This is a genomic window from Paenibacillus sp. FSL H3-0333, assembly GCF_038002805.1.
GTDB classification, from domain to species: Bacteria; Bacillota; Bacilli; order Paenibacillales; family Paenibacillaceae; genus Paenibacillus_AQ; species Paenibacillus_AQ silagei.
In genome coordinates, this window is sequence record NZ_JBBODG010000001.1 from 5,120,741 (window position 1) to 5,236,083 (window position 115,343).

General features: G+C 52.9%; 110 protein-coding genes (2 of these 110 running past the window's edge). 38 read left to right on the forward strand and 72 right to left on the reverse strand.

All coding sequences use genetic code 11. The features are described from left to right. Both MHH78_RS22995 and MHH78_RS23000 read right to left on the reverse strand, forming a co-directional pair. Positions 1-1,497, reverse strand: partial view of a X2-like carbohydrate binding domain-containing protein gene (locus MHH78_RS22995; RefSeq protein ID WP_341168907.1) — the 5' portion only. It extends 1,881 nt beyond the left edge of the window; 1,497 of the gene's 3,378 nt are visible here — the first part of the coding sequence; its start codon is at positions 1,495-1,497; its stop codon lies beyond the left edge, outside the window. Between the two features lie 196 nt (positions 1,498-1,693). Beyond that, positions 1,694-2,953, reverse strand: coding sequence for a purple acid phosphatase family protein (locus tag MHH78_RS23000; RefSeq protein WP_341168908.1), 1,260 nt, complete (start codon positions 2,951-2,953; stop codon positions 1,694-1,696). Between the two features lie 272 nt (positions 2,954-3,225). Here MHH78_RS23000 and MHH78_RS23005 point away from each other — a divergent pair, with 272 nt between their 5' ends. The 4 genes from MHH78_RS23005 to MHH78_RS23020 all read left to right on the forward strand — a co-directional run bounded on the left by MHH78_RS23005 (position 3,226) and on the right by MHH78_RS23020 (position 6,991). After that, the gene (locus MHH78_RS23005; RefSeq protein ID WP_076074167.1) at positions 3,226-3,939 is read left to right on the forward strand and encodes a polyphosphate polymerase domain-containing protein; all 714 of its coding nucleotides are present in this window, start codon (positions 3,226-3,228) and stop codon (positions 3,937-3,939) included. Between the two features lies 1 nt (position 3,940). Further along, a complete protein-coding gene (locus MHH78_RS23010; RefSeq protein WP_076074164.1) occupies positions 3,941-4,672 on the forward strand; it encodes a DUF4956 domain-containing protein in 732 nt (243 codons plus the stop codon). Positions 4,673-4,726: 54 nt separating this feature from the next. After that, positions 4,727-6,451: a CotH kinase family protein gene (locus MHH78_RS23015; RefSeq protein WP_341168909.1), complete on the forward strand. Its 1,725-nt coding sequence runs from the start codon at positions 4,727-4,729 to the stop codon at positions 6,449-6,451. A gap of 336 nt (positions 6,452-6,787) precedes the next feature. After that, positions 6,788-6,991: a hypothetical protein gene (locus MHH78_RS23020; protein ID WP_076074159.1), complete on the forward strand. Its 204-nt coding sequence runs from the start codon at positions 6,788-6,790 to the stop codon at positions 6,989-6,991. Positions 6,992-7,071: 80 nt separating this feature from the next. Here the strand turns inward: MHH78_RS23020 and MHH78_RS23025 are convergent, their stop codons facing one another. The 3 genes from MHH78_RS23025 to MHH78_RS23035 form a co-directional block, all read right to left on the reverse strand. Further along, positions 7,072-7,722 carry a DUF1775 domain-containing protein gene (locus MHH78_RS23025; protein ID WP_341170365.1) on the reverse strand — a complete coding sequence of 217 codons (651 nt, stop codon included), beginning with the start codon at positions 7,720-7,722 and terminating at the stop codon, positions 7,072-7,074. 67 nt (positions 7,723-7,789) lie between these two features. Continuing rightward, on the reverse strand, positions 7,790-8,455 hold the full coding sequence (locus tag MHH78_RS23030) for a response regulator transcription factor (RefSeq protein ID WP_341168910.1): 666 nt from the start codon (positions 8,453-8,455) through the stop codon (positions 7,790-7,792). Beyond that, on the reverse strand, positions 8,424-9,296 hold the full coding sequence (locus tag MHH78_RS23035; protein WP_341168911.1) for a sensor histidine kinase: 873 nt from the start codon (positions 9,294-9,296) through the stop codon (positions 8,424-8,426). Before MHH78_RS23035 ends, MHH78_RS23030 begins: the two co-directional genes overlap by 32 nt. Before the next feature lie 240 nt (positions 9,297-9,536). Here MHH78_RS23035 and MHH78_RS23040 point away from each other — a divergent pair, with 240 nt between their 5' ends. From MHH78_RS23040 to MHH78_RS23055, 4 genes are all read left to right on the forward strand, one after another. Then, on the forward strand, positions 9,537-10,232 hold the full coding sequence (locus MHH78_RS23040) for a response regulator transcription factor (protein WP_076074149.1): 696 nt from the start codon (positions 9,537-9,539) through the stop codon (positions 10,230-10,232). Beyond that, the gene (locus MHH78_RS23045) at positions 10,225-11,322 is read left to right on the forward strand and encodes a sensor histidine kinase (protein ID WP_341168912.1); all 1,098 of its coding nucleotides are present in this window, start codon (positions 10,225-10,227) and stop codon (positions 11,320-11,322) included. The genes MHH78_RS23040 and MHH78_RS23045 overlap by 8 nt, the downstream gene beginning before the upstream one ends. A 179-nt stretch (positions 11,323-11,501) precedes the next feature. Beyond that, positions 11,502-12,359 carry a M15 family metallopeptidase gene (locus MHH78_RS23050; protein WP_341168913.1) on the forward strand — a complete coding sequence of 286 codons (858 nt, stop codon included), beginning with the start codon at positions 11,502-11,504 and terminating at the stop codon, positions 12,357-12,359. Positions 12,360-12,406: 47 nt separating this feature from the next. Then, positions 12,407-12,922 (forward strand): VanZ family protein, encoded by a 516-nt coding sequence (locus MHH78_RS23055; protein ID WP_341168914.1) that lies wholly within the window; start codon positions 12,407-12,409, stop codon positions 12,920-12,922. 29 nt (positions 12,923-12,951) lie between these two features. Here the strand turns inward: MHH78_RS23055 and MHH78_RS23060 are convergent, their stop codons facing one another. The 3 genes from MHH78_RS23060 to MHH78_RS23070 all read right to left on the reverse strand — a co-directional run bounded on the left by MHH78_RS23060 (position 12,952) and on the right by MHH78_RS23070 (position 19,011). Next, complete coding sequence (locus MHH78_RS23060; RefSeq protein ID WP_341168915.1) at positions 12,952-13,968, reverse strand: hypothetical protein; 1,017 nt, start codon at positions 13,966-13,968, stop codon at positions 12,952-12,954. A 19-nt stretch (positions 13,969-13,987) separates the two neighbouring features. Further along, positions 13,988-14,911, reverse strand: a complete 924-nt coding sequence (gene cysK / locus MHH78_RS23065; protein WP_341168916.1) for a cysteine synthase A — start codon at positions 14,909-14,911, stop codon at positions 13,988-13,990. 197 nt (positions 14,912-15,108) lie between these two features. Then, positions 15,109-19,011 (reverse strand): galactose-binding domain-containing protein, encoded by a 3,903-nt coding sequence (locus MHH78_RS23070; RefSeq protein WP_341168917.1) that lies wholly within the window; start codon positions 19,009-19,011, stop codon positions 15,109-15,111. Positions 19,012-19,252: 241 nt separating this feature from the next. Here MHH78_RS23070 and MHH78_RS23075 point away from each other — a divergent pair, with 241 nt between their 5' ends. Next, positions 19,253-20,335 carry a nucleotidyltransferase domain-containing protein gene (locus MHH78_RS23075; RefSeq protein WP_341168918.1) on the forward strand — a complete coding sequence of 361 codons (1,083 nt, stop codon included), beginning with the start codon at positions 19,253-19,255 and terminating at the stop codon, positions 20,333-20,335. Positions 20,336-20,388: 53 nt separating this feature from the next. Here the strand turns inward: MHH78_RS23075 and MHH78_RS23080 are convergent, their stop codons facing one another. The 3 genes from MHH78_RS23080 to MHH78_RS23090 all read right to left on the reverse strand — a co-directional run bounded on the left by MHH78_RS23080 (position 20,389) and on the right by MHH78_RS23090 (position 24,559). Then, the gene (locus tag MHH78_RS23080) at positions 20,389-22,095 is read right to left on the reverse strand and encodes a methyl-accepting chemotaxis protein (protein ID WP_341168919.1); all 1,707 of its coding nucleotides are present in this window, start codon (positions 22,093-22,095) and stop codon (positions 20,389-20,391) included. A gap of 162 nt (positions 22,096-22,257) precedes the next feature. Beyond that, positions 22,258-22,956 carry a Crp/Fnr family transcriptional regulator gene (locus MHH78_RS23085; protein ID WP_209879837.1) on the reverse strand — a complete coding sequence of 233 codons (699 nt, stop codon included), beginning with the start codon at positions 22,954-22,956 and terminating at the stop codon, positions 22,258-22,260. A gap of 64 nt (positions 22,957-23,020) precedes the next feature. Continuing rightward, positions 23,021-24,559 (reverse strand): DUF4153 domain-containing protein, encoded by a 1,539-nt coding sequence (locus tag MHH78_RS23090; RefSeq protein WP_341168920.1) that lies wholly within the window; start codon positions 24,557-24,559, stop codon positions 23,021-23,023. Positions 24,560-24,682: 123 nt separating this feature from the next. Here MHH78_RS23090 and MHH78_RS23095 point away from each other — a divergent pair, with 123 nt between their 5' ends. Then, positions 24,683-26,359: an ABC transporter substrate-binding protein gene (locus MHH78_RS23095; RefSeq protein WP_341168921.1), complete on the forward strand. Its 1,677-nt coding sequence runs from the start codon at positions 24,683-24,685 to the stop codon at positions 26,357-26,359. Positions 26,360-26,419: 60 nt separating this feature from the next. On the opposite strand, the gene MHH78_RS23100 is transcribed toward MHH78_RS23095, so the two are convergent. The 3 genes from MHH78_RS23100 to MHH78_RS23110 all read right to left on the reverse strand — a co-directional run bounded on the left by MHH78_RS23100 (position 26,420) and on the right by MHH78_RS23110 (position 28,938). After that, complete coding sequence (locus tag MHH78_RS23100; protein ID WP_341168922.1) at positions 26,420-26,911, reverse strand: DinB family protein; 492 nt, start codon at positions 26,909-26,911, stop codon at positions 26,420-26,422. 315 nt (positions 26,912-27,226) lie between these two features. Further along, positions 27,227-28,072 (reverse strand): DUF1835 domain-containing protein, encoded by an 846-nt coding sequence (locus MHH78_RS23105; protein ID WP_341168923.1) that lies wholly within the window; start codon positions 28,070-28,072, stop codon positions 27,227-27,229. Between the two features lie 38 nt (positions 28,073-28,110). After that, positions 28,111-28,938: a copper amine oxidase N-terminal domain-containing protein gene (locus MHH78_RS23110; protein ID WP_341168924.1), complete on the reverse strand. Its 828-nt coding sequence runs from the start codon at positions 28,936-28,938 to the stop codon at positions 28,111-28,113. Positions 28,939-29,742: 804 nt separating this feature from the next. Between MHH78_RS23110 and MHH78_RS23115 the strand changes: the two genes are divergently transcribed. Further along, positions 29,743-30,648 carry an AraC family transcriptional regulator gene (locus MHH78_RS23115; RefSeq protein ID WP_341168925.1) on the forward strand — a complete coding sequence of 302 codons (906 nt, stop codon included), beginning with the start codon at positions 29,743-29,745 and terminating at the stop codon, positions 30,646-30,648. Between the two features lie 150 nt (positions 30,649-30,798). On the opposite strand, the gene MHH78_RS23120 is transcribed toward MHH78_RS23115, so the two are convergent. The 13 genes from MHH78_RS23120 to MHH78_RS23180 form a co-directional block, all read right to left on the reverse strand. Continuing rightward, positions 30,799-31,983, reverse strand: a complete 1,185-nt coding sequence (locus MHH78_RS23120) for an MFS transporter (RefSeq protein WP_341168926.1) — start codon at positions 31,981-31,983, stop codon at positions 30,799-30,801. A gap of 142 nt (positions 31,984-32,125) precedes the next feature. Next, complete coding sequence (locus MHH78_RS23125) at positions 32,126-32,428, reverse strand: ArsR/SmtB family transcription factor (protein ID WP_076074876.1); 303 nt, start codon at positions 32,426-32,428, stop codon at positions 32,126-32,128. 335 nt (positions 32,429-32,763) lie between these two features. Beyond that, positions 32,764-33,588, reverse strand: a complete 825-nt coding sequence (locus tag MHH78_RS23130) for a carbohydrate ABC transporter permease (protein ID WP_076074067.1) — start codon at positions 33,586-33,588, stop codon at positions 32,764-32,766. Then, positions 33,581-34,477: a carbohydrate ABC transporter permease gene (locus MHH78_RS23135; protein ID WP_076074064.1), complete on the reverse strand. Its 897-nt coding sequence runs from the start codon at positions 34,475-34,477 to the stop codon at positions 33,581-33,583. Before MHH78_RS23135 ends, MHH78_RS23130 begins: the two co-directional genes overlap by 8 nt. A 107-nt stretch (positions 34,478-34,584) precedes the next feature. After that, positions 34,585-35,913, reverse strand: coding sequence for an ABC transporter substrate-binding protein (locus MHH78_RS23140; RefSeq protein ID WP_341168927.1), 1,329 nt, complete (start codon positions 35,911-35,913; stop codon positions 34,585-34,587). A 194-nt stretch (positions 35,914-36,107) separates the two neighbouring features. Then, entirely contained in the window at positions 36,108-37,883 is a 1,776-nt protein-coding gene (locus MHH78_RS23145; RefSeq protein ID WP_341168928.1) for a sensor histidine kinase, read from the reverse strand. 5 nt (positions 37,884-37,888) lie between these two features. Next, entirely contained in the window at positions 37,889-39,592 is a 1,704-nt protein-coding gene (locus MHH78_RS23150; protein WP_341168929.1) for a response regulator transcription factor, read from the reverse strand. 407 nt (positions 39,593-39,999) lie between these two features. Then, positions 40,000-40,443: a GNAT family N-acetyltransferase gene (locus MHH78_RS23155; RefSeq protein WP_341168930.1), complete on the reverse strand. Its 444-nt coding sequence runs from the start codon at positions 40,441-40,443 to the stop codon at positions 40,000-40,002. 37 nt (positions 40,444-40,480) lie between these two features. Beyond that, positions 40,481-41,050 carry a histidine phosphatase family protein gene (locus tag MHH78_RS23160; protein ID WP_341168931.1) on the reverse strand — a complete coding sequence of 190 codons (570 nt, stop codon included), beginning with the start codon at positions 41,048-41,050 and terminating at the stop codon, positions 40,481-40,483. A gap of 12 nt (positions 41,051-41,062) precedes the next feature. Beyond that, positions 41,063-41,500, reverse strand: a complete 438-nt coding sequence (locus MHH78_RS23165; protein ID WP_341168932.1) for a hypothetical protein — start codon at positions 41,498-41,500, stop codon at positions 41,063-41,065. Positions 41,501-41,534: 34 nt separating this feature from the next. Continuing rightward, positions 41,535-42,074, reverse strand: a complete 540-nt coding sequence (locus MHH78_RS23170) for an AAA family ATPase (RefSeq protein WP_341168933.1) — start codon at positions 42,072-42,074, stop codon at positions 41,535-41,537. 491 nt (positions 42,075-42,565) lie between these two features. Continuing rightward, positions 42,566-43,972, reverse strand: a complete 1,407-nt coding sequence (locus tag MHH78_RS23175) for an NAD-dependent malic enzyme (RefSeq protein WP_341168934.1) — start codon at positions 43,970-43,972, stop codon at positions 42,566-42,568. An 81-nt stretch (positions 43,973-44,053) separates the two neighbouring features. Next, a complete protein-coding gene (locus tag MHH78_RS23180; protein WP_076074044.1) occupies positions 44,054-44,545 on the reverse strand; it encodes a hypothetical protein in 492 nt (163 codons plus the stop codon). 141 nt (positions 44,546-44,686) lie between these two features. Here MHH78_RS23180 and MHH78_RS23185 point away from each other — a divergent pair, with 141 nt between their 5' ends. The 3 genes from MHH78_RS23185 to MHH78_RS23195 all read left to right on the forward strand — a co-directional run bounded on the left by MHH78_RS23185 (position 44,687) and on the right by MHH78_RS23195 (position 47,743). Then, positions 44,687-45,679, forward strand: a complete 993-nt coding sequence (locus tag MHH78_RS23185) for an acrylyl-CoA reductase family protein (protein ID WP_341168935.1) — start codon at positions 44,687-44,689, stop codon at positions 45,677-45,679. A gap of 173 nt (positions 45,680-45,852) precedes the next feature. Next, positions 45,853-47,307 (forward strand): alpha/beta hydrolase family protein, encoded by a 1,455-nt coding sequence (locus MHH78_RS23190; protein ID WP_341168936.1) that lies wholly within the window; start codon positions 45,853-45,855, stop codon positions 47,305-47,307. A 37-nt stretch (positions 47,308-47,344) separates the two neighbouring features. After that, entirely contained in the window at positions 47,345-47,743 is a 399-nt protein-coding gene (locus MHH78_RS23195) for a MerR family transcriptional regulator (protein ID WP_036729690.1), read from the forward strand. 187 nt (positions 47,744-47,930) lie between these two features. Here MHH78_RS23195 and MHH78_RS23200 read toward each other — a convergent pair whose 3' ends face one another. The 6 genes from MHH78_RS23200 to MHH78_RS23225 form a co-directional block, all read right to left on the reverse strand. Beyond that, a complete protein-coding gene (locus MHH78_RS23200; protein ID WP_445668063.1) occupies positions 47,931-48,704 on the reverse strand; it encodes a cupin domain-containing protein in 774 nt (257 codons plus the stop codon). A 611-nt stretch (positions 48,705-49,315) separates the two neighbouring features. Next, on the reverse strand, positions 49,316-49,867 hold the full coding sequence (locus MHH78_RS23205) for a YfiT family bacillithiol transferase (protein ID WP_076074033.1): 552 nt from the start codon (positions 49,865-49,867) through the stop codon (positions 49,316-49,318). Between the two features lie 19 nt (positions 49,868-49,886). Next, positions 49,887-50,081: a hypothetical protein gene (locus MHH78_RS23210; RefSeq protein ID WP_076074030.1), complete on the reverse strand. Its 195-nt coding sequence runs from the start codon at positions 50,079-50,081 to the stop codon at positions 49,887-49,889. A gap of 63 nt (positions 50,082-50,144) precedes the next feature. Then, complete coding sequence (locus tag MHH78_RS23215) at positions 50,145-50,885, reverse strand: GTP pyrophosphokinase (protein WP_036729701.1); 741 nt, start codon at positions 50,883-50,885, stop codon at positions 50,145-50,147. Between the two features lie 239 nt (positions 50,886-51,124). Next, complete coding sequence (locus MHH78_RS23220) at positions 51,125-52,159, reverse strand: HD-GYP domain-containing protein (RefSeq protein ID WP_076074025.1); 1,035 nt, start codon at positions 52,157-52,159, stop codon at positions 51,125-51,127. A 251-nt stretch (positions 52,160-52,410) separates the two neighbouring features. Continuing rightward, a complete protein-coding gene (locus MHH78_RS23225) occupies positions 52,411-52,869 on the reverse strand; it encodes a hypothetical protein (RefSeq protein ID WP_341168937.1) in 459 nt (152 codons plus the stop codon). An 81-nt stretch (positions 52,870-52,950) separates the two neighbouring features. On the opposite strand from MHH78_RS23225, the gene MHH78_RS23230 reads away from it, so the two are divergent. Beyond that, a complete protein-coding gene (locus MHH78_RS23230) occupies positions 52,951-53,250 on the forward strand; it encodes a Dabb family protein (protein ID WP_341168938.1) in 300 nt (99 codons plus the stop codon). Here MHH78_RS23230 and lepB read toward each other — a convergent pair. Genes lepB through MHH78_RS23280 form a run of 10 tightly spaced genes read right to left on the reverse strand, consistent with a single transcriptional unit; the run spans position 53,247 to position 62,233 of the window. Further along, positions 53,247-53,744, reverse strand: coding sequence for a signal peptidase I (lepB, locus tag MHH78_RS23235; protein WP_341168939.1), 498 nt, complete (start codon positions 53,742-53,744; stop codon positions 53,247-53,249). The genes MHH78_RS23230 and lepB overlap by 4 nt on opposite strands. A gap of 25 nt (positions 53,745-53,769) precedes the next feature. Continuing rightward, on the reverse strand, positions 53,770-54,171 hold the full coding sequence (locus tag MHH78_RS23240; protein WP_076074015.1) for a DUF4265 domain-containing protein: 402 nt from the start codon (positions 54,169-54,171) through the stop codon (positions 53,770-53,772). Positions 54,172-54,204: 33 nt separating this feature from the next. Beyond that, positions 54,205-55,077 carry an SDR family oxidoreductase gene (locus tag MHH78_RS23245; protein ID WP_341168940.1) on the reverse strand — a complete coding sequence of 291 codons (873 nt, stop codon included), beginning with the start codon at positions 55,075-55,077 and terminating at the stop codon, positions 54,205-54,207. Between the two features lie 42 nt (positions 55,078-55,119). Then, positions 55,120-55,695 (reverse strand): CDP-diacylglycerol--glycerol-3-phosphate 3-phosphatidyltransferase, encoded by a 576-nt coding sequence (pgsA, locus tag MHH78_RS23250; protein ID WP_341168941.1) that lies wholly within the window; start codon positions 55,693-55,695, stop codon positions 55,120-55,122. Positions 55,696-55,729: 34 nt separating this feature from the next. Then, a complete protein-coding gene (locus MHH78_RS23255; protein ID WP_143803494.1) occupies positions 55,730-56,875 on the reverse strand; it encodes a GNAT family N-acetyltransferase in 1,146 nt (381 codons plus the stop codon). Next, positions 56,872-58,188: a F390 synthetase-related protein gene (locus MHH78_RS23260; protein WP_341168942.1), complete on the reverse strand. Its 1,317-nt coding sequence runs from the start codon at positions 58,186-58,188 to the stop codon at positions 56,872-56,874. Before MHH78_RS23260 ends, MHH78_RS23255 begins: the two co-directional genes overlap by 4 nt. Then, positions 58,185-59,039 carry an MBL fold metallo-hydrolase gene (locus tag MHH78_RS23265; RefSeq protein ID WP_341168943.1) on the reverse strand — a complete coding sequence of 285 codons (855 nt, stop codon included), beginning with the start codon at positions 59,037-59,039 and terminating at the stop codon, positions 58,185-58,187. Before MHH78_RS23265 ends, MHH78_RS23260 begins: the two co-directional genes overlap by 4 nt. Further along, positions 59,036-60,028, reverse strand: coding sequence for an NAD-dependent epimerase/dehydratase family protein (locus tag MHH78_RS23270; protein ID WP_341168944.1), 993 nt, complete (start codon positions 60,026-60,028; stop codon positions 59,036-59,038). The genes MHH78_RS23265 and MHH78_RS23270 overlap by 4 nt, the downstream gene beginning before the upstream one ends. Next, positions 60,025-61,242, reverse strand: coding sequence for an ATP-grasp domain-containing protein (locus MHH78_RS23275; protein WP_341168945.1), 1,218 nt, complete (start codon positions 61,240-61,242; stop codon positions 60,025-60,027). Before MHH78_RS23275 ends, MHH78_RS23270 begins: the two co-directional genes overlap by 4 nt. Further along, positions 61,232-62,233 (reverse strand): beta-ketoacyl-ACP synthase III, encoded by a 1,002-nt coding sequence (locus tag MHH78_RS23280; RefSeq protein ID WP_341168946.1) that lies wholly within the window; start codon positions 62,231-62,233, stop codon positions 61,232-61,234. The genes MHH78_RS23275 and MHH78_RS23280 overlap by 11 nt, the downstream gene beginning before the upstream one ends. A gap of 299 nt (positions 62,234-62,532) precedes the next feature. Between MHH78_RS23280 and MHH78_RS23285 the strand changes: the two genes are divergently transcribed. Next, positions 62,533-63,357, forward strand: a complete 825-nt coding sequence (locus MHH78_RS23285; protein WP_341168947.1) for a hypothetical protein — start codon at positions 62,533-62,535, stop codon at positions 63,355-63,357. Positions 63,358-63,380: 23 nt separating this feature from the next. On the opposite strand, the gene MHH78_RS23290 is transcribed toward MHH78_RS23285, so the two are convergent. The 7 genes from MHH78_RS23290 to MHH78_RS23320 form a co-directional block, all read right to left on the reverse strand. Then, entirely contained in the window at positions 63,381-64,172 is a 792-nt protein-coding gene (locus MHH78_RS23290) for a lipid II flippase Amj family protein (RefSeq protein ID WP_340754296.1), read from the reverse strand. 120 nt (positions 64,173-64,292) lie between these two features. Further along, on the reverse strand, positions 64,293-64,682 hold the full coding sequence (locus tag MHH78_RS23295; protein ID WP_076073994.1) for a ribosomal maturation YjgA family protein: 390 nt from the start codon (positions 64,680-64,682) through the stop codon (positions 64,293-64,295). A gap of 17 nt (positions 64,683-64,699) precedes the next feature. Beyond that, positions 64,700-65,176 carry an NUDIX domain-containing protein gene (locus MHH78_RS23300; protein ID WP_076073992.1) on the reverse strand — a complete coding sequence of 159 codons (477 nt, stop codon included), beginning with the start codon at positions 65,174-65,176 and terminating at the stop codon, positions 64,700-64,702. 54 nt (positions 65,177-65,230) lie between these two features. After that, positions 65,231-65,563: a hypothetical protein gene (locus MHH78_RS23305; protein WP_341168948.1), complete on the reverse strand. Its 333-nt coding sequence runs from the start codon at positions 65,561-65,563 to the stop codon at positions 65,231-65,233. 342 nt (positions 65,564-65,905) lie between these two features. Then, a complete protein-coding gene (locus MHH78_RS23310; RefSeq protein WP_341168949.1) occupies positions 65,906-66,493 on the reverse strand; it encodes a putative ABC transporter permease in 588 nt (195 codons plus the stop codon). A 260-nt stretch (positions 66,494-66,753) separates the two neighbouring features. After that, positions 66,754-66,927 carry a hypothetical protein gene (locus MHH78_RS23315; RefSeq protein ID WP_209992293.1) on the reverse strand — a complete coding sequence of 58 codons (174 nt, stop codon included), beginning with the start codon at positions 66,925-66,927 and terminating at the stop codon, positions 66,754-66,756. A 148-nt stretch (positions 66,928-67,075) separates the two neighbouring features. Beyond that, positions 67,076-67,978: an ArsR/SmtB family transcription factor gene (locus MHH78_RS23320; protein ID WP_076073984.1), complete on the reverse strand. Its 903-nt coding sequence runs from the start codon at positions 67,976-67,978 to the stop codon at positions 67,076-67,078. A gap of 149 nt (positions 67,979-68,127) precedes the next feature. Here MHH78_RS23320 and arfA point away from each other — a divergent pair, with 149 nt between their 5' ends. After that, the gene (gene arfA / locus MHH78_RS23325) at positions 68,128-69,636 is read left to right on the forward strand and encodes an arabinosylfuranosidase ArfA (RefSeq protein WP_341168950.1); all 1,509 of its coding nucleotides are present in this window, start codon (positions 68,128-68,130) and stop codon (positions 69,634-69,636) included. 18 nt (positions 69,637-69,654) lie between these two features. On the opposite strand, the gene MHH78_RS23330 is transcribed toward arfA, so the two are convergent. From MHH78_RS23330 to MHH78_RS23340, 3 genes are all read right to left on the reverse strand, one after another. Further along, positions 69,655-70,344 (reverse strand): LrgB family protein, encoded by a 690-nt coding sequence (locus MHH78_RS23330; protein ID WP_341168951.1) that lies wholly within the window; start codon positions 70,342-70,344, stop codon positions 69,655-69,657. Further along, positions 70,341-70,757 carry a CidA/LrgA family holin-like protein gene (locus MHH78_RS23335; RefSeq protein WP_341168952.1) on the reverse strand — a complete coding sequence of 139 codons (417 nt, stop codon included), beginning with the start codon at positions 70,755-70,757 and terminating at the stop codon, positions 70,341-70,343. Before MHH78_RS23335 ends, MHH78_RS23330 begins: the two co-directional genes overlap by 4 nt. 263 nt (positions 70,758-71,020) lie before the next feature. Further along, a complete protein-coding gene (locus MHH78_RS23340; protein WP_083684325.1) occupies positions 71,021-71,707 on the reverse strand; it encodes a nitroreductase family protein in 687 nt (228 codons plus the stop codon). 150 nt (positions 71,708-71,857) lie between these two features. Here MHH78_RS23340 and MHH78_RS23345 point away from each other — a divergent pair, with 150 nt between their 5' ends. Further along, on the forward strand, positions 71,858-72,244 hold the full coding sequence (locus tag MHH78_RS23345) for a winged helix-turn-helix transcriptional regulator (protein WP_076073976.1): 387 nt from the start codon (positions 71,858-71,860) through the stop codon (positions 72,242-72,244). 61 nt (positions 72,245-72,305) lie between these two features. On the opposite strand, the gene MHH78_RS23350 is transcribed toward MHH78_RS23345, so the two are convergent. Beyond that, complete coding sequence (locus tag MHH78_RS23350) at positions 72,306-72,680, reverse strand: YkvA family protein (protein ID WP_341168953.1); 375 nt, start codon at positions 72,678-72,680, stop codon at positions 72,306-72,308. A gap of 111 nt (positions 72,681-72,791) precedes the next feature. Beyond that, a complete protein-coding gene (locus MHH78_RS23355; protein ID WP_341168954.1) occupies positions 72,792-73,754 on the reverse strand; it encodes an acetylxylan esterase in 963 nt (320 codons plus the stop codon). A 96-nt stretch (positions 73,755-73,850) separates the two neighbouring features. Between MHH78_RS23355 and MHH78_RS23360 the strand changes: the two genes are divergently transcribed. The 3 genes from MHH78_RS23360 to MHH78_RS23370 all read left to right on the forward strand — a co-directional run bounded on the left by MHH78_RS23360 (position 73,851) and on the right by MHH78_RS23370 (position 76,849). Further along, positions 73,851-74,693 carry a sugar phosphate isomerase/epimerase family protein gene (locus MHH78_RS23360; RefSeq protein ID WP_341168955.1) on the forward strand — a complete coding sequence of 281 codons (843 nt, stop codon included), beginning with the start codon at positions 73,851-73,853 and terminating at the stop codon, positions 74,691-74,693. Between the two features lie 123 nt (positions 74,694-74,816). Beyond that, positions 74,817-75,899: a glycosyltransferase family 4 protein gene (locus MHH78_RS23365; protein ID WP_076073970.1), complete on the forward strand. Its 1,083-nt coding sequence runs from the start codon at positions 74,817-74,819 to the stop codon at positions 75,897-75,899. Positions 75,900-76,084: 185 nt separating this feature from the next. Beyond that, positions 76,085-76,849 (forward strand): SGNH/GDSL hydrolase family protein, encoded by a 765-nt coding sequence (locus MHH78_RS23370; protein WP_051478358.1) that lies wholly within the window; start codon positions 76,085-76,087, stop codon positions 76,847-76,849. 50 nt (positions 76,850-76,899) lie between these two features. Here MHH78_RS23370 and MHH78_RS23375 read toward each other — a convergent pair whose 3' ends face one another. Beyond that, positions 76,900-77,997, reverse strand: coding sequence for a glycosyltransferase family 2 protein (locus MHH78_RS23375; protein ID WP_341168956.1), 1,098 nt, complete (start codon positions 77,995-77,997; stop codon positions 76,900-76,902). 185 nt (positions 77,998-78,182) lie between these two features. Here MHH78_RS23375 and thiD point away from each other — a divergent pair, with 185 nt between their 5' ends. Then, the gene (gene thiD, locus MHH78_RS23380) at positions 78,183-78,995 is read left to right on the forward strand and encodes a bifunctional hydroxymethylpyrimidine kinase/phosphomethylpyrimidine kinase (RefSeq protein WP_036729773.1); all 813 of its coding nucleotides are present in this window, start codon (positions 78,183-78,185) and stop codon (positions 78,993-78,995) included. Positions 78,996-79,123: 128 nt separating this feature from the next. Here the strand turns inward: thiD and MHH78_RS23385 are convergent, their stop codons facing one another. The 3 genes from MHH78_RS23385 to MHH78_RS23395 form a co-directional block, all read right to left on the reverse strand. Beyond that, positions 79,124-80,029, reverse strand: coding sequence for a hypothetical protein (locus tag MHH78_RS23385; protein ID WP_341168957.1), 906 nt, complete (start codon positions 80,027-80,029; stop codon positions 79,124-79,126). A gap of 74 nt (positions 80,030-80,103) precedes the next feature. Then, entirely contained in the window at positions 80,104-80,634 is a 531-nt protein-coding gene (locus MHH78_RS23390; RefSeq protein WP_340826889.1) for a GNAT family N-acetyltransferase, read from the reverse strand. Next, positions 80,634-81,467: an AraC family transcriptional regulator gene (locus MHH78_RS23395; protein ID WP_076073962.1), complete on the reverse strand. Its 834-nt coding sequence runs from the start codon at positions 81,465-81,467 to the stop codon at positions 80,634-80,636. The genes MHH78_RS23390 and MHH78_RS23395 overlap by 1 nt, the downstream gene beginning before the upstream one ends. Positions 81,468-81,587: 120 nt before the next feature. On the opposite strand from MHH78_RS23395, the gene MHH78_RS23400 reads away from it, so the two are divergent. Beyond that, positions 81,588-83,048 (forward strand): alpha-L-fucosidase, encoded by a 1,461-nt coding sequence (locus MHH78_RS23400; RefSeq protein ID WP_341168958.1) that lies wholly within the window; start codon positions 81,588-81,590, stop codon positions 83,046-83,048. 21 nt (positions 83,049-83,069) lie between these two features. Here MHH78_RS23400 and MHH78_RS23405 read toward each other — a convergent pair whose 3' ends face one another. Further along, positions 83,070-83,891: an AraC family transcriptional regulator gene (locus MHH78_RS23405; RefSeq protein ID WP_341140764.1), complete on the reverse strand. Its 822-nt coding sequence runs from the start codon at positions 83,889-83,891 to the stop codon at positions 83,070-83,072. A gap of 132 nt (positions 83,892-84,023) precedes the next feature. On the opposite strand from MHH78_RS23405, the gene MHH78_RS23410 reads away from it, so the two are divergent. From MHH78_RS23410 to MHH78_RS23420, 3 genes are all read left to right on the forward strand, one after another. Beyond that, on the forward strand, positions 84,024-87,137 hold the full coding sequence (locus MHH78_RS23410; protein ID WP_341168959.1) for a glycoside hydrolase family 2 TIM barrel-domain containing protein: 3,114 nt from the start codon (positions 84,024-84,026) through the stop codon (positions 87,135-87,137). A gap of 293 nt (positions 87,138-87,430) precedes the next feature. Continuing rightward, positions 87,431-87,976 carry a MerR family transcriptional regulator gene (locus tag MHH78_RS23415; RefSeq protein WP_341168960.1) on the forward strand — a complete coding sequence of 182 codons (546 nt, stop codon included), beginning with the start codon at positions 87,431-87,433 and terminating at the stop codon, positions 87,974-87,976. 106 nt (positions 87,977-88,082) lie between these two features. Continuing rightward, positions 88,083-89,057: a phosphotransferase gene (locus tag MHH78_RS23420; protein ID WP_341168961.1), complete on the forward strand. Its 975-nt coding sequence runs from the start codon at positions 88,083-88,085 to the stop codon at positions 89,055-89,057. Positions 89,058-89,066: 9 nt separating this feature from the next. On the opposite strand, the gene MHH78_RS23425 is transcribed toward MHH78_RS23420, so the two are convergent. Beyond that, positions 89,067-89,810: a glycoside hydrolase family 16 protein gene (locus MHH78_RS23425; protein WP_341168962.1), complete on the reverse strand. Its 744-nt coding sequence runs from the start codon at positions 89,808-89,810 to the stop codon at positions 89,067-89,069. A gap of 149 nt (positions 89,811-89,959) precedes the next feature. On the opposite strand from MHH78_RS23425, the gene MHH78_RS23430 reads away from it, so the two are divergent. From MHH78_RS23430 to MHH78_RS23465, 8 genes are all read left to right on the forward strand, one after another. Then, complete coding sequence (locus MHH78_RS23430; protein WP_340992438.1) at positions 89,960-90,880, forward strand: ABC transporter permease; 921 nt, start codon at positions 89,960-89,962, stop codon at positions 90,878-90,880. A 35-nt stretch (positions 90,881-90,915) separates the two neighbouring features. Further along, entirely contained in the window at positions 90,916-91,800 is an 885-nt protein-coding gene (locus MHH78_RS23435) for a carbohydrate ABC transporter permease (RefSeq protein WP_340992437.1), read from the forward strand. Between the two features lie 45 nt (positions 91,801-91,845). Then, entirely contained in the window at positions 91,846-93,516 is a 1,671-nt protein-coding gene (locus MHH78_RS23440) for an extracellular solute-binding protein (RefSeq protein ID WP_341168963.1), read from the forward strand. 109 nt (positions 93,517-93,625) lie between these two features. Beyond that, positions 93,626-95,464 (forward strand): sensor histidine kinase, encoded by a 1,839-nt coding sequence (locus tag MHH78_RS23445; protein WP_341168964.1) that lies wholly within the window; start codon positions 93,626-93,628, stop codon positions 95,462-95,464. 2 nt (positions 95,465-95,466) lie between these two features. After that, the gene (locus tag MHH78_RS23450; protein WP_341168965.1) at positions 95,467-97,038 is read left to right on the forward strand and encodes a response regulator; all 1,572 of its coding nucleotides are present in this window, start codon (positions 95,467-95,469) and stop codon (positions 97,036-97,038) included. Positions 97,039-97,584: 546 nt separating this feature from the next. After that, the gene (locus MHH78_RS23455) at positions 97,585-100,242 is read left to right on the forward strand and encodes a family 16 glycosylhydrolase (RefSeq protein WP_341168966.1); all 2,658 of its coding nucleotides are present in this window, start codon (positions 97,585-97,587) and stop codon (positions 100,240-100,242) included. A gap of 211 nt (positions 100,243-100,453) precedes the next feature. Further along, positions 100,454-100,948 carry an RNA polymerase sigma factor gene (locus MHH78_RS23460; protein WP_341168967.1) on the forward strand — a complete coding sequence of 165 codons (495 nt, stop codon included), beginning with the start codon at positions 100,454-100,456 and terminating at the stop codon, positions 100,946-100,948. Then, a complete protein-coding gene (locus tag MHH78_RS23465) occupies positions 100,945-101,907 on the forward strand; it encodes a hypothetical protein (protein ID WP_341168968.1) in 963 nt (320 codons plus the stop codon). The genes MHH78_RS23460 and MHH78_RS23465 overlap by 4 nt, the downstream gene beginning before the upstream one ends. An 86-nt stretch (positions 101,908-101,993) precedes the next feature. Here the strand turns inward: MHH78_RS23465 and MHH78_RS23470 are convergent, their stop codons facing one another. From MHH78_RS23470 to MHH78_RS23480, 3 genes are read right to left on the reverse strand one after another with little or no spacing between them, the layout of a single operon-like run. Further along, the gene (locus MHH78_RS23470) at positions 101,994-102,536 is read right to left on the reverse strand and encodes an AAA family ATPase (protein ID WP_341168969.1); all 543 of its coding nucleotides are present in this window, start codon (positions 102,534-102,536) and stop codon (positions 101,994-101,996) included. Beyond that, a complete protein-coding gene (locus MHH78_RS23475; RefSeq protein WP_341168970.1) occupies positions 102,533-103,072 on the reverse strand; it encodes a hypothetical protein in 540 nt (179 codons plus the stop codon). Before MHH78_RS23475 ends, MHH78_RS23470 begins: the two co-directional genes overlap by 4 nt. Further along, positions 103,069-103,488 (reverse strand): MerR family transcriptional regulator, encoded by a 420-nt coding sequence (locus MHH78_RS23480; RefSeq protein WP_341168971.1) that lies wholly within the window; start codon positions 103,486-103,488, stop codon positions 103,069-103,071. The genes MHH78_RS23475 and MHH78_RS23480 overlap by 4 nt, the downstream gene beginning before the upstream one ends. Before the next feature lie 238 nt (positions 103,489-103,726). On the opposite strand from MHH78_RS23480, the gene MHH78_RS23485 reads away from it, so the two are divergent. Next, positions 103,727-104,068: a hypothetical protein gene (locus MHH78_RS23485; protein WP_155991631.1), complete on the forward strand. Its 342-nt coding sequence runs from the start codon at positions 103,727-103,729 to the stop codon at positions 104,066-104,068. A gap of 214 nt (positions 104,069-104,282) precedes the next feature. Then, positions 104,283-105,167 (forward strand): LysR substrate-binding domain-containing protein, encoded by an 885-nt coding sequence (locus tag MHH78_RS23490; protein WP_341168972.1) that lies wholly within the window; start codon positions 104,283-104,285, stop codon positions 105,165-105,167. A gap of 20 nt (positions 105,168-105,187) precedes the next feature. Here MHH78_RS23490 and MHH78_RS23495 read toward each other — a convergent pair whose 3' ends face one another. The 7 genes from MHH78_RS23495 to MHH78_RS23525 all read right to left on the reverse strand — a co-directional run bounded on the left by MHH78_RS23495 (position 105,188) and on the right by MHH78_RS23525 (position 113,096). Continuing rightward, on the reverse strand, positions 105,188-106,177 hold the full coding sequence (locus MHH78_RS23495; protein ID WP_341168973.1) for an aldo/keto reductase family protein: 990 nt from the start codon (positions 106,175-106,177) through the stop codon (positions 105,188-105,190). A gap of 180 nt (positions 106,178-106,357) precedes the next feature. After that, complete coding sequence (gene helD / locus MHH78_RS23500; RefSeq protein WP_341168974.1) at positions 106,358-108,787, reverse strand: RNA polymerase recycling motor HelD; 2,430 nt, start codon at positions 108,785-108,787, stop codon at positions 106,358-106,360. A gap of 235 nt (positions 108,788-109,022) precedes the next feature. Beyond that, entirely contained in the window at positions 109,023-109,616 is a 594-nt protein-coding gene (locus tag MHH78_RS23505) for a flavin reductase family protein (protein WP_341168975.1), read from the reverse strand. Positions 109,617-109,647: 31 nt separating this feature from the next. After that, positions 109,648-110,586: a ring-cleaving dioxygenase gene (locus tag MHH78_RS23510; protein WP_341168976.1), complete on the reverse strand. Its 939-nt coding sequence runs from the start codon at positions 110,584-110,586 to the stop codon at positions 109,648-109,650. A 410-nt stretch (positions 110,587-110,996) separates the two neighbouring features. Further along, positions 110,997-111,482, reverse strand: coding sequence for a GNAT family N-acetyltransferase (locus MHH78_RS23515; RefSeq protein WP_341168977.1), 486 nt, complete (start codon positions 111,480-111,482; stop codon positions 110,997-110,999). An 18-nt stretch (positions 111,483-111,500) separates the two neighbouring features. Next, on the reverse strand, positions 111,501-111,986 hold the full coding sequence (locus MHH78_RS23520; RefSeq protein WP_341168978.1) for a GNAT family N-acetyltransferase: 486 nt from the start codon (positions 111,984-111,986) through the stop codon (positions 111,501-111,503). 33 nt (positions 111,987-112,019) lie between these two features. Then, the gene (locus MHH78_RS23525; RefSeq protein ID WP_341168979.1) at positions 112,020-113,096 is read right to left on the reverse strand and encodes a serine hydrolase domain-containing protein; all 1,077 of its coding nucleotides are present in this window, start codon (positions 113,094-113,096) and stop codon (positions 112,020-112,022) included. A gap of 131 nt (positions 113,097-113,227) precedes the next feature. On the opposite strand from MHH78_RS23525, the gene MHH78_RS23530 reads away from it, so the two are divergent. Together MHH78_RS23530 and MHH78_RS23535 are read left to right on the forward strand one after the other, a co-directional pair. After that, positions 113,228-113,515 (forward strand): ArsR/SmtB family transcription factor, encoded by a 288-nt coding sequence (locus tag MHH78_RS23530; protein WP_036729848.1) that lies wholly within the window; start codon positions 113,228-113,230, stop codon positions 113,513-113,515. A 79-nt stretch (positions 113,516-113,594) separates the two neighbouring features. Continuing rightward, complete coding sequence (locus tag MHH78_RS23535) at positions 113,595-114,932, forward strand: MFS transporter (RefSeq protein WP_341168980.1); 1,338 nt, start codon at positions 113,595-113,597, stop codon at positions 114,930-114,932. Here MHH78_RS23535 and MHH78_RS23540 read toward each other — a convergent pair. Further along, positions 114,901-115,343 carry the 3' end of a hypothetical protein gene (locus MHH78_RS23540; protein WP_341168981.1) on the reverse strand. It continues 1,156 nt past the right edge of the window, so only the last 443 of its 1,599 coding nucleotides appear in the window; its start codon lies off the right edge, out of view — the gene reads right to left on this strand; its stop codon occupies positions 114,901-114,903. The two genes, MHH78_RS23535 and MHH78_RS23540, sit on opposite strands and share 32 nt — an antisense overlap.

Sequence of the window (115,343 nt, forward strand, 5' to 3'; positions counted from 1 at the left end):
GGCCCAGGAAGGGCTGGTCTGGAACTTGACGGGTGCCGCTGTTAGATCCTCATACCGGAAGCCGGACACATCACCAAGCGCGGTAATCAGGTGGGCACCCGCTGGCGGGCTGATCAGCCCGAGCACTGCGGTCTCTTCTACTCCTTTGGCCATCACGGATATGTTGACCTTACCGCCGGTGTCCCAGTCCCCGAGGTTATTCGTACCGTAGATCGTTGCGCCGGTGCCGTACATCATCCGGTCCGAGTTGAACGGGTCAATCTCCAGATCCCCCATCATCCAGCCCAGCTTCGGCGCGGGATCAAGCGAGGTTGAGGTCAACCCGAGATTCAACCACGGTGCCGCCGTGATATCCATCTCGAACTTGTAATTGCGCTCCGGATAGAAGCCCCAATCCCAGATCCGGCTCCAGGTTTCCCCGCCGTCCTTACTGCGGAAGATGACCCCGTCCGGCCACCAGGAATTTAAGCTGGTAACCATGACCGTATTCGGATGCTGGGCATCCAACGCAAGCCCCCCGAAGCCGTAGAAGTTATCGGCCCCTGTGGAAGGGCTGATATTTGTCCAGATGCCGCTGGTTGTATTCCATTTCCAGACCTCGCCCTTGCTTCCGTCGTATGGACCCACCCCGTCACTGTAAGTAATATACAGATCACCAGTTGCGGACAGTTCCCCATGATGCGGAAGAAGGCCTACCGGCTGTCCCGGCAGCGCTGACCAGGTTGCACCTCCATCTGTGCTGCGGAACACACTTTTGGCGGTATCTGCGACACCGACATAGATCGTCTGGGTAGCTTGTCCGGCAGAGCCGGTGCTTTTGTCAAAAGTAATCCAGGACAAGCCCACGATATCACTCTGATATTCATTCGCCGGATTCTGGACATACGTTCCTACGTTAGTGAATGAGTTAACCTTGGACCAGGTCACCCCGGAATCCACGCTCTTCCACAGACCGTTCCCGCTCCGCGCCCCGAAGAACAGGATGCTGTTCTTATTCGGGTCAATGACCAGCCGTTCCCCGGCTGAACGTCCAGGCATATTGCCTCCAACCTTGAACGGAAGCGGCGTAGACTGCCAGGTATCCCCACGGTCGCTGGAACGCATAATTTGGCCATTGCCATCCCAGGAATTCGTATACGTCCCGGTTGCCATATACACCTTGTCCGGATCAACCGGATCGGTAGCCAGCGCATCGACACCATTCTTGTTCCAATCCGCCCACCCAACGCTGTCCGTCAGCGGAATCCAGCTCCCGTCCGCCTCGTTCCAGCGGTAAGCCCCGCCAATATCCGTCCGCGCGTAGATCAGATTCGGTTCACTCTGGTTGAAAATAATCCCCGGCACAAAACCGCCGCCCGCACCGGTAACCACACTGTTCCAGCTGTAATCTTCACTGGCTGCGGCATGGGTTACAGCGGGAGCAACGTTAAACAAAGAGCCTGACATCGCTGCCAGCAGGACGAGTGTTCCTAGTCTTCGGATACGTTTTCGACTCATGATCCTTACCTCCCCAAGCATTCTTTGGTAACGCTTCCATTATAGAGCAGGCTTCGCCCGTTCCGTGAGAGAAAATGGTTGATTATGCGGGAATTTTGTCAGCAATTAGCGCACCATTTTCACAATTTTTATTATTATTTTAACAGTAAAAGGTTCTCACGGAATGACATCCATAAGAACCTCTATCCTCTGAATCCTAATGGGTAAGCACAAACTCATCCAGCTTTTTGCCATTGGTATCATATGCCTGGTACGTCAAGGTATCCCCGCTGACCATAATTCCGGCGAACATCGGCTGGTTATTCTGGAAATGAACCTTATGGTAGAACTGGTCTTCCTTCTTCTCGTTGAATTTGACCCCGGAGGCGTTGGTCACCACATAGACTGTCCCTCCTGTTGCACCGGTCTGACGCTCTCCTTCGGACACGATTTTGCCGGCGCGCAGCGGGTAGGAGCGGGAATATTCATGGTTATGTCCCTGCAGCACAAGATCCACGTTATATTTGTCAAAAATCTCCGTCCAGTCCCCCACCTTGCTGTACATGTTCCCGCCATAAGCCGGACGGTGCATCGCAATAATTGTCCATGGCTTATCCGTGCCTGCCAGATCCTGCTTCAGCCAGTCGGCCTGCTTCTTCAGATTGCTCTCTGTATTCAGCACCGTCACGTGAACCGGACCGTAATCAAATGAGTAGGAAGTGCCTTCAATAGAGCCCTTGGCCCCGTTATCCGGCAGATTGAAATGTGAGGTGAACAGCTCCGCATCTCCATTGATCTCTTCATGATTACCGGTCACCGGCATCAGCGGCACACTAGCCACCCGGTTCTGAACATAACCAAAAAAGCTGTTCCACGCCCCAGAATCCGTTGGCTCCTCCGTCAGATCCCCGTTATGCAGGGTGAATTTTGCTGCCGGAAAGGTCTTGAACGCCTGTTCCAGGGTGTTGCCCCAGATGGCAAAATCCCCGTCCACAATCCCTTGGGAATCTGTAACGTTAATAAAAGTCACCTGGCCGCTGTCCAGCTCCGCTGTATGGAATTCGTACGAAAGGCTCCACTCCCCTTCCTCTCCGCTGCCTACCCGGTAAGTGTAAAGGGTTCCCGGCTCAAGTCCGGTAATCTCGGCTTTGTGGACCCCTCTTGTACCCTGATCCGTCTTGATCGTGGTATGCGCTGCCTGAACCCTGATCACCCCGTCTCCGGTAAAATCAGCTGCCTCGCCCTTCTCGACCTCCAGCCATCCATCCGCTCCCTGGTCTCCTGTGTACCAGGTGAATGCGCGGCTGGTGGCCGCATCGCCTTTTATCGTGCTGACCAGATCATATACCGCAACTGAAAGTCTGCCAGTTTTGTCCTCTGCAGCCCGCTCCACCTGGAACCTTTCCAGACTAAGCGCCAGCACGATTAATACTGCGGCTATGATTCCGATGATGATGAATGTTCTCAAATCTTTCATATGCTCCCTCCACCCTGCTGCTACAATCCTCAATTCTCTGTAACACCAATTCGCTATTCCCTGTTCTATCCAAGGGTAGCCCCAGCGACAGCAGGAAGTCAAATCCCGGTCCGGCATAACCTGCCCTTTCGTGTGATTTGTAAACGCAGTGTAAAAACATTCAGCGGACGTTCAGTTTAATTTAAGAAAACCATAAGGTTTGTCCCATACACTCGGGTTACCGGCCAGATTATACAAATACAAAAAACTTAGAGAGAGAAATGAGGTGTGAGATGAGCAAGAAGCTGCAATTCCGGTCTGAGCTGAAATTTTTCATTAACCATCATCAATACCTTATCATCCGGCAGCGGCTCCAAAGCTTAATGGATGCCGACCGGAATGCCAATGAGGGCGGTGAATACCATATCCGCAGCCTGTATTTTGATGATATGAACAATACAGCGTTGGCCGATAAGCTCGGGGGCCTGCGGGAGCGGGCCAAATACCGTATTCGCATCTATAACATTCAGGACGATATCATTCATTTTGAGAAAAAAATCAAGATGGACGATTATATCGCCAAAATCAAAGAACCGCTGACACGTGAGATGTACGATGAGATTATGGCCGGCAACTATGAGGTGCTGAATGTGCCGGAGAGTCCGCTGTTTATGGAGCTGTATAACCAGATGCGCCATAACCTGCTACGCCCGAAGGTAATTGTCGATTACGTCCGCGAGCCTTATGTATGCCATAGCGGCAATGTGCGGATTACTTTTGACAAGGAGCTTCGTACAGGACTGCATGCTATGGATATATTCAGTAAAGATCTGCAGCCGGTCCAGGCGCTTGACGGGAACTTTATTATTTTCGAAGTCAAATTCGACGAATACCTGCCCGATTATATCAGGATTGCCCTCCAGCTCGAGGGGCTGCACCGGCAGTCCGCTTCAAAATACGTTATTTGCCGGAAATTTCTAAAAACCAACTCCTGGGAGGATTATTGAAATGAGCAATACAGCAACTATAGCTGCAGCCGCAACAAAAGAAGCGAACGATACCACAACCACTTTTTCCGATATGATTAAAAGCTCTGTGGTCGATAACTTCATCTCCGACATCAGCATCTCCAAAATACTAATCACGCTCAGCGTGGCTTTTCTGATCGGCTTCTTCATCTACATTCTGTACAAACGGGTCTTCAGCGGAGTCCTGTACTCCAAAAGCTTCAACGTCTCCCTGATGGGCATGACCATGATCACTGCAACCGTAATCATCGCGATTAACTCGAACCTCGTGCTGTCGCTTGGTATGGTCGGCGCACTGTCTATCGTCCGCTTCAGAACTCCTATTAAAGATCCAACCGACCTGATCTTCCTGTTCTGGGCAGCCGTTGCCGGAATCGTAACAGGCGCGGGCTTCTTCACACTGGCCATTATCGGCTCCATCATCATCGGCCTGATCCTGTTCCTGTTCATCAAACGTTCTGCGATTGAAACTCCGTATCTGCTGGTGATTAACTGCGACAGCGACGACAGCGAGCGCGAAATACACAGCCATCTGAACAAATCGGTGAAACGGTATAATATGAAGCAAAAAACGGTAACGGCCGGCAATATTGAGCTTACGCTTGAGCTGAGGCTGGATGATAAGGAAGGCGGATTCGTCAACTCCGTCTCTGCCCTTACCGGCGTCAAAAATGCCCTGCTGATCAGCTACAGCGGCGATTATGTATCATGACCCCAGGTCCGCTGAAGGCCGGTGGCCCCATATACATGAAAGGCGGTGCCCAAGATGAAAGCACGAGGTAAGCAGGTTCTGGTGATTGTTTGCTGCCTGCTGCTGGTTGCCGCTATTGCTGGTTGTCAGACAGCCACTCCGTCTGCGGTGAATAACACGGACCAGACAGATAAGCAGGACAAGGCGGTATCCAGCGAGGAACAGAGTCTCGATACAGAGGTTTTTCTGAAAGACAAGGTTATAGATGTCAAAATCACGCTGGACCCGGAAGATTACCAGGATATGATGGACAATGCCAGCGCCGAGGAATACAAGATGGCCTCCGTCGAATATAACGGCATTCAAATGGACAATGTCGGAGTGCGGACCAAAGGGAACTTAAGTCTGCGCAGTGTCGTTCAGATGAACGATTCGGACCGGTACAGCTTCAAGCTGTCTTTTGACGAGTATGTGAATCAGAGCCTGTTCGGGCTTACCAAAATCAATCTAAACAACAACTATTCCGATACCTCATACATGCGCGAATTCCTGACCTATGAGCTTGCGGAAAGCATGGGTCTGGCCACCCCAAAATACTCCTTCGTCAACATCTATGTCAACGGGGAGCTTAAAGGCTTCTACCTTGCGGTAGAGCAGATCGGCGATGCCTATCTGGAACGCCATTTCGGCAACTCTTACGGCGCACTCTATAAAGGCCAGATGACGGGTCAGGGCGGAGATCTGGTCTGGCTTGGGGACGATGCTTCACTCTATACCGGACTTGGGATGAAGTCGGAGAAATCAAACGATAACATTCTCATCGACATGCTGGATGAGTTAAACAACGGCACCGATTATGAAAAATACATTAACGTGGAGGATGCCCTCGGATATATTGCACTCAACGCAGTAACCGGCAATATGGACAGCTACCTCGGCAGCACCAAGCAGAATTATTACCTGTATGAAGACGAAGGCGTCTTCTCTATCCTGCCTTGGGATTACAATATGGCCTTCGGCGGCTTGGGCGGCTCGGATGTGCTGATAGACGAGCCTACCCAAGGTGCGCTTGCAGAGCGGCCGCTGGTAGCGAAGCTGCTGGCGAACGAGACCTATTTAACACAATATCATGAAATTGTCAGCAGCGCGCTGGATGGCTACCTGAAAGACGAGAACTTCCAGGCCCGGATCAAGCAGCTGAACGCCATGATCTCCAGCTATGTGAAGGCTGACCCTTCCGCCTTCTATACCTTCGAGCAGTATGAGAGCGGCATCGAAGCGGTGAAGACATTTATGTCCACCTTGGCAGACAACATCAAGCAGCAGCTTGACGGCACAATTCCATCTACCAATGACGGCAAAGGAAGCGGTGGCGGTTTTGGCGGCATGGGCGGCGAATTCGGCGCCGCGGCTGGTGGCGCGGCGCAGGGTCAGGCAGGCGCGGACGCGGCGATGCCAGGCGGTAACGTCGGGGCAGTGGAGGGCGGTGACGGTGCGGCCCAAGGCGGGATGCCGCAGGGTCAAGCGCAGGCCGGCCAAGGCGGCGTTCCCGGCGGTGCGGCCTTCCCTGAGGGCGGAATGCCCTTCCCTGAGGGCGGCAACGGACCGGGTGGCGGTATGGGCGACTTCCCCGGTGGCGGTTTCCCTGGTGGCGGTTTCCCTGGTGGCGACTTCGGCGGCCAAGGAACCAACGGGCAGCCGCAAGGCAGCACCAGCGAAGCTATTGCTACCGGTGTAGCCATTGTACTGCTTTTACTGGCAGCAGTATTTGTTACATTCTATAAGCGGAAGCGGCTGTAAAGTTCTATTTTTTATGCTTATGTAAGCAGGCCTGAACGATTTCGTCCGGGCCTGTTTTTGTTATGAAGCAAAGCACTCCCATATTCCAGCAAATAGTCTATTATAAGAATACAGTGATCACACACCCATGAATCCAACGATCCGGATTATATCACCGCGATTCTTGAGCTTACCTGCAATACAATAGTAGATAAACTTTAGACTCCACTGTTATACCGAAGTATACGGATTTACGACCAAATACAGCCGTCTTGGTTTACCGGAATTGAGAATGAAGAGCTGCTTGAGAAGCTGCGGGCGCTTTATGTATATTGGAATCTGAAAGGCGGAAGTTTATTGTGCGAGAAAGAACGGCAGGATTTCTGGCAGGAAATCGCCTATTCTTTCAATGAGCAGGACTTAACCGTTCAAGTGCCGGTTACTGATGATTTTTTCGTGTATGTCCACTGGGAAGGTATTGATATACATAACGGAGAGCTGCAGCGGGCTATTCCCGAAGCCAAACTTGCAGTGCTGCAAGCTAAAGGGCTGCTTCCTTAATAAAGATTGGCGGATTTAGAGTACAAAGAACCCTGCACCGGAAGGCTAACTGCACCTTCTGACACAGGGTTCTCTAAGCCCTACTCCTGCTTCCCCCGAAGCAAAGCAATCGCCGCCAGCAGGAAGGAGACCAGCGAGATGCCGAGGGTAATGTAAACCATCGGCGAGGTGCCGGTGCTGGTGCCTTCCTTCTCCACAATGGCCTGATGCTCGTCCATGGTCATCGTGCCGGAGCCGGACATGTCTGCGGCACCGTGGCCGTGGCCGCCATCGGCGCTGCCGGAGGCTTCAGCGATGGCGGTGATGGAATGCGGGGATTCCGAGCCGGGTTCGCCGGACCATTGCACGAGGCTGCCATCGGCATAGTGCTGATAGGCATCCCAGGCGATATCGCCTGCGGAGTCCGGGTTCTTGGCCGTGAAGTAGAAGCGCTGGAACTGTCCGGCCTGTATGCCGCCGTCCTTCGCAATCCAGCTCACTTTATTCCCCTCAACCGTTACCTCCCAGCCGGGAGTGGCTTCGTATTGCTTAAATTCCGCGCCTGCCGGAATCCGCAGATCCACCTGGACGGTGGCGCTTTCTTTTTCAGACGGTACTTTCAGGGTATACGTCTCCCAGGCCCCCGTGCTGGACTGGGCTGGGCTAACGGTTACGTGGGCACTCGCCACGGCTGCGAACAACAGTAGTGCGGCGGCTGCCGGTGCGGCCAGTGCTGCTATTTTGCGAAACATTCTATTCAATGAAATCTCTCCTATTCTCTAATAATGGATATTGGGCCTGTCCACGCTATCTTAAGCTCTATCTCTTCCCCGGAAAATCCCGCTCCCGCGAAGCCAGCCCCTGCTCCAAGGCGTACCTTGTGAGCTGCGTACGATTCTGAAGCTGAAGCTTCTGCAGAATGTTCTTCAGGTGATTCTTGACCGTATGCTCGGAGATCCCGAGGGTGACGGCAATCTCCTTATTGGTGGACCCGGAGGATACACAGCCCAGTATCTCCTTCTCCCGCGCGGTTAATGCCTCCCGCTCCTCCTTGACGGAGGTGACCGCGAACTCCTTCAGAATCTGGAATGCCAGCTCCCGGCTCAATGGCACCTCTTCGCTTACAATTGCCAGCAGATATTCGATCCAGGTGGACGGGGCCAGGTTCTTCAGGAGGTACCCCTGCGCGCCCTGCTTAAGTGCTTCGAACAGATAAGAGATCTCATCCGACACGGTGACAATGACAATCCGGACATACGGATATTCCAGCTTAATGCGCCGCGTGGTCTCCAGACCGTCCATTCCCGGCATTTCGATATCGATCAGAATGAGATCCGGCATCCATTGCCCGGTCCAGACGATCGCCTCAGCTCCGCTGGCCACCGCACCAATCACTTCAAACCGTTCATCCAGTCCCACAATCTCGATCATCGCTTCACGTGCATGCGCATGGTCATCGACGATCAGCACCCGGCAGCGTTCCATCTTGCACCTCCCCCTTCGTAATTTCTACAGTGGTTCCATCCGCTCCTGAGTGAAGTTGAAGCGTCCAGCCCATACTACGGGACCGTTCCCTCATAATCTGCAGGCCATAGCTGCCGTTCACCGCAAAAGGATCGTCATGCTCAATTCCAGCACCATCATCAGCAATGGTTACACGCCAGCCATGCTCATTCCCTTGGCCCCATACGGATACCTTGCCCGCACGTGTGTGCTTACGCACGTTGATAATCGCTTCACGAATAGAGGACAACAGCTCTGCCTGTTCCGCCGCCGTCAGCGCCTGCTCCTCCAGATGCCAGTCCAGCGACACCTCAATCATGACTTCTCCGGCAATTCCGGCCAGTTGCTCATGGATAGAACGCTCCAGCGAAAAGCTCTCCGCGCCGCTGACCGGCACCTTCAGATTGGCAATCGCCTGACGAACATAACGGTTGACCTCGTGAACGGTCTTCTTGATCTGATCCACACTGTCCGCGCTGACGCTGCCGTCCTTACGGCTCTGCTCCAGACGGTCAATCCTCACAGAGAGCAGGAACAGGGACTGGGCCATTCCGTCATGCAGCTCTTTTGCCAGCGCCTCCCGTGCTTCCATCGCTCCGGTTGCCGCCCGCTCCTGCTCCAGCTCCCGCTGATTGCGCTCCATGAGGCGAAAGAGCGGCAGCAGCAGAATAATACTGAACATAAAGACCAATACAGGTGTTAAGTAGTTTCCTGTATCCATGGAAATGTACTGCATCAGGAACTGATGTCTCACCCACTCCCAGATACCCACCATGACTGTTGGAATCAGCAGGATTAGCACTTTAATTCGGGTATACGTCACGGTTCCCTCCCTAATTTCTGTTCGTTATTTTACCATTTCCGGGTGACCGGCGGCATGACTCTTTAGGGCTATACCCGTCCGAATATGTTACAGAATTAAGTATTTAAAAGTTAAATCATTCCCTTCATAGCTCCCATCGTCCTATCATAACAGTTAGCGAAACCATATCCGATAGGGTACACTAGGAATAACATGCAATCAAGTATACATTCATGCTGACACTACAGGAGAGATAATCATATGAAACGGATTACGATTCTAATCGCCGACGATGATCCCGAGATTGCTGATCTGATCGGACTGCATTTGGAAAAAGAAGGATACCACCCTATAAAGGTTACGAGCGGCCCGGCGGCGGTGCAGGTCATCCAGTCCAGGCATATCGACCTGGCGATTCTGGATATTATGATGCCCGGGCTGGACGGGTATGAGGTGACCCGGCAGATCCGGGAGCAGCATGGGCTGCCGATTATTTTTGTAAGCGCGAAGACTTCGGATCTGGATAAAATCACCGGGCTTGTCATCGGCGCCGACGATTATATGACCAAGCCCTTCAATCCCATGGAGCTGGTCGCCAGAGTGAACGCGCAGCTAAGACGTTCCATGAAGCTGAACCAGCCGGTTGCCGAACAGAAGGCCGTAGTAGAAGCCGGGGGGCTAATCGTTGATCCGGACCGCCGTTCCGTGACCTTGTATGGAAATGCTGTGGAGCTGACGCCGAAGGAATTCGATATCCTGTATTTGCTCGCCAGCTACCCTAAGAAAGTATTCAGCGCCGAGCAGCTTTTTCAGCAAATCTGGGGTGAGGCTTATTATGAAGGCGGAAACACTGTGATGGTCCATATCCGCACCTTGCGCAAAAAGCTGGGCGATGACCAAAGTAAAAATACATGGATCAAAACGATCTGGGGGGTAGGGTACACGTTCAATGGCTAATCTTGTCCGCAGCTTCCGCTTCAAAATGATATCACTGCTGGTACTCAGCATGATTTGCTCCGGCGCTATTACCTTTGTACTCTACAAAAGCCTGCAAATGTATTATACCTCTCAGGTGAAGTATGAAGACAAGCTGACCCGCTTCCGTTATCTGATTGCCGATTTCGGCGACCTGAATTTCTTCCTGATCTTCTTCATCCCGCTGGCGCTGCTGTTCTTCTTCCTGTTCACCAAGCCGTATGCCCGCTATTTCAAAGAAATCTCGCACCATATCCGCCTGCTGGCTAACGGGGATTTCAAAAGCCGGATTCAAATCCATTCTAACGATGAATTCGAGGATATTGCCGCCGATCTTAACCAGGCCAAAGACAAACTCGAAGAAGCGGTGGAACGCGGGGACTTCGCGGAGAACAGCAAGGACAAGCTGGTGCTGAATCTGGCTCATGATCTGCGGACTCCGCTGACCTCTGTGCTCGGCTACCTGGATCTGGTGCTGAAGGACGGGGAGTTAACCGCTGAACAAGTGAAACATTACACCACGATTGCCTACACCAAATCACAGCGGTTGGAAAAGCTAATCGATGAGCTGTTCGAGATTACCCGGATGAATTACGGCATGCTTACCGTGGAGCAGCGCCCCCTGGATCTGAGCGAGCTGCTGGTCCAGCTAAACGAGGAATTGTATCCTCTGCTGGAGAACAACGGGCTGACGGCCCGCATTGAAGTCACTCCGCAGCTCAAAATTACCGGGGACGGGGAGCTGCTGGCCCGGGTGTTCGAGAACCTGCTGACCAATGCGGTGCGTTACGGCAAAGACGGCCGTTATGTCGATGTCCGCTGCTACCCGGAGGGTGAGACCATCGTTGTCCAGGTCATGAATTACGGAGATAGGATTCCGGCAGAGGACCTGCCTTTTCTGTTCGATATGTTCTATACAGGTGACCGGGCACGGACCCATCAGGAAGGCAGTACCGGGCTAGGATTGTTCATTGCCAAAAATATCGTCGAGCAGCATCAGGGGACGATCTCTGTACAGAGTGACACGATCCGCACGCTCTTCGAGGTCCGTCTGCCGGGTCTGAACCAATAGTCTGCTCCAGCTATATCCGCAATGTGGCCGTCCTTTTAGAAGGACGGTTTTTTTTGCATGTACATTTCAAGCTGGAACACTTTAAGCGGAGACGTTTTAAGAAAAACTTTATCTTTCCCCCACTTCTATTTAAACACGCTCCTCTATGCTTAAGTCATTGAAACAAGGAGGACGAGAATATGAAGAAATGGTTATTCGTAATTGTGATTGCTGTGCTGATCGGTTATGAGTGGATGTCCAAGGATCAAGAGGATGCCAAGGCAGACCTGAATATTAAGACGGTACAAGTCTCTACAGATAAAGGTTCGAAGAATCTGACAGTGATCCCGAAGGGCCAGATCTACCAAGGGAACCTGCTGCTGGTCAATAAGGATTACCCCGTTCACGATACAGGAGTCAGCCAGGACATAGTCCGTCTCATCGATCATGAAGATCTGACTTCCGGCTACGTGCTGCTGGATCACAAAACGCTACTCTCCAGGCAAGTGGCAGAGAAATTCACAAAGATGATACACGCTGCAGCGGGGGAGGACATCAACAGCTTCCTGATCAGCAGCGGATATAGGGACAATGACAAGCAGCAGCAGCTATACGATGAAAAAGGGGCCGATTACGCCCTGCCACCCGGCTACAGCGAGCATAATCTGGGCTTGTCGCTGGATATCGGCTCCTCGCAGATGTCCATGAGCCATGCCCCTGAAGGGCAATGGCTGCGGGAAAACGCATGGGACTACGGCTTCATTTTGCGCTATCCTGAGGATAAAACAGACATCACCGGCATCCGGTATGAGCCTTGGCATTTCCGGTATGTGGGGCTTCCGCACAGTGTGATTATGCGCGACAAGAACTTCACGCTGGAAGAATACCTTGAATTCCTTAAGGAGCAGAAGTCGGTCGCCACTACCGTTAACGGCGTCGAATATCAGATTTCCTATATCGAAGTTAACGGGAACACTCCAGTTCCCACTCCTGACGCCCAGCACATTGAGTTCTCTGGCGACAATATGAACGGTGTGATTATGACGGTATATCCTTAATGACTAAGCCATATAACATTACAATCTACAGAAAGCGGTGATCTGAAATGAATCAGGCACACAAGCGGACAAAATACGGTTTGCAGGTACTGTTTACCGTCTACGTATATATTCTGTTCAAAATTATTTTGTTCAAATTCGGTTCGATGGATCTCCCATTTCTATGGCAGCAGCTTCAACACAGCCCGGACCATGTTGCCGCCAGTCTGCAACGCGGAAATCTGATCCCGCTGGCCACCTTATCCAATACCTATCACCATCTCAGCACAAGTACTGTCGTTAATTTCCTGGGGAATATCGCCTTATTCATTCCTTATGGCATCTTCCTGGTGCTGTTATCTCCGAATGGAAAAGGCAGCGGCTCCTTCACCGGTGTACTGCTGTGGTCCTTCGCGTTAAGCGCGGTGCTGGAATGCTCACAAGCCGTCTTCTATATCGGTACCTTTGATGTGGATGATCTGCTGTTGAACACCTTCGGCGGGATACTGGGATACATGCTGATGAGGCCAATCATGATGATCTATATGACAGGCAGACAAGGCTCCTCCGTCACCCAGAAGTGACGGGGAGCCTTGCTGTCCGTTCGCCCTGCTCACAAGGGAGAGATATAGCGGCCATATTCGATTGCTAGCTCTGTGAAGCCATTGCCTTCCTGCTTCAGGAAAAAGCTGTTCACACCCTCCGCTCCCCACCAGTTCAGCCCAAGCAGTAGTCCCTCTGCCGAATGTGCCGCGAACAGCAGGGAGAACATCTGCGGGTTCACCTCACCGCCGTCATCGACACGCCAGACTGAATATTCATTATCCGTAATCTCCGCAGGATAGTCCTTGAAGCTTAGCTTCCCGGCTTCCTTCAGGACAAGGCTAAACAGCATATTCTTATCCTGTCTTACGAACTGGACCAGATAGAGCTGTCTGTCCGGGCCCAGCCCGGCCAGCTTCCAGGCTGCCTGGATCTTCCGCCCTTTGGCAGTTTCTACACTCTTACGAAGCGGATCACCAGCTGCAAGCTGCGGGCCTGCCGGGTCAGCGGGCTGAAGCTCCAGCAAGGCTGCCTGCGGAAACACCGCAGAATCAACCAGATAATAGGTCTCATCCCTCATTGCTGCGTCACCCTCTACCTTGAACAGATAACCGGACAGATTCGGAATATTATTCGCCAGCTCCCGTCCGTTGTTGTTATCGTTGCCCGGCTGCCACTTCTCCAGCTTCACAGCCAGCACCTGCCCCCCGTTCCCAATGGCAGTGTTCAGGGACTTCAACTGCTCCCCGCTCCCCTCCTCTTCCCTGGTGACCATAATATGACTCCCGGTCTCACTCGCGAATCCGAAGACCGGCTGCAGCTTGGAAGGGTCAAGTAAGGCAGCCGGGGCTGGAGAGGCCGTAGCTGACGCTGATGCAGTTGGGACCGCACTTGCCGGGCTATCCGTCTGCTGAGCGACTGGCGATGGACTGCCGGTAGACGGCCCGGCCGAAGCTGCTGCACTGCTGGCAGCGTCATTGCTATTCGTCCGGGCACACCCGGTCAGGCTAAAGACTATGGCTGCTGTAAGAATAAGACTTCCGGCCGCTCTTCCCCCGTGCCGGAAGCTTTGCTTCGCTTGATTCATAGCGGTCCTCCAATATGATTTAGTCGAAAATCCCCATGCTAAGGTAACGTTCCCCGGTATCCGGCGCGATACATAACACCCGCTTCCCCCGTCCCAGGCGACGCGCCTCCTGCAAGGCCGTCCAGACTGCGGCTCCGCCGGAAGGTCCGATCAGAATTCCCTCCGTACGGGCTAGTTCTCTTACCATCTCCAAGGCATCCTCATCGGATACCTGCACGATCTCATCATAAATGCCGGTATTCAGAATCGCCGGCACGAAGCCCGGGCTGGTCCCCACCAGCTTATGCGGCCCCGGCTGGCCGCCGGACAGCACCGGCGAACCCTGCGGCTCCACGACAACCACCCGCAGCTCCGGCAGTCGTGCGCGCAGAGCCTCGCCGGTTCCGGTGATGGTGCCGCCTGTCCCGGAAGTGGCAACGAAGACATCCAGCCGCCCTTCCATCTGCTCCAGAATTTCCGGCGCGGTGGTAGTGCGGTGAATATCCGGATTCGCCTGATTCTCGAACTGCTGCGGAATGAAGCTGCCGGGGATCTCCCGTCCCAGCTCCACCGCCTTGGCAATCGCACCAGGCATCCGCTCCGCCGCCGGAGTCAGCACCACTTCCGCCCCGTAGGCCTTCAGGATATTGATCCGTTCCTTCGTCATATTATCCGGCATAATCAGGATGGCCTTATACCCCTTCGCTGCCGCGTTCATCGCCAGTCCAATCCCGGTATTCCCGCTGGTCGGCTCAATGATCGTCCCGCCTGGCTGCAGCCGTCCGTCCAGCTCCGCCTGCCGGATCAGATTATAGGCCGCCCGGTCCTTGACGCTGCCGCTGGGATTGAACATCTCCAGCTTCACATACAGCTCCGCGTCCTCCGGTCCGGTTACCCGGTTCAAGCGCACAACCGGCGTGCCGCCAATCAGCTCCGTAATATTATTGACTACCCGATTCGTCATGGGTGTGCCTCCTTTGTTTCTGTCCTTATCTTATGCACGATATAACACCCATTGTATAGTTACGGGATAGCATTTGTCGATTTTCAGGTGCAGCAGCAAAAGCCGCCTCCCACAAAACGGGAGACGGCATTCTGCTGCTTCTGCTCAATGATACCTGCGGTAGCGGTGCAGGTTCAGTGAGATCTCTTCACGTTCCCCTACGGATTCACCGTTATCGTGAACGTGGAGGTTGTATTTTTGATCGGCGTTACCGTGTTCAGGATCTTCAGGTTGTTGAAGACTACGCTGCCCACTGCCGGCCCCTGGCCGGGCTCCGGCAATTCATTAGCCCAGATACCAACACCGGATTTGGCGTCGAAGGCGTCGCCGCTCTTGAGGGCACCGGAGATCGTAATGTTGGTAAAGATCGTGTCTGTGACAGGGAACTGCGGCGTAGAGCCGGAATAGTTCGTCTGGAACATGATTCCATGATAGGTCGGGTCGATGATGTCCACATCGCTGACCCGGATGCCCTGGAACACCTTGGAAGCGGAGAATACCCAGATGGCCGGGAAGGTCTGTGCGCCCCAGAAATGTCCGCCTGACCGGACGACGGAGATATTCTGGAAGTTCGTCGTCGGTGACGCCCCGAAGCCGTTCATCGGATAACCGAAGTCCAGCGAGCTGATCGTAATCCCGGAGTAGCAGAGAGTATCCGCAATATAGATGTTGCGGAAGGTATTCGCATACCCGCCGTAGACGGCAAGACCGGCTGCCCGCCAGGTCAGGATGGACGTCAGATTCTCATAGACATTGTCCTTCATGTCGGAGCCGCCGGAATCGATCGCCGAGAACAAGGCGAAGCTGTCATCTCCGGTTGCCCGCGCCTCGATGTTAGACACGAGATTGTTCGTGCTACCGTTGGTCATATTGATGCCGTCGGCAAAGGTATTGCGGATGCGCGAGTTTTTAATGACCATATAATCGGTATTCGCGCCCCAGTACATACATACCTGATGCTCCGTCCAGATATTATCAATTGTCATGTTGGCCACATTGGAGAAGTCGAACACCTTTCCGGGACCGTCAATCCGTGAAGTATAGTTGCCGAAGTAGGCAAACCCCGAGAAGGTCGAGCCATTCGCTGAATCGGCAGCCCGGAAGCCGATGTCTGTATTCGACTGGTTAACCGGTGCATAGAACCGGGTATACCAGGGGCCGGCTCCGACGATCTTCACCGCCTTGCCGTAGACCTGGAACTTGTTCGAGGTCTCATAGGTTCCGGCAGGAAGATAGACGCCAACCAGCTTACCCGTTGTATCCATACGGACCTTATCGAGCGCATTCTGCACATCCTGGTGCGTGAAGCCCAGAGGAACCGTGTACTTGGCCGGGTCCGGATTGGCTATCGGCGAGACCTGCTCCAGGCTGACGAAGTCAATGGCATATTGCGAAGTATTGGCTGCATCCTTCTGCAGCCGGATCGTGCTGCCTGCCGGAATCGTGCTGTCGAACATGATATTCGCTTCGTCATAGATGTGGCGCGGGGAGCCGGCACTCGGCGAATTGCCGGGGCTAGCCTCCGAGCCATACAGCCAGGCGTATTTGGAGGTCAAGGTAATGGCCTTGTTGAACACTCCATTGACGTAGATGTTGAGTGTAGCTGTGGTGCCGTCACCGCCCGGAGCATCGGGAATAGAGAACCGGGTGACCAGGGTATTCGTGTTGGCTTTGGTGGTGAATTCGACATAGCTGCCTGTTGTATTGAGGGTGACCGCTCTTCTGCCTGAAGCTTCACCAGCCAGATCGCCAATATTGCGGTTCGGTGTCAGCTTGACAGCTCCGCCGCCGATCACTCCATCTTCTGCCTCATACATGTCGTAAGGCATATTGGCCCCGCGTCCGATGTAGAGCGACTGGTTCTGGATGTTGTTGGCCCGCTTGACTGCCAGTTCGTTGCCATCCACGGCAATTTCTGTTTTGACATTATATTTTCCGTTCACAGCCGTCCAGGTCCCAAGAGCCACAGGAGCCGCAGTACCTCCGGCAGCAATGACACCGTTATAATATCCGGTCAACGTTCTGAGGACCGCCCCGGAGGTGGCATCCGTTAAGGTCAGCGTAATGTTGTGCGCACCACTGGCTGAGGCCGCCGTTCCCTGATTCTTAATGGCTACCGAGAAGCTGACCGTGTTGCCTGCTGCCGGGTTGCCGGGAGACCAGCTGACCGGAGAAGCAATCAGATCCGAGCTGGATACCGGATTCACAGTTAGGGCCGTAGGATGGGCATAGCTGTTATTGACTTCATTCAGCTCAATGACATTGTTGTTCTCATCTACCTTGGCGCTTACCGTATAGGTTCCGGCATCCTTGGCACCAAGGCTGAAGGAGACATTAGCCGAAGCCCCTGCAGCTAGGGCACCCACGGGGGCATTTCCGGCAAGAACGTTGCCGAGATAAAAGCTCACATTGGTAGCTGCGGATGAAGCAGAACCGCTATTTTTCACTGTAGCTTTCAGAGTGAGAGAATCGGTCTCCACCGGAGCCGACGGACTCCATGACATCCCGGTTACCGTCAGGTCAGGATTCGCCGCCGGTGTGCCAATAATCTGAAGCTCAGCTACCTGTCCGGCGCCTGAACCGGAATTCGCCGTAATTCTCAGCTGCAGCTCACTGACTGTAGCGGTCACCGGAATGGTCACTGAATTGCCGCTGGCCGGATTAAACGTATACTCCGCCGCAGGTACCAGACTGGTGAACGTCCCTGTGGACTGGTTATGTCCCAGCACCTGGATCGTCTGGGTACGGGTTGACCAGGCGGCTGCCGGATTGAGCTTCACGACCACCGAGGTCACATTGGCATTCGCGCCGAGGCTGACGGTCAGCGTATTCGGGTAGCTGCCGCCCGCACCCTCCCAGTAGGTAGTGACATCTCCATCATTGGCATTGGAGGGGACGAAGGTGAAGATGGAAGAAGAAGCATGGATAGCCTTGCCAATCGCCAGGTTCACTCCGGGACCTGTGGTTGGGGTGGCTGTTGGTGTGATCGTCGGAGCCGGAGTCGCCGTTGGGGCTACAGTAGGTGTAGCCGTCGGTGCAACGGTCGGCGCGATCGTTGGAGCTACGGTCGGCGTAGCCGTTGGGGCTGCGGTCGGCACAGCCGTCGGAGCTGGCGTAGCCGTTGCCGTCGGCGCCGGGGAAGCGCTCAGCACAAGCTGATCCAGATTCACATTGCCGGAGTCGGACGCATCATATTTGTAAGCAATGGTGTTGGTTCCGGCGTTCAAGGCAAGAATCTCTGCCTGTGTCGACCAGGTATCCCAGTTCGAGAGATTGGCAAGCGAGGTCTGCTTGACCTTCGTGCCGTTCACGTAGATACTCAGCGTCTTCGTACTGCCGGAGGCATTGGCATACCTCAGGGCTGCGCTGTAATTCCCTGCCGACGGAGCCGTTACCGTGAAGGTTGTGACTGCTCCCTGCGTCAGGTAGCCATCTACGAAGGCAGCACCAGTATAGCCGCTGTGATCGGTATTCGTCTTGGCCCCGCCGGATAAGGCTGCGGCCTCCGCTTCATAGGTTCCGGGTGGCGAGGCCGTGGTGCCGTACACCTCAATCTCCGACAGCTGTGCTGCGGACCAGCCTGTGTTGCCCGTGAAGATGATTTTGACATACCGGGCGGTTGCAGCTGTGAAGTTGATGGTGACGGAGTTCGCACTGCCCGGATTGAAAGCATACCCCGCAGACGCCGCCAGATTGCTGTAAGACGTATCATCCGTACTGCCTTGCACAGACAGCGTCTGTGTTCTGGCTTCCCAGCCCGCAGGCAGCTTCAGTACAACCTGATTCACACTGCTGCTGGCACCCAGATCCACCTTGATCCATTGCGGAAAAGCATTGCTGCCACTCTCCCAGTACGTACCCTGGTTACCGTCATTAGCATTCGCTGCTACATACACATCACCGACTGAGCTTGCGCTAATCGTCTTGCCCTGAGCCAGATTGCCTGCCGCCGCCCCCACTGCCGGAAATAACGCGAGCTGTCCCACACATAACACAAGCATCAGACCGTACATCAGGAATGTCCTTGTCCTTTTCACCGAAGACCTGGTTCTGCTGAACATTTGACAACCACCTCCCATAGATTATGGTGCCACCTTCGAGTATACGCTTTCATAAAACAAATTATGGTAATAATATAAGATAGAGCCTGGCTCAGGTCGATGGCGTATTCTATGAAAAGTATGTGCGTACATACGGAGCGCTCAGGGAGAGAATGAACCTAACCGAAGTCGGCATACCCGCGGACGGCAGATGCTTTTACAATGAATCCAACAACAAGCCACAGCGCAGGAGGAATCAGCTATGAATGAAAGTACCAGGCAGGAGCTATTATCCAAAAACGAAAAATTGATCAACATGGTGATCGAGCGGGCCAAACGGGATTTTTCGGAGGAGATTGCGGTGATCGGGCTTACGGGCTCTTGCAATACCGGGGATTATCATGAGAAAAGCGATCTGGATCTGATCATCATCAATAATAACAACCAAGGCTGGGGCATCTCGTCCTGCTTCATTCTGGGGGAAGTCGGTTATGATATCTACTGCACTCCTTGGGAGACCCGGATCGAAGAACAGGCCGCGCTTGAAAGTCCGATGATCTCCTCTCTAATAGATTTGCAGGTGCTCTACTATGCCAAGCCCGAGGATCTGGAGAAGCTTAAGGTCTATCAGCAACGGGCGCTGGATGCTCTGGCGAAGCCCCTGGGACGCGATTGTCTGGAACGGGCGAAGAAATGGATCGATCTGGCGAAGCAGGAATACGCGAATGTTTGTCTTGCGGGTGATAAGGGAGCCGTTAGGCTGGCTTCAGCGGAGTTGGTCTACAATCTGGTGAACGCTTTGACGCATATGAATAATACTTATTTGAAAAGAGGGCTGAAAAGATACCTGGAGGACACCGCAGCTTACCGCTACCTCCCTGTGAATTATGAAACGATCTATAGGAATGTGATCTGCGCGAAGACGACGGACGAGATCCGAAGCACCTCCGGCATTCTGCTCAAAAGTATCCTTGATCTATACAGCACTCTGTATCAGAAGTATGTGGAACAGCCTGTTCCTACCTATGATAATCTGGCGGGCACCTATGAGGAATTATGGTGCAACTACCGCAACAAGATCATTGCCAGCACTGAAAGTAAGGATGCCTCTTACGCCTTTTACGCCGCCATGGGAGCGCAGGGTCTGCTGGATGAAATGACCGAGTCGCGGGGAACCCGGAAGTTCGAACTGATGCAGTATTTTGATGCAAGTAATCTGGATCTGTTCAAGGACCGGTTCCTCCTGGCAATGGATGACTATCTGGAGGAATATCACCGGGTCGGCCGGCAGCCCCAGCGTTACGATACTTGTGAAGAGCTGTACCGGCAATATATGAAAAAGTAACAGATACGCAAGATCAAGCCCCCTCCCTTCGTTCAGGTTGGGGGCTTGCCTAATTATACATTGAAACGTGCAACCAGACCTTGCAGACCTTGCGCCAGCATGCTGAGTGCACTGGCAGAAGAGGCGATCTGTTCCACTGAAGCCATCTGCTCTTGCGATGCAGCGGATACTTGCTGTGTACTTGCCGCTGTAGTCTCCGAGATATGCGTAACGTTACGGATAGAGTCTACAATCTCTTCGGTCGCTGCCGTGATTTCTTCTACCGCGCCGGATACCTCCTGAACCTGTCCCGCTAGTGAATCAATCGAATGGCGGATGGCATTGAAAGACTGCCCGGCCTCTTCTATGATCCGGGTTCCCCCCAGCACTTCGTTCATGCTGTTCTTCATCACCTTCACTGCATGATCTGCATCGGCCTGGATACCGGTTGCCATTTCAGCAATCTGATTGGCGGAAGCTGCGGACTGCTCAGCCAGTCTGCGCACTTGATCGGCTACCACAGCAAATCCTCTGCCGTGTTCTCCGGCCCGGGCCGCTTCTATGGTCGCATTCAGTGCCAGCATATTCGTCTCCGAGGCGATCCCCTTGATCACACTGACAATGCTGCTAATGTCCTGTGAACGCTTCACGAAGCCCATGACCTTCTCGGATAAGGACTGAATGGATTCGTTGATGGAATCCATCTGCCGGACGGCAGATTGCAGGGATAGATCCCCGGCCACCGCATAATCTGCAGAACGCAGGGAAGCTTCCGAGATATCCTGTACACTGGCAGCAATCAGCTGAATACCGTCCGACATTTCAATAATGGTGTTCATGTTAGTCTGCAGGTCATTCATCTGCATGCCCGCACCACTTGCGACCTCACCCATAATTCCGGAGATCTTCTCGGTCGTTTCGGCGGTCAATCCGCTATCCGAGGTCAGCTTCACTGAAGAAGCCGCCAGACCGTTCGCGGATAGCTTCACCTGGGTGATCATCGTTGCCAGATTATCGGTCATTGTATTGAAATTCCGGGCCAGCTCACCGATCTCATCCTTCGTCTGCACACTAAGCTTGCGAGTTAGATCGGCATCGCCGCCCACAATCTCCTGGAGCTGCCTGTTGACATCCTTCACCGGCTTCAGTATCCGTGCAGACAATACGAATGCGATCAACAGAGCCAGTACTACGGATAATCCCGTCACCCCCATGCTGGTAATCATAGCCGAGCTGCGGTGGGTTGCCGCCTGACTTTGTTCCTTCATAATTTCATCATGCAGCATCGTCTCGAACACCAGCTGTGAATCGATGATCGTCGTAAGGGAGAGGCTTGTGAACGACTTCTGCGCTTGCGGGAAGTTCCCTTCCTTGGCCAAGGCAAAAGCCTGCTCCAGCACCGTCAGATAATTGTCCCATTCTCCCTCCAGATTCTGAATTCCCGCAAGCTCCGCTTCATTCAGACCGGCTCCCTTAAGCTCTTCGACTGAGGCTGTAATCTCTGGTATCTTGGCTTCATAGGCGGTCAGATTGGCTGTTCGCTCCTCCGTGGTATTACTCATCACATACCTTGCGGCCAGACCGTCCGCCGTCCGGATATCATCGGTTAATTTCTGTACCATCGACAGCTTGCTGTAATTGCGGTTGATCTGCTCTGTAAGCATAGTCACCTTAGCCTGAAAAATAGTACTGCCTAGTATAGCGAGAATGAACACGATAATTACAGCGGCGAAGCCAAACATGATTTTGGCCCGGATTCCTCTAAGTCTGTTGAACATCATAACTACCTCCACTCGATATGTAAGCTCTACTGTGTAACCTCTACGTATCGTACATCATCATTCTTAAATGAAACTGAAATACGCTGCCGGGAGCACAAAAAACCTCCACCCCTGCCAAAAGCAGGAATGGAGGTTCTATGAATTACGTCCCTTAATTCCGGTTCAATCATACAGGTTTCCGTTCGCAAGCATTGCCAGCCGCTCCTCATCCCGCACAATCAGCCGGCCGTTCCTGCGTTCAATAATCCCATCTTCAATCAGGCGGCGCACTACCCGGTTCAAATGCCGGTAGCTGGTGCCGAGCAGATCGGCGGTCTCAGTCAGCGTGGAGGTGCGAATCTCTTCTACACGCTGGGCGCCAGTGTTGTCCGCGAACAGCGACATCAGATAGCTGGCGAACCGGTTCTCCACCGGATAGAGCACATTCATGGCAGAGGTCTGGCCGAGCGTGTACATTTTGTGGCTCAGCTCTCCTACCAGGAAGCGCAGCAGCGCTGTATTGTCTTCAATCTCCCGGAGCAGCAGCTTCCTTCCGGCAACAAGCAGCAGGCTGTCCCCTACAGAGACCACCTCATTCTTGACGGGATACTGGCGCAGCAGCTCCACATCCCCGATCACCGACATCGGCCGGGCGAACCGGACCAGCATCGACTTGCCGTTAGGCAGCAGCGTATGAATCTTCAGCTTGCCCTGCATCAGGAAAAACATATGCTCCAGCCGGTCGCCCACCGAGCAGACGGCCTCTCCGCCGCCGTAACGCCGAAGCTCCATCTGTGCAATGGCGCTGCTGCTGAACATGGCTGTGAGCCCATTCTGCTCGGTAAGGCTTCGAACCGCCTCCGGATTTATAATCGATTGCATGAGGTTCTTCTCTCCTTGTGTGATTTCAGCTGAAATTACTGTAACACAAGCCTGAGCACAGAAGCTATTTCTGCGTTACCTCTCCGACAAAATACTCCTCCAGCGCTCTACGCTCCCGGTGATTCGCCAGATTGAACGATGGCCAGCTCTGCTTAGGCTGATTGCTTTCGGCCAGTCTGCTGCGCAGCGCCTCGTCCAGAATCCCCTTCTCCTGCTTGCTGAATTCGATCAGCTCTGGAACCACATCTGCGGAGAGCCCGGCCAGATAACCGGCATCCAGCGTACCGCTTGCTTCATAACGATGGATATTCTGCTTCGCAATGATATGATCCATCCCTATATAGTTCATCAGCACATAGGAGAGCAGGCCGAGCACGATGTAACATTTTAGAAGCGGGAAGGGTTCCCGGCTAATCCGCACGGCCGCCAGCACCAGCAGCAAGCTGAGGAAGATCATGAAGGCATGCACCAGGAACCGGATGTAGGTGTAACCGTACGCCTCTTCATACAGAGTCAGCCGCGAGTATGCAGAATACAGCATGACCATGGAGCATAACACCAGAATATACAGCAGGAGCTGAATGACCCGCTTCAGAATGCCGCCCGCTTTACGCACTGCCAGCAAGGACAACAGCAAGATCGCGAAGTTAATGGATGTGACCAGAATCAGCTCCAGAAAACCGCTCCGCGCATAGTCCGCATATGTACTGTTCTCCGGCAGAATCCCGTCCCAGGCCCCGAACAGATACGAGAACTGGACACTCACAAACAGCATGTACACCGCATTGATCGCGGTCAGCACGGTAGTGATAATGACCGGGTCATCAAGACCGATCCCCTCCTCCCCTGCTTCAGCCGCTTCCAGCTTCTGCCCCATCGCATCAAACTTACTGACCAGAGGAGTGCGGATATAGGATTTACTCTGTACGAACCCCCAGACGAAGCCGAACATGCCCAGCCCGAGCAGCAGAACCCACAGACCCCGGAAGATCCAGTCCCCCAGTGAAATATTGTCAAAAATCCCCGGGAGTGCTTCCAGCAGCTGACTGAACACTCCGTCCGCCGTGGAGAGCAGCGAGATCACAATCAGCAGCAGCGGCACGGAAATCAGCAGACCGATCAGCACCCGCATCAATACCTGCTTGCGTTCATTCGGTAGCCCGCCTTTGCCCCGGCGCAGCAGCCTCAATGCCGTGGCCCAGTTGCGCAGACTTTGCGGGAACAGATGCTCAAGCGCCGCGCCGATCAGTGCGAGTCCGCTCCAGGCGGGCTTGCGATAACTAAGCATATACGTCATATGTAATAGAATGAGCACCGGAATAACAACGATATTAAGCGCAAAGAAAAACCAGTTGCCGAACAGCATATAGGTCAGGGACAACAGAAATATGGACACCATCCAAACATAGCTGAACCAGGTCTGCTTGCGCAGCTGCTCCTTGGCGAAATAGAGCATAAAAGCATAAAATAAGACCACAAAAATCGGGTATGAGATCCCCGGCATTTTGCCGTAGAACAGGTACTGATGCACAATCGCAAGCAGAAATGCGGCCAGTAAGGCTACACGCCCAAGCCCCGGTTTGGATACCGTTTGTTCGTCCATGGTAAATTCCCCCATCTTTTTACTGTCATATCCTGATTCTAGCTGATAAAATAAGAAGAAAAAGAGAAATATAATATTATTAATTTCCTATTTTTCAGATTAGGCAGGAGGAGAATGTCCCAAATGAAGCTGCACAGTCAATTCCTGAAGCTGCATTCGCAGCATGGAGGTCCGGCCGAGATCTCCGTCACCCTGGACGAATTGGCCTTGACCCTTGGCTGTACCCACCGCAATGCGCTGCATGTGATCCGCAAAATGGCCGATCTCGGCTGGATCACCTGGACCCCCAGCCGGGGTCGGGGGCGGCGCTCCAAGCTGGTGTTCCTCGCGGCGGCCGAGGACATTGCCCTGGAATCCATGAAGCAGGCCATAAGCAGCAAGGATATCAGCAGTGCCCTGGAGGGCATCCGCGGACATGCCCGCACCTCATCGCTGCAGGACACGCTGCAAGGCTGGCTGCTGGCTTACTTCGGGCATCATGCCGAGGTGCACAGCGACAAGCGGATCGATACGCTGCGGCTGCCGGTCACCCAGCAGCTCCATACCTTCGATCCGCTCTACATGAATTTGCTGGCGGAGTCGTTTGTCTCGAGCCATGTTTTTGACGGGCTGGTCGGCCGCAGCGGTGAACGCGGCAAGGTGATCCCCGGCCTGGCCCATGCCTGGGAGATAGACGGGAGCCGGACGGCCTGGACTTTTCATCTGCGCAAAGAGGTCTTGTTCCATCATGGCAAGGTACTGACCGCCGAGGATGTCGTCTACTCGTTCGAACGGATGATGTCTACCTCGCAGCGCATGCTGTACAGCTATATTGTCAAGGAGATTCAGGAGGTCCAGGCCTTGAATGCCTCAACCGTCCGCATTCTGCTGAAGAAGCCGAATGAGCTCTTCCTTCCCTTCCTCTGCACCAGCCGGGCGGCGATTGTGCCCCGCGATCTGGAATCCATTGGAGAGAATCTGTTTGGGCGCAGGCCGGCGGGCACCGGTCCGTTCAAGGTCGTAGAGATGAATGAGGATACCTGTGTGCTGGAGGTGTTCCCTTATTATTTTCAGGGGCGGGCCCATCTGGACCGTGTGGAGATTATCTATGTCCCATGGAGCCTTGACCGGGAGCCCTCAGAGACCGGCTCTGCCTTCCATGTCATCCCGAATCCGTCAGCGGCGGGCGCAGACTCTCTAAGCAGAATTCACTCTGAGTCCTATGTCCGCAAATTCGTAACCTGCAACACGAAGAAAAAGGGACCGCTGAGCGATCCCCTTCTCCGTGCAGAACTGCTATCCTGTCTGCATGAAGCTCCGAGAGTGTCCTTCCGGCATTTCGCAGCGCCTCCGGCTGAAGTCTTGCAGATTGCCACGATCCCGCAGTACGCCGGAGATGCCGAATACATCGCCGCAAGACTAACGCAGCATGGATATGCCTGTAAGGTGTTATCCGTGTCGCCGGAGGAATTCAAAGGTCCGATCCGCCTGAAGTCTGACCTGATCGTCTTCTCGCTGCTCCGCGACCAGGACGAGCAGCTCCGGCTGTACGACCTGTACCTGACCCTCTCGCAGCATATCGAACCACGCACCCGTGCGGGCATTGAGGGCAGGCTGCGCCAGATCTCGCGGGAGCCTGACGCCGCTGTTCGGGCGGAAGGCTTCCGGGTGATCGAGGATACTCTAACCCGTGACCACCAGCTGCATATTCTCTACGAACGGCCTGCCGAGACCGCCTATCTGCCCTCCGTGCGCGGGGTGACCTTCAACAGCCAGGGCTGGGTCGATCTGCGCCATCTGTGGTTTCCGCCGGAGCTGTAGAGACGAAGTCGAAGGCCGGGAGGCTGCACCGCCAGACTATTTTAGGACCCGCAGCCTCCTTTATTCTGTACCGGGTAAATACGTAGCCAGACCTCTGCCCACCAGATTAGGCGAGACTGGCTTCCGGCCGAGTTCCCTTGACCAGATGGAGAGCTGGCCGATGTGATGAATCTCATGCGCGGCAACATGGCGTATCACTTCGCCCCATCTATGCTGGGTAACCTGCCCATCCGGCCCATCCTCCCTTAGAATCCTCCGTTCCAATCCCTCATTCCAAGCTACTACGAAGGACTCCACCTCCGGCCGGAAGCGTGCGTCCACCTCTCTGATTGCCGGCAAAGTATTGTACTCCGTGAAGTCTAAACGGATATCCGGCTTACCTTCCATATCCCGGATCCAGCTTAATTCCACATCCACTATATGCACCAGCGTCTGCAGGATTCCGCCCACCCCGCCAATGCGTGTCTTCACCAGTTCTTCTTCCGGCAGCTCCCCGCACCATTGATACCATTCCTCGCGGACCTGCCAGTTATAACGAAATAGGGTTTGCATGGTTGTCCTCCTTAGATTTGAACTCAAAGCTTGACCGTCGCTGCGGTGAACATTTGGCCCTCCGGCCGCTGTTGTGTTTGAATTTCTTCATTTTTAACCGCTATTAGCGGTGGAAATCCGCAGACAAAGGCGGACGCTTTCGCTCCTACAGTTCCAAATTTCCCCTCCGCTTCTTTTTGCTTTTTGTTAAATGCTATAGTGCTTCTTATAAAGCGGAAAATCCCGTGACATAGCGGGTGCTATCGCCCCCAGAGTTCCAAATTTTCTCTCAGATTCTTTTGCTTTTTGTTAAATTCTTTAGTGCTTCTATATACCTTACCCTTTCTTGCGCCGAATGCTATAGAATCTCATCGCTGTGGGAACGCCCTTGATCTCCAGGACCCCGCTGTAGATCAGCTCTCTAACCCTGTGCTCGAAATAAGCATCACCGACATACTGCTCACAGTATCCGAGCGCCTCTCCGACCAGCCGGGCTGATTTCAGGAATCCGTCTTCTCCTGGCGGGGGTGTCAGTGAATCCAGCTTTTCCAGCAGATAGCTGTCGTAGTAATCAGCAGGCACTTCCAGCAGGGCATTCTCTTGCCAGATTCGCAGGACGCCGGACTGCCCGGAAATCGTCAGCCAATCCTGAGACACCCGCGCGATATCGCCAGCACTCAACCTGCTGCCCTCATCAATCCGCAGAAGTGCTTCCCGGAGCTTGTCTGACGGAATCTCACCGGAATGACAGTAGTTAATGAAAGCATCCGGCCGGTTGAACAGCTCCTCACAGATTGCGCAGGCATCACACACTATGATCTCGTTCGGTCTGTTCCCCAACAGATGAGCAATAAGACGCAGCCCGGTCTGCTCGCAAGCATTGCCACTGGTCCAGATTATAATCTTGGCCTGTGCAGAAATCTGCTCCAGATTGTCCAGCAGCTCCGTATACTCTTCTTCACAATCATATGAGACATTATAGTTTTCCGTTATATTTTGGCGGAACCAGTCACTGCGTTGTTTCCTCCCCATTTGCGTATCCAACTGATTCAGCGGACCTATAGCATAATTCTCCCGCAGGATAATCAGCTTATGCGTATCCGTCCAGCCAAATTCTTTAAGCACCTGCTTCACACTGCCTCCGAAGGAGTCGCCGCAGAGGATGTGAATATGAGTGTCCATCAACCGAATTCACCTCTGATTCAAAATCGAAATTGAAATTAATTCCCGGAGCGGTCAAGCAGGCGCCCTTTTACAAGTAAATAAGCTGGAGTACTCGGTGTTTCGGTTTTAACGGCAACCTCAATCGTTCCATCCTTACGGACAGCCGGTCGTTCCCGCTCCTGCGCCGGAAATTGAATCAGTTCATCATAAAGTATATACGCAGCTACATCCGCCGCTCCTTCAGGAACATCCTTACCTGTTATATTCTTCGCCTTCACCGTGAAGCTTCCTTTTGCGGAGTCAAAGGTGTAAGAAACTGGCCGGAACGCGTCGTTGCTAATGATCTTCCCCGGTGGGGAAGTGAAGGGTCCTTTCTCAGTGTCCTCTAAAGAAAGCTTGATGATATCCGTCTGCATCAGGGTTTCACCCGTCAGCGTGTAGAGCTGATTCGCCTGATCCCATTTGCTCACAATGCCCAGACGTCCGGCCAGCACACTGACCGGAATGAACATCGAATTCTGCTCCATCACCGGAACCGTGTCCATCGACCCGGCAACCCCGTTAACCGAAACAGATTTGGAACCAATGGTGAACTTAACCGTTACACTATCCTTTTCGATGGCAGCCGTTCTAGCCTTGGCATCATAGCTGACCTTCGCCCCCATCAGCTCGCTAATGGAGCGAAGCGGGATCATCGTCCGGTAGTTGGCATCCACATATGGCGCCTTCGGTGCCGTATAGAGCACATAATAATCGTTGATTTTCAGAAGCGCAGGGTATTTCTTAGCCGCTGCCTCTACCTTCCCCGGATTCACACCCGTCAACATGGCGAAGCTCAACCCCGCAGCCAGTAAGGCTGTCAACACTTTTTTACCTGTCTTCATCCCAAACATCCTCCCTTTTCCTCTATTTCATATTTTTCTATCATCTTTCTTATTACTCCAAATTTCCACATCAGTTGCGCCTCTCTACTAAAATCTAACAACCGGCACAGGGATGCAGTGTCATTTTCGTGACATGCCTTTTCTCAGCTTGAACACGTAAAAACCGTTTGAATACTGACTTGATATATTTATAATTAGAGTGAAGTTATTGCAAAGGAGATTATTAGTGGAACATCGGAAATAGAATTATTTACGAATGCGGGGACAAACATATTGGGTGTTAATAAAAAGGGAAGAAGAAAGTTCGTTCATAGCGAAAAGTATTATTTCTGGTATGTCAAAGAAGATGATGAAAACTACGGACGGATCAAACTATTTATTGTTTCGGAAGATAAAAAATTTAATGTTTCCTATGAAGTTGTGAAATGACAACGTTATAACGCCGGGCCTTGTGAAAACTATAATTGAATGGAGCCTGATGGATAAAGAAAATCTCAATTTCGTGGATTGGGAGGGAAATACACTAACGGGAGGCATTAAATGAAGACAAACAGCAGCGACTAGAACATCCATGCCCCACCCCACGGTAAGCGTACTTGGTCCACCCCTTTGGGAGGAGTGGCGGAAGGGATGTTTGGAACTGTAGGAGCCGCAGCGGCCGAAAGTCCAAACGATCCCTGGAGCCACGACTATTCCCAAAGTAAAGCGGCTCCAGCTCAGATGACCACCTGACAATATGCTGCATGGATAATCAGGCTACGGTAACTACCGGATGATATGCTTTCTTATGAAAGGAGGGATTGCGTGGAGTGGCTGGAGCGAATGAATCGGGCGATCGGTTATATTGAAGATAACCTGGAACAAGATATTGATTACGATCAAATCGCTAAAATCGCCTTATGCTCGGTTTACCAGTTTCAACGTATGTTTTCATTTGTACTTGATGTCCCGTTATCCGAATATATCAGGCGCAGAAGACTGACGCTGGCTGCGTTTGATCTAAAGGACAGAAAGAACACTGTAATGGACATTGCCTTGAAGTACAGGTATGAATCACCGGAAGCCTTCTCCCGTGCATTTCACAATCTGCATGGAATGACGCCTACATTAGCGCGCAATGCCGAAAGTGAGTTAAGAGCCTATCCCCGCATCTCCTTTCAAATCATTTTAAAGGGAGTGACCGGAATGAATTACCGGATGGAGAAACGGGATGCTTTTCAAGTGTATGGACTGGAGGATATCTACCAGTACGACACTATTGCGAATGAAGCGGGCGTAACGATCCCGGAGGTTTGGCAAAATATCTGCAATAATGGTGAGTTCGAACGTTTAGCCCAATCGTTAAGCGGGGCTTGGAGAGACGAAGGCAATTTCAGCAAGGAACTTGGAGCAGTCTTTGCCTTCGATGCCTACACCTTCACAAGCAACTCGACCTTCCCTTATCTAATCGGGTGCTACAGAGCGCCAGGCAGCCAAGTGAACGGATACACTGTTGTTGATGTTCCCGCATCTACGTGGGCCGTGTTCTCAACACTCCATGACGGGAACGGCAGCGGCAAGTACGATCTGCAGTCATTGAAGAACCGGATCTTCTCGGAATGGCTGCCAACCTCAACCTATACGATTCTGGACGGTGGTAATTTCGAGATGTATGGTACAAGCGCAGATGGCTATGAATATTGTGAACTATGGTATAGAGTCGGGGAATAGTATAAAATACCCCCACAAAGTGGGGCTTTAGCTTCGATGATAACTCAGGTACTTTACTTTGCGGGGACCCCAAAACATAAGCGCGGTGGCCGGGCATTCCGGACACTGCGCTTTTTGTCACCAGAAGTATTTCTGCAAGGTTAGTAACATTCACTGATTTTGAACTAAATGTTGAACATTCATCTCTGATTTAGAATTCATTCTATATAAGAGGAGCATAGCGATTATAGCAATCGCAACCCCAACAGCACCAATCCATGTAATCGATGCAAGCGAGACCGTTTCAATAGCTACCCCGCCTATACCAGCACCCGCTGCCATAGCAAGCTGCATCATCGACTGATTAAGACCAAGCATAACACCTGAGGCTTCGGGTTCAATTGTTGTTAAATGATATTGCTGCGTCGGACCAGAGGACCATGCGGAGAAGGACCACAACAATAGCACAACCATCACACCAATGAGTGTATTCGTTACTAAAGACAATAGGATCAGCATTACAATATGGAGTATCAATCCGCTGAATAAGGTTCGGTTAACCCCCCACCGGTCCGTGCTGAAGCCACCGATTTTGGAGCCTATCATGCTGGCTATACCAAATATAAGCAGAGCTCCGCTGAGATATTTATCACTTATGCCCGATACTCCAAGCAAATACGGTGAAAGATACGTATATGCTACCGAATATCCGCCAAGCCAAAAGAAGGTAATCGCGAGTCCCAATGCGACCTTAGGCTTTTGTAGCAAACGTAATTGTTGCCGTAATGGAATAGGTTCATCTCCCTTAACACGCGGGATGGCGAAAGAAAGTATAATCATTGCGATAATCCCTAAAAGGGCAATACCCCCGAACACAGATTTCCAGCCAAGCGTATCCGCTGCAATGCGTCCAAGAGGTACGCCAATAATTAAGGATGCTGTAAAGCCCATTACGACTGTTGCAATCGCACTTGCTTGTTTACCCTCTGGGGCAATTTTCGCTGCAATGTTTAAGGCGGTAACAACCACTACCCCTGCGCCTATGGCCATAATGATGCGGGCAACTACAAACAATCCATACCCGGGCAAAAGAACAGCGAGAATGTTAGATACCACAAACAAACCGAGACCCATCATGATTAATTTCCGTCTGTCTATACCTGCGGTTACAGCCATAAGAACAGGAGTAAATATAGCGTAGACTAGCGAAAAAATCGTAATTAATTGCCCGGCGGCAGCAACTGAAACACCAAGTGAAAGGGACACCTTATCTAAAATGCCAGACAGAATATACTCGGACGTCCCTACCAAAAAACTAACAATGGCTAAAATATACACTTTCCAGCTTACAGACATAGAATGATACAACTCCTTTGAATATTTTGAATATACAATTCGCGAATTGTAGATATGATATTTAAAAAGACATATCACGAATTGTCGAATCATAATGCCAAGATAAAGCTGAATTCTGGTAAAGAACTCAGTTTCATCTCTCTTACATCTCACTCATCGTGTACTTAGCTAACTGACGTATGGCTTCCTCGTCTCTCTGATAGTACGTAAATTTGCCTATACGTTTTGTGGTGATCAATCCTGCCCGCTGCAACATCGTAAGATATTGAGAAGCCGTGGACTGAGTCATGTTCAGCTTGTCGGTTATTTGACTTACACAAACCCCAATTTCCTCCATATCCACTCCTTCATGGGGTTTAAAATGAACATATGGCTCTTTGAGCCATTGTAAGATCTGTAACCTGGATTCATTCGACAAAGCCTTAAATACATCAATTGGATTCATAGTCATTATTATATCGATGATTTGCGATATGTCAATACGGAAGCTTTAAGTTAATGCATGAAGCTGCGTTCGTAGCGAACATTCAGCGATAGAGCTCTTGCCTTTCCCCCCTGCCCTACCCCCACAGTAAGTGAACTTGAGCTTCTCCCCCTTTTGGGAGGAGTGGCGGAGGGGATGTTTGGAACTGTAGGAGCGGCAGCGTCCGCCTTTAGATTTGGATTTCTACCGCAGACTATGCGGCTTAAATCAGGAAATCCAAATCTAACAGCGGCCGAAAGTCCAAACAATCCCCGGAGCCACGACTACTCCCAAACTCAAAATAGCTCCTGTTCACATTACTTCACCGACCCGATCATCCCCGCCACAAACTGCTTCTGCATCACAAAGAACACCAGCGCCGTCGGGATCGTGCCGATCACAATCGCAATCATAATCATCCCGTAGTCCGGGGCGTAGCCCGAGCCGAGGGTGGAGATGAGCAGCGGCATGGTCTTGGTCTGCGGGGTCTGCAATACGATCAGCGGCCAGAGATAGTTGTTCCAGCTCGACATGAACGTAATGATCGCTCCGGCGGCGTAAGTCGTCTTCATCGTCGGCAGATAGATGCGCAGGAAGATGCCCAGCTCGCTAAGCCCATCCATCCGCCCGGCCTCCAGCAACTCCTTCGGGAACATCTTCGTGCTCTGCCGGAAGAAGAAAATCAGGAACGCGGTAGTCACCGTAGGTAAAATGACCGAGACAATCGTATCGATGCCCATCCACGGGAAGACGTTCGAGATCTGGCCGAACATCCGGTACAGCGGGATCATCAGCGCGGCGAACGGAATCATCATCGACAGCAGCAGAATGTTGAATACAATATCCTTCGAGCGGCTGCGGAAGACCTCGAAGCCGTAACCGGCCAGCGAGGCAATCAGCAGCGCCAGCAGCGTGGTGGTTATGGAGATTTTCGCTGAATTCATCAGGGATAACTGCAGGTCCGTAGTGTCCAGCAGCTTGCGCAGATTCTCCAGCAGATGAGTGCCCGGCAGCAGACGCCCGCGGGTGACATCCACCGACTGGTTCGTCGAGCTGACGACCATCCACAGGAACGGAAAGATTGAGACAATGGCCGCGATGCTCAGGAACAGATACATGAAGAAACGTTTACTTTTAGCCATTTTTATCACCTGCCACTTTGAACTGGATGACCGACAGCAGTGCGATCATAATGACAATCGAATACGATACGGTGGCTGCATAGCCAAAGTCTGCTGCATATTTGAACGATAAATTGTAGATGTACTGGGAGATCGTCTGGGTCGCGTTGCCCGGGCCGCCCTTCGTAATATTCATGACCTCGTCGAACAATTGCAGAGTCCCGATGGTTGAGGTAATCGAGGTGAACAGGATGATCGGCTTCAGCAGCGGGACCGTAATTCCGAAGAACTGGCGGGAAGAAGATGCTCCGTCAATTTTGGCGGCCTCATAGATGGAGTGATCGATATTTTGCAGGGCTGACAGGTAAAAAATCATATTGTAACCCGTCCAGCGCCAAGTGATCGCTATGATAATGGTGATTTTGGCCCAGAACGGATCGGTGATCCATTCAATCGGGGCACTGACCAGATGAAGCTTCAGCAGCATCGTATTCACCAGGCCATTGCCGGAGAACAAATACTTGAATACCACAGAATACGCAACCAGTGAAGTGACACAGGGCAGGAAGATCGCCGTGCGGAAGAATCCTTTGAACCTCAGCTTGCTGTCATTCAGCAGCACCGAGATAAACAGCGCGAGGATGATCATCAGCGGCACTTGAACCAGCAGATAGATGAAGGTGTTTTTAACCGATACAATGAATGTTTTGTCAGACAGAAGCCGTGAATAGTTATCGAAGCCGGTAAACGTAAGATTGCTGCCCGTTCCCGTCTGGAACGACAGAATGAGTGCCTGAAGCATCGGATAGAAATAGAAGACGAAGATCAGAATGACCGCAAGCAGGACGAAGGACCATCCGGTCAACACACTTTTGGTGCGGAACCTAAGTTTGGAATTAGTTTGATGCACAGCTGCCCAGTCCTTTCCTTATCAATTAAAATAAACCCCGGGCACAGCCCGCCTCCTGAACTCCCGGAAGCTGCAGGCCACGCCCAAGGTCACTGTATGAGAACTAACTATTTAATCTGTGACTCGGCCTGGGCCTGGGCATCGCTCAGCACGCTGTCAATATCCTTGCCGTTCAGATAATTCTGCATCTCTACAATCAGGATGTCTTCAATCGCATACGTGTTGATTCCGTAATTGACGCTTGGGATCTGCTCCGTCCAGGCGGCGAAATCCGCTACAATCTTCTGGCCGCTGAAGAATTCATTGGCCTGGCTGTAAGCCTCTCCGCCCGCAGCCGCTTTGAAGGTACCGATAACACCGATGTCCGTGAGCAGCTTCTGGTACATTTCCACATTCGAGCCGAAGGTCTTCGCCATGAAGTCTGCTGCCGTCTCCTTACCATCCACATTCATGACATACCAGGAGCTTCCGCCCAGGTTCGAGGCATGAACGGATTTGTTCACAGTCAGCTTCGGAAGCGGTGCGATGCCCCACTTGCCGGATTGTGACGCTTCCGCCGTAATCGAAGGGGTGATCCAGTTGCCTGTCGGCACCGAGGCTACATCGCCGCTGTTCAGGGCGGCTACGAACTGGCTCCAGTCTGCATGCACCTTGGCTACGTTCGATTCGGTCAGCTCCTTATAGGTTTCAAAAGCTTCCTTAAGCGGTGCATTTCCCGCGATATTCGGCGTCTTGCCGTCTTCCTTCAGGTACCACTCGCCTGCGGATTGAATCATCACCCGGATCAGTCCGAGGTCGTTAGGGTCCAGTGTAATCAGCGCTTTGCCGGTTTTCTCTTTCACCGCTTTGCCGATTTCAATATATTTCTTCCAGTCGATATCCTGCAGATCGGCCAGCTTGTAGCCTACCTGCTCCAGATAGTCCGTTCTGACATAGAGGCCGGTTACGCCGGAGTCAAAAGGAATCCCGTACTGCTTGCCGTCCAGGCTGGTAGGACCGCTTTTGTAATCCGCGAAGTCAGCGCCCTTGATTGAGCTGCTCAGATCGTAGAAGGAATCCTTGTACGATTGCAGGAAGCTCTGGGAACGGTAGTCTTCAATCAGCACGATATTCGGCAGACCCTTGGTAGTCCCGGAATTCAGCCCCGTGTTCAGCTTCTGGATAATATCCGCCTGTGCATATTCCACAATGTTAATTTTCACATCCGGGTTAGTCTTGGCATATTCTGCTTTGGCCACTTCCAGCGCGGCGATATTGAATGCAGGGTCCCAAGCCCAAATCGTAATTTCCTTCGCCTGTGCAGGCTCTGTAGCTGCTGTATTCTCTGTCTTTCCCGTGTCCCCAGCAGTATTGCCGGAATTCTTGGACCCGGAATTAGAGCTGCAGGCCGTAAGCAGTAGCAGGCAAATCAGGACTAACGCAAAGCCTTTTTTCATTGGTAAGCCTCCCCTTTGATGCGCTTTACTGTATCTCGCTTGAATGTAAGCGCTTATTTATTACATAAGTAATCTTATCACCCGCTCCGGGCGACCCGTTAGAACTTACTTTATGGGGATTGGTCATTTTATCGCCTGATTGTAAGCGCTACCCTGTTTGCCGTTTGTTCTTTTTTTGGAAAATGGTAATAATCTCACTTCTTCATCAGCGGCAGGCGGATTCGGATCGCGGTTCCCTCGTCCGGGGCACTCTTAATGGTGACTCCATACTCTTCGCCATACATTAGGACAAGCCGGTCATGCACATTACGGATACCGATTCCGGTGAACAGCTGGCGCTTCCCCGCAAGGCTCGACATAGGCAGATCAGCCACTCCGGTATCCATCCCATCCCCGTTATCCACCACCTCACAGAGCAGAGATCCGGCATCCTGGGAGATGAGGATATGGATATATCCGCCGCTTTTGCGCGTAAACGCATGGAAGAAGGCATTCTCAATGAACGGTTGAATAATCAGCTTCGGCAGATGACAGTCCATACAATCCGGGGAGACGAAAAAATTCACCCGGATCCGTTCGCCGTACCGCACATGGTTGATGAACACATAGGATTTCAGATTCTCCAGCTCCTGCGTCACCGTGATGCTCTCACTGACATTGCTCAGCGCATTCTGCAGCATCGAGATCAGGGCATGAATCGTCTGCACCGCCTTCTCCTGACTGCCCTGCTGCACCAGGAAGTTGACCGAAGCCAGCGTATTGTACAGAAAATGCGGGTTAATCTGATGCTGTAAGGCCGCAAGCTCCGCATTCCGCTGCTCCTTTTGCGTCTCCACCAGCTTTTCGACATATTCATTTAGCTCGTCCAGCATATAATTATAGGCATGCCCCAGCTCCTGAAATTCAAAGCTTCCCGTAACCGTAATGTAATTGTGGAAGTTACGCTCGGTGATCTTGGACATCTGCCGGGTAAGCAGTGTGAGCGAGCGGGTCAGCCTTCTGAAGATCAGGAACACCACGATCAGGGCCACGATCACGATGGCTGAGCAGAACAGCACAACCATTTTACCGTTGACCATCTGGCCGAGGGCCGTCTGCTTATCGATCAGGTTCACAATGTAGAAATCATAAGACGGCAGGTAATCCGCAATCAGAATCGAATCAGTGCCTTGGAAATCAATCTTCTGGTACGCAAGCTGCTGCTCCTCAATCTCACTCGCCACCTGCAATAGATCCCCCGCCTGCTGGCCCATCAGATCACTGCGGTTGCTGGACACAATCATCCCCTGCTTATTGAGGATCACCACATCGTTCCCGGTACTGACAAAGCTCCCGTAGAAGGAGCGGAAATCCTTTTCATGAATGGTAAAAAACAGCGTCCCGTAAATATCGCCCGTCGTCCGGTCCATCAGCGCTTTGCTGCTTACAATCACCGCTTCCTTCTGCGCCGAATCCGGCATCGTCTCCTCATAGAACTGGTACATCAGCCGTTTCGGCTCGGCCAGCGTATTCCGTGTCAGCTCGTGCTGCTGCAGCTCCCGGTCACTCATTAGCAGATTGTTCGTATTGGTGGAGTAGCTGCGGCCGTTTTTGCCCATGATTTTGATCCCGACCTGGTAGGCATCGAGCGTGGACTGAATCTTCTTCATCTGCGTGGTCATATTGTAATAGGTCCGCAGCATCCGCAGGGAGTCCGAGTCCTCCTCCGACAGGAAGGAACGGATCGTGCCGCTTAGCTGGGTATTGTTGGTAGCCGTGACGATCGAGTAATGAAAAGCTTCAAAGCTCGCCTTAATCTGGCTGATCACCTTGGAATTCGTAATGCTGAACGTATTCATGAACAGCTTCTCCGACATACGGACGGTCGTCCATGAGGAGGCGATGGCTACGGCGATGATGCTGATCAGCATGACGATGAAGATTTTGATAAACAGGCTGTGAAATTTGAACCGCTCCCAGTATCTGCGCATACGATCTACTCCTGCCCGTAATGCTGACGCCGGTAGCCGCTCGGGGACAAGCCGTAATATTTCTTGAACACTTTGCAAAAATAGCTGTGATCGCCGTATCCGACCATGCTGCTAATCTCCGCTATGGGTGCCTCCCCGGCCCGCAGCAGCTCTGCCGCCTTGCCCGTGCGGACTGTGTTGAGATGCTCCTTGAAGCCTTCGTGATTGTAGGTCGTGAACAGGCTCGACAGATACGAAGGGTTGAAATGAAAATGACGGGCCAGCTCCGTAAGGGTCAGCGTCTCAGCATAATGCTCCTCTATGTACTGAAGCAGCTTCGTCATACTGGCATTGCCGCCCGGTGCAGGCGCTGCCGATGCAGTCAGCTCCATGATCCGGGTCAGGTAATCACCCAGAATCTGCATGGCCTGCTCGGCCGTGCCCGCTTCATCGATGGCCCGGAACAGGCCGTATTTCCCCTCCTCCAGCTCCTGCAGATGACTGAACTGATTCGTAATGTTGAAGATGATATTGCCCAGGAAGGATTTGAACTGATACACATCCCCGTCATCCTGGCGACTGAGCGCATCTACATGCTGATGCAGGTCACCGAACGCTTCCGCCAGCTGCTGCCGCTTCAACTGCTCTGTGAAGGACGTCAGATTGAACTTGGGCAGCGGAGTCTCCGGATCTGGACGTTTTTTCTGGATTAGCAGTGTCTGCTCCGGCCGGAAAAACCGGCACTGCTGTAGTCTTGCATTGCTCTCCTGCTGGATGGCCGCCAGCTCGCTGAGAGAACTGAATCTACGGCTGAGCGTCACCCGCAACTCCGCCTCCTGCCCGGCAAGCGTATCGGCCGACTGGTGTACAGCCTTCAGCAGCTGCGGCCAATGGGCTTCCTCCAGATTAATCAGCATGAATGTAGTGCCCGAAGGCTCTGCGACTGGAATAATACACTGCACCCGTCCCGGTACACACTGGTTTAGTTCACGGGTAATAGTGGTAACCACGGTAGCGGATGCGGCCTCTTGTGCATTGGCTGCGCTGCTGGCAGTATTGATGGTGATACGGTTCATGGCATTGCTGCTGCTGACTGCGTTAATAGCGGTATGATTCATAGCGTTGTCGCTGCTGACCGCGTTTATGGCGGTATGGTTCATGCCTTCGCCGCCCGGTGCTTGCTGCACCGGTTCCCAGCCCAACAGCGCGAAGGCGTGATGCGGAAGCTGCTGCTTCACATACGCTTCGCTCTCTGGCGGCAGCCGGTAACCGGCCAGCACCCGGCCGAGCAAGGTATCCAGCGGCTGCGCTGCTGCCTCCGTTTGTCCTCCGGCGGCACTCAGTTCCGGGATGCGGTCCCGGGTTTTTTTTAACACCTGCAATAAGGCCCCGGCTTCCAGCTTCGGCTTCAGAATATAATCCGCCACCCCATGCTGGAACGTCGAGCGCACATAATGGAACTCGCTGAAGCTGCTTAACACAATCACCTCGGTAGCCGGATAATCGCGCTTCACCAGCCGGGTTAGCTCCTCGCCATCCATCACCGGCATCACAATATCCGTAATGATGATATGCGGCTGCAGGGTCTGCAGCGAATTCAGCGCTTCCTGCCCGTTGGCCGCTTCACCCACGATCTGAAATCCTTCCTGCTCCCAGTCCAGCACATATTTAATCCCTTGCCGGACCAGGATTTCATCGTCCACAATCAGCACCTTGCATATTGGATTCATGATTCTCCCCCGCCTTCTGTAGTCTTGACCTCTGGCCCTAGCCACTATGAACGGATTATAAAGCGCTATCATGGAGATGGTCAAACTTAAAATAAGAGCAGGGAGACATTCCCTGCTCTTGGTTGTGCAATTTTTGTGAAAAGTATGTTGTCCAGTATATACGAAGGAGCATTCCACTCTCCGTCATTCTTAGATTTCCCGCCAGGTAATTGCATTATGTACAGTAGAATCGGAAAAAAAGCGCTCCAAAACGCATTCTAATGTATTTGCTGCAATAGAATTTCTTAAAAGGGTCCATTTCAGGCAAATATCCGAAAATCTAATGTATGAAGTACAATTGATGGCGAAAACCAGAATATGCCGGGGCAATTTTCAGTTTTCCCAAACTTTTATGTCCTCTATGCACCCTAATGCGAGCTGAGATGCTTGCGGTATCCCTCAACCTTCTCTTCCCTATACCCCATCGCCTCATAGAAAATATGCGCTTCCTTCCGCTTCTCCCCCGACACGAAAATGATATAGTAACAGTCCCGTTCATGCGCAATCGCTTCGATCGCAGTCATCAGCTTCTTGCCAAGCCCCTGCCGCCGTGCGCGCGAAGACACGACCACATTCTCAATAACCATGAACGGGCGGCAATCGCCCACCAAGTCCTGGCAGACGATCCCCATCAAGGAGCCCAGCAGTTCCCCATCTACAAAAGCTCCCAGCAGTACATACCGCTCATCCTCACGGATGGTCCGAAAGGCCTTTTCCAGCTTCACCGGGTCCGCCCGTCCGCCCATTAATTCATCGTAGAGTGTGTTCAATGCTTCCAGTGATGCGAGTTCGATTTGTTCGATGGTTACCATGGCAGGTTGCCTCCGTGTTCATATTGTTGTGGTGCAATTACTTCATTTCATACATAAATATTTGACCATTACGTGGGTAACGCATCCGCTCTGCCTCGTAGCCCCTGAGCCGGAGCCTGCGGTCTAGAACTTTCATGAACGCACCATGACTGACAATCAGTACACAGTTTTCTTGAGCAGAGGTTTCATCATTAACAATCAAAGAATCTATTACACTATCTGCCCGCCGTACAGCAGCGGCTCTGCTCTCTGGTTGAGAAGAATGACCTACCGACCAGAACAAACGTCCAAGCACAAGCCATAGGTTAACCGGCAGTCGCAGTCCGCTAAGTCTAATTGTCTTGAGCCGCGGTGCAGTTACACTAATCTCCCTCAATAGCTCTGTATACACAAATTTTCGAGCCTCAAAATAACTTGCCGTATGTACCGCCCTCTCCTGATCACTACACAGACAAAGTGTCCAGCGCTGCCCGCCTATCTCATGTTCAGGAGCCTGAATAGGTGCTAATTCATACTCTTGGACCCACTGGTTGAATTGTTCCCCTGTCAGCCAAGTCCGCTGCGGTTTAATATCTACTTTGAAATGCCTAATCAGTCCCAGCTTCAATCTCCTAATCCCCTACTTCTCATTCTTGAGCTCAAACTCCTCACTCTTCCCGTCCCACTCGACAGTGACTTTAATGACGGAGTCTTCATTTTCAAACGCACCATTTCCATATCCACTCATATGCAGCATATCCCAGCGCACTGGTCCTTCCTCCGTCCGGGTGCTGCTGCCGCTGGTGCCTTTGTAGCCATATTTGAACTGCTTGATTTCTCCCAGATCAGATTGTTCACCCTTGTATTTCAGATCGAAGGTATATTGTTTGGAGCTTTCACTTGTCACTTTATCCTTCTTCGTAATCAGCTTCTGGCTGGCCTCCTGCTTATAGACGCCTGACCAGGTGTCCCCCTCGCCCTTGAAGGTATAGTTGAAATGGGTCGTTTCGGTATTGCAGGACGTCAGCAGCAGTAGCAGAATTGCCGGAAGCAGCAACGCACGCACTATCTTCTTCATGGTCAGCCTCCTTTTCCCATAGATTACATTAACATTAACGTGAACGGGATAGGTATTGCAGTACTGCCTCCACCCGTTCCTCCACCGTAAGGTCTCCTTCCAGCCGCAAAAGATCGCACCTTAGCCCGGTCATCCACTCCTCATGCAGCATCCGGCTGCGGATCTCCATTCCGCCCGTATCGTACTGCGCTGCCCAGTCAATGAAGCTCTCAACATCCTCATACTTGTCTCCGCCCGGCAAACCCTCATCCCCGTAACGTTCATACTCCCGCGCCCGCAGCCGCTGCAGACGGATCTCCTCCGGAATCCACAGGAAAATCACCAGGTCAAAGGTGTCGCGCAGCGGATCACCCCAGCCACAGAGCGCACCGGACAGAATCCACGGCTCATGCCGCTCCAAGTCCCTCTGCAGTCTGTTCAGACGTGCGGCAACACCGCTCTTAATGCTGTATTTCTGTTCCCAGTAGTAATCGTCACTATCCAACTGAACATGCGGAAGCCTCGCCGCCAGCGCCTTGCCCAAGGTTGTCGTTCCCGCCCCGGAAGCTCCCATAATATGAATTTTGCGGTACATAAGCCCTCCTGAATGAAAGAATCATTGTATCCATTTGTATATTTTACCATGCTGCCCCTTATATATAAACAGCGAAGCCTGATTTTAAAAGATTCCAATCCTCCGGTAGGAAGCAAGTGGACAAACGTATCTTAATTTCTCGAATTTCGGGGATTTCCGGGAAACAAGTGGAAAAAGCACAACTGTTAACTCAATTTTTAAACGCTTTACTTGAATTACGATAATTAAGTGTTGTTAATCCAATTGTTGTCGCGCCATGCCCCAAACAGCCACCAGCAAGTGTACAAAATCCATCTATTCCAGCCAGTCGTCCCCTCCCACCTCTCCCATAAGCACCGGCGTAAGCCGTAGTCCACAACCCATCGCTCCCAGGCCCCTGGCATCCCGGCTCCCACATTGGTCAACTATATACTTCTGCGCAAAAGCAGACGCAAACAAAGCCGCAGCCTAAGGCCACAGCTTGTTCACCTTCCTAATGCTCAGCGTGCTCCTCAGCTCACATCAGGCGGGATGCGCCGGGCGATGCCGGTAGCGATAGCGGCCTTAATTACAGCCAGACGTACCTGCTCCACGACCTTTTCGTTGAAAATGCTCGGAATAATATATTGCTCATTCCGCTCATCCGGGTGCACCACGGCTGCAATGGCCTGCGCCGCTGCCAGCTTCATCTCCAGATTCACCGTCTTCGCCCGGCAGTCCAGCGCCCCGCGGAAAATCCCCGGAAAACACAGCACGTTGTTAATCTGGTTAGGGTAATCGCTTCTGCCGGTTGCCAGCACCCGGACGTAAGACTCCGCCAGATCCGGTTCAATCTCCGGAGTCGGATTAGCCATAGCGAACACGATGCTGTCCTGGGCCATGCTCTGCAGATGGCTAACCTGCAAAATCCCTCCCCTGGATACGCCAATGAAGACATCCGCTCCGCGCACCGCCTCATCCAGTCCTCCGCTCAGATTCTCAGGATTCGTACTTTCGGCCAGCCAGCTCCATTCAGCATTGGTATAGGCTTCGTTCCGGTTCAGGATTCCCTCCTTGTCTACCGCGTAGAGCTGCTTCGCGCCAGCCGCCAGCAGCAGACGGCAGATCGACACGCCTGCCGCACCGATGCCGACGACTACAATTCTGGAGTCTGCAATCGACTTCTCCACCACCTGGAGCGCGTTCAGCAATCCGGCGAGAGCAACTACTGCCGTTCCGTGCTGGTCATCATGGAAGACTGGAATATCCAGCTCCGCCGACAGCCGCCGTTCAATCTCGAAGCAGCGCGGCGAGCTGATATCCTCCAGATTAATCCCTCCGAAGCCGGGAGCAACCGCTTTCACAATCTTGATGATTTCTTCCGTGTCCTTCGTGTTCAGACACAGCGGGAACCCGTCAATATCCGCCAGCTGCTTAAATAGCATGGCCTTGCCCTCCATCACCGGCATCGCCGCCTCCGGTCCGATATCGCCAAGCCCCAGCACAGCGGTGCCGTCGGTGACGACCGCTACCGTATTTCTTTTCATCGTCAGGGAATACGCCTTGGACGGATCTTCGGCAATCGCCGTACAGACACGGGCCACACCGGGGGTATACACCAGTGACAGATCCTCGCGGTTCTTGATCGGCATCTTCGGGGTGACCTCGATTTTGCCGCCGAGATGGGCCAGGAAGGTACGGTCGGAGACATTGATGACTTTGATTCCAGGCATATTCTTCAGCACGCTTATAATCTCTTCATTCGCCGCATCCTGTACATTCACGGTCAGGTCACGGGTCGTCACATCCTTGCCGCCACGGATCACATCAATCGCTACAATATCGCCCCCGGCTGCTGCCAGCCTGGACGCCACATCGCCAAAAGAAGCTTCGGCCTTGCGGATTTCAAGCCGGATAATCATCGTTGTTGCAATGGACATAGAGTATGCCTCCCTCATCAGACGGATGAATTCTATCCTCAATATACTACAGTTCACTTGTTGTTCACAATTAAATCCGGGTTAACCGGGAATTTCCCAATCCTCAGCCAGCTTTAGCAGCTCTGCTTCCGCAGCCTCTTCATCTTGCCCCAATACTTTTGCTTCTATATAGTAGGTGACCGTATCATCGCTGTCACTCTTGCCGGGACGCTGATAACACAGCCAATAATAAGTAACTTCAGGAGTAGGATAGACCGCGCTTCCCCCCTGTACGAACTTGATCAGCTCCCCTTCACCTTCCGGAGTCGGCACCGGCTTCCTCCATAGCAATTCTGTATGATTAGGGATGCTGATATAATTACCCGGACGACTCTGATCGCCAAGCGACAGCTCCAGCTGATCTTGAGTCACAGACTCCAACCCTTGCAAATACCGCGCAGGCTCGTCCTCACTTAGACGCAGCCGGTGTACCGCCGAGGCGGAATCAGATGCTGCGAACCCGTATAGTGCTCCCCCGCCCAGAACGAGGCAGATTGCTGCGGTAAGCACGGTTTTGCGTATTTTCACTCTCATTATGAACGCTCCTTTGTAAGCATTTAGTGTAGGATATCATTGTGTTTCCTTAATTGACAGGGCACAATAGTAATGGCGCGAAGCCTATGAATTCTTATCTTTGAACCAAACAAATATAACACGAATTAGGAGAGAGAAGATATGCGGAACCCTTTTCAAGCATTGGTAGTGGACAAGACAGAACCATTCTCCGTAGAGGTCAGACCGGTATCGCTGCAGGAACTGCCCGCCGGTGAAGTGTTAATTAAGGTAGCTTATTCCAGTGTAAACTATAAAGACGGGCTGGCAAGCATCCCGAATGGAAATATTGTGCGAAATTATCCGTTCATTCCGGGCATTGACCTGTCAGGGACGGTAGTCTCATCGAAGGATAGCCGCTTCCGCGAAGGCCAGTCGGTCATTGCCACCAGCTATGGGATCGGCGTCTCCCACTTCGGCGGCTTCAGCGAATACGCCTGTATCCCTGCGGACTGGGTTGTTGAACTCCCGGCGGGCTTGACGCTGCGGGAAGCAATGATCTACGGCACAGCCGGATTCACGGCGGCACTGTCTGTACAGGCACTGGAAGCACAAGGAATGACCCCTGACCAGGGAAAAGTGCTCGTCACCGGTGCCACCGGCGGTGTCGGAGGTGCGGCAACCGCCATTCTGGCGAAGCTGGGCTATCAGGTCACTGCCAGTACCGGCAGAATGGATGAAGCCGGATATCTGCAGGCGCTGGGCGCTGCTGAGGTGATCTCCCGCGAAGAGGTCGCGGGCAGTGCGGTGAAGCCGCTGGACAAGCAGCTCTGGCAGGCCGCAGTAGATTCAGTCGGGGGCGCCCCGCTTGCTGCGGTCCTGAGCAAAATCACCTACGGCGGCGCAGTGGCCGCAAGCGGCTTAACCGCAGGCACGGCTATCCCTACTACCGTCCTACCGTTTATCCTGCGCGGAGTCAGCCTGCTCGGCATTGATTCCGTAGCTTGTCCTATGGAGAAACGGGCCAAGCTCTGGCAGCGCATGGCAGGTGACATGAAGCCGGAGGTGCTGGATACGCTGGTGGACCGTGAGATTTCCCTGACTGAGCTGCCTGCCGCGCTTCAGGATATTCTCCAGTCGGGCACCCGGGGCCGGGTGCTTGTCCGCTTATCTTAGTCACAATTGATGAGGGTATAGCAGTATCGATGGCAGTTCGCTTCCGAATCTGGAACGGGCTGCCGTCTTTTTTGCATATGTGCCCGGCATCTTAAATTTAGCCTTGACCCTGAAGTATACTTCAACCTTTATACTCTAGTTATTCCAGATGAATAGAGTTGGAGGGAGTACAAATGAGAATATTTGAGATTATAGTCATTGTGGTGATTCTGGCTGTTACAGCAGGAATGATAGGGGCCAAGAAAAACTGGGGGCTGAATACCCTTATGCTGCTGGCTGTCGTTATGGCTGTAGCGCTGCATGGGGTGCTTGAGAATTACCGTATCCAGATGGCTCCGGCCTACGCCGCAGCGCTCTGGCTGGTGACCATACTCGGATTCAGACTTGTGAGGCGTCCCCGATCGGGCCAGCCTAAGCGGTATGCGAAGTTATGGAAAAGTCTGCTGCTGATATGCATCCTCCTTCTTTCAGGAGTATCCGTCTATGCGTCCAGGCTGCTGCCGATGTTCACGCAACCTGAGCCAACAGGGCAATATGCCATCGGGACGATCGCACGCGAGCTTACCGATGAGCAGCGTGACGAGACGCTGAGCGCTGAGGAAGGCGGCAAACGTAAGCTGATGGTCAATGTATGGTATCCGGCCGATCCTGACCAGACTGAGGGTAAGCCTAAGGAGCATTACCCCTCAGCACTGGGCGAAGCGATCAGCCTTGTATTCGGATTGCCGAAGCAGCTATTCAGCCATGTGACCGATATTCCGACTCATGTTACAGACGGAGTGAAGCTATCGGCACAAGAACCCAGCTATCCGGTCCTGCTGTTCTCGCCGGGAATCCGCTCCACCAGATTCCAGAGTATGTCGATTATCGAAGAATTGGTCAGCCACGGCTATATTGTCGTAGGGATCGATCATCCTTACACCTCAGCCAAGGTCACTTACCCGGACGGTGCTTCGGTCTACTACATGCCTGATCCGAAGTTCGATACTTCCGCAGAGCTCTACAACTACAATGTGAGCGGAATTGCCATCCGTGCAGCGGACGCCAGCTTTGTGCTGGACACCCTGACAGCTTGGAATACCCAAGACCCGAATGGATTGTTCCAGGCCAGGCTGGATCTCAGCCGTGCAGGTATCTTCGGCCATTCCTACGGAGGGGCGACAACCGCCGAAGCTTTAGCCCAGGACAAGCGGTTCAAGGCCGGTGTCAGTCTGGAGGGCGGGTTCTGGGGTAAGGTTGCCCATGAAGGGCTGACACAGCCTTTTATGTATGTGATGTCCGGCACGACAGCGCAGAATCTTGCACATCCCGAAGCGAGCACAGATCCCCTGATCTATGAAGAATTCACGCCGGATCTGAAATCAGTTATGAGCCGCAGCACCCGGGATACCTATTATCTGACAGTCGATCATTTCATTCACCAAAGTTTTACGGATATAGCCCTGCTGTCGCCCTCCTTATTCGCCAATGGCCTTGATCCGGTGCATACTGTAGATATAAGCAGAACCTATGTCCGGTCATTTTTCGATCAGTATCTGCTAGATGAGCCGCAGGCGCTGCTGAACGGTCCATCGGCCGAATACCCGGAAGTAACCTTTGAACCGGCCTACACGCACAAGAGACCATAGGAGTAGATAGATATCAAAATACAGGAGGTAATTCCAGATGAAGGGAATGACCCGTGGTGAGCTGGCGCGGCAGGCGGGGCTGAGTGCGGCAACCATCCGTTATTATGAGGACAGCGGCATCCTGCCAGCCCCGGAACGGACCGCTAAGGGATACCGGATCTACTCTGCAGATATTCTGGTGAAGCTGAAGTTCATCAAGGATGCCCAGTCCTTGGGCTATTCACTGAAAGAAATCCAGGCGGCGCTTGCCCTGCTCGGCTCGAAGATGGATGAAGATACCTTAAAGGAACTCGTCCGCGACAAAATCACCGAAATCGACGAAAAGGTTGCTGCCCTGTACGCTATTCAAAGCATGCTGGCCGGTCTGCTTGAGACCCCGCAGGAGGATATTCAGAATTATCTGCGTTCCTTCCAGGTTCCAGATCAGCATCATTGAAGACAAGCTATCCCTTCTTGGATCCAAGTAGAAACGGCTTTGCCGTCCTTTCAGGGATGGCACCCGTTTCAGCGAGAAATAGAAGGATAAGTTATCATGTGAAACATATAATTATATTTGAAAAAAATTCGGCAGCGTCATTCTGCATTCACAGAATACGCTGCCGTTTGTGCCCTTTGGATTTTTGTTATTCGGCCCCCGCCTCATGCACTGCTTGCGGAGGAGCCTGGACGTATTGCTGCTGGCGGTAGGGCTGGGCATACGGCTGAGCATAATAACCGTGTACCGTCATCGGCTGGTATCCGAAGGATTGCGGAGCCTGCTGCGGGTGCATGTAAGGCGGCATGTTCGCATTAGCCATCATCGGCGTCATATTGGCAGGAGCGATGTGGGTTCCCTTCATATTCTCGGCTGCCGCCTTCACAGGAGGACAGCAATCCGCAGGCGGACCAATGAAGGTCTGTGGCTTCACCGGAGCGAGTGCTTCCTTAACCAGCGCTTCATTAAGGCAGTAGGTATGTGCCAGCACATTAGCCGGAGTTAAGCTCAGAAGATCCGAGCCGAGGATGACCTCCGGTGTTGGAGCATCGAAGATCGCCAGCAGATGGGTGCAATCCATCGTGGCCACTTCATAATGCCACCAGCCCTGCGGCACATTGGCAACCTGACCCGGGGTGATCGGAAAATGCAGCAGCTCGTTCGTAAACGGGTTGATCAGCGACACCACAGCCGCGCCCGAGATACAATACACCAGCTCAGCGGCATTTTGATGATAATGCGGCTCGACCACATTGGATCTGCTGAGATAGATATCGAGCAGCGAGGTATTCTCCAGGGTGTTCAGATTTTTGATGCCCAGTACGTTGATATAATTGCAGTCATCCTTCTTGAATAAGGTGTTGCCGTTCATATCAAACGTAAACTGTGTATTGGGCGACGTATAGTCCATATAAGAGGTCACACAAATCCGTCCTTTCCTCGGGGCCGTTTTTTATCGTTCTGGTTATAGGATATGTATCCGCCCATGCCCAGGTGACGATGAATAGCTCCGCCGCACAGTAAATTTGCCCCTTAAGCTGAATACTTAGCTGGACAGGTCAATTCGACAATGGATTGGGCGGACGGGCTGGGCTGGATGGGGCTGCAACCATAAAAGGAGTAACGTCTCACATGCCCCGCAGCCTCACGAATGTATACTGTTTTCCGCATACATTTCGCCCGGAGCCCCACTTCCGCCCGAATGTATGCTGTTTTCCACATACATTTTGCCCGGAGCCCCACTTCCGCCCGAATGTATGCTGTTTTCCGCATACATTTTGACCGGAGGCCCCGTATCTGCCCCAATGTATGCTGTTTTCCGCGTACATTTTGACCGGTGGCCTCGTATCTGCCCCAATGTATGCTGTTTTCCACATACATTCGGGACACCACGCCCATTGTATTCGGTTTTTCGTATACACTCCTTTCCCCGTTTACTCGTTGGGCCTCCACACTCTTTTCCGGTTCCGGACAAAATAAAAAGACGGAGGGTACACACCCTCTCCGTCTGTTCATGGTACAACAAAGTTATCGTTACCAGCCGCTTCGCTGGATCAAAGCTGTAATCTGCGCGATATGATGGCGGCTGTGCCAGATGTACCTCTCCACTGCGGTATCTAGTGTCATCTCACCGAGACCACCGCTTACAAAGGTCCGGTTATAGTCCTCAGGCTGCAAGGATTCCAGTAAGTTCGCGAATCTGCGGTTAAGCAGTCCGATGAGCTGGAGTGAGGATTCCACCGGTTCGTTGGAAGAATCGCTCAGCTCCGCCCACAGATCCTGTCTGTAGCTTGGAACCTGCGGTGCTTCCTCCGTCAGACCCCGCTTGAAGCGGAGGTATGCATACATGCCCGTATCGGCGAGATGATGCACGACCTGAACCACAGTCCAGCCGCCCGGCCGGTAAGGGGTATGCTGCTGTTCCGCCGTTAGCGGTTCTACTGCTGCCCGCAACTCATCTGCCAACTGACTAAAGACCGCAACCGATGCTGCCCGCACTTCTGCTGTACGGTTCCCCTTAGCGGCGAATCTTCCAATCGGGTATTTTAACAATTCCAGCTCCTGTTCTTCCACATTGTCGTTCATTTCGCTCACAGCTCCTTTATTATTGTTGTTTGGATATCATACCATTTTCGGGTGACAACAGCGCATAGGCCTCTTCCAGTGTTCCCGCCGTAACATCAGGCTTCACTTCCAGCTCCCAGGGCTGTCCGTTCCGGTTGAGCCAACAGGACTTGATTCCGGCTCTGGCTGCTCCAAGAATATCTGACGCATAGAATGGTTCGAAGATGCTTGTCACTCATCCTGTAATCGCTCCCTTGATAACCCCTGTATGTACATGTCTTTCTTGTCAAACCATCATCTATTCCTTCAACAGCTTAACAAAGTTATCCGGCAGACTGAACTGCTGATTGTTAAGAATCATATCCCGCAACTCGGAGAATGGATCTTCGTCCTCCTGCGAATCCTTGATTTCCTTAATTTCACGGTGCAGCCGCTCCATCTGCAGATCGAGCTCGTACGCCTTGTCAGCCGCATTCTTAAGTTCACGGGTCAGATGCTCAGGAACCGCCTGGCTGTATTTATAGAAGATTTTATGCTCCAGACTGGCCCAGAAATCCATAGCAATCGTGCGGATCTGTACCTCAACACAGACATGCTCCTGGCAGTCCGACATGAATACGGGAACCTCGATAAGCAGATGCAGACTCTGATAACCGTTGGGCTTCGGGTTTTTAATGTAATCCTTAACCTCAAGCACCTTAAGATCGTCCTGCTTCTGCAGCATAGCGCTAACCTGATAAATATCCGAAATGAATGAACAGGTGATCCGCAGTCCGGCGATATCCTTGATACTGGATCTGATCTGCGGGAGGGACAGCTCACTGTTCTTGCGCAGCATTTTCTTCATAATGCTCTCCGGGGATTTGATCCGGGACTTGGTATGCTCAATCGGGCTATAGTCGTGAAGCAGCTGGAATTCCTCTTTGAGGATATCAATCTTGGTCTCCATCTCGGCAAGTGCGAACTTGTAAATCATCATAAAGCGGGTAAGCTCATACTTGAGCTGCTTGAATTTCTCTAACTGGTTGTCGGTATGCATCTTCATTTCTCCTTTATGCTGCTGTACAGAATGACTATAATCTCCATACAACTCTTCCATCTCTCATTAATCATAGCCAATCTATGACGTGAACACAAACCTTCCTCCGGTCACCGGGACCCTCGGGTCTGTCCTCCTTTCTTCTCTCAGCCTACGAAAAAAAGCCAAACCGTCCAAAAGGACAGTCTGGCCGTTCTTTAGAAGCGGGCGCTGTTGACAGCGCCTCTTCATCTGGTTATTCAGTTCACCACTTCATCAATGGATAGGCTGCGTTCACGCGACAAATCCCGGAAGCCCTCGCCTACTTTTACCAGCGGCTTAAAGAGGTCCAGCGGGTTGTTCATGACGATCATGCCCACTTCGCCGTTACTGAGCTGTACATTCTTGCCCACGAAGCTCGGCAGTAAATGTCCGGTCAATGCCTGCACCACCGTCTCATTCAGCTTGCCGAAGCCCATCTCATGCACCTTGCGCAGCACGGTAACCAGCCCCTGCTTGGGACGGTTTGCAGTAGAAGTGGTGAGCGACATATAGATGTTGGCTACCGAAACAATCTGGGCGTACGGATGAATCTCTTTTTTGAGCAGCTGATTCGGATAGCCTGAGCCATCCTCATACTCATGATGCTGGAGGGCTACCAGCGCGGTAACCTCGTCCATCTGGGAGCCGCGGATCAGATCATAGCCATAGAAGGTGTGGCGCGCCAGCTCATCCTTCTCGGAATCCGTCAGCAGACCCTGCTTGTTCAGGATCGATAGTGGCACTTGGCTTTTGCCGATATCATGCAGATAGCCCGCACGGCTGATCTGGTAACGCTCCTCCTTGGAGTAACCCATCCACGCTGCAATGTAATAGGATAATAAGCCCACCTGTAATGAGTGGTGATATGTATCGATGTCATCCCGGTCCAGCAGGAGCAGCAGGGAGACAACATCCTTTTGCCCCTCCAAGGTCTCCAGAAGCGGCTTCAACGTATCATCGACTGCAGACTGCGAGAAGCTGCCCTTCGTCAAGGCTTCCAGAAAAATCGCTTCATAATTCAAAATAGCGAGATCAAAATCATCGTGCAGCCCGTGGCTGGGCGCAGGTTCAGCGTCCGTATACAGCCCGCTGCGCGGCTCGATATCGACATAATCAATTTTGTGCCGGATCAGGATACTAATCTCTTCCCGCTCCACACGCGTCCCCTTGGGGAGAACGTGCAGCCCTACACCATTGAAAGTGTCTGCCATGAGACAATCACCGTGCTTCAGATCCGTGACATGTACTTTCAAGTACCAGCACCCCTTTTGTATTAAATATAAGAACTTACAGGTTTCACACGGTAACTTATCCTTCTATTTCTCGCTGAAACGTGCCGTCCTTGAAAGGACGGCCAAGCTGTTTCCGCTTGATAGGAATATTCCGTTATGCTCCACTTGATCATAGTCAACAGACGGTAAAGTAACAATCCGGTCAAAGTCACAAACTCCCCGTAATCTAGTGCTATAGAATCCCTGTCTTTAGACGCCTTTCCATATTCTGTTCAGAGCCATCTGACAAATCTCTTGTATTTTAGCCTAATTTCGTTCTCTTCCGCCCAGTTCATTAGTCTCTTCCTTCCCGCTGCCGTGTCTTCTGTGAACCTGAAACAGAGATTAACCGGGACAATCCGTTTGCCATCAGGTAATATTCCTACTATTGGACCATCTATGTAAATGGCCTTAATCCCTGACGCAGAGATGCGCTCTTTGCGAATAATAAGCGAATCTGTCCCCCATTGAAGCTGGCGTTCCTTGCGCAGCGCGTTGATGAGAATGAAAAGGCAGGCCGCAATGCTAAGTCCAATCCAAACCAGTCTGATGTAGTATAAATAGAAATGCCTATCCGGGTCGAGGTTAGGGGGCAGTGCCAGAATAATTATGGGAATCAGCACACCTATCAAGGCTTTAAAAGGATTAGGCGCTTTGATTCGGTCGGTTATGGCTAGGGAATCTCCGGTCAACGTATTCAACCTCCATCCGGCTAATTTGTAGTATAATCGCTAATGCAGTCCAACACTTTGTCCAAGGAGGATCATTCCATTATGTATGAGCATCTCGTCGTCTTCCGCTTCAATGAGCAATTCGAACCAAGCCAGGAGCAAGCCCTGTTACAAGCACTGCTGGCGCTGAAAAAGCAAATCCCCGGCATCATTGACCTTACAGCAGGCGTTAATGTAACCGAGGAGCAGGAGAATGTCCACGGCTATACGCTGGGGCTCCGCGTGACCTTTGAGAATCAGGAAGCCCTGCGTGCATACGGGCCGCATCCGGCCCATCAGAAGTTCGTGTCCATGCTGGACGGAATTCTGGAGAACGTTGTGGTGGTCGACTACCCGATTTAGAACAACTGGTTCACATCGAACAGTACTTTTCCGATCAGCGCATCCTTGTCTACGAACGGAGTCTCCCATAGGTGAGCATCATAGCTGACGTTACGGTTGTCGCCCAAGAAAAAATACTGGTCTGCGGGAACGGTGACCGGTCCGAAGGTATAGGTCATCTTTTCCTGCAGGTATGGCTCATCGACCGCCTCATGATTACGGTACAGAGTGCCTTCCTTGATCTCAATCACATCGCCCGGCAGCCCAATCAGCCGTTTTACATATCTTTTATGCGCATCTTCCGCAACCGGCGGATGGAACACCACGATATCGCCATGCTTCAGTGAGGTATTCCAGAGCATTTTGTCCACCACAAGCCGGTCATTAACCGCTATAGTCGGAATCATCGAGCCGGTAGGCACACGCATTGCTTCTGCTACGTAGGTACGAATAAATAAGGATAGAATAATGCCAATGGCAATACTCGGCACCCACTGCTTCAAGAATTTTTTCAACTTCCTTCACCTCAGATTCATATAATTAGCCTTCAAAATGCTCAATAATCCGCGACATTTCCAGCTCCGCGTCTACTAGAGAGTGCTTAGGCAGATAAATCACCAGCAGTCCGCCGAAGATCTGCTCCCATCTGCCCCCATGCTCTGTAACCCGCTCCGTGAAGCTGCGGATCTCGCCGGAAGCCGCCGCCTCTTTGCTGAGCAGCCAGGCATACCGGACAAGCCCGGACTTCTTCACCGTCTCAATGTAATACGCGATCCCCTCACGCTCACTCACTCGGATAATGTCGCCAAGCGCAATCCCCGGGTTAAAAATCGGCGTCTCCTCAATCCGGTAGATATCCTTGTCGACCCGGGTCACATCCAGCACCTCAATCTCCCGGCCTTGCTCATCAAAGCATATATGTAATCCTACCGTTCCCGGCAAAAGCATCCACCCCAATTCTGTTCTGTCATGCTATCATTTCATCGCCCGAAGTGACCTCGAGATGATGCCCTCGAGCACCTTCCAAGGAAGCAGGGCCTTGCCGATCATCAGCACCCGCGAGCCCCGGCCAACAGGATAGCGCAGCTTCGGCGCACGTAAGGCAGTGATCCGTCCAATCAGATCAGCCACCTCCTGCGGATCGGGAGCCGTCTCGGACGCCCGCCGGGAGTACCGTAGCACCTCCTCAAGCCTGGTGTGATACGGGGAGCCTTCATTTGTGTGCATTCCCGTAATCCCTTTGTCCCAGATAGGGGTACGGAAGGAGCCCGGTTCAACCAATACAACGCGGACGCCAAAAGAGAGCATCTCCTGGCGCAGACTCTCGCTGAATCCTTCCACCGCAAACTTCGAGGCGGCATACGGACCATAGCCCGGGAAGCCGCTCAGGCCGCTGACACTGCTCACGTTAATGATCAGACCGCTGCGCTGGACACGCATTAGAGGAAGCACCGCCTTCGTTACGGCAATCAGGCCGAAAAAGTTAGTCTCCATCTGCCCTCGCCATTCCTCCATGCTGACCTCTTCCACGAATCCGCCTACGGCGAAGCCGGCATTGTTCACTAGCACATCAATTCTGCCGGCGAGCTCAAGACTAGCCTGAACGGCAGACGCAATCGAGAATTCGTCCGTCACATCCAGTGCCAGCAGATGAATGCGCTCCCGTACCCCCGCCTGTTCAGCCTGCTGAACAAGCTCCTTGCTGCGGCCGAGATCCCGCATGGTGGCAATGACCCGGTACCCTCTGCGGGCCAGCGTAACTGCGGTCAGCAGCCCGAATCCGCTGGAGGTCCCTGTAATCAGCGCAACCGGCTCATGCCCATGGGACTGATTTGGATTAGTGTTCATGGGGCACCTCCTTTTTTAAAGATGTGATGTATGAGCTTCCAATTACAGCAGCTGATAATTGTTCTTAATGTAGTTGTAACCAGAGTATACAGTTATAACTAATGCACCATACATCAGGGTTAGGTCAACAGGGAAAGAAGTGAACATACTGAAGGGCGCATTATTCAAAAGAATGGCCGAGATAGCAGCAACTTGCAGGACCATTTTCCATTTACCGTATTTATCGGCTGCCAAAGCTACCTTCTGCGCTGAAGCGGCGATACGGACACCCATCATTATAACTTCCCTCGCTAATATTAAAAAAGCAATCCAAGATGGGATCATGTGCAGACTCACCATTAGAATAAGCGCAGCGGCAACAAGCAGCTTATCTGCCAACGGATCAAGCAATTTTCCTAAATTTGTTGTCTGGTTATATTTTCTCGCCACGTACCCATCCAGCTTGTCTGTTATAGAAGCCACTATAAAAACTACAGCTGCATAAAAAACACCATGTACCTCTAAATATGCCAGGATTGAGAATTGGTTGACCCATGCTTCCGGGTAAATGGGAAAAAGGGCAATAAACAGCGGAATCAGCAATATCCTGAACAAGGTAATACGGTTAGCTAAGTTCATCTTCTGCCTCCTGTCTCACATTCATGGTTCCGGCCTACAGCTTCAGCCTCTGAATAAGCGGCATGCCGATCCGCCGGAGCAGCAGCTCCAGGATGGACCAGCCGCAGCGGCTCAGCAGAGAGGTGCCCCGGTCATACACCGCCGAATATTCGGTGGCTCCGGCCGCTCCCCGGTTGCGCTTGAACTGGCCGACGCCGGAGCTCTCGTGCAGTAATAGTTCCCTGCTGCCCGCAAGCCCGATCAGCACAGCGGACAGCATACGGTAGAGTCCTAAAGACTGAGGCAGACTCGTGTCATAACCGAACAATGGCGCAGTCATCGCACCCTCCCGCTCATAGAAGCCAAGCACCGCATCCAGCCTTCCCTCCTTGCGCAGACCGTAGATTTGCAAGGTCCGCCGCTCCAGCGCCAGGGCAATATAGGCTTCGGTGAACTGCGGATTATAGGCCGAATATTTATCGATATACAGCAGTCTGTACAGCTCCACGATCCGGGGAATGTCCTCCCGTGTAATTTCCTCCGGGCCCACCTCAGTATAGCCGTGCTTCGCCAGCAGATTCCTGTCGCGTTTGACCAGCCACCTGGCCTTCGAGCCGGAGGTATTCGGATGCAGCAGGTAGATCTGACGGCTTGGAACCAGCTTGCAGCCATATCCTTGCAATTTGACAATGTGTTCTCCCGAAGTCTCCCGGCTAAGCGAACGATACATTAAGGTATAACCCGGATAAGTCTGCCGGAGGTAATCCAGTATCGCCGTCAGCTGTTCCGCACTTAAGGCAGGATACAGATTGGTGGACAGCAGCCAGTTATTCACCTGAACCACCCGGTTGAACCGTGCTTGTCGCAGCATCCAGCCCATGCCTGAGAGCATTAGCGACAATAGGCCCTCTAGAAGCCGGTTATTGAGCAGCGCCAGCTCCTCACGCGCATAGCTGACATAGTGGGTATAGGGTGAGCATACATACGAATTGTCATAGTCTGCTTCGTTGACGGTAATCGGAACCGGCAGCCCATCTATGGTCAACACCTTAATAGTTGTACTCACATTATCGATAAAAGGTTGCGCTCCCCGCTCCAGCAGCGGAGTAAGATACTCCCGGGCATACCGCCCGTACTCCGTATCCGGCCAGTCCAGCCCGGTCACAGAATCGCGGTCATATTGCGTTACCCGGTCCTTCACGGCTTCCAGCCCCTCTCCACACGGCGCAGCTTCACAGTTCCGGGCACGAAGCTGTAGACGGTAAAAGTCAGCTGCGGCGGGATGCAGGACAGCCTGGCGAACAAGCGCGTCAGTTCTGCAGTAATCTGCTGCTCCGTCCCTTGATCAATGCCGGTTCGTGTACGATAGGAGATTTCCAGCTCAGTGAGGCTGTGCTGAATGACCCGGTAATGTTCAATGTCTGCGGAAGCCGCCAGCACAGCCCGGGTAACGAAATCAGGGAATACTGTAACGTGCGTGCCGTCTGCCGTATGGGGCAGATACAGGATATCATCGCAGCGTCCTTCGATCCGCTCAATGGCCGTGAACAGTGAACCGCATGGACAAGGCTCCGCCGCTTCGGTCAGAATATCATTCAGCCGGTAGCGGACGATGGGCTGCACACTTCTGGAGAAATCAGTCACGATGGGCACGAACCGGCGTGATTTTTCATCCAGCATTTCTTTGCCGATATGTACAATATCTTCATTAAGATGCAGCGTTCCGTGACTGCAGGTCGCACCGAGGAAGCCCTCGGTACACTGATAAGCCTGATGGACCTTCTGCCCGAAGGTCTGCTCAATCTGCTGCCGGTCGAGAGGGTCAAGCACTTCCGCAACCGCAATGATCCGGCGGGGATGCAGATTCATCTCACCCGATTGCTGTGCCTCAGCCAGCAGACGCAGCATGGACGGCGGTGCAATCCAGATATCCGGCTGGTACTCCTTCATACGGGTCAAGAGCCGGGGAAGCGGCTCCAGCAGATCGAAATACCGGAACTGCAGCCGTCCCTGCTTCACAGATTCATACAAATTACTATTTGCCCGCAGAAAAAATGCAATGCTCGCCCGCTTCCACAGTCCACCCGGCAAAAGCTTTGCCAGCACCGTGCCGGTCCAGGCAGCCTGCTCTTCTTCGCCAACGAGAAAAATCCCCCGGTTGCCGGAGGTTCCCGAGGACAAGCCGACGGTGACGCCTTGCAGCGTAGGCTTGAAGTTCCTGCTGTTCTCCGCTTCATAGGCCTCGGCAAAGGCCTGCTCCTTCGTAATACCCGCAGTGTTAAGCTGATCGAAATTCTCCATCATCTCCGGCTTCCCGATCACCGGGAAACTCCGCCATTCCTTGGACGGAATACCTGCCCACAGCTCCCTGTAGAACTTCGAACGCTGCCTCACCTTCTCTACATGAAGCCGGATACGCTTCTCCTGCCACTGCTCGAGTGCTGCCCGGTTCTTCCAGCGTCTGCCCCACTTGGTGAGGATGTAATGGGTGATTACCAGCCTGAGCCGCTTCATGTCACACCTCCCGTTCCCCAGTGCGCAAGCGCCTCGCGGCAATGGCTGGGCACAATCCGAAGCAGGGGAAATTGTTCATGCAGCTGGCGCAGCCGCTCGAAATTGCGGTGGTATTCTGTGCGGCTGGACATGATCAAGCCTGCTGCCAGGTGCGGCTTGCGGTTCTCGCGAAACGCGCGGCTGGACCAGACCGTATCTGCACAGAGCAAATAATCATGCTGGGCGGTGGAGACGAATACGCCGATCATCCCGGCGGCATGGCCGGACAGCTCAACCGCCAGCAGGCTGCCGTCTCCAAGCAGATCATAGGCGTCCGTGAACGGAAGGCCTTGCGGCAACGCACGCTTCGCTGAGGCTTCATCCACAGGAATGGAGCGGAGGATGAAGTCATCCGGCAACAGCCCGGGCAGGAATCCCGCCTTCGTCGCCCGCACCGGACCCAGCCCGCTTACGGCATCGTAAGATTTCTGCAAATAAATATACTGTGCCTGCGGGAAATCCCGTACCCCGCCGATATGGTCGGCATGAAAATGCGACAGCACCACATACCGCACCTCCTCCGGCGAGATCCCGCCTGCCTGCAACCGCCGCACTGCACTCTCTTCCTCTCTATAGACTACCGGAGTGATCTTGCGGTATAGAGAGGCTGGCAGACTTGCTGTCTCCTGGAAGAAACGCGCACTGTAGCCCGTATCGAACAGGATCGGTCCGTATTTCGGATGCCGGATCAGGGCATAGCCCGCCGGGAAGGCAACCGGCTTCAGTGTGCCTCCACGCAGCGTCAGACGCTCGGGATGCAGGCAATAGCCTGCAGACAATATAGATAATTCAACTGGAATTTCTGTAATCATTGCTGTTCCCTCCACCATTCTGCAAAGGCACGAAGTCCCTCGTCTGTTGTTATACGCGGTTGATAACCCAGCTGCTCGCGGGCCAGTGTAATATCCAGTGTCTGGGAGATACCGAGTGCGGCTGCAGAATAACGGGTCAGCAGCGGCTCACCCGGGATAGGCAGCACCTTGTAGATCCCCTCCATTAAGGCCGCTGCGGTATAAGCTACCGGGTAGGGCAATCGCCGGGTGTGCAGCGGAACCCCGAGCAGTGAGAATAGCCGGGTGACCAGCTCTTCGAACCTTAGCGGCTCACCATTAGTAATATTGTAGACGCTGCCGGAAGCAGAGAGCGGGGCTTCACAGCAGAGCAGCATGGCATCGACTACATTCTCTACGCAGGTGAGATCAAGCTTGGCCGCTCCGCCATTCATCAGCGGCACCCCCTTGCTCTCATTCGCTGCCAGCAGCCGGGGGAACAGGGCGTTGTCCAGCGGGCCGAATATAGCTCTGGGCCGGAGCATGAAGGCGGTAAGCCCTTCACTCGAAGCTTGACGGACAACCTGCTCGGCAATCAGCTTCGTTGCTGCATAAGCATTGGCCGGCCGGCCGGGAAGCGGATCACTCTCCCGGATGCCGAAGCGGGGCCGCTGGCTGGAATACACACTGGGCGTGGAGATATGAACCAGCCTTCCTACGCCATGCCGTTTGCACCCCTCAACTATATGGCTCGTAGCCTCCACATTGCATGTATAGAACTCCTTGTACTTCCCCCAGGGTGACGACAAGGCTGCACAATGGAACACCACATCCATTCCCCGGCAAAAGCCATAGGCAGTCTCCGGGTCACGCAGATCCCCGGCCAGGAACACTGCACCTTCCTGCTCCAGCTGCTTTCCCTGCTCCGGGTTGCGTCCCTGCGCGTAGACCTCCCAGCCCATCCGGGCCAGCCTCCGGGCGGTATGCCGTCCAAGAAATCCGGTTGCACCTGTTACCAGCGCTTTGGTCATGCCTCACCATTCCATTCTATATCTTCAGTTAACGCCTCTGTGATCGAGATGCGGTGCCGCCTGGCTGTCTTCCAGGCGGCGTATACTATGCGGAACTGCTCGCGGGCAGGGCGGCGGTCATCTTTGCGGTAGACCACATCTGCTGCTCCAAGCAGCGCTTGCCGCCAGCTGCCGAAGCCCCCGGGTCCCGGCTTCAGCCCGCAGCCCAGCATGGGCAGCGTCAGCATGGCTGTGCGGGCTGAACGCGGAACAATGACTGTTCCGCTCTGCACGAGCGGTCCGGGATTGAGCAGCGCCTCCGTCAGTCCTTCCTCCGGCGTGAACAGATGAATCCCGCTTGTAGCGCGCGGATTGCATTCAATCGGATACAGCGTCCCGTTCTCCGGTTCGATGAAATCGAATCCGATCTGGCCGCTGAAGCCGGTTGCTGCGGCGAACCGCTGTACCCATTCCAGAGCCGCAGGATGCTCCAACGGTTCAAAATAAACGCTGGCCCCGCTACGCCCCGTTCTGTACCTGCTGTCATACGCAGCATGCGCCACAACTGTGCCTTCGTGAAGTATGCTGTACGTACAAACCGCTCTGCCTTGAATGTACTCCTGGGATACCCAGGGAGCCCCGGCCGATAGTCCGGCTGGAGGCTCTATTTCTCCCGGAACGCGGTTATGCGGATTAGTTGAAGCGGGTCTTTTATCCGGGAGAATGACCTTCGAGGCAAAGCGGGAATATGCAGGTTTGTAGACCCGCTGCTCTCCCTCCTGCGCTGCCTGCATCACGGCTCCCCGCCATTCTTCTGCACTGCTGATCAGCAACGTGTCCGGGACCTTGAAGCCGAGCGAACGGAGCAGGATCATGAACTCCCCTTTATGGTGCAGCCCGGCCAGAATACTCCGATCTGGCGTAAGTACGCGGCACCCCGTCAGATGCTCAAGACCGGCAGAGATATAGAATATCTCCTCGCAGGTCGGAATCAGGCAATGAATTTCCAGTTCTTCCGTTAACGCAGCCAGACGCTGGACATAAGCCTGCGGGTGATGCCTTGGGGCAGGCACCCGGAAGCTGGCCTCGACGGCAGAGGATACCCGGCACAGATGATACTCAGCGCTTTCTGCCACATATACCTGGTGGCCTGCCGCCTTGAACAGCCTTGCCAGCTCCAGGGCTACCGGGGCGCGTCCGCCGGTAATCAGAATACGCCGGGCTTCAGTACTCAATAATCATGCCTCCCAGAGACAGCCCAGCCGCTGTGCCGATCAGCATGATCCGGTCTCCGCGCGATATCCGGCCCTGACGGATAGCTTCATGCAGCCCCATCGGAATGGATGCAGCAATCGTATTGCCATGGCCTGCGGTATTGTCGAGGAAGCGGTCCTCGGCAATTTCCAGCTTTTTACGCAGGAGACGCATCGCCATTGCACTGCCCTGGTGGGGAATGACCAGCGTGAAGTCGTCCATCTTATTGCCTGTGGCGCTCAGCATGTCTGCAATGAAATCCGGAAGCAGCTTGGACGCTTTGCGGAATATAGCCTGTCCATCCATATGGAACAGATAAGGTAGTGCATCCTCTGCTGTATAATTCTGGGGATGCAGTCTGGTCCCGCCCCCGGCAATCTCCGAATAACGCGCACCACTGCTGTAGGTTTTGAGCGAAGCATGGAGGATCCGCGAGGAATCACCGGTCTCCGCAGGTCCGATCACCACCGCTGCCGCTCCGTCACCGAACAAGGCCGAGCTCTCCTTATCCTGCCAGTTCAGCCCCACCGATGCAATCTCAGTGGCCACCAGCAGCACATTCTTATATCTGCCCGCTTCCACCATGTAGGACATTACATCAAGCCCCACCAGAAAGCTGAGACAAGTCGCATCGATATCAAAAGCCGGCACACCGGAATCAGCCTGCCCCATGGCCTGCTGAATGAACACGGCGGTACTCGGCAGCGGCTGCTCCTTGGTTCCGCTCGTACACACCAGACAATCGACCTCACTGAAGCTGAGGCCTGCATCGGCAAGGGCCGCTTCAGCAGCTCTTGCGCCCATGAAGGAGGCGGTTTCATCTGTACCGGCGTAATGGCGGGTGCCAACGCCCGTGATTTTATTCACCCAGCCCGGTGCTGTGCCAAGGATCTGATCAAGCTCTGCATCACTGACTACACGCTCCGGCAAATATTTGCCTGTTCCTTTTATTTTCACATGTCTAAGCTGCATAATGCATCTCCCATTCCTGTGAGTACCAAGATGTCGAACATTATATATTATTGTAAACTACAGATACATTCTACTAGATTTTCCGGCAGAGTCATATACACAAAAGAAGATAAAATTCCCATTCCACGAACTAACGTTCCTAAAAATGCTTGACTATACGAGTTCACCGGGGTTATAGTAAATGCACAATAGCACACATTAAGCGGGAGAAGCACCTCGCAGGACAGGCAGTTCATGCCTTTCTTGGAGGTGCTTCTTTGTGTCTATTGCCAAATGAACAATCAGAGGAGCTGAGTGCAATGTTTAAATTCATGGGCTTGACGAATTGGAGAGGAATGGGAGTTGTTACACCTTTCTCGGGAAGAGCTGTAAGAAGGCTGTTTGTGCTGGTGATAGTGCTGTCACTTTGTACATCTCCCTTGTCCGGTGTCTCTGCCGATTCCGGTTGGGATGCTGCGCTGGACGAGATTCATAATCTGTATACAGACTATACGGGTCTACAGGCATCGCTGAAGTCTGATCTCCAGCGGAATCAGGAATTGCGCAAGCAGAATAACGCCGCACTTGCCGCAGTGAACAAGCAGCTTCAAGCCACTAATGCTGCCCAGCTCGCCAAGCTTAAGGCTGCCTCGGAAGCGGTGCAGAAGAAGCATGCTCCGCTCCTGGACCAGTATACTGCTCTCAGCAAACAGATCACCGCTGCCCGCAAGGTAAGCAATCTGAAGAGTGCCACTGTGCTTGAGCTGAAGCGCAATAAGCTTAAGGCTGCCGCTACCGCAGCACGGGCTGAAGTGAAGAAGGCCACCTCAGCCTTGGCAGAAGCGAAAGCGTTAACTGCCGCGAAGAACAAGCCGGCTAAGGATGCCCTTGCCCCCATCACCCTGCTCAAGAAGCAGATTGCCGCCCAGAACAAGCTATTCTCAGCCGCACAATCAGAGAGAACCGAGGCCGACAAGCGCTACAAAGCCGCTGTCCAGGCGGGGGACGCCACCCAGGCTGCGGCTGCAATGAAGCTGTCATATAACCGGATGAAGGAGATCCGTACTATGGCCGGACAATTGTACAGCTGGGAGCAACAGATCAGCACGGCGCTCCGTGCCGCAGAGCTGAAGCTGCCGAAGTAGCCGAAGCAGCATAGTCATGAGGGTCAGAGCAGCTTCACCAGCCAGGTGATGATGAAGGCTCCCGGTACCAGCAGGGCTTGGCCCAGCAGAGATCCCAGGAAGCGCGAGCCCATCAAGAGTACATAGATCTTCCCGAGCTGGTCACGGTATTCCACATTCTCCGTTGCCTTATGGGTGATGATTCCCAGCTGCGGATCGATGAACACCGTCAGCAGTATCGTTGCTATCCCGTTAATCAGTCCGGATGCCTGGGAAGCAGTGGTGCTGAATTCCGGCAGCAGCTTGGCCGCATACATCGAGGATAATACGCCAACCGTGTAGAAGGCCGTCACGAAGACATTCATCACGATGAAGCGCTTGGGAATTCCAAGATAACGGAAGCTGCTCAGCCTGACCTTCGGTCTGCGGATATATTTGCGCGTATTCTTGAGCTGGCTGACCGTAACACTCGTCAGAAGCTTGGGGATGGAGCCTTCGATCTCCAGCTTGGAGATCACTCTTGCGAACAGTCCTACGAAGGTCGGGAACAAGGCGATGGCGATCAATGTCCCCAGTGAAGAAGCCAGCATAATAATCCGCAGATAGTTGAGCAGCGGGAAGCTGTCGTCAGCTTTGGCATAATCTACGAACTTCGCCGTTAAGGGGCCTTGTACCATATTTGCAGTTCTGGAGACCAGCACGATAATTCCGGTCAGGGATAAGGCGATGGCGATCTTGTTCAGCTTCACTCCGGCAAAACGCACCGAATACGACAAGGTCTCCGCCGTATGAATAATCAGAGTCAATAGACATACCACTAATAAGCTATTCGTCATTTACGGTTACTCATCTCCAAATCAGGCAGCATTCGGCAGATGACCGGCATTCTTGTTCCAGATTATTACAGACCGGATCGCCTCACTTAATATATATTCTTCTTCCTATAGAATCCAGAATCAATTTTGTAAGATTTGGTCCACCGTCCAGCAGAACAGAATTCCGGCTGTATACCGGACCAGATCAATCCAGAGAAACCCGTGGCCGAGAATCAAGCTGCCAAGGGTTGAAGCACGCACATGCAGAATCCACTCTGCCTGATAGAGCTGGCTGAATTCAATTCCGAAGCTGAAGCACAGGCTAAGGACAAGGGACATCCATAGCGGATGCCGGATCAGCAGCACCCGGAAGGCAAGGTAAATCATACCTGCCCAGATCGCATCCCCAAAGTGTTCGCTGACAAAGTGCGGCAACTGGTTCCCGTATGCCCTGGTCGCAAGACCCAGCAGGGCGGCTAGCAGTACTGCACCGCAATAGATCATTCTGGATTGTAAATTCAAAATCAGCAATCGTAACTACTCCTTCATTAATCAAATATAACCTTCCTGGGCGCAGCTGCATCCCGCATGAACAGCTTCGGGGGATAAGGGATTGTTAGCCCGGGCAGTTCATCTTCCTTGAAGAATCTCAGCTCTTCCGCCTCCCCGTCCAGGCTCCTGAGCTGGCCTTTAACAATGACACATTCAAATACAATAACCGTGTACTCTACCTGATCCCCGTTGCTATATTCATATCTGAATTTCTCACCGCCGAATACGCCGATAATCTGTTCAGGCGTAACCATTAAGCCGGTCTCTTCGAACACCTCTCTGCGCAGCGCCCTGGACGGGGTCTCTCCAGGTTCAACCGCTCCGGCTGGCAGGCCCCATAAGGTCTCATCCTTTTTGCGGATCAGCAGAATCCGATCCTGTTCATCTCTTACTACAGCCGCTACAGACGGCATCATTAACAGCCCGCCTCCGGCCTTCCCGCGCAGCTCCCGGTAATACTCAGACATTGACATGAAGCATCCCCCCACTTTATTTCAATTGGTCCCTATATCATTCTTAATTCCAGTTTATAGCTCATCCTTGCGGAAAGAAACCGGATGAACCACGAAATCATCCGGCTGATTCTCACAATCCGTCAGCTCTACGTTATAGAATTCCTGAGTCTCGGAAAGCCCTATCGCTCTGCACACATATTCAATCTTCCCGCCGTCGCCTGCCCAGTCCCGGCTGTTGTCCACCGTCCAGTGCAGCACCCTGCCATCGTTGTAGAAATCATGAATATACGGCCCGCTGTCAACACCCCACTCCAGCATGGTGAGGTTATCTCCCTTGCCTTCCTTAAATCTATGTATCATTTCTGTAATTCTGTCCAAATCCAGCTGATCAAAATGCGTAATCAAGTCCCTCTGGTCCCTGACCAGAGGGACAGGCTTGTTGAATTCCCCTATCAGCAATAGTGAAAGTACTGCAATAAGTAGCGTTTCAAGAATTATAATAGTCCGACTGTATTTGTTGAAAAAGTTGTTCATGGGCCCTCCCGCTCCATGGTTTATGAATAAACCGGTTTAGCACTATATTTGACATGGTTGTATGATATTCCTTGTCTGACGCACAATTGTGATGCAAGTGAATAAAAACTGTTACGAAACAAAAAGCCATGCAACCCAAAAATACCTCCAGACATACGCCGGAGATATCTTTGGGTTCTTTTGTTTTTTGTATTCACATTCGTCACTAATTCCTTAGCCTTCGCCAAGCTCCGGTGACTCCAACAGATGATCCAGCAGTTGCAGCCCGCGGCGGCGGGTGCGGAACGTCCACAGCAGATCAGCTGTGAATATAAGTAGGACCACGGGCAGTACAGGCATCCATACCCTCTCTATTTGCAGATACAGGAAGTGTACCAGCGGATGCAAGCCAAACATGCAAGCCACTGACAGTCCCCACCAATACAGCGAGAATTTCAGGCAGATATGCCCTTGCAGCTGAAACGGCATCCCTGAATAATCCCACCATTGTCTACGAAAGATCCCCTTAAGCAGCCAGCCGCTGATAAACTCAACCGCTGAAGGGACAATCAGCGCAAGCAGCAGGAATAACGGCAAGGGAAGCCTGATTTCATGTGCTGCCAGCAGTAGCAGCGGTGCGCAGCCATACATGGGTTTAAATGGCCCTTTGAGGAAGCCTTCTTTCCGAAAGGTCCCCGTGCTGTAGAGGTTATAGCTGCCTTCAAGGACCCACCCCAGAAACGAGTACACAGTGAAATAGAACAGATAGGGACTTGCCGCAGCCACTATACTGTAACTTTGCTGTAAAAGTAAAGGTGTCATCGTAGTTATTCGCGCCTCCGGTCCCAATTATTTTCCAATTGGAGCTAGTATGTCTCCAAGAACGGGACATTATGACGGGAATATCTGGCGGTTTTTCGCATACATTCCAGACTCCTTATTAACTCCGTCGGCCTGCGTCCGGTGAAATCATAATCCCTATATCAGAAAAAAGACTGCCCCGTGAGGAACAGTCTGTAACATGCATATGCCTTATACCTTATGCTGCCTTATGACCTAGCCGCATGCCTTATCCCTATCCCCTAATTCTTAGGAAGCGGATCAGGATGAGCGGTTTCGGCCGGTTTGGCTTCCCAATCATCGGCTTCCGGTTCAATATCCACACCGTTTTCCATCTTTTTGCGTTCTGCGAGTGAATCCCCGTCTTTATTCTCCTTGTTGCGGATGTCTGCTTCATTTTGGGATTGATCCGACATGTGAATTCCTCCTTGTATGCAAGTTGTGCGCGATTTGGATTACTTAGTTATAGTTACCCGCAGACCCCTTTTGCAAACATCCCGTCTGAACAAAGCTCCTTTTTCCTTGTCTTATCCATTCACTTGCCATTCGGCGAACAGGTCCCTCTTATTCATAATAGACACGAAACACAATGTCCTGCTCGTAATTCCCGAAGCCGCGCCCGAATAACGTTAAGCCGCCCCGCCTTCGGGTCGTGTCTTCTGCCGTGAACCTGAAGCTCCACTGGTCCTGCTGCCAGCCCACCTGATCAATGGTAACTGCCGATATCTGCTGGCCGTCTATATAAGTTCCCCCTGCATTAATTCTGAGCACCTTGAGCAGCCCGTACTGGTTCACATCCGATTTCCACCAGGCTGGAGTCAGCCGGCCTCTCATTACGCCGAAGTCTCCGGGGCTGGTCCATTTGCCAAGCGAAATGCCATTCATCATAAAAGAGATATCCGAAGGCCACTTCTCGTTCACACTCGGTGCCTCCGAGCCGATCTCCATGGAAATCTCAATCTCCTGGACCGTCTGATCCATGAACAGATAATTCGGAACCTTATATTCCACGTATCCTTTGGCGAACCAGAGAATGCCGGCATCCACCCGCTGCGGGTCCAGGAAATAACGCGGGTCGTCATAATACCCGATCAGCTTCTCGGTTGTGGCAATGCCGCAGGTCGGTGAAGCTTCCAGATCGGTGTAATGGCCCACAGGGACAGAGACCTCCACTACTTTGCGGGCGATGCCTTTGGCCCCGGATAATTTAATCTGCAAGAAATTCGCGGAAAGTGAGCAGAATTTATAAGTCCCCCCGTCGATCCGCTTCATCTGGGAGCTGACGATGCCGGCCTTCTGCAGCTTCGCTACATGCGAGCTGACAATAGCACTGCTGAGATACAGCCTGGCTGCAATCTCCTTAATATGCATCTCCTCGCTGCTAAGCAGATCGATGATCCGCAGCCGCACTTCACTGGCAAGTGCTTCATAGACCTTCAACGATTCAGAATCTGTGGTTAAATACATCGGTGGCCCTCCGCGCTCTTTGAATTAGTTATTAAGTTAATCCTGAAATTAGTTATTGCTTAGTATACCCCGTAATTCGTATCATGTAATCATAAACGGGCTTGAACGATTAGCTGTTTCATTAATCTAATACAAAGGAGCTTCTAACTATGAGCATTCAATCCAAGATGATTGTCGACAAAGACTTCAAGCTGGCCGAGGTAGATCCAAGGCTGTACGGTTCCTTCATTGAACATCTGGGCCGGGCCGTCTATGGCGGAATCTATGAGCCGGGACATCCTACCGCTGACGAGAACGGTTTCCGCGGCGATGCCCTCCAGGCTATCAAGGCACTACGCGTACCGATCATCCGTTATCCGGGAGGCAACTTTGTATCCGGTTATAACTGGGAAGACGGCGTTGGACCCAAGGTGGAACGGAAGCGCTCTCTTGAGCTTGCCTGGTGGGTTACAGAGACTAACCAGGTAGGCACGAATGAATTCGCCGATTGGGCCAAGCTGGCCGGTTCTGAAGTGATGATGGCAGTGAACCTGGGCACACGCGGAATCGACGCAGCAAGGAATCTCGTTGAGTACTGCAACCATCCCTCCGGCTCTTACTGGAGTGACCTGCGGATCTCTCATGGCTACAAGGCGCCGCACAACTTCCGCACCTGGTGTCTGGGCAATGAAATGGACGGTCCATGGCAGATCGGAGCCAAGACTGCCGTCGAATACGGAAGACTCGCCAATGAGACCGCCAAAGCGATGCGCTGGGTAGATCCTTCCCTGGAGCTTGTCGCCTGCGGCAGCTCGGGCAGCAACATGAGCACTTTTGCCGAATGGGAAGCTACAGTCCTGGATCTCACCTACGATAATGTCGATTTCCTCTCGCTGCACACTTACTACAATAACAATGATGGGGATACAGCGAATTTCCTGGCCCAATCGCTCGATATGGATCAGTTCATCGACAGCGTAGCAGCAGTATGTGATTATATCAAGGCCAAGAAGAAAAGCAAGAAAAAGATTTACCTGTCCCTCGATGAATGGAATGTATGGAAATCGCAGGGCTCTAGCCGTGCCGAGCAGCACTGGCAGATTGCACCGCCTGAATTCGAGGATGTCTATACCCTTGAGGATGCGCTGGTGGTGGGCTGCTGCCTGATCAGCCTGCTCAAGCATGCAGACCGGGTCAAGATGGCCTGTATCGCCCAGCTTATCAATGTCATTGCACCGATTATGACGGAGGACGGCGGACCGCTCTGGCTGCAGACCACTTATTATCCTTACATGCATGCCTCCATCTACGGCCGGGGAACGGTGCTGCACCCGCTGATTACAAGTTCCAAATATGATTCCAAGGATTTCACCGACGTTCCATATCTGGAAGCGGTCAGTGTATATAATGAGGAGCTGAACGAGGTTACTGTGTTTGCAGTGAACCGCCATCTGAGCGAAGGCATGGAGCTGGCGGTTGATCTGCGGAGCTTCGGCGCTGTAGAGGTTATTCAGCACACGGTTCTTGAGCATGAGGAGCTTCAAGCGGCCAATACCCGCTCCAACCCGTCGAATGTGCTTCCGCACAACCGGGGAACAGCAACCGCAGACGGCGGCCGGGTGAGCGCAATGCTTCCGGCTGCTTCCTGGAACGTAATCCGGCTGCGTGTGAACGGCTGATTACTGAATGCTGCAAGCTTAATGGTACATGATCCAGGCGACTAGCGGTCCGGTGATGGAGCCGACAATAGCGCACACAGTCATGGCTACAGAGCTCATGGACACCGACTCTTCGCCGTATTCCAGTGCCTTGGCTGTGCCGAGGGCATGGGAAGCTGTGCCCAGGCCAATGCCGATCCCCGACTCGCTGCGGATTCTGAACAGCTTGATAATGTAGGGGCCGCCAATCGCTCCGGTGAAGCCGGCAACCATCACGAACACGGAGGTCAGCGATGAATCTCCGCCGAGATTGCTGGAGATCTGGATCGCTACAGCGGTGGTAATCGACTTGGGCAGAATGGACAGCACATACAGCTTGGAGAAGCCGAGTCCGGCTGCCATCAGCAGCCCGCTGAACATTCCGACCATAAGCCCGGTGACCGTTCCGCCGAGAATGGCGGGGAGATTCTTCCACAGTACATGCCGCTGTTTGTATAAGGGATAAGCCAGCGATACTACCGCTGGTCCCAGCAGGCGGTTAATCCAGTCGCCGCCGATCATATAAGTCTCATAAGAGATATGGAAGCCCATGAGCAGCACAACAACCGTGAACGTTGCCGTCAGTGCAGGCAGCAGGACAGGAAGACGGTAGCGTCTGTACAGCATAGACATGACCAGATAGATCACAACGTTCATCAGCACGAAACCAATGGCCAGCAGAATTCTCATGCTTCCTTCCCCTTCCCGTGGAGATTACGGGCACGGTACGTCCGGCGTGTTAACCGTTTGACGCTGCTGGCAGCAATCCACTGGCTGGAATGTGCTGTAACGACCATGGTCAGCACACTGCTGATGATAAGAATACCGATCAGGAGCAAGCCTCTTTCGCTGAAGATATCCAGATGGTTCATAATGCCTGCGGTGGCCGGGATGAAGAACATGGGCAGATACGCCAGAATAAAGGACGAGCCGTTCTCGATCAGCTTCACGGGCACAATCTTAAGCAGCAGCAGCACGAAGAGCAGCAACAGTCCTACGATACTGCCTGGAATCGGCAAATGCAGCAGCTCTTGCAGATAGTCTCCGGCCAGGAAGAACACATACAGCAAGCAGACCTCGGCGATAATGCGGATGATTTTCATAATGCAGGAATCCCTTCAATCTTGAAATGACGATCTTAAGCAGCTGCTTACCGGCAGCAAGTTGACCTCCTAAGAGTAGCAGAATTTTCAGTAAATTTTCAATAAGTTTTCGACTCTTCTATGTACTTTCATAATGGTGCAAGCGGAAGCAGGAACTGCCGCAGAATCTCCAGATTGCAAAAAGAAACGGATGACGCCCTGGGGCTGCATCCGTTTCTTTTTAGATTCTCAGTACGTTCTCCTGCCCGTTGACGCCGCAACCCTTAGACCCACTCCACCACCTGCGAAGCGGTCCGCCGGGTCTTGGCACGCGGCTCGCCGGTACGGTAGCCGAAGGCTACCATGCAGGCCAGCCCGAAATGTTCAGGGTCCATAATCCCCTCATCAACCAGAAGCTGCTCCATCTTCAGCTTATCGAAGCCTTCAATCGGACAGGAATCGACGCCGATCAGCGCGGCTGCGGTCATCATATTGCCAAGGGGCAGATACGTCTGACGCGCCCCCCACTCGAAGATCGCCCGCTCATTGCCAGCCAGGCCGAAATCGTTTTTCAGGAATGCGCCGAAGACCCGCTGCTTGCCCTCTGCAATCTCAACCGGCAGCTTCTGCACCTCTGACATCATACTCTGAATATATTCTGAGTCAGCTGCCAGATCACGCGGCTGTCTGGCCAGAATAAGCACGAAATGGCTTGCGGTCGGAAGCTGCTTCTGCGCGCCCCAGGCGTATGGCAGCAGCTTCTGCCGGAGCTCCGGGTTCTGGACCACTACAAATTTCCAGGGTTCGAAGCCGAACGAACTCGGTGACAGACGTCCCGTCTCCAGAATGAAGCCGAAATCCTCCCCGCTGATCTTTCTGCTGCTGTCGAATTCTTTGGTCGCATGTCTGTACTCATAGGCTGCCAAAATCTGCTCTTTCGTCATTTGAGTTGCTGTGCTTGTGTTCTCCATCCTCCATACTCCCTTTCTGTGTACCGTTCATGATAAGGAATTGACGTTTTCCTGTTCCCATGCCTATAGTAATGGATATACAACACATTTAGAAGTACGCACATTTTTGTGATGTAGTATACAAAATGATACTAAGGAGCGTGTTCAGTGATGCGCGACCGTAAAGGCGGTTTCGGCACTTGCCCTGATGGCAATGCCTTTGCTTGTCCAGTAGAATTCACCCTCGATGTTATCGGCGGTAAATGGAAGGGTGTGCTGTTGTACCATATGATGGATTCCACAGTCCGGTTCAACGAATTCCGCCGCATCTGCCCCGGCATCACCCAGCGCATGCTGACCCTGCAGCTCCGCGAGCTGGAGGAGGATGGCGTTGTACACCGTGAGGTCTATCATCAGGTGCCGCCGAAGGTCGAGTACTCCTTGACTGATTTCGGCCGGTCTCTGATTCCGATCATCAAGCTGATGAGAGATTGGGGTCTGGAGTACCAGGCGAAGCAGCAGACTTCAGAGCGTCCAACTATAGACACCGGAGTGTAGCAGGGCACATCAGAATAGGGATGCAGCAACCCGCTGCATCCCTTCGCCTTCTTCCAGATGATTACGAATCTTCGAAAAACTTCTCCGCCTTCTGCTTATGCTCCTCCTTGACCTGTCCGGCAATAGCCCGGATGCCCGCCGCCATGACGGCAGCATCGTCTGTGAAGCCCAGGCCAATCAGCGCATCGGGAATAGCATCAATCGGGGAAATGAAATAAGCCAGCGCTCCAAAAGCAATCCCTTTCGCCCATAGCGGTGTTTTGGCATCCATAGCACAGTAATACATGGCTATCGCTTCTCTGGTGAAGGGGATTTTACCGGCGGCTTTCCTGGTTTTTCTCCAGAAGCTCTTCTTCACAAGCTCCTCATTCTTCTTGTCATACTCAAAGCTCTCCACCAATACTCCCGCCGGCAGCTTACCTGTCTGATTGTCCATCCGTAGTTCCCTCCCGGTGATTAGACTGCCTATATATGGCCTCACGCCAACCCTTACTATATCTTCACACCATTCCTTTGCGGCTAATCACTGTGGCTTATAATTCTTCACTTAGGAGCCCAGATGCTCCTGGAAGAACAACGCCGTCTGTCTGCACTGGAATTCGCTCACCTCATGCCCGGAGAACGGATAATCCATAATCTCCTTAGGCGATTCTATCCGGTTATACGCGGCATAGATCGTCTCCGGCATACATACTGTATCCTTCCAGCCTACAGACATCAGGACAGGGACAGTGAAGCGGTGAGCCAGATTAACAATGTCGAAAAAGGCCAGATTCTCCAGCACACGCTCCAGATGCTCCGGATAGCGCTTCAGGTATTCCGCGATCTCTGTAAGTGAGCTGGTGGAATTCAGCACCCCGAAATCCAGCCGGCACAGATTAGGAATATCTGCGGCTACCGCAGCCACGCGGCTGCTGAGCGCCCCTGCCAAGAGCGCGATCCCCCCGCCCTGGCTCGCTCCTGTAATCGCAATACGCGCCGGATCAACCCCCGGCAGCTGTGCTGCCGTCTCTATAGCCCGTACGGTATCTATGGCTAACGCGACATAATAGGACTCCTCCTTCTCCAGCAGCCCCTGGGTAATCCAGCCTCTGACAATCCCATGCTCTTGCGGCAGCAGATTGCCGGTCTCTCCAAGCTGACCACGAACATCTACGGCCAGTACTGTGTATCCCAGCAGCAAGAAATGTGCGTAACGCTCGGGATATCCCCGGTCTCCGGTGTAACCTGGAAAGGTCACAACACATGGCCGGTCTCCAGTGTTCTCTGTATCACCGGCAGGCTGGATATACCAGGCATTGATCGTAGTCTCCCCATAGCTCATATAGCTGACCTTGCTCACCTTCATGCCCGGATAGGGGGTATCTTCAGGGGTGATGCTCACATCCAGCGGCTGCTCTTCATCTTCCGCGAGCAGATCATTCCAGAATTCATCAATCGTCTCCCGGTCCAGTGTCGGCTCTGGACGGCAGTTCTCCAGCTCTTGCTTACGCGCTTCTATTGCATTCATCTCAATTCCTCCTGTTGTGCATGCACTCTTTAACCTTGCATGTCTATGTAAGCGTCATTAATATTATAGATATAAATTCATAGAATTCCAAAGGAGTTGTTTATTATTCGTTACGGAACGTTGGCGCATACAGCCGGCTGCCTGCCGATTAAGGAATTGATTGCCGCTCTTCAGACCTACAATATTGATTTCGTACAGCTCGCCCTGTCCAAAGCCATACAGGATATCGACCTCTCCACCGGCAAGCTGAGTCCTGGTCTGGCTTCCTATATCGGTGAGCAATTTGACAGGGCCGGTATCCGCATCGGCGTGCTGGGCTGCTACATCAATCCGATCCACCCCGATCCTGCGGTCCGCCGGGCGGAGATCGACCGCTTCAAGGAGCATCTGCGCTATGCCCGCCTGTTCGGTGCCCCTATGGTCGCCACGGAGACGGGAGCACTCACGACCTTCCAGGAGCTTGATCCTTACCGCTATGAGGAGCTCGGCTGGGATGCCCTTAAGGCAACGATTGAGGAGCTGGCAGAGGAGGCGGAGAAGTGGGGCGTATTCTTAGGGCTTGAAGGCGTCAGTACCCATACCCTGTCCTCTCCAGCCAAAATGCGGCGCATCCTCGACGAGGTGCCTTCCAGCTCCGTCGGTGTCGTATTCGACCCGTGCAACCTGATCGGTGAAGATGTTCATCTCCAGGATGAGATCGTCGATCAATCCTTCAACCTGTTCGGCGACCGGATCATCCTCGCCCATCTCAAAGGAATCTATGAAGACGGCGGACGCATTCGTCACGGAGCTCCCGGAGCCGGACTGTTCCACACCGCTGAGTTCCTGAACAAGCTTGAGGCGCATAAGCCGATGATCGATGTCTCGCTGGAGGATGTCACCAGCCTGGAGATCCGGGACACTGTGAATCTGCTGCGCAATCTGCGCAAATCGTTATAATCCGGCCATAACCCCATTTCCTCCAAAAGTACCGCTTAGCGGTACTTTTCGCTTTTCACTGAATAAAATAGTATACCTATCGCATTTTTGCAGGGCGATTGTACAGAAAGGAAGGGATCACAGATGCGGTTCACTTTCCCCATTCTTACCTTAAGCCATGGCGGGGCACAACGCATGCTCGTGGAGCTTACGAACGGTCTTACGGCCCGGGGCCACCAGGTTGTGATTGTCATGCCGCTGGGAGGGGATGTTTCCTATGACGTCCGTTCCACTCTGCTGATTACCGACTACCCGCTGCTCCGCGAATCCGATTTTCCGGTCAGTGATATCATCGTCTCCAATTTCTACACTACAGTTCCGGTCTCACAGGCAGCCAGCCTGAACGGCAAAGGCATGCATATCCGCCTCTCCTTATGCTATGAACCGCTGTTTCTGCCGCAGAACGAGGTATCCTTCCCCTCCTATCACATTACCGATAAGCTGATCGTCCTCTCCAGATGGCAACAGGAGTTGATTAGGCTGGGTCACGGAATCAGCGGAAGCATTGTACCGGTAGGGATCAGTGCTTCATTCCGAAACATGAACATCCGTAAGGAGCTTCAGGAACCGCTGAACATTACAGCGATCCTGCGCAAGGTGGAGCACGGCTTCTCCTGGCACCGCGAGCAGGATTACCTGGTGAATCAGCTGGATATCGTGAAGCAGAACTTCCCGTGGGTCAATATCAATTTCATCAGTCCGCCGGATGAATGCTTCACCTCCGATTCGCTAAAAAGGATGATGAACAGCGGCAAATACCGCTTCTTCACGCCGCTCAATGACGAGGAGCTATGCTATCACTATAACGGTGCTGATATTTTTGTCAGCTCGAGCATTTTCGACACCGGGTCGTTGCCCGGGCTGGAGGCAATGCGCTGCGGGGCGGCGTTGGTCTCTGTCTATGCGGGAGGAAATCTGGAGTATGCCCGCCATGAGGAGAACTCCTTGTTGTCCTACCGGTATGAGAACCGGCTTGCGGCGGATGTGATGCGGCTCATTCAAGATCCCGCACTCCGGAACCGGATCGCCGCACGCGGGGAGACCGATTCGAAATCATGGACCTGGGAGAACAGTGTCAAAATCATGGAACGGACAGCCGCTGCCTTTTTAAAAGGGAACGGTGCGGGAAAATCGCGCTCCAGCCGACCTTTTGCAGAGAATGGGTAGAGGCTCCGGAGAATGCAGGAAAAGGTCCAACTTATGAGGATAAGGTTGAACCTTTTCTGTATTTTTCACTGATCCGCCAGAATACTGCCGGCAAGACTAAGAACCCATGACATCTATACATAGGCACGGCAGCATGTATGGTTTACACTGATTGTATATACACTAGGGTTATCGGAGGCGGGAGCATGAACAGGAATGAGGAGCAGCAAGAGTCCATGGGGTCTCAGTTCAAATATATGGTCAGCGGGGATTCTATCTCCAAGGGCGTTGTGTATGACGAGACCCGAAGCAAGTATGTCATTCTGGAGGATAATTATGTATCCATGCTTCAGGGCAAGCTCAAGGGAGCTATGCGCAATACTGCCAGATTCGGCAATACGCTGATGAAGGGCTTCGGCAATCTGAAGCGGGATGTCCTGAAGGAGAAGCCGGATGTGGTGCTGATTGAATACGGCGGCAATGACTGTGACTACCACTGGAGTGAGATTGCGAGCAATCCCGAGGCAGAGCATAGTCCCAAGACAGATTTTCCGGCCTTCGAGCGGATGCTGGCTGATATGATTCATTTCCTGAAGAACCAGGGGATCACGCCAATTCTGATGAGTCTGCCTCCGCTGAATGCGGACAACTACTTCAAGTGGGTCAGCGGCAACAATCCCGATTCCGAAGTGAACATTATGAAGTTCCTCGGCAGCGTCACCAAAATCTACTGGTGGCAGGAGCGTTATAACTCCGCTATCCTCAAGGTCGCCGAGAGCACCAGGACCAAGATTATCGATGTCCGGGGCGCCTTCCTGCAGCAGCCGGATTACACCAAGTTCATCTGCCGGGACGGCATCCACCCCAACCGGGAGGGCCACCGGATTATCTACGACAAGGTGCTGGAATTCATCCGCATGAGTGAACCTCAGCTGCTGCTGGAGCCTGCGGCAATGCCTGGACATCCGTAGACAATAACAAGCGCTCCCCCAGCCTCGGCAGGGGAGCGCTTGTTATGTGTTCAGGGCTGCTGCAAGGAGACATACTTGTCGCCCAGTAGCTTCTGGAAGTAATTCCGGTTATACAGCATGCTGGGATGGCCGGGGGAATGAAGCAGCGCAGTCTCATTATAGCGGTTGGCCCGCTCATGCTGGCCCAGCCGGTCATAGCAGAGCGCAAGCTGCAGATTCGGAATCCAGGTGGCGAAGGCCTCATTCTTCATCGCCATGGACTCCGCCTGTCCGGGCAGCTGAATAGCAAGCTCAAACCAGTAGATGGCCGGATGAAGCTGGCCCTTCTCCAGATGCCAGGCCCCTAGCCGGCAGCAGCCTTCGGCACGCGGGGCATCATATTGCAGCGTGCGGGTGACCGCAGTGAAGGCCGCTTCCTTGTCCCCAAGTGCTTCCAGGCATTCGGCCAGCCGCAGGCAGGCCTGAATATTATCTTCAATCCAGCCCTGCCCGCCGCTGAGGAACAGCTCGTAATACCGGCAGGCCTCCCGGTGAATTCCGTGGTCGCGCAGCTCATTGGCGTAATAATATTGATCGCGCGCAGAGAAGCTTTCTCCTGCCGCTTCCCGTTTGCGGTAGATCTGCAGATTGCGGTCCGTGTAAGCTTTATCCTTCTCATGGGTGACACAGACTCTGCTTGCCAGCGACGGGCCGTACACCTCCAGATATTCATGCACCGGACCGATCCAGCGGAACCCGCACGCCCGGCGGACCAGCCGGTTGCGCCGCAAGGAGGTCGTCACCCTTCCCTCTCCGTCAAAAGCGAGATTATACTGCATATTCACACTGTCCACGTGTTCCGGCAGCGAAGACTTCAGCTCCCTGAACAGCGCCCGATCCTCTTCTCTCAGATAGTCGTCCGCATCCAGCCAGAAGATATAATCCCGGGTCGCCTTGCTGAAGGCGTAATTACGGGCAGCGGAGAAATCGTCAATCCAGGTAAAATCATAAATTGCGGCTCCAAAGGCACCGGCAATCTCCTTGGTGCGGTCTGCCGATCCCGTATCTACAATGACGATCTCATCGACCAGCCCTTCCACAGAAGCCAGGCAGCGGGGCAGGCTCTTCTCCTCATTGCGGACAATCATGCATAAACTGATCTCAATCATGGCAGCCTCCTGAATACATAATCCACTAGACTACCATGATATGCAGTGCAGCAGCCGGCAAACCCTTGCTCTCACCCAAGGGCAGCGGTGCGTTTTTGGAGCTTATACTTTTTTTGCGGACTAAGCCGATGATTTTTGTTATAATAAGCAGCATACTATTTATATACAAGAAGGGGACGTTACCTTTGTCAAAAATCATTAAGACATTAACCATTGCCGGCAGTGACTCCAGCGGAGGCGCAGGCATTCAGGCAGACCTCAAAACCTTTGAGGAATACGGTACTTACGGCCTTAGTGCCCTGACTACCATTGTAACGATGGACCCTGACCGGGGCTGGCATCATAATGTATACCCTGTCGATGCTGCCATCGTTGCCGAACAGCTTAAGACGATCTTCGCTGGCGGTCCTGTGGATGCCATGAAGACCGGTATGCTCGGCAGTGTGGACATTGTTAAGGTTACTGAACAGGCCCTGAAGAGCAACAAGCAGACCAATGTCGTGATCGATCCGGTTATGGTATGCAAAGGCGAGGATGAAGTACTGAACCCGGAGAGTGCAGATGCCATCCGCGATCTGCTGCTGCCGCTGGCTACGGTGGCTACTCCGAATCTGTTCGAAGCTGGAGTGCTCTCGGGTCTCGGCAAGCTGACTACGCTTGATCAGATGAAGGAAGCTGCCCGCCTGATCCATCAGCTCGGCACCCAGAATGTTGTCGTCAAGGGCGGCAAGGCGCTGGGCGGCGACAAGGCGATTGATATCTTCTTCGACGGCAGCGAATACCTCGTCCTGGAGACTGCGAAGATCGAGCCTGCCCATAACCATGGAGCGGGATGCACCTTCGCCGCAGCGATTACCGGCGGATTGGCTAACGGCTTGTCGGTGAAGGATGCTGTGGTGAAGGCGAAGGATTTCGTATCCGCCGCCATCCGCAATGGCTATGCGTTCAATGAGTATGTCGGTCCTGTATTCCATGGGGGCTACCGTCTGGAGCAGTAAGACTGAACGGATAATCAAGCAAGCTAACAACCAGCAGACAAAAACCTCTCTTCATGATGGCGGTGTAACCAGCCATAGAAGAGAGGTTTTTGTTGTTTTTTCAAAAGGAATTTAGATCCAATTCCTGCTTACTTAACGGGCGGCTCCTCCGCAATATGCTTCACGAACGCCAGCATCTTATCCTTGTCCTTGTCATTCAGGACACCGATAATGATGGATTTCGCATTATAATTGATAGGCAGCTCTGAGATGAACGGAGATTTCAGAATATCTACACCATACAGCTCATTCTTGCCCGTGTCCTCGTTGACTCCCCACTGCATGCGGGTATCGTCAGCGGCAATCTTCCCGTCCGCTGTGATCTGCTCCAGATTCTGGAATCCGGTCTGTCCGCCGATCCACTTGACGGTGGCCTCATCCAGAATGAGGATATCCGGCCGGTTCGCCGCCAGCTCCACAACTGCCTTTTGCATATAATTCATATCCAGTGAGTCGGAGCCTTCGCCCGTTCTGGGCAGATAAGTCATCACCGTCTCCACCCGCTTCCATTCCGGATAAGCCGCGATGATCGCCTTTTCCAGCTCCTCGGTCTTGCCGCTGGTATCCGTGACTCCGAAGTTGCCGATGAACATAATCTTAGCATCTACTGGCGGCAGAGAAGCTAGATATTGTCTATGCTGATAATTGTCATAGAGGGCCTTCCCGCCAAAAATCACTATCAGCAGCCCGATAATGCCGAGGATCACATGTGTCCGGTATAGCCGCATGAAGGTCTCCCACTTGCTTGCCGTACCGGAGAAGCGTCCATACTTGGCAAGCCGCTCATCTTCAGCCTTCTGGATCTCCTGCTCATCCCAGGTATCGAGAATCAGCTTGTACGCCCGGAAATCCGCTTCGTAGGCTGCTATCTCCTCCTCTGTGGTCAGGGCGCGTCTTCGCTTCAGGAGCAGATCGAACCGCTTGTTCAGTTCCTCTCTGGTTACGGTTTCAGGTAATCCTAATTGTACATACGCTTGCTTCAGGTTCTCGTTCACATTGAATTCTCCTTTGATATGGATGATGCCGTAGTTCTATATTAACAGACTTCACCCTTAATTCTCCACTCGCGCTATAGGCGGGCAGCAATGTCCCGGGTCTCCATCAGCAGGAACTCCATTTCGCCGTCCCCGTGCTGATGTACGAAGCTATGCAGGAGGACGAAGCCTGCCTTCTTATACACGCTAACTGCCCTCAGGTTGAAGGCAGCCACCGACAATCTGAATCTCTTCGCGTCATACGTCTGCTCTGCAAACTTCATCCCCGCTTGCAGGAAGGCCAGTCCACGGCCCTGCCCGGTCAGATCCGGTCTTAGCCCCAAGCCGATATCGAGGGAAGTTCCATCCAGGTAGAGTCCGCTCTCTATCCCTTCCCCCACCTGCGCGTTCTGTCCGTAACAGAAGAACCCGATCAACGCTCCGTCCGCCGCAGCTACACTGAAATAAGAGCCGTCCAGCAGCTCCTCGATATCCTCTGCGTCATCAGCCGCATCCAGCATATTGTACAGGGCATATGGCGTCTCGTATCTCCAATTAACAATCTCCCTGGCCGCCTGCTCATCCATTAACCGGATCTGATAACCTCTGCTCTGTTCCAGAATCACTATATCATCCCTCCGCTCTTGTGTTTCCTGAATTCGGTGGGCGTGAGCCCGGCATGCTTCTTGAACTGTTTGGAGAAATAGAACAGATCGCCGAAGCCGAGCTGGTCGGCAATCGCACTGACCGAACCGGAGGTGGTGGTCAGCAGCTCTTTGGCCTTTTCAATCTTTTGCCGGGTAATGTACTGGATGGGGGGCACGCCGATCTGCTGCTTGAACAGGCGCATGAAGTAGTTCGGGTGCATGTATGCAATCTCGGCAAGATCATGAATGGTCATATTCTGCTCGATATTCTCTGCGATATAATCCAGGACAGCCGTCAGCTTCCGGGCCGCCCCGAGATTCTTATAAGACAGCTCATCCAGCTTGAGATTCATCATGTAATAAGACATCAGCTCAAGCAGCTTGCTTCTCGCCAGCAGCGGGGCGTAGACCGCGTCAGATCTGGCACTATCGGTGATCCCCTTGAACGCCGCCTCAACCGCAGCGGGATTCTCAGGAATACAGACATGACTCAGCTCAAGCACACGGAACAGGTTCATCTCCCCGACCTTGGCACTGAAATGACACCAGTATTTGAGAAAGGGACGTTCGCTGATGCAGGCATAGGATTGCCTCACACCCTCCGGCATTAGAATCAGCTCACCCGGCTTCGGATAATACTCCTTATCCCCGATCTTCAGCCAGCCTTCCCCCCCGATTATGTAATAAAACTTGCTGTAATCCGGAGTATAGTCCAGATCCCTCCAATCCGTAGAGCATTCGTTATAGTCTGCTACGATCAGGTCAACCTTGAGATTGGCCAGGTAGCTGGTAAGCAGAGTATGGGAGTCCATGGGACAGACCGCCTTAAAGGTTATTTTTGTACATCAAAAAGTTAGTGCCGTACATTCTTACCTGTCCTGCCGCCCGGTACAATGAAGGCATTACCTCATACAAAGGGAGATGACTGGCGCATGATGAACACAACTGATTATCTGCAGGTTATTGACGAGACGATTAAGAACGGCCCTTACAAGGCGAGTTGGGAGTCACTAAGCGCTTATGAGGTGCCGCAGTGGTACCGCCAGGCCAAATTCGGGATCTTCATTCACTGGGGGCTGTATTCGGTTCCGGCCTTCAGCAATGAATGGTATTCACGCAATATGTACATTCAGGGCACCAAGGAATATGAGCATCATCTGGCAGTCTACGGGAACCACAAGGAGTTCGGGTACAAGGACTTCATTCCCCTGTTCACAGCGAAGCAGTTCGATCCGGGCAGGTGGGCTGCACTATTCAAGGCCTCCGGCGCCAGATATGTCATTCCCGTGGCGGAACACCATGACGGCTTCCAGATGTATAAAAGCGCTGTCTCTCATTATAACACTTATGACATGGGTCCCGGGCGGGATATTCTCGGCGAGCTGAAGGCGGCCTTCGCAGAGCAGGGGCTGGAGCTGGGCGTCTCCTCCCACCGTGCGGAGCACTGGTTCTTCATGTCCCACGGCAAGGCGTTCGACTCCGATATCCGCGAGCCGCTTGTCCGCGGCGACTTCTACTGGCCGGCTATGCCGGAACCGGATCATCATGATCCCTATGGCTCTCCCCCGTCCGGGGAGTATCTGGAGGACTGGCTGATCCGCTGCTGTGAGCTGGTCGATCAGTACCAGCCCAAAATTTTTTACTTCGACTGGTGGATTGAGAATGCGGCCTTCCGGCCCTATCTGCAAAAGTTCGCGGCCTACTACTACAATCGCGCGGCAGAGCGCGGAATGCCGGCAGCTATTAATTATAAGCATGATGCCTTCATGTTCGGCAGTGCGGTCCCCGATGTCGAGCGCGGGCAATTCGCCGAGCTGAAGCCCTTCTTCTGGCAGACAGATACGGCGGCAGCGCGTAATTCCTGGTGTTATACGGAGAATAACGATTACAAATCCGCCGCAGAAATCATCCGCGACCTGGTCGATATCGTCAGCAAGAACGGCAATCTGCTCCTGAACGTGGGGCCCAAGGCCGATGGCAGCTTCGCAGAGGAGGATCAGGCAATTCTGACGGCCATCGGCAGCTGGCTGGGAACAAACGGAGAAGCGATCTATGGTACCTCCTTCTGGCGCATATTTGGTGAAGGGCCGACACGTATTGAAGAAGGACAATTTACTGATGGCCAGGCCAAAACGTTCACACCGGAAGACATCCGCTTCACCGTGAAGGGTAGCTGCCTGTATGCAACCGTCCTGGTGTACCCGGAAGATGGTATCGTGCGCATCCAGTCGCTCCGGGAGAAATCCCCCTGCTTCGAGGGAATCCTGCGGGATATTACGGTCCTCGGGTTCAGCGAGCAGCCCTCCTGGGAACGGGATACTGAGGCCTTAACGATCCGCACCACTACGGTCACAAGCGCCTTGCCGGTTGTGTTTAAGCTGGAGCTGGCGTGAGCTATCTTAGAAGCCGCTCCTCTAGTCCAAGCCGTGCAGACCTCTCCACTCTTCCGGCTGCATGCCGGTAATGCGTTTGAAGACAGCGCAGAAATAGCTGACATTCTCGAAGCCTGCCCGCTGGGCGATTTCATAGATCCGCTGCCCCCGGCTGCTGAACATCAGCTGCTTGCTCCGGTTGACCCGCTGCTTGTTAATATAGGCCACCGGCCGTTCACGGACGGTCCGCTGGAACAGCCGGCACAGATACTGCGGCGAGACTGACGCCACTTCGGCCAGCTCCTTCAGCAGCAGCGGGCGGTGCAGGTGAAGCTCAATATATTGCAGGACCGGCTTCATCCGCGCAAGCTCATTGTCCTCATTCGAGGCCGGAAGCAGGCTGCGCTTCAGATCCAGCAGCAGGGCATACAGCAGCTTGGAACGCTCCATGTTGTCCTGAAGCTCATTGCCGCAGGAGAGCGTAAGCATCTCCTCAAGCGGAGCAAGAATGGATTCTGCTCTGAGGCGTCCCACCCCGGACTCCCGTATTCCGGCGTAGAGCAGCATCTGGGCTGCTTCTCTTCCGTTGAAGGAGATCCAGGCCAGCTCCCATTCGCGGGTAAGCGGCGTATAAGAGTGGGGCACATCCGGGTAGAGACAGAAGATATCACCCGCCTCGGCAATATAGGATTTCCCCTTGATATTCACTTCACCCTTGCCGCCAAGGACCTGGTGCAGCTGATAATCCGGGAAGCCCGCAGGCCGGGACATCTCCCCCTGATGCTCCCAATACCCGATGGTCATGGGATACAGGGGCAACAGAAGCATATCTTCCATTTCGCAAAAGATCATCGTACTGTCCATAGCAGCCTCCCTCCAGATGCAATCTGGCATCACTTAGTTTCATATTCTATTATATCTAAACAAAATCATTATATATACCCAGAACATTTCCCATCCTATAATATGAATATAACAATATAAGGAGATGTTAACTTGCGCAACAAACTCTCATATCAGCAGCCTGCCAACGGATATCCCGAATGGAACAATAATCCTGAGATTTTTCAATTGAACCGTATAGATGCCCACGCCTCCATGATGTCCTTCCCGGCAGCAGCCGACGCTCTGCAAGGGGATAAAGCTTCCTCATCCCGTTACCAGACGCTGAACGGAACATGGAAATTCGCGTTTGCCGAGACACCGGATGCACGGATCAAGGACTTCTATAAGGCCGGATACGACTCTGCCGGCTGGGCAGATATCGCCGTCCCTTCCCACTGGCAGTTCCAGGGATATGATTATCCCCAATACACCAATGTACGCTATCCTTGGGAAGTATCCGAGCCGGATCTGAAGCCTCCCTTCGCTCCGACGGTATACAATCCGGTAGGCTCCTATATCCGTTCTTTCAGCGTTCCGCAGGATTGGGACGGACAGCCGGTATTCCTCAGCTTCCAGGGTGTGGAATCCGCCTTCTATGTATGGGTGAACGGCGAACTTGCCGGATACTCTGAGGATACCTTCACGCCATCAGAATTCGATATCACCGCCTACCTGCTTCCCGGCGAGAACAAGCTGGCCGTTGAAGTCTACCGCTGGTGTGATGCAAGCTGGCTGGAAGATCAGGACTTCTGGCGTCTGAGCGGAATTTTCCGCGATGTCTATCTCTACACTGCGCCTCCAGTACGGGTAGCCGACTTCTTCGTCCGCACCGAGCTGGACAAGAGCTTCACCGATGCGGAGCTGCAAGTCGACCTGACACTGGAGAACTATTATAACCGGGTCATCGGGGCACACACCGTTGAAGTACAGCTCTACGACAGCAAGCAGCAGCCGGTATGGGCAGCGCCGGTGTCCGCCGGATTTGCTTTTGAACAAGAAGGAACTCAGCTGCTTAAGCTGTCCGCAGCCGTGAAGAACCCGCTGAAATGGAGCGCGGAGAAGCCTAACCTCTACACCCTGCTGATTTCGGTGAAGGACGATCAGGGACAGCTGCTGGAAGCGCTCAGCTGCAAGACGGGCTTCCGGACCTTCGAGATCCGGGACGGCCTGATGAAGATCAACGGCAAACGGATCGTATTCAAGGGCACGAACCGCCATGAATTCTCCTGCGATACCGGCCGTGCGCTCTCCAAGGAAGATATGATCACCGACATCAAGCTGATGAAGCTGCATAATATCAATGCCGTGCGTACTTCCCACTATCCGAACCAATCGGTATGGTACGAGCTGTGCGACGAATACGGTCTCTATGTAATTGACGAGACGAACCTGGAGACACATGGCTCCTGGCAATACGGGCAGAAGGAGCTGCATGAGGGGAACGTTCCCGGCAGCCGCCCGGAATGGCGCGCGAACGTCATTGACCGCTGTAACTCCATGATGCAGCGCGACAAGAACCACACGTCCGTCATTATCTGGTCGCTTGGCAACGAATCCTTCGGCGGCGATAACTTCCTGGCCATGTATGACCACTTGAAGCAAGCTGACCCGACCCGTCCGGTGCATTATGAAGGCACTTATCATTACAGACCTTCGGACGCGGCCAGCGATATTGAATCAACGATGTACATCAAGCCGGATGAAGTCGTGGAGTACGCACTCAGCAATCCGAAGAAGCCTTATATTCTATGCGAATATAGCCATGCCATGGGCAACTCCTGCGGCGGCCTGCATCTGTACACGGAGCTGTTCGACAAATATGACAGCATTCAGGGCGGATTCATCTGGGACTGGGTGGATCAGGCGATCCGTACAACCACTCCTGAAGGGGTGTCTTATCTGGCTTACGGCGGGGATTTCGGGGAAAAGCCGCATGACGGCAACTTCAGCGGCAATGGGCTGCTGTTCGCGGACCGCAGCGTGACGCCTAAGCTCTACGAGGTGAAGAAGTGCTATCAGAATATCACCATCACCGCACTGGATCTGAAGAGCGGGAGCTTCGAGGCCCGCAACAACTTCCTGTTCACGGATCTGGCTGACTATCAGCTGAGATGGACGCTGGCTCTGAACGGCGTAGCGGCCCAGGAAGGACAATTGCCGCTCTCCGCAGCGCCTGGCGAGGCAGCCGGCTTCACGGTTCCGCTGGATTCAGCGCTGCTTGAATCTGACAAGGAAGCTGTGCTTACAGTGTCGTTCGTTCAGGAGGGCGCAACCGCCTGGTCTGAGGCCGCGCATGAAGTTGCCTGGGAACAGTTCGTGTTAACCCCGTATATTCCGTCCCGTAACCCGGAACTTTCGGGCGGCACCCTGCAAGTGAAGGAACAGGATGGCTTCGTGAACTTCGAGGGCAGCGGATTCGCGCTTGCCTTCGAGACAGCAACCGGCGCGCTTGTCTCGCTGAAGTCCTCCGGGAAGGAAGTTCTGCACGCACCGGTCAGACCTAACTTCTGGAGAGCTGTAACAGACAATGATCTGGGCAACAAGCATCCTGAGCGCTGTGCGATCTGGAAGGAAGCGTCCTACGAGCGTCAGCTGGCCCGTTTCAGCTGCCGCGTGGAAGGGGGCCTCGGCTTCATGACCGCTGACTATCTGCTGGGTACGCAGCCGCAGTCCACCCTGCGTATTCACTACGAGATTCGTACGGATGGTTCGGTCGAGATTGTACAGGAGCTTAACCCGGGCAGCAGCACCCTGCCGGAGATCCCGGAATTCGGGATGGTCTTCGAGCTGGACAGCAGCCTGGACACGATCTCCTGGTATGGCCGCGGGCCGCATGAGAACTATTGGGACCGTAAGGCCGGAGCTCCGCTGGGACTCTACACAGGCAAGGTCAGCGAGCAGTTCACGAATTATCTCCGCCCTCAGGAATGCGGCAACAAGACGGATGTCCGGTATGCTTCCGTCACCGCAGGACGCGAAGGACACGGGTTATCTGTGGAAGGTGCAGTACCACTCGAAGTCAATGCGCTTCCTTGGTCTCCGGCCGAGCTTGAAGCCAGCGACCACGGCTACAAGCTGCCAGCCTCTGACAAGACCGTGCTGCGTGTCAATTACAAGCAAATGGGCGTGGGCGGCGATGACAGCTGGGGTGCGCCAACCCATGAGCAGTTCACGCTGCCTGCAAACCGTCCGTATACCTTCAAGTTCAAGCTCTCCCTGCTATAAACTGCCTTCTCCCTTAAGACAGCTCAGCACAATGTCTGTAACTAGCTGAAGAAAGCTTTCCATAATTGCCCGGAAGGGGGTTATGGAAAGCTTTTTCTTTGTTATAGATTCTACCTCTGGAGCTCTCCGGGGATACAATTATACTCTTCTGTATGTACACTGCGCTCTAGAGAGCAAGAATAGTCGTAATAGCACTTTGCTTGGCGAATCAGCACTTCCTTTGTCACCTGTGCAGGGAGCCGCCGAAGAATAACGAATTACTCATAGAAGACTACTACACTGGAGGGATTGAAATGGAAATTCTGAAAACTAAAGAAGCTGCGGAGCTGCTGTCCGTTAGCCAAACTACGATCAAACGCTGGGCGGCCATGTTCCCCGATTTCTTTCCAAAGGACCGTCTTGGACATTATACCTTCTCGGAGCAGCAAATCAGCCAGCTCAATCATATTAAAGACCGTATTAATCAGGGGGAAGCGCTGGAAGGCATAGATCCGGATCTCACGAACGACAAGCTGCCAAGGGGCCCGCTGCGTGAGAATCCAAGCCTATATACAGACGGTGACCCTATGAATAAAATATGGTCCCGGATCGAGTATATTGAACATGCACTGGATCAAAAAGCGAGCGAGATCGTTTCGGTACAGCTGCTCCAGCAGCGTGCAGAGCTTGAGGATATGAGAGTAATGATTAAGGAATTATCCGCAACGCTGGAAACGATACAGAAGCCCGGCAGTCCATCCCTCTCCCCGCGTGAAGAGCTTTATCCGGTTGCCGCTGGCAGGCTGACGTCTCCACCAAGGAAGCGAGGTCTATTGCGCTCTTTTTTTTCATTCCTGTAACCCTATCTCTTTCAGCCTCTACTCCACCATTTTAAATCTGATGCTCTACTAGTGTGAATACTTCTCTAATCCAGCCCCTATATTATCCCGGTGAGGAGATATAAGTATGTCAGATACAGCCGCAAGAATCCGGGATGAGATTCTTGACTCCATGACAGAACAATTCGGGTTGCATGTCACTGAAGCGGTCCAGATCGATCAGGGCTTCCTGAATCTGAAGTGGAGGCTGGACAGTGATCAAGGCCGTCTGTTCGTGAAGCAGTACAGCAAGATCCGTTACCCTGAAGCGCTCACCCGCGGACTGGAGGTCTCGTTAAGCCATCAGGATCATCTGTACCGGGAAGGCCTTCCTGTTCCGAAGTTATTTTCGCACGCGGGAAATTATGTATTGAGAACGCCTTCACAGGAACGTTACGTGCTGATGACCCTGTGTGACGGGCACAGTATTGCCCCCGGCTCGGCCACGGAGCAGCAGATGTATACGCTGGGCAGGGTAGTCGGCCGGATGCACAAATTACTTAACGCTCAGCCTGCTTCGTTGCCGCTGTACTGGGAGGTCCGCAGCCAGGCGTCTATGGTGAGAAACTGGGAGGCACGCTATCATCAGGCCACCGCCCGGCAGAGAGAGGATACTCTATCGGCGCTTGAGCTTCAGCGGAGGATCATCGACCGGATGGACACCGGCATCTTCGCGGACTGCGAACGGGGCTGGGGGCACCGGGACCTGTTCGTGGATAATATGCTGTTCAGCGCAGATCAGGTGGCGGCGATCCTTGACTTCGACCGGCTGCATTTCGTCTACCCGGAGTTCGATATAGCCCGGCCGATCCTCTCCTGCGCGTTATCTGAGGACGGAATCGGGCTGGACCGGGTACGGGCCTTCGTGACGGGCTACCGTGAATATACTCCCTTGCCTGCAAGTACACTCATCCGGTCACTGAAATTAACCTGGTGGAAGGAAGCCGAATGGATTGCGGTGCCTCAGCAGGATGAATTCCCGCCGCTCGTCCGCTTCCGTCAGGAGAATCATTGGATCGCGGCCAACTGGGACCGTTTGAATGATATTTTTGCCGGGATCTAGAGATAGTCCTTAGCTCTGATACAGCCGGATGCCCGACACCGTCATTACCGCAGGCAGCGCTGCTTCATCTACCGCGACAGGGTCATACCATCCGCCAACGGCAAGATTAAGCAGCAGATAAAAGGGCTGGTCGAACGGCATCCCCGGCTCAAGCCGCCGCTCGGCATAGCAGTGCCCGTCCACCAGCCACCTCATGGAGCCTTCCTCCCATTCCAGCGTGTACTCCCGGAATTCGTTAATCGTCCCGCGCTCCAGCTCATGGGTGAATTCTTCCACGACCTTATGCTCAAGATCCGGCCCATAATGCAGCGTTCCTGCTATGTGCCGGGGCAGGCGGCCCTTCGCCTCCAGGATATCGATCTCACCGGAAGCGGGCCAGGGACCGTAAGCCTGATCCTGCGGAAGCAGCCAGATGGCCGGCCAGATGCCCTGGCCTACCGGCAGCCTGGCGCGTACGACCAGCCTGCCGTAGCAGTAAGCGAAATGATCCCTCGTATCAATTCGTGCCGAGGTGTAAGCGAAGCTGCGGCCCTCCTGCCGGGTCACCTCGCGGCGCGCACAGAGCTGCAGCCCCTCTGCGCCAATCGAGAGATTCTCCGGCCGCCCCGTATAGAATTGCTGCTCTCCATTCCCCCAGCCCGGGAAGATTGCATTTCCGTCATTGTCCAGCAGATCATTTCCCATGCGGATGTTCCATAGCTTCAAATCAGCAGTCCCCCCCTGGAAATCCTGCTCCCATACCAGTCTGTTCATCGTTTGGCACACTCCCTTCATGTAATCACAGCATACTGAATTTCCGCCCCCAGCGGGAGGAATCCAAAAAATTGGGATAGGGCCAATAATCATGGCCTTTTTTTCCGCCAGCCTTTTTCATACGATGAAGAAGGAAGGGGGTACAGTACATGTTCCACACCCGAACGGGACAAATGAAAGCGCTTCTTAGGCAGTGGCAGCTGCAAAGCATGGTGATCCCGGGCATTCTCTGGATGTTTATCTTTTGTTACATCCCCATGCTCTGGCTGATCATAGCCTTTATGGATTTCAGTATCGCGAAGCCTATGCTGGAATCTCCGTTTGTCGGGCTGAAGCATTTCCGCGATTTCCTGACAGATGACCGGTTCTGGCGCTCGATCCGCAACACCCTCGGGATGAGCAGCATTAAGCTCTTCCTCGGCTTCCCTATCCCTATTCTGTTCGCCCTGCTGCTGAATGAAATCCGCAGCCTCCGGTTCAAGCGTACGGTGCAGACGATCTCCTATCTGCCCCACTTCATCGCCTGGACGATCTTTGGCGGAATCGCGCTCAACTGGCTGGGCGAAGGCGGTGTCATTAACCAGCTGATGATGGCGCTGGGGCTTCAGGACCGGGATATTCTGTTCAACAGCGAGCCGCAGTACTTCTGGTGGATTACCTTCTTCACCGATACGCTGAAGGAGACCGGCTGGAGCGCCATTATCTACATAGCGGCCATAGCGGGCATTGATCCGGGGCTGTATGAAGCTGCCGAGCTGGACGGCGCGAACCGCTGGCAGCGGATGTGGCATATCACGGTGCAGAGCATCCGCCCGACCATTGCCATCCTCTTCATCCTCGCTGTGAGCGGCATTCTCGGCAGCAACTTCGAGCAGATCTTCATGCTGAAGAACAATATGAACATGAAGATGGCGGAGAGTCTGGACCTCTACATCTACAACATGGGACTGGTCTCCGGGCGCCATTCCTTCTCCACCGCCGTTCTGTTCGCCCGCTCGATTGTAGCGCTGGGCCTGCTGCTGTTAGCCAATCAGAGCTCCAAGAGGCTCACGGGGGACAGTATTTTTTAGAGCAGGATTCCATTTGGAAAGGAGACAACCGATTCATGGCAAGACGCGGAAGATACCGGCGGATTGGCGCTTTCGAGATCGGCAATACGCTCTTGATGCTGGCCGTCTGCTTCCTGACGCTGTACCCGATGTGGTTCGTGCTCGTCAACTCGCTGAATTCGCCGGAGCAGGCTTCACTCGGGACCGTCAACTGGTTCCCCTCCGAGCTGTCGCTGGCCAGCTACAGTGTGGCTTTTAACGATAAGACCTTGATGAACGGGTTCTACATCACTACAATGCGGACGGTGATCGGAACAGTGGTGCATGTGCTCTTCACCGCAATCATCGCTTACGGAATCAGCAAGACGAATCTCATCGGCCGCAAGCTCTATCTCAAAATCTCTCTGATCACCATGCTCTTCTCAGGCGGGCTCATCCCCTCTTTTATTCTCATGACCAAGCTCGGCCTGTATGATAGCTTCTGGGTGTTCATCATCCCGTCCATGTATACTTTCTTTAATATGGTCATCTTCATGAGCTTCTTCCGTACCATTCCTGATAGCCTGGAGGAGTCGGCCAAGGTAGACGGCGCTTCGGATTACGGCGTGCTGTTCCGGATTGTGCTGCCTAACAGCATGGCGGTCATTGCTACCATTGCGCTATTCTCCGCCGTCTATCACTGGAATGATTATTATCAGGGTGTGATCTACATCCATTCGCAGGAGCTGCTGCCGCTACAGACCATGCTGTACAAAATCATCGCCGAGAACTCCATGTCCTTCATGCAGCAGCAGGCGATGGCCCAATTCGGTGCCCGTCTGCCCGGCAACTCAATCAAATTCGCGTCCATGATGGTGGCCACGCTGCCGATCCTGATCTTCTACCCCTTCATTCAGCGTTATCTGGTCAAGGGTGTGATGATTGGCGCGATTAAAGGATAACGATATCGGACTTATCCACACCTAACCCGAAAGGATGATTATGCTGTGAAAAGCAAATCTGTACGCCCCATCCTGGCCGCAATGATGACTGTAACCTTGGCATTAAGCATAGCCGCCTGCAGCAGCAATTCCGCCACTAAGGAGAATACGCCGACGGCTGCGCCTCAGGCCGAAGCGTCAGCGGAACCGCAGACCGAGACCAAGCTGAATGCGGAGGAGCCCGCCTGGAAGCTCGATACCAGTCCGGTGGAGCTCACCTGGTTCGTCGGCGCGAACTGGTATGCCCACACCTGGGGTGAGAGTCTCGCCTCCAAATATGTCACAGAGAAGACGGGCGTGAACGTCAAGCTGGAGGTCCCTTCCGGGGAAGCGAATGAGCAGGTTACGCTGATGATGACCTCCGGCAAGCTGCCTGACCTGATCAGCATGGGCTCCTGGGAGACCGCTGTCAAAAAACTGTGGGAAGGCGATCATGTCTATGCGCTCAATGAACTGGCCGACAAGTATGATCCCTACTTCTTCAAGGTTGCCGGTGACGGCACGCTGAAGTGGTACCGGCAGGAGAACGGCAACACCTACGGGGTGCCGAATGATTCCTACAGCCCTAACCTGATGCACGAGACCGGCATGACGGCGGCCAACCAGACCTTCCTGGTCCGCAAGGATCTGTACGAGGAGATGGGCAAGCCGGACCTCAGTACCCCGGAAGGCTTCCTCAGTGCGCTGCAGCTGCTGAAGGATAAGTACCCCGAGTATAAGGGCCAGCCGATCAGCCCCTTTTTCGCCCAGGGGAATGTGCCTTACGGGATGACGGAATATCTCCAGAATCTGCTGGCGGTTCCACATGAGAAGGATGGCAAAGTATATGACCGTATTACCGACCCTGATTACATCGCCTGGCTCAAAACCTTCCGCACCGCCTACGAGCGCGGACTGATTAACGTCGATTTCCTGGTGGATTCCGATACCCAGGTAGAGGAGAAAACGAACAATGCCCGCTACTTCATGATGATCCGCGAATGGACCGGCATGTCAGCGGTCAATCCGATGCTCGCGGCGGGGGCCAACCCGGACTCCTACTACATCGCGGTTGACGGGCCGCAGAATAACAAGGGCGAGAGCGCCAAGCTGTTCCCCGGCAACATGGACGGCTGGATGGTGACCATGATCAGCAAATCCACGGAGAACCCGGAGCGGGCGATCCGCTTCCTGACCTACCTCGCCAGCGAGGAGGGCCAGCGCGACCTGTTCCTCGGCAAGGAAGGCGAAACCTGGGATTCCGTGGACGGCAAGCCGCAGCTGAAGGCCGAGTTCGCCGATATGCTGGGCAGTAATATCGAGAAGCTGGAGAAGAAATACGGCATTCTGGACACCTACTGGATGATGCGTAACCCGGTCATCGTTAACCAGTGGAGACCGGAGAAAGCCCCGGTCATCAAGCAGATGGAGGACTTCGCGAATGCGCAGGCCGATATTGACAGCGGGATCTACAAAGGCCTGGACCCGCTCGGCGATTCCGATGTTGCCGTAGCCTGGTCGCGGATCTCCCAGAACTGGGAAGAGGTGCTGCCGGAGCTGATTACGGCCAAGGATGAGGCGGCTTTTGACAAGGTGTTCGAGAGCTTCCGCTCCCGCCGCGACGGCTACGGGTTCGCGCAGGTGATGGAATACCGCCAGACCGAGCTGGATGCCCGGAAGGCCAAGATGGCGGAATAACCTTAAGTCCCCCATTTCCGTACCGGCTGCCCCAGAGGCTGCCGGTATTCCTGCTTGGAAGGAGCAGGTTTCTGCGATATGCTAGGTTACAGAACGGGAGGGGTTACCGGTGAAGAAGCTGCAGACAACGATACGAAGACTATACCGCAATGCCCCGATCTCGCAGAAGCTGTTCCTGGCCTTCAGCCTGATGATCGCCATTCCCACCGTTGTGGTCTCCTTCCTGTTCATCCGCAACCAGGAGAGCCAGCTTTTCAAGCAGGCCATGGCCGAAGGCAGCAATCATGTGGCCCGGCTGAATGAACGGCTGCGCAGCCGGCTCGAACTTCTTGAGAACGCTTCCGCAACCGCCCTGACCCAGAAAGGATTCGTGGATTTCATCCACTCCAATATGCGCGCAGACGGCCTTAGGCTTGTGAAGTTCAAGCAGAACCAGTACGAACAGATGCATAACATCATTCAGAGTCATGAGATGATCAGCAGTCTCAGCTTCTATGTCGATAACCCTGAGGTCTATGAGATCTGGCCAGAAATCTATCATTACAGCAAGTTCTGGCCGCAGGATTACTGGATGACGCTGCGGGATGAGGGTGGCGCGGCGTTCCGGCTGTCTGCCTTCAAGGATGGCGCAGATACGCTGTCTTATTACAGGCTGGTGAGGCTTCAGGGCCAGCAGCAGAAGCTGCCCACCATTATGGAGGTCCGTGCGAAGCACAACGTGCTGTTCAATGACCTGCTGGAGGACAGCAGGCGCGACTTCTTCACGGTAATCATGGACGGCGCGGATGCTTCCCGCAATGTGTATCTTTCGGGGCATGAGCTGCCGCAGAAAGCCGGAGCGAAGCTGGACGATATCCTTAGCCGGGTTCATGCACAATTGGACGTACTGGAGCAGAAAAGTCCCGTTACCGTCCAGTCTGGGGATCAGTCCTACTATGCGCTGTACCGTTACATCGCTCCCCTCAACGCCTATGTGGTAGACATCGCTTCCCGCCATGAGCTGACAAAAGGTCCGCGCGACGGATACCTGCTGGTCATCGCGATCACCTCCTCCGTCCTGCTGCTGATGCTGCTGCTGGTATCGAGGATGACCCGGCGCATCTTCCGCCGGCTGGAGAAGGTGCTGGGCTCGATGCGCAAGGTGCGCAGGGGCCAGCTGGATGCCAAGATTGATACCGGGCTTGGCGCGAACGAAACCGGTGACGAAATTGACTATGTCGCCGTCAGCTACAATAGTATGCTGGACGAAATCCAGCAGCTGATGACACAGGTAGTAGATAAGCAGCTTATCGCCAAGAATGCGCAGCTCCACTCTCTCCATTCGCAGATCAACTCCCACTTTCTGTACAATGCGCTGGAATCTATCAGAATGCGCGCAGAGGTGGAACGGCAGCCTGCCATCGCAGGCGCTCTCGTCTCGCTGGGGTCCCTGCTGCGTTACAGCATGCAATGGCGCAGCGATACGGTCGCGCTCAGCGAGGAGCTGGCCAATATCCGCAGCTATATCCGGTTCATCAACTTCATGGAAGGCGGGAGCACGGAGCTGTCGGCCGATCTCCCCCCGGAGGTCCAGCGCTACCGCATCCCCAAGATGTGCATGCAGCCCATTGTCGAGAACGCCGTACACCATGCGGCCCCTTCCGGCGGCAGTATTCAGATCACCATTTCGGTACGGGTAGAAAATGACAGTCTGCTGCTGATCGAGATCCGCGATGACGGCGCCGGAGTTGCTCCCCGGATGCTGGACAGCCTGCAGTCTGTGCTGCGGGGGGACTCTGACACCCCGATTATCAGCAGCAGCAGCGGGCTGGGGCTGGACAATGTACATAAGCGCCTGCAGCTTCATTACGGCACGGATTGCGGCCTGTGGATCAGCAGCGTTCAAGGGGAATATACCTGTGTAACCCTGAGGCTGCCCTGGGAAAATGAGAATCTTGGAGGTTGGTAGGCATGATCAATATTCTGGTGGTGGATGATCAAAAGCATATCCGCGACGGACTGCAGGCGATGCTCCGCCAGTTCCCGCAGCAGCCCGGCCATATCTACAGCGCTGCTAACGGGCTTGAAGCCCTGGAGCTGCTCCGGGCGCACAGCATCCAGCTCGTCATTACCGATATCCGCATGCCGGATATGGACGGCCTTGCGCTTATGGCGCAAAGCCGGCAGGAAGGCCTGAAGGCGGATTATCTGATCATTAGCGGATACAGCGATTTCGCCTATGCCCAGAAGGCCATTGAGCTCGGGGCCAAAGGGTACCTGCTCAAGCCTGTGAAGCGTGAGGACCTGCAGGTCTCGGTGGAGCATGTCTGGCAGGAGATCGAGACGCACAGATTGCTCACCAGCAATATCGAGCGGCTCTCACAGCGTGCCCGGGAGACGGACCGCAAGGAGCTGCGGATGTATATGCAAGGTGCGGCGGGCGATGAAGCGTGGATTGCCGCGACTGAGCAGCAGAACCCGGGGCTGTGGCGCAGCTACCGCCTCTGCCACCTGCGCGAGGAGCGCTGGATTAACCAGCCGGGGGCCAGCAGCAGTCACAGCATCGAAGCCGTGGCCTACCGTGTGTACGGCAGACAGGGCTGCATCTGTCTCCAGCACCGCCCCCACCTGGTCCTGGCCGTGGATGCAGCCATAGATCCGGGAGCCTTGCCTGCTGCGCTCAGCGAAGAGCAGATCGGGGCCGTCACGGCCATGACTGATCCGCACCAAGGATTAAGCACTCTGCCGGGCAGTTATACACAGGTGCTTGATCTGTACCGCCACAGCTTTCTTTTCCCGGATACGCGCTGCCTGCTGCCTCAGCACATCGTACGGCTGGAGCAGCACTGGGAGCTTCCTTATGAGGAGCTGTATGCCCTCTTCCAGTTAACCGGCACAAGTAACAGCGGCAGAATCACCCAAGGGATCTCCAGCCTCTTCCACAAGGAGGTGCTTCAGCGCTATCACATCCGCTACACCCAGCAGCTATGCCGCGCCGTTGTCCGGATGATGGAGGATTATGAGCGTGTCATCCGTCCTTATCTGGGTGAAGAAGCGCTGGATCTGGAGTGTCTGCGCAATCTGTTCGACTATCCCGGCATCCGCGAATATATCCAGGCCTTACAGCAGCAGCTCCTGCGGCTCGACCAGTTCTACTATGAATACAAGTGCAGCTACCGCAGCTCGCAGGATCTGAATGAGGCCATCCGCTTCATCCACGAGAATTACCACAAGCCGCTGGATCTCGCGATGGTGTCCAATCATGTCTCGCTGAATTACGCCTACTTCTCCAACCAATTCAAGAAGAATATCGGCAAGGGCTTCGCCGAATACCTGCGTGATGTGCGTCTGGGCAAAGCGCGGCGTCTGCTGGCCGAGACCGATCACAAGATCATTGAGATTGCCTCCATGGTCGGCTACGAGAGCTACAAAAGCTTCACCCGCGCCTTCCGCGAAGCCATGGACATGCAGCCGACCGAATACCGTCTGCTGATCCGCCGGAAGCCTGCCATTGAAGAGGATTACCGTGATACTGTGCTGTGAAAAAAGCTGAACCCCAGTGGGCCCACGCGGGTAGCGCGAGCCCATTGTATGCTGTTTTTCGCATACATCTGGCTCACACGCCTTCAGCGAGCCCATTGTATGCTGTTTTTCGCATACATCTACCCTCACACGCCTTCAGCGAGCCAAATGTATGCTGTTTTTCGCATACATCTGGCTCACACGCCTTCAGCGAGCCCATTGTATGCTGTTTTTCGCATACATTTCGCCCACACGCCTTCAGCGAGCCCATTGTATGCTGTTTTTCGCATACGTCTGGCTCACACGCCTTCAGCGAGCCCATTGTATGCTGTTTTCCGCATACATTCCGTCCACACGCCCCCTGCCCACACTCCATCCCACCGCTTCATGATGTTTCTGGACACGCACTGGCCAATATTTTCGCCGCAGCAGCTAAGCGACCCAAAAAATTGGGTCAAAACAAAAAGGATTGTCCCTTTTAGCGGGATATAAGTTTCGATAGAATAAAGATGTTCTCTCACATGTAAGCGGTTACCTTCACTACCATTTAATTAAAGGAGGGCAAGTATGAAGCGACTTTATACTATGCAAATGCAACCCGGTTTCAAGCAGAAGGTGCTTAGTCTGTTCCTGGTCCTGCTGCTGCTGTCCGGCATCGGCCAGCTCCCTGCTTCAGGCATTCAGCGCGCAGAGGCCGCAGGTACTACAGTTAGCTCAATGGCTTATTTCTCAGCGGCAGACGGTCCGGTCATCTCCAAATCAGGCGTCGGGCAGGCGAGCTACGGGTTCGTGATGCCGGTATTCAACGGCGGGGCTGCGTCCTGGAGCGATGTTTCGGATGATGTAGGCGTCAAAGTGAAAGTAAATGGCAATTGGGTAGACATTGACAGCGCAGGCGGCTTTGTCTACAACCAGAACTGGGGGCACTGGAGCGACAGCGGACAGAACGGCTACTGGTTCACCCTATCGGCTACAACCGAGATCCAGCTCCACTCTAAGGCGAATAGCGGGGTTACGCTGAATTATACACTGGCTTTTCAGAACCTGAACAAGACCACCATCACCGCAATGGCACCGACCCAGGGCCCGCAGATTACAGCAGGCTTCACGGGCGGCGCAGGCTTCACCTACCCTACCTTCAATAATGATCCGACGCTCACCTATGAAGCTGTGGCCGATGATCTGAAGGTCTATGTGAAGCCGGTGAACAGCAGCACCTGGATTGACATTGATAACAATGCAGCCAGCGGCTGGATCTACGACAGCAACTTCGGCCAGTTCACTGAAGGCGGCGGCGGATACTGGTTCACGATCACCGAATCAATCAACGTCAAGCTGGAGTCCAAGACCTCATCCGCGAACGTGATCTACACCCTTACCTTCAATCAGCCCGTCAGAACTTCCTATGTCCTATCCGCTTATGAAGGCACAGCTTTCACTGCGGATAACAACGGATCTATCGGTTTCCCTTTGCCGAAAATTGACGGGGGCGCACCGATTGGCAGCGAGCTGAACAAATATGTGTATCAGATCAAAATCGGCGGCCAGTGGGTCGATCTGAGCAATTCCGCCCAGAGCGGCTTCGTCTATGCAGGCAACGGCTACAACAATATGTCCGCGGCCAACCAGTGGGGCTATTGGGCCGATTACGTCTATGGACTGTGGTTCCAGCCGATCCAGGAGAATATGGAGATCCGCATCGGCTATCCGTTAAACGGCCAGCAGGGCGGCAATATCGGCAGCAATTATGTGTATTATACCTTCACCGGCAATCCGAATGCCCCGCGTCCAGATGAAAGCGATCAGGAAGATATTACGTTGGGTACTCCATCAGATCCTGCCGTAGCGGGCATGAACCTGCTCTGGCAGGATGAGTTCAGCGGAACCGTACTGGATACCAGCAAGTGGAACTATGAGCAGGGTTACTATATCACCAATGACCCTAACAGCTGGGGCTGGGGGAATAACGAGCTGCAGCATTATACGAATAGTACCGAGAATGTATTTGTCCAGAACGGACAACTGAATATCCGGGCCAAGAACGATCCGAAGTCCTTCCCGCAGGACCCGAACCGTTATGCACAATATTCCTCCGGCAAAATCAACACCAAAGACCATCTATCCTTCCAGTACGGCCGGGTGGACATCCGTGCCAAGCTGCCGACAGGGAACGGGATCTGGCCCGCCCTGTGGATGCTGCCACAGGATGCGGCTTACGGTGCCTGGGCGGCATCCGGCGAGATTGACATCATGGAAGCCAAGGGACGGCTGCCCGGCACAACCAGCGGCGCGGTTCACTTCGGCGGACAATGGCCGGTGAACAAGTACATCGCCGGGGAGTATCACTTCCCGCAAGGTCAGACCTTTGCGAACGACTATCACGTATATTCCATGGTCTGGGAAGAAGACAACGTGAAATGGTATGTGGACGGCAAATTCTTCTTCAAGGTAAATAGAGAGCAGTGGTATTCTGTAGCGGCACCGAACAACCCTAATGCTCCCTTCGACAAGCCCTTCTATCTGATTATGAATCTGGCAGTGGGCGGACATTTCGACGGCGGACTGACTCCGGCTCCGTCCGATATTCCGGCAACGATGCAGGTCGATTATGTACGGGTGTATAAGGAAGGCAGCGGCGGCGGAAATCCCGGGAACCCGGGCAATCCCGGAAGCGTTCCGGTGAGCGGTGTTTCCATAACTCCATCTGCCTCTGAGGTGCAGGTTGGACAGAGCGTCCAGTTAACGGCTAACGTGTCGCCATCCAATGCCTCTAACAAGCAGGTGACCTGGAGCGTGGCGAACAGCAGCACCGCTTCAGTAAGCCAGAGCGGTCTCGTCACCGGACTGGCTACAGGCACCACTACCGTAACAGCCACAACCGCTGATGGCAGCAAAACCTCGAGTAGCACAATCACTGTAGTCTCCCCGCCGCCAGCGACCATTGTGATTGGAGATCAGGTGCGCGGCTTGAAGAAAACAGGCAATAACCTGCTCTTCTATGTGAACGGCGCCACCTTTGCTGATCTGCATTACAAGATCAACGGCGGCGGCCAGCAGAACGTAGCCATGACCTCCGCAGGCAACGGCAATTACACCTACGCGGTCAATAACGTGCAGCAAGGCGATTCCGTAGAGTATTTCTTCACTTACAATCCGGGACAAGGGGCGCTGGACACCCCCTGGAAGACTTATGTTCACGGGGTAACCCAGGGAACCCCCGAGTAACAGCAGGATTCCTGCAAACAGATAAGTGACCGGATGAGCCGGCCGCTTCATACGGCCTCTATCACAGGGGATGAGGAAGTCTTGGACTTCTTCATCCCCTGTTTTTTGCTGTATCAGGGTGAGCTTAGAACAAGCAGAATAAATTCCCGGAAACAAAATGTGACCGGATGCCGTCCTAAAGGGTGTTATAGATAAAGGAGGGCATAACCTCATGCAGCAACCCATGACCCGGCCGGGCCATCCTGTGATGAAGAGCTACGAACAATATGCAGATATGCTGTACCGGATTGCCCTGGTTCATCTGGGCAGCCGCCAGGATGCCGAAGAGGCTACGCAGGACACCTTCATCAAGCTGATGGAGAAGGCTCCCGTATTCAAGGATGACGAACACCAGAAGGCCTGGTTGATCCGGGTCATCACCAATCATTGCAAGAATCTGCTGGGCAGAGGCTGGCGCAAGCGCGAGGTCAAGCTCGAAGGGGTGGAGCAGGTTACGGCCGATAACCCCGAGGAGCTGGCGGTCTTGCAGCTCGTGCTGGCCCTGCCGGTGAAGTATAAGACTGTCATTCATCTGTACTATTATGAGGATTACCCTGTCCAGGAGATCAGCAGAATTCTGCAGATCAGCGAGTCGGCCGTGAAGATGAGACTTCAGCGCGGACGTCAGCTGTTAAGACTGGAACTGGAAGGAGCAGAAGCGGAATGAAGGAAGATCAGTTTCGAAACCAATACAAGAAAGCGGTGGATACTATGAGTTCAAGCAGAGAAATGAAGCAAGGATTAGAAGGTAAAATGGAACAAAAGCGCCGTCCGCGTAAGATGGTCTATATCGCAGCAAGCGTGTTGGTCGCCGCCGGAATCGGCCTGGCCGGACCCAGCGTAATGCAGCAGCTAAATGGTACAGCTTCCCCTAATCAAGTAGCCCAGGTAGATCCGGGCACGCCTTCGGCAGGGAATTCTGCCGGAGTCGTCATTCCCAAGATCGAGCTGTCGGATAAAAGCTCCGGTGCCCAAGCCGATATGATCGGCCTGGTCGTCTACCAGGGCAATATCTATACCCAGGCGGCGATCCGCATTGAAGCGGCCGATGCGGCTGCACTGCGCGGGGAGAAGCTGGGCCGCACCACCAGCGGGATTGATGAATGGAGCGGCAAGGATGCGTATACGGAGCTGGCCTCGAACATCGGGGAGACGGATATCTATGCTGTCAAAGGATATGATTCCGGCTTCCTGGTCATGTCTTATACAGAGGCAGACGGTCAGGTGTTCGCGGAGCTGTACGAACATACGAACGGAATTACCGTGAACAGCGGAGCCGATCTGATCGGCAAGCTGAACCTGGACGGGCGCATCGCCTCTGCCCAGTGGGAGAGCTTCGATAGCTGGAACAACAGCAAGCAGCAATACCTTCCGCTGCCGGAAGGCGCAGCGCTTAACGGCTTCCTGAGCGCGCTTAATGCCGCCAAGCCGCTGTCCGCAGACTCGCTCATGGCGCAAGGCATCTATGACAATGAGGACCGCAAGCTGGTTTACCTCGAACTTGCTGACAAAGCCCGGGTTGAGCTAACCTTGTTCGGCAAGGGACTTGTGCGCTACGGCAATGCGCCAGTATTCTTCGAGGTTGAGCCCGGTGCCTTCCAGGCGCTGTGGGATAACCTAAAATAGTTCAAAGGCCATCCCTGCCGGGATGGCCTTAAGCTTTTACACACGAATAGAAAGTAAACCATCCTATACACCGCAGATTTATTCACCTAAGAGACAATTCCCGTGCTACCCTTCCATTTTTCCTTAATATACTCCTTGATCTGTTCAGCCAGCGCGGCCGGAGGTGTAGAAGTGGAGTCAAAAGTAGGCATCGGCGGATCATACTCCGTATCTGCATGGTCCAACAGCCACTGCGCGAATTCCTCGTGCTGCCTGAGCATATCTTCGGTCCAGGTCGCTGCATCCTCCCGGCCCCGCAGGCGGGCATTACGGGTGGCATCGTCACAATGCAGGTTAATAAAGTGCACTTCACTGAAAGCATCATAAACATCGCATTTCTTGGCGTCCCAGGGCATCATCGTCCCGCAAATAATCGTTCCTCTTCCCGACAACGCAACGGCATGCGCACAATGAAACAGCACATTATACCGGTCCTGGTACTCCAGCTTCTTCCCCGTCGTCCCGAAATTATCGTCATCCGTACTGAACAGAACAAATTCCGGCATCTGCTCCCTCAACTCATGCATGACCGTGGTTTTACCTACTCCGCTGGCTCCGGTGATAATGAATAATGGTAATTGGGTTCTCATATGCTCTCGATCTTAGCTCCTTCCACGCGGTATTTCTTCTCCCATTCCGACATAGCGTTGGAATCAAGCCTGATTAGCTTGGCCGGGGTGTATTCGTTATACTCATTCAGCTCACTTTTGTCTTGTGGAAGTCGCAGTTCTTTAATTCTGCGCACCACTTCCTCATCGGTATGAATCTCCACCGACTCCTCCTCAGACACGACCTTCAGCGGAATCACCTGCTTAACATTGGTACCGGTTCCATCCCTACCGGTGTAAGACAATTCAACCGCCAGACTATACTCCCCGCAAGGGACCGGCTCCCGGGTGAAGATTTCAACGTACAGGTCCGTTACTGACTGCGTATCGTCAATCCATATTCTCCCACTGCTGTCTTCAACAGCACCATTCAGATTAGGGGACCGGTGAAGCCCTGCCGGAAGTATTAATTGTAAGCGGGCATTCTGCACCCCGCCGGGCAGCGCGATGTGAAGCCAGAGATGATTCATTCCTTCTTCCTGCTCTATAGCAGATTTTGCAAAGCGGATATGGATCATACCTGCCCCTCCTCTTGAAGTAGTCTAGTAATCGTCTCAAGCATCTTCTCCTTCAGCGCCGTTGAGATGCGCGGACTAACGGAGAGAATGACATCCTCACTAACAACATGCAGCTCACTCTGGAGCATCTGATCCGATTGGTAGAGCCGCAGGTTATCGCCCAGCTTCATGATTTCGTCCATCGTCAGTCCGGCTAACTTCTCTTGGGCCGAGGCCAACGTCTCGCCGCTCCTGGTTAATACAAGGATCGCCCGTAAATAATGCAAATGACTATCTGTATACGCCCTCTTATTGCCCACCAGTTCCAGCGGCGGCAGCATCCCGATCTGCGTATAATACCTGACCGTCCGCAGATTCATCTGAGGATCTTCATTCTGTAACACCTCAGCCAACTGCTTAGCAGTGTACGTATGCATCGTACTCCCCTTTCTTATCCAAACAATATAGTTACACTACACTGTATACGTTACAGTCTAGTGTAACTATATTGTGTTGTCAATATTCATGTTTTGACAGAGTGAAGTGGAATAATATCTCATCCTAATTCCCTTTATTAATAAATTAATTCATATTTTTATGTATAACCCTTTACATATGGATATTTCTTCTGTAATATTTAATAATATCCTAATATTTGAAATGGAGTGAGAATTTATGAATAAGAAATTGCTCGCCGGGTTATTGACTGTATCTGCCTGTTTTTCTTTAGGATCAACATCCTTTGCTTCTAGCGTTGAAACTACTCTGGCTCCCAACGCATTCCTTCCAACTAATGTTGCTCAATCCGCGCCTAATGATTATGTTCGCGATTTAACAATTGCTGTAGGTGAAACTGTTGAATTTTACCCTTATCTATGGCATTTCCTTCGGTGGGATGGCAGTTTGCTAGTAACAGAAGATGGAAGATTCATCGGTCTTTCTCCAGGATATTCGGTTGTAGCTGCTGAGATCACTCCACAAGGTGACAGATTGATATTTAAAGTAACTGTACAATAACTCCTAATATTCATAATTTATGCAATTATTAAAATCATAAAACACCCTCTCTGACCAGGGACTGTCCCCTAATGTTGGTAAGGGTGTTTTTAGCTAATAGTTTCCTGGTCGAAAGAATTTACAACAATAAATTAGGCCCATACAGCGCAGCCAACCCCCTACTTCCCTTATGATGCTATACTAGCTTTATCTGTAGGAAAAGAGGACCACAACAATGGATATACGAAAATTACAATACTTCATTGCGGTGGCGGAAGAGCTTCATTTCCATCGTGCCGCAGAGAAATTAAATATGACACAGCCTCCGTTGACCCAGCAGATTCAAGCTCTGGAACAAGAACTGGGTGTGAAGTTATTTGAACGGAATAAACGTCAGGTCCGCCTCACACCAGCGGGAGCTGTTTTTTGGGAGGAAGCCAGCCGGATCTTATCTCAACTGGAGCGGTCTATTCAAACTGTGCGATTGGCAAGCCAAGGCATCATTGGACATTTGAACATTGCTTTCATCGGTTCAGCAGAGGGCGGAATCATGGTCGATGTGCTCAAAATATTCCGGCAACGGTTCCCTCAAATACAGCTGAACCTGCTGGAAATGACTTCTGCCCAACAATGGCAGGCCTTGCACGACGGTACCATCCATATTGGATTCATGCGCTTCATTGAGCCGGCACAGAATATTAATCATTGCAGCTTGATCAACGAAACTCTGGTTGCCGTATTGCCTGATCAACATCCGCTCGCCAAGCTGCCTGCATTGCCAGTCTCCGCTTTGCGTTCCGAGCCTTTTATCTTCTTTCCCCGTAAGCACGGTCTTCCTTTTCATGATCTGATTATGGGCTTTTGCGCTGAGCATGATGTCTACCCTCAGGTTGTACAGGAAGCCGTACAAATGTATACCATTGTGAACCTTGTAGCAGCGAACCTGGGGGTTTCCATTGTCCCTTCTTCAGTTTCCGTCTTCCAGCGCAGCGGAGTCGTATTCAGACCCTTTGAAGACAATGTCCCGCCTGTCCCCTTCTATGCTGCCTGGAGAACGGATACGAATCAGGCCATCCTCTCTGCATTTATAGAGATTTTACAAGAGCATAATTCCAGATGAAAGGTGAACGCCAGCGTTATTCAGCCGGTTTTTGCAGGATCACGCTCAACCAGTCCCTCTAATATTCTGTCAATCTCACTCAGCAAATCAGGTTCAAGACGCACCCCCGAAGCCTTCACATTCTCTTGTACCTGCTCTGGTCTGGATGCCCCTATGATTGCAGCCGACACCTGCGGATTCTGCAGCACCCATGCTATGGCTAATTGCGGAAGCGTCAGCCCCGCTTCGTGTGCAAGTGAGGACAGCCGGGATACAGCCGTAAGAACCTCTGTATGCAGCCACTGGCCAGCCAATCGTTCAAAAAACGGAGAACCCGCTGAAGTCGAAGCACGGGACCCCTGCGGGACCGGTTGATTCGGCAGATATTTTCCCGACAAAATGCCTTGGGCCAGCGGTGACCAGACAACCTGCCCGATCCCTTCCTGCTCAGAAGCCTGAATAACCTCCGCTTCAATTACCCGCCATAGCATCGAATATTGCGGCTGGCTGGCCACCAGAGGAACCCTCAGCTCCCGGGCCCAAACCGCGGCTTGTGTGATCTGTTCAGCCGTCCATTCGCTGATTCCGACATACAGAACCTTCCCTTGACGCACCAGATCAGAGAATGCCAGGAAGGTCTCCTCCAGCGAAACCTTTTTATCAAATCTATGGGCATAATAAATATCTATATAATCCGTCTGTAGCCTGTTTAACGAGGAGTTACAAGCTTCCATAATATGCTTCCGGGATAGACCACGGTCATTAGGTCCTGTTCCTGTAGGCTGATAGACCTTGGTACATAACTCGATGCTTTCGCGCCGCACTCCTGACAAGACTTGCCCCAGCACCGTCTCCGCCTTCGTGTCCGAATACACATCCGCGGTGTCAAATGTAGTAATTCCCGCATCCAATGCAGCATGGACACAAGCTTTAGCGGTGTCATTATCCACTTGAGCCCCATGCGTAATCCAGTTTCCAAAAGCAATCTCACTGACCGATAAGCCGCTGGCACCCAATTTCCGATATTCCATCTTCTTACCTCCTTTTAATAGCCATTTAAGCGTAACAAATTACTATTAATAGGTGAAATATCATTTAATGAGTATTTTGATATGAAAAAAATATCACAGAGCTATTCACTGTGTTCTCATAGTTGAACCAAGCTCAACAAGCAAAGACCCCTCCATTAAATTGGAGAGGCCTTCTTAGATCTATAGCGTAGCTACTGTCTGCTCATACAACGCCCCATCTACCCCACCGACAAACGGCGTCCACTCCCCCGCAGTATACAACTGCAGCCGGTGCATAGCCCGAGTACATGCCGTATAAAAAAGCTTTCGCTCACTCTCCCTGTGATACGTCTGCGGGGAGGAGTCATAGATCAGTACGGCATCGAACTCCACGCCTTTGGCAAGATAAGCGGGGATCACCTGTATTCCTTTTTCAAAAGTTGGCGTATTCTTCGTAATCAGCCTCAGCTCCAGGGCGCCACCTTGGGCAGTCAGGCACTCATAAGCTTCTCTGCTCTCTGCGGCCGTCTTCGTAATCACAGCGATGGAGCTATAGCCTTCAGCCTGAAGCTCCGCGAGATCTTTCACGATGCACTCTGCCTTCAACTCACGATTGTCCAGTTTAGCTAATACCGGCTTCCGGCCCCTCCGTTCAAAAGCCACAATCGCCTCGCCGCCGGGCAGCAGCCGCTTCGTAAACTCCACAATCTCAAAGGTCGAGCGGTAGCTGCGGACCAGCAGGAACTGGCTAGTCTCTTCTTCTCCATAGAGCTTCAGCAGCGGCGAGCTGCTTCCATACAGATTCGTCGCCTGCGTGAAGATCGCCTGGCCGAAGTCTCCCAGCACCGTCATGCGGGCACGCGGAAACAGCTTTTTGAGGAACTCATACTGGAACATGGAATAATCCTGGCCTTCATCCACAAAAATATGCCGCACCTGCGTATTCGTCCGCACACCTTCGATTAGCTCTTTTAAATACAAATACGGGGTCGCATCTTCATACCAGAGTGTCCCGCTATCCAGCATCTCCCGTGTCTGCGCACAGATCTGCGGCCACAGCTCCGGCACCTCCGCTTCACCCGTCATTTCCCTGTAGGCCGTTTCATCACTGAACAATTGACGGTAGAGCCCGGCCATGTCGATAAAGGTGAACTTCCTGATCCCCCGTCTCAGCGGTTTGAACTGCTCCTTCACGATCATCTGGGCCAGCAGCTCTTCCTCCCGTTCGGCGAAATCAAAGTCACTCTCATCCTGCTCGCGCTTGTGGACCAGCAATTCCTGAAGGCGGAGGTATTTCTCGGCAAAATCAAACACGCCCCGTTCCCTGTGCAGCATCCGGTATACTTCAGCGTATTGGTCATTGTCGAGGTAATTCATCTCTTCCTCTACCCAGGAGGCTCCCTGCTCCAGCTTTTGCAGTCTGGTCAGCTCTTCGAGCAGCCATTTCTGCACCAGCGTAATCCGGTTAGGCAGACGAATCGAAGGATCATAGCTGTACAGCTTGCTCTTGATTAGCTCCCCCGAGATTAACACGCGGTCCCGGAAGCGAATGTCCTTGAACAGCATTCCCTCCAGCTTCAGCCACTGCGCATAACCCTGAAGTGCCCGGAGGAAGGCTTCCGACGCCTTATATCCGACTCCCTTGAGACGGGCTTCATACCCCTCTTCCTGCTGAGCGGTAAGCACGTATTCCATCTGATCGAACGAATCTTCAATCCGGTAATCCTGCCCCAGCCATGTTTCCAGATATTCCTGAAAGGTGACCTGCTGCATATTCTCTTCACCCAGCTCCGGAAGAACGGTAGATACATAGCTGTTGAACATCGGGTTAGGGGAAAATAACACAATCTGATCCGCCGTAAGCCGCTCGCGGTGTTTGTACAGCAGATAGGCTACGCGCTGGAGCGCTGCCGAGGTTTTGCCGCTGCCCGCCGCTCCCTGCACAATAAGCATCCGGCTCGTATCGTTACGGATAATCGCGTTCTGCTCCGCCTGAATCGTGGCTACAATGCTCTTCATTTGTGAATCTGCGCCTTTGCCAAGCACCTGCTGGAGCAGCTCATCTCCGATCGTAACGCTCGAATCGAACAAATGCTGGAGCTGACCATCACGGATCTGGTACTGCCGCTTCAGTTCCATCGTTCCGCTAATCCGTCCTCCGGGTGTGTCGAAGGCTGCTTTTCCTGGCGGATAGTCGTAGTACAGGCTCGCAATGGGGGTCCGCCAGTCATAGACCACGAAGCTCAGACCATCCTCTTCGATGAAGGAGGACACTCCGATATAGACCTGTTCCACAGCCTTCTGACCCTCCTCGTGAAAATCAATCCGGCCAAAATAAGGCGACGGCAGCAGCCGCTGCATATTCTTCCATTGCCGCAGCTTCCGCGCATGACTGCGTTCCCGTTCTGACAGGACAGCGTCCTGCTGGGTAATGGTGAAGAAGCTCTCTTCGAAATCCTCCTCCGTACTCGTATTGACCGTAACCTCTTCCCAGAATCTACGGCGGATATCTGTGGCCTGCTCCTTCAGCTGGCCAACCTCCGGCTCCAGGTTTGCGATCCCCGATTTCAGCTTCTCTTTGACCTGCTCCAGCCACTCCTGCTCCTGCTCCCAGCTGCTTACCTTCTCCATCACCTGATCACTCCTCTTTCTTGAAATAGTCCCAAACAGGCGGGTTGACAAACCGGATGTCCCTTTGCTATAATTAAGATATAAATAAGATGCGTTACCTCCGATCTGATTTTCGAAAATAGTCAACAGTCTTCTAACATTAGCATATTATTTCTTTGAATGCAATACTTCCTGAATCATAATTAACCCTGGCGCTTGCGCCAGGGTTTTGTTGTTTAGGTGATAACCTGTCCTATTACACAGGCCGCTCGATCTCAAAAATTTCCCCAATCCCCGCATAGTTATTCCCGGCCAGACGGCTGACCGCCCCTAATGCCACCGGATTAATTCTCCCCTGCTCGTAGATCGCCTCGTCCAGATGAAACTGCACGATCCTGCCGATCAACAGATCAGTATTTGGCAGCTCCAGACACTGCTCAAGGACACATTCCATCCGCACCTTCGCTTCCTGAACGCCGGGAACCTTAATGCGCAGGCTATCTACAGGCGTCATTCCGGCTAAGGTTATCTCACTCTGATCCGGCGGCAAAGGCGCGGCAGTCATATTCACCTGTCCGACATTCTGCTCATCCACAATATGAACCACAAACTCCTTCATTTGCTTAATGTTGCGTGCAGTATCCTTCGACTGGCCCCCAGCATGCTGAATAGAGATAGAGATCATCGGCGGGTTGGAGGATACGATATTGAAGTAGCTGAACGGCGCACCGTTCAAGACCCCTCCCTCCGACAAGGTGGTTACAAAAGCAATCGGACGCGGGATAATCGTCCCGACCAGAAGCTTATAATTATCCCGTTCGGTGCGGTGCTTCGGATCAATAGTGATCATGCTCGTGCCTCCTTTTTAATGTCAAAGCAGATTAGTCAAGCTCTCTTACAGTAACCGGCAGCAGAACTTGTTCAATCTGTGCTCTGTGCGGCTCGTATTGTTCCGGCAGCATCAGGCTGGTCCCCATCGTCTCCGGCGTTTCATCATGAGCGAAGCCCGGAGGATCGGTAGCGATCTCGAACAGAATCTCCCCATGCTCTCTGAAGTAAATGGCGTTGAAATAATTCCGGTCCTGCACAGGCGTTACCCCATATCCATTATCATGCACATAATCCTGCCATTCAAGCTGATCCTGGTCATCCTTCGCTCTCCAGGCAATATGGTGGACAGTGCCAACCCCCATTTCACCACGCGGTACAGCCGTCACCTTCAGCTCAATCACATTGCCCAGATCCGCAGCCGAGCGGTAGCGGGCGACATCGCCTTCCTGCCCCACGAATGTAAGTCCCATCACCTTCTCCAGCAGCTCCGCCGTTTGTTCAGGTTGAGTGGACAGCAGTGTTGCGCCGCCGAAGCCCTTGATCGCCACCTCGGGGGTTACGCCGCTGAAGGTCCATTCATTACGCTCACCCGCCTCCCGTTCCACCAGCTCCAGATGCAGACCGTGCGGATCATCGAATTCCAGGTAGTGCTCTCCGAACCGCTCCATCTCTGTGTAAGCCACCTTGAATGCCGTGAGCCGCTCTCTCCAGAACGCCATCGCCTGGGCCGGAATCACATATGAAGTCACACCAACCTGCCCGCCGCCGATCTTACCCTGATACGCATCCGCCCACGGGAAGAAGGTAATAATCGTTCCCGGCTTCCCGCCATCATTGCCGAAGTAGAAGTGATACGTTCCCGGATCGTCGAAATTGACCGTTTGCTTCACCAGCCGCAACCCCAGTACCCCTGCATAAAAGTCCATATTCTCCTGAGGATGCCCGACAATCGCGGTGATATGATGAATACCCATGGTTTGTTTGTTCATTTGAATTGCCTCCTAAGTTAATAAAATCGAATAATATCTTTACTTTAATATATTTGGTTAAACATTATCTTTAAGTTAAGATAATTTATATCCTCACTTTACTTTCTATAGTTACAGTTGTCAAGTACTTAAGTACAATAAATAGCCCCTTCCTAAGAAGAGGCCGCTGAACTAATAGTTTTTGAACACATTTTACTAGATGAACAGTGACAATCCTGCACATATTGCAACATTCTGCTCACTCTATGGCCCGTAATCAAAAAATGTTGCACAAAAGGCAGCTTTCCGCATCCACCAGACAGCTGGACGGAACTATTCCTGCTTTTTATACAACATTTCTCCCGAATACTTAGGTATTAATCAACCAGAGTTGCAATTTATGCAGTATTTCTTAGCTATCAGCATTAACTTTACTTAACAAGCTTTTTCTCATAAAAGCACAAGGTCAGCCTGTCGTTGATCTGTTGGGTCTCACCCGTCCTTCTGTAGCCCAGCTTTTCATACAAGTAGCAGTTTCGCTCCTCCTGCACGACGGTCGCCAGCCCCCACGTTTTCGCATCCGAATAGATCTCTTCAATCCGGGCGAATGCCTGCTGGGCAATGCCTTGGCCTTGGGATTGCGGAACTACACATAATTGACCGAGCCAGTAATGATGCTCTTCTATTTTCTTGACTCTGATGCTGCCTACCGCATTCCCGGCGTTTCGGATGATATAGTAATCCACAAATTCCTGATTCATTCGTTCTACGAGTCTCTCCAACGTTTCATTAGCCGGATTTGTCTCATAATCCTGATATTTCTCCAAGAGCGGCATAAAGGCCTGAAGCTGCATAGCATGAATATCCGCCGCATCCTCCAACGTAGCTTTACTTAATGTAACATCTGACTGTTTCATTGTATGTACCTCCTGACTTTATACCCTATACACGTAATCCCAATGTTCACCCTTAAGTACGGAGTCAGGACCCATGTGCCGTTTCTGCTGCAAAACAAAACCAACGCACTCATACATCCGCTGCGCGGGGATCAGATCATCATTAGTGGTCACCCGAATCTGCCCGACTTCATTCCGCAGGATTCGGTCGACCGCTTCTTGAAGCTGCAGGGTACTGTAGCCTTTGCCTTTGTAGGCAGTTGCAATACAGTTATGGCCAATTTCAGCGTATCGTGGCATTTGCCTCGGGTCCCAGGATACGAAGCCAATAGCCTTACCATGCAGCGTAGTCATGAACCCATATTTATCCGCAATTTGCAGATTGTCAAAGAAAAAGATGTCAAACTCCTGCCAATCCTCCAGACAGCTCTGCTCATACCTGCGATCGAAGGAATAGGCATCCTTCAATAATTCAAGCAGTGTCCCCCGTTCAAACAGACTGATTTTACTGAATTCAATGCTCATTTACTTCCCTTCTTTTCTTGTGTGTTGTAACTTTCAACTATATCCTATCACTTGACGCTGATCGATCTGAATTTTGTCTGCGAGGTAAGTTCCGCAGTACGCCCTTAAACATTCCTCACTGAGCTGATGCAGAATATCCGCGAGCGCATGGCCCAGTCTGTACTGATTGATGCCTTCATTGTTCGAGAGGATGATAATGCACAAATCCTCAGCGAAAAAATGCTGCATATACGTGCAAATCCCCAGCTGATCGCCCCCATGGGAATACCGGTCTTGACCGTATAGCAGGTGATGCTCCAGGCCGTAGCAGTAGTTGTTCTCGTTCTCCTGGAAGAATCGTTCATAAGCCGCAGAGGACAGGAGCTGCCGGTCCCGCAGACAGGCATACCAATTGTACAAATCCTCGCAGTCCGATACAGTCCCGCCGGCTCCGATGCTGAATTTCTCGTTGTAATATGGACATTTGACGGTGTCCGCGAAGTCTTTGATATAGTTGCTTGATCTGTTCTCAATCACGGCGCAACCGTCATCCACCGTACTGTTCGTCATCCTTAGAGGCAGGAAGAGATAATTATGGAGAAACTCCCCGTACCTCTCCCCCGAGACATGCTCGATGATCCAGGCCAGTAGATTGTAGTTGGAATTATTATAATCGTACTCTGCTCCTGCCGGCTTGGTTGGCTTCTTGTTAATGTATTGCCGGAAGAACCTTGTCCGGGAATAGTCCAGCCGGTAATCTCCGCCGAAGAAATTGTTCTCAAAATTATAAAAGTTATATAGACCCGAGGTATGAGACAGCAGATGATGAACAGTGATAGACTCATCAATGGCAAGCTCTGCCGGGAGATACAGGTATGCAGGCTGGTCAACATCCAGCAGCCCCTTGTCATGCAGCATCATAACAGCGAAGGCCGTAAACTGCTTCGACATGGAGGCGAGGGAGAAGCGTGACGCCAGCGTATTTTTAATTCCAAACTCCATGCTTGCATACCCGCAGGCCCGCTCGAAGATCACCTCGCCCTTCCGGATCACTTGAATCACGCCATAAAAATCCCATAGCTTCAGGTATTTATTCGTATAATCTTCAAGCTGCTCAAGTAGGGACTGCACGGGTTCATCTCCTAACTTATTTGGAATGGTGTTGTAAAAACACTGTAATACATAATTATACATCTATGCAATGATAAAGCGGATACACCATCGCCGTTGACAACCAGAATGCCCCAGAGTATCATAGTCACATGACTTTACAACCATTAACGGACACGCAGCGTGTCCGCATATTTCAGACGTTGTCGGATGAGAAGCGGATCGAGATTATCCGCTTTCTGAAGAATATAGAGCGGCCCCCTATCTGCGGGGAGGTCGGGCAGAGCCTCGGAATCAGCAAATCCAACAGCTCGTATCATCTTAAGCTGTTGTCTGAATCCGGGCTGGTGAATATAAGGAAGGAAGGTGTACATAAGCATATCAGTTTGAACCTGGACACCTTTGAGGCCTATTTACCCGGGTTCTTAGCTACTCTCTAGGGCAGTAGCTTTTTTTCGCCTTAATAGTCATAAAGTTTTATGACTATTAAACAATAACGAATACGAAGGAGAATCACGGATGAAAATGATAAACAAAGAGGCTGCCTTGCTGGCAACCTTATGTTTTCTCGTGCTGATGGGCGTGTCTAATGCTATTTTATTTAACGTGGCCCTGCCAAGCATCATAGCCGATCTGCATCTCACGACCACGAAGGCCAGCCTGATCATTACCTGCTATACCTGCATCATCTCCATCGGAGCTTTAACGTACAGCAAATTATCCGAGCACTATCAGATCAGAACGCTGCTCCTGACAGGAATTAGCCTGTTTGTCGGAGGCTCCATTCTTGGATACCTCAGCGGGCACTACCTCCTGCTCATTGCAGCACGCGTGATTCAAGCCAGTGGCGGATCTTGCTTCGTTCCCTTGTCCATGATAACCGTCAGCCACTATCTGCAGCCGGCTCACAGGAAGCTTGGTCTAACCCTAATCAGTTCGATGATGACCCTCGGCTCGGGAGCCGGCTTTTTGCTCGGCGGCGCTATTACCACCTTCTTCGGGTGGCATTTCCTCTTCCTGTTCATGTTCCTTATTGCCCTGGGATTCTTCGGGATCTATGCCTTCATGCCTAGAGCTTACCTCAGAGAAGACCATGACCGGCAGCAATTCGATAAGGCAGGTGCAGTGATGGTGACGCTGATCATCGTCTCATTCTTGCTCGCTATTTCCCTGAATCTCTGGCTGTTCATCATCACCCTAATAATGATTGTACTCATGAAGGCTTATGCCAGTAAAGACCGGATGAACCCTTTTGCAGATATACATATGCTGAAGCTGAAGCCTTTTCAAAAGCTGCTTGCGGCAACCTCTCTGAACAGCGCCTCTATCGTGGCAGTCCTCTATCTGTTTCCATTGCTGCTTACACATACCTACAGGATATCTCCTGTTACAATCGGCTTGATTCTATTCGCCACCGCACTGTTCAATGTGGGCACGAACCTGCTGGCTGGACGTCTGCTGCAGATATGGACCCCTAAGCGGTTGATCAGCGTCTTTAGCCTTATAGCCATTGCCGGCTTTGTTCTCATGGCTCAAGGAGCTAACACCTCTCTGGCCCTCTTAGTAGTCGCTCTGGTGTGTATCTATATCGGGAATTGCGCTGTACAGATCGGACTGAACCATAGCGTTCCCCTGACCGTTCCTGCACCAGCGAGTGCCGCAGGCTTCGGGCTGTTCAATCTGATTAACTTCGCGGGCATGGCGGCAGGACCTGCACTGTCGAGCCGGATGCTGTCGCTGAACAGCCCTTACTGGGCGATATTTCTGTTCTTTGCCGCTCTGGTGACACTAATACCCATGATTATCCGCACAGATAAACCGGCTGCTACAGCTTCTGAAATAACCGTTCCCCGTTGATCTGGATATATCTGTACATGCCGGCGCAGACCGCTGCCATTAGAATGCAGTATCCCAGCAGGATGAGATTTCCGCCCACCCCAGGAAGAAGCATGAACAGTATGGCGGGAACAGCCAGCGTGAGAACGCCGATAACCATCGTTACCAGCACCGACGCACTCTGCTTGATGGCCGCAACTTCACTAGTCCAGTCCAGCTTGGGCAGCTTCAGGTTCACCATAACACCCAGCAGGGCAGAATAGCAGGCATAGATTACCGGAACGGCCAGCATTAATATACTTTCCATCCATCCGGCATGAAGAGTATAGGCCAGCAGCCCCCAGCTTACAGCTGTAATGGGTAACGTAATGGTGAGATTCACCGCCACCTTGCTGAATACAATCGCCGGTTTGGGCACGGGCGAGCTGGTCA

Bases quoted from the DNA above. Each gene is read 5' to 3' on its own strand.
- MHH78_RS23000 (WP_341168908.1), bottom strand. From the start codon at position 2,953: ATGAAAGATTTGAGAACATTCATCATCATCGGAATCATAGCCGCAGTA.
- MHH78_RS23005 (WP_076074167.1), top strand. From the start codon at position 3,226: ATGAGCAAGAAGCTGCAATTCCGGTCTGAGCTGAAATTTTTCATTAAC.
- MHH78_RS23010 (WP_076074164.1), top strand. From the start codon at position 3,941: ATGAGCAATACAGCAACTATAGCTGCAGCCGCAACAAAAGAAGCGAAC.
- MHH78_RS23015 (WP_341168909.1), top strand. From the start codon at position 4,727: ATGAAAGCACGAGGTAAGCAGGTTCTGGTGATTGTTTGCTGCCTGCTG.
- MHH78_RS23025 (WP_341170365.1), bottom strand. From the start codon at position 7,722: ATGTTTCGCAAAATAGCAGCACTGGCCGCACCGGCAGCCGCCGCACTA.
- MHH78_RS23030 (WP_341168910.1), bottom strand. From the start codon at position 8,455: ATGGAACGCTGCCGGGTGCTGATCGTCGATGACCATGCGCATGCACGT.
- MHH78_RS23040 (WP_076074149.1), top strand. From the start codon at position 9,537: ATGAAACGGATTACGATTCTAATCGCCGACGATGATCCCGAGATTGCT.
- MHH78_RS23045 (WP_341168912.1), top strand. From the start codon at position 10,225: ATGGCTAATCTTGTCCGCAGCTTCCGCTTCAAAATGATATCACTGCTG.
- MHH78_RS23050 (WP_341168913.1), top strand. From the start codon at position 11,502: ATGAAGAAATGGTTATTCGTAATTGTGATTGCTGTGCTGATCGGTTAT.
- MHH78_RS23055 (WP_341168914.1), top strand. From the start codon at position 12,407: ATGAATCAGGCACACAAGCGGACAAAATACGGTTTGCAGGTACTGTTT.
- MHH78_RS23060 (WP_341168915.1), bottom strand. From the start codon at position 13,968: ATGAATCAAGCGAAGCAAAGCTTCCGGCACGGGGGAAGAGCGGCCGGA.
- cysK (WP_341168916.1), bottom strand. From the start codon at position 14,911: ATGACGAATCGGGTAGTCAATAATATTACGGAGCTGATTGGCGGCACG.
- MHH78_RS23070 (WP_341168917.1), bottom strand. From the start codon at position 19,011: ATGTTCAGCAGAACCAGGTCTTCGGTGAAAAGGACAAGGACATTCCTG.
- MHH78_RS23075 (WP_341168918.1), top strand. From the start codon at position 19,253: ATGAATGAAAGTACCAGGCAGGAGCTATTATCCAAAAACGAAAAATTG.
- MHH78_RS23080 (WP_341168919.1), bottom strand. From the start codon at position 22,095: ATGATGTTCAACAGACTTAGAGGAATCCGGGCCAAAATCATGTTTGGC.
- MHH78_RS23085 (WP_209879837.1), bottom strand. From the start codon at position 22,956: ATGCAATCGATTATAAATCCGGAGGCGGTTCGAAGCCTTACCGAGCAG.
- MHH78_RS23090 (WP_341168920.1), bottom strand. From the start codon at position 24,559: ATGGACGAACAAACGGTATCCAAACCGGGGCTTGGGCGTGTAGCCTTA.
- MHH78_RS23095 (WP_341168921.1), top strand. From the start codon at position 24,683: ATGAAGCTGCACAGTCAATTCCTGAAGCTGCATTCGCAGCATGGAGGT.
- MHH78_RS23100 (WP_341168922.1), bottom strand. From the start codon at position 26,911: ATGCAAACCCTATTTCGTTATAACTGGCAGGTCCGCGAGGAATGGTAT.
- MHH78_RS23105 (WP_341168923.1), bottom strand. From the start codon at position 28,072: ATGGACACTCATATTCACATCCTCTGCGGCGACTCCTTCGGAGGCAGT.
- MHH78_RS23110 (WP_341168924.1), bottom strand. From the start codon at position 28,938: ATGAAGACAGGTAAAAAAGTGTTGACAGCCTTACTGGCTGCGGGGTTG.
- MHH78_RS23120 (WP_341168926.1), bottom strand. From the start codon at position 31,983: ATGTCTGTAAGCTGGAAAGTGTATATTTTAGCCATTGTTAGTTTTTTG.
- MHH78_RS23125 (WP_076074876.1), bottom strand. From the start codon at position 32,428: ATGAATCCAATTGATGTATTTAAGGCTTTGTCGAATGAATCCAGGTTA.
- MHH78_RS23130 (WP_076074067.1), bottom strand. From the start codon at position 33,588: ATGGCTAAAAGTAAACGTTTCTTCATGTATCTGTTCCTGAGCATCGCG.
- MHH78_RS23140 (WP_341168927.1), bottom strand. From the start codon at position 35,913: ATGAAAAAAGGCTTTGCGTTAGTCCTGATTTGCCTGCTACTGCTTACG.
- MHH78_RS23145 (WP_341168928.1), bottom strand. From the start codon at position 37,883: ATGCGCAGATACTGGGAGCGGTTCAAATTTCACAGCCTGTTTATCAAA.
- MHH78_RS23150 (WP_341168929.1), bottom strand. From the start codon at position 39,592: ATGAATCCAATATGCAAGGTGCTGATTGTGGACGATGAAATCCTGGTC.
- MHH78_RS23155 (WP_341168930.1), bottom strand. From the start codon at position 40,443: ATGGTAACCATCGAACAAATCGAACTCGCATCACTGGAAGCATTGAAC.
- MHH78_RS23165 (WP_341168932.1), bottom strand. From the start codon at position 41,500: ATGAAGAAGATAGTGCGTGCGTTGCTGCTTCCGGCAATTCTGCTACTG.
- MHH78_RS23170 (WP_341168933.1), bottom strand. From the start codon at position 42,074: ATGTACCGCAAAATTCATATTATGGGAGCTTCCGGGGCGGGAACGACA.
- MHH78_RS23175 (WP_341168934.1), bottom strand. From the start codon at position 43,972: ATGTCCATTGCAACAACGATGATTATCCGGCTTGAAATCCGCAAGGCC.
- MHH78_RS23180 (WP_076074044.1), bottom strand. From the start codon at position 44,545: ATGAGAGTGAAAATACGCAAAACCGTGCTTACCGCAGCAATCTGCCTC.
- MHH78_RS23185 (WP_341168935.1), top strand. From the start codon at position 44,687: ATGCGGAACCCTTTTCAAGCATTGGTAGTGGACAAGACAGAACCATTC.
- MHH78_RS23190 (WP_341168936.1), top strand. From the start codon at position 45,853: ATGAGAATATTTGAGATTATAGTCATTGTGGTGATTCTGGCTGTTACA.
- MHH78_RS23195 (WP_036729690.1), top strand. From the start codon at position 47,345: ATGAAGGGAATGACCCGTGGTGAGCTGGCGCGGCAGGCGGGGCTGAGT.
- MHH78_RS23205 (WP_076074033.1), bottom strand. From the start codon at position 49,867: ATGAACGACAATGTGGAAGAACAGGAGCTGGAATTGTTAAAATACCCG.
- MHH78_RS23215 (WP_036729701.1), bottom strand. From the start codon at position 50,885: ATGCATACCGACAACCAGTTAGAGAAATTCAAGCAGCTCAAGTATGAG.
- MHH78_RS23230 (WP_341168938.1), top strand. From the start codon at position 52,951: ATGTATGAGCATCTCGTCGTCTTCCGCTTCAATGAGCAATTCGAACCA.
- MHH78_RS23245 (WP_341168940.1), bottom strand. From the start codon at position 55,077: ATGAACACTAATCCAAATCAGTCCCATGGGCATGAGCCGGTTGCGCTG.
- pgsA (WP_341168941.1), bottom strand. From the start codon at position 55,695: ATGAACTTAGCTAACCGTATTACCTTGTTCAGGATATTGCTGATTCCG.
- MHH78_RS23260 (WP_341168942.1), bottom strand. From the start codon at position 58,188: ATGAAGCGGCTCAGGCTGGTAATCACCCATTACATCCTCACCAAGTGG.
- MHH78_RS23265 (WP_341168943.1), bottom strand. From the start codon at position 59,039: ATGATTACAGAAATTCCAGTTGAATTATCTATATTGTCTGCAGGCTAT.
- MHH78_RS23270 (WP_341168944.1), bottom strand. From the start codon at position 60,028: ATGACCAAAGCGCTGGTAACAGGTGCAACCGGATTTCTTGGACGGCAT.
- MHH78_RS23280 (WP_341168946.1), bottom strand. From the start codon at position 62,233: ATGCAGCTTAGACATGTGAAAATAAAAGGAACAGGCAAATATTTGCCG.
- MHH78_RS23285 (WP_341168947.1), top strand. From the start codon at position 62,533: ATGTTTAAATTCATGGGCTTGACGAATTGGAGAGGAATGGGAGTTGTT.
- MHH78_RS23290 (WP_340754296.1), bottom strand. From the start codon at position 64,172: ATGACGAATAGCTTATTAGTGGTATGTCTATTGACTCTGATTATTCAT.
- MHH78_RS23300 (WP_076073992.1), bottom strand. From the start codon at position 65,176: ATGTCAATGTCTGAGTATTACCGGGAGCTGCGCGGGAAGGCCGGAGGC.
- MHH78_RS23310 (WP_341168949.1), bottom strand. From the start codon at position 66,493: ATGACACCTTTACTTTTACAGCAAAGTTACAGTATAGTGGCTGCGGCA.
- MHH78_RS23315 (WP_209992293.1), bottom strand. From the start codon at position 66,927: ATGTCGGATCAATCCCAAAATGAAGCAGACATCCGCAACAAGGAGAAT.
- MHH78_RS23320 (WP_076073984.1), bottom strand. From the start codon at position 67,978: ATGTATTTAACCACAGATTCTGAATCGTTGAAGGTCTATGAAGCACTT.
- arfA (WP_341168950.1), top strand. From the start codon at position 68,128: ATGAGCATTCAATCCAAGATGATTGTCGACAAAGACTTCAAGCTGGCC.
- MHH78_RS23330 (WP_341168951.1), bottom strand. From the start codon at position 70,344: ATGAGAATTCTGCTGGCCATTGGTTTCGTGCTGATGAACGTTGTGATC.
- MHH78_RS23335 (WP_341168952.1), bottom strand. From the start codon at position 70,757: ATGAAAATCATCCGCATTATCGCCGAGGTCTGCTTGCTGTATGTGTTC.
- MHH78_RS23340 (WP_083684325.1), bottom strand. From the start codon at position 71,707: ATGGAGAACACAAGCACAGCAACTCAAATGACGAAAGAGCAGATTTTG.
- MHH78_RS23345 (WP_076073976.1), top strand. From the start codon at position 71,858: ATGCGCGACCGTAAAGGCGGTTTCGGCACTTGCCCTGATGGCAATGCC.
- MHH78_RS23350 (WP_341168953.1), bottom strand. From the start codon at position 72,680: ATGGACAATCAGACAGGTAAGCTGCCGGCGGGAGTATTGGTGGAGAGC.
- MHH78_RS23355 (WP_341168954.1), bottom strand. From the start codon at position 73,754: ATGAATGCAATAGAAGCGCGTAAGCAAGAGCTGGAGAACTGCCGTCCA.
- MHH78_RS23365 (WP_076073970.1), top strand. From the start codon at position 74,817: ATGCGGTTCACTTTCCCCATTCTTACCTTAAGCCATGGCGGGGCACAA.
- MHH78_RS23370 (WP_051478358.1), top strand. From the start codon at position 76,085: ATGAACAGGAATGAGGAGCAGCAAGAGTCCATGGGGTCTCAGTTCAAA.
- MHH78_RS23375 (WP_341168956.1), bottom strand. From the start codon at position 77,997: ATGATTGAGATCAGTTTATGCATGATTGTCCGCAATGAGGAGAAGAGC.
- MHH78_RS23395 (WP_076073962.1), bottom strand. From the start codon at position 81,467: ATGGACTCCCATACTCTGCTTACCAGCTACCTGGCCAATCTCAAGGTT.
- MHH78_RS23400 (WP_341168958.1), top strand. From the start codon at position 81,588: ATGATGAACACAACTGATTATCTGCAGGTTATTGACGAGACGATTAAG.
- MHH78_RS23405 (WP_341140764.1), bottom strand. From the start codon at position 83,891: ATGGACAGTACGATGATCTTTTGCGAAATGGAAGATATGCTTCTGTTG.
- MHH78_RS23415 (WP_341168960.1), top strand. From the start codon at position 87,431: ATGGAAATTCTGAAAACTAAAGAAGCTGCGGAGCTGCTGTCCGTTAGC.
- MHH78_RS23420 (WP_341168961.1), top strand. From the start codon at position 88,083: ATGTCAGATACAGCCGCAAGAATCCGGGATGAGATTCTTGACTCCATG.
- MHH78_RS23425 (WP_341168962.1), bottom strand. From the start codon at position 89,810: ATGAACAGACTGGTATGGGAGCAGGATTTCCAGGGGGGGACTGCTGAT.
- MHH78_RS23430 (WP_340992438.1), top strand. From the start codon at position 89,960: ATGTTCCACACCCGAACGGGACAAATGAAAGCGCTTCTTAGGCAGTGG.
- MHH78_RS23435 (WP_340992437.1), top strand. From the start codon at position 90,916: ATGGCAAGACGCGGAAGATACCGGCGGATTGGCGCTTTCGAGATCGGC.
- MHH78_RS23450 (WP_341168965.1), top strand. From the start codon at position 95,467: ATGATCAATATTCTGGTGGTGGATGATCAAAAGCATATCCGCGACGGA.
- MHH78_RS23455 (WP_341168966.1), top strand. From the start codon at position 97,585: ATGAAGCGACTTTATACTATGCAAATGCAACCCGGTTTCAAGCAGAAG.
- MHH78_RS23460 (WP_341168967.1), top strand. From the start codon at position 100,454: ATGCAGCAACCCATGACCCGGCCGGGCCATCCTGTGATGAAGAGCTAC.
- MHH78_RS23465 (WP_341168968.1), top strand. From the start codon at position 100,945: ATGAAGGAAGATCAGTTTCGAAACCAATACAAGAAAGCGGTGGATACT.
- MHH78_RS23470 (WP_341168969.1), bottom strand. From the start codon at position 102,536: ATGAGAACCCAATTACCATTATTCATTATCACCGGAGCCAGCGGAGTA.
- MHH78_RS23475 (WP_341168970.1), bottom strand. From the start codon at position 103,072: ATGATCCATATCCGCTTTGCAAAATCTGCTATAGAGCAGGAAGAAGGA.
- MHH78_RS23480 (WP_341168971.1), bottom strand. From the start codon at position 103,488: ATGCATACGTACACTGCTAAGCAGTTGGCTGAGGTGTTACAGAATGAA.
- MHH78_RS23485 (WP_155991631.1), top strand. From the start codon at position 103,727: ATGAATAAGAAATTGCTCGCCGGGTTATTGACTGTATCTGCCTGTTTT.
- MHH78_RS23490 (WP_341168972.1), top strand. From the start codon at position 104,283: ATGGATATACGAAAATTACAATACTTCATTGCGGTGGCGGAAGAGCTT.
- MHH78_RS23495 (WP_341168973.1), bottom strand. From the start codon at position 106,177: ATGGAATATCGGAAATTGGGTGCCAGCGGCTTATCGGTCAGTGAGATT.
- helD (WP_341168974.1), bottom strand. From the start codon at position 108,787: ATGGAGAAGGTAAGCAGCTGGGAGCAGGAGCAGGAGTGGCTGGAGCAG.
- MHH78_RS23505 (WP_341168975.1), bottom strand. From the start codon at position 109,616: ATGATCACTATTGATCCGAAGCACCGCACCGAACGGGATAATTATAAG.
- MHH78_RS23510 (WP_341168976.1), bottom strand. From the start codon at position 110,586: ATGAACAAACAAACCATGGGTATTCATCATATCACCGCGATTGTCGGG.
- MHH78_RS23515 (WP_341168977.1), bottom strand. From the start codon at position 111,482: ATGAAACAGTCAGATGTTACATTAAGTAAAGCTACGTTGGAGGATGCG.
- MHH78_RS23520 (WP_341168978.1), bottom strand. From the start codon at position 111,986: ATGAGCATTGAATTCAGTAAAATCAGTCTGTTTGAACGGGGGACACTG.
- MHH78_RS23530 (WP_036729848.1), top strand. From the start codon at position 113,228: ATGACTTTACAACCATTAACGGACACGCAGCGTGTCCGCATATTTCAG.
- MHH78_RS23535 (WP_341168980.1), top strand. From the start codon at position 113,595: ATGAAAATGATAAACAAAGAGGCTGCCTTGCTGGCAACCTTATGTTTT.